This is a genomic window from Nocardia sp. NPDC049707, assembly GCF_040674855.1.
Lineage (GTDB): Bacteria > Actinomycetota > Actinomycetes > Mycobacteriales > Mycobacteriaceae > Nocardia.
Genome location: NZ_JBFANN010000003.1, coordinates 259,985 through 365,020 on the forward strand (window position 1 = coordinate 259,985; position 105,036 = coordinate 365,020).

At 64.6% G+C, this 105,036-nt stretch carries 99 protein-coding genes and 4 pseudogenes (1 of these 103 running past the window's edge); 34 read left to right on the top strand and 69 right to left on the bottom strand.

Annotated elements, in window-relative coordinates; all coding sequences use genetic code 11:
- The 3 genes from AB0J29_RS05515 to AB0J29_RS05525 form a co-directional block, all read right to left on the bottom strand.
- Nucleotides 1-204, bottom strand: partial view of a cobalt-precorrin-6A reductase gene (locus tag AB0J29_RS05515; protein WP_364780003.1) — the 5' portion only. It extends 546 nt beyond the left edge of the window; the window shows 204 of its 750 coding nt (coding positions 1-204); it begins with the start codon at nucleotides 202-204; its stop codon lies off the left edge, out of view.
- The gene (locus tag AB0J29_RS05520) at nucleotides 201-782 is read right to left on the bottom strand and encodes a hypothetical protein (RefSeq protein ID WP_364779676.1); all 582 of its coding nucleotides are present in this window, start codon (nucleotides 780-782) and stop codon (nucleotides 201-203) included. Before AB0J29_RS05520 ends, AB0J29_RS05515 begins: the two co-directional genes overlap by 4 nt.
- 190 nt (nucleotides 783-972) lie before the next feature.
- Nucleotides 973-1,566, bottom strand: coding sequence for a helix-turn-helix domain-containing protein (locus tag AB0J29_RS05525; protein ID WP_364779679.1), 594 nt, complete (start codon nucleotides 1,564-1,566; stop codon nucleotides 973-975).
- A 96-nt stretch (nucleotides 1,567-1,662) separates the two neighbouring features.
- Here AB0J29_RS05525 and AB0J29_RS05530 point away from each other — a divergent pair, with 96 nt between their 5' ends.
- Both AB0J29_RS05530 and AB0J29_RS05535 read left to right on the top strand, forming a co-directional pair.
- Nucleotides 1,663-2,490, top strand: coding sequence for an SDR family oxidoreductase (locus AB0J29_RS05530; protein WP_364779682.1), 828 nt, complete (start codon nucleotides 1,663-1,665; stop codon nucleotides 2,488-2,490).
- 14 nt (nucleotides 2,491-2,504) lie between these two features.
- Nucleotides 2,505-3,575 carry a dihydrodipicolinate reductase gene (locus AB0J29_RS05535; RefSeq protein WP_364779685.1) on the top strand — a complete coding sequence of 357 codons (1,071 nt, stop codon included), beginning with the start codon at nucleotides 2,505-2,507 and terminating at the stop codon, nucleotides 3,573-3,575.
- A gap of 164 nt (nucleotides 3,576-3,739) precedes the next feature.
- Here the strand turns inward: AB0J29_RS05535 and AB0J29_RS05540 are convergent, their stop codons facing one another.
- Genes AB0J29_RS05540 through AB0J29_RS05550 form a run of 3 tightly spaced genes read right to left on the bottom strand, consistent with a single transcriptional unit; the run spans nucleotide 3,740 to nucleotide 8,497 of the window.
- Nucleotides 3,740-5,185: an NAD(P)/FAD-dependent oxidoreductase gene (locus tag AB0J29_RS05540; RefSeq protein WP_364779688.1), complete on the bottom strand. Its 1,446-nt coding sequence runs from the start codon at nucleotides 5,183-5,185 to the stop codon at nucleotides 3,740-3,742.
- Nucleotides 5,182-7,002 carry a DUF3556 domain-containing protein gene (locus AB0J29_RS05545; protein ID WP_364779691.1) on the bottom strand — a complete coding sequence of 607 codons (1,821 nt, stop codon included), beginning with the start codon at nucleotides 7,000-7,002 and terminating at the stop codon, nucleotides 5,182-5,184. Before AB0J29_RS05545 ends, AB0J29_RS05540 begins: the two co-directional genes overlap by 4 nt.
- A 34-nt stretch (nucleotides 7,003-7,036) precedes the next feature.
- Nucleotides 7,037-8,497, bottom strand: coding sequence for an AMP-binding protein (locus tag AB0J29_RS05550; protein ID WP_364779694.1), 1,461 nt, complete (start codon nucleotides 8,495-8,497; stop codon nucleotides 7,037-7,039).
- Nucleotides 8,498-8,667: 170 nt separating this feature from the next.
- Between AB0J29_RS05550 and AB0J29_RS05555 the strand changes: the two genes are divergently transcribed.
- The 7 genes from AB0J29_RS05555 to AB0J29_RS05585 all read left to right on the top strand — a co-directional run bounded on the left by AB0J29_RS05555 (nucleotide 8,668) and on the right by AB0J29_RS05585 (nucleotide 17,110).
- The gene (locus tag AB0J29_RS05555) at nucleotides 8,668-9,945 is read left to right on the top strand and encodes a helix-turn-helix domain-containing protein (protein ID WP_364779697.1); all 1,278 of its coding nucleotides are present in this window, start codon (nucleotides 8,668-8,670) and stop codon (nucleotides 9,943-9,945) included.
- A gap of 130 nt (nucleotides 9,946-10,075) precedes the next feature.
- Nucleotides 10,076-11,254 (top strand): helix-turn-helix domain-containing protein, encoded by a 1,179-nt coding sequence (locus AB0J29_RS05560; protein ID WP_364779700.1) that lies wholly within the window; start codon nucleotides 10,076-10,078, stop codon nucleotides 11,252-11,254.
- A gap of 167 nt (nucleotides 11,255-11,421) precedes the next feature.
- Nucleotides 11,422-12,936 carry a long-chain fatty acid--CoA ligase gene (locus tag AB0J29_RS05565; protein ID WP_364779703.1) on the top strand — a complete coding sequence of 505 codons (1,515 nt, stop codon included), beginning with the start codon at nucleotides 11,422-11,424 and terminating at the stop codon, nucleotides 12,934-12,936.
- 5 nt (nucleotides 12,937-12,941) lie between these two features.
- Nucleotides 12,942-14,633: an alpha/beta fold hydrolase gene (locus AB0J29_RS05570; RefSeq protein ID WP_364779706.1), complete on the top strand. Its 1,692-nt coding sequence runs from the start codon at nucleotides 12,942-12,944 to the stop codon at nucleotides 14,631-14,633.
- 10 nt (nucleotides 14,634-14,643) lie between these two features.
- On the top strand, nucleotides 14,644-15,096 hold the full coding sequence (locus tag AB0J29_RS05575; protein ID WP_364779709.1) for a MaoC family dehydratase: 453 nt from the start codon (nucleotides 14,644-14,646) through the stop codon (nucleotides 15,094-15,096).
- Entirely contained in the window at nucleotides 15,093-15,929 is an 837-nt protein-coding gene (gene phaZ / locus AB0J29_RS05580) for a poly(3-hydroxyalkanoate) depolymerase (RefSeq protein WP_364779712.1), read from the top strand. The genes AB0J29_RS05575 and phaZ overlap by 4 nt, the downstream gene beginning before the upstream one ends.
- On the top strand, nucleotides 15,926-17,110 hold the full coding sequence (locus tag AB0J29_RS05585) for an acyl-CoA dehydrogenase family protein (RefSeq protein ID WP_364779715.1): 1,185 nt from the start codon (nucleotides 15,926-15,928) through the stop codon (nucleotides 17,108-17,110). Before phaZ ends, AB0J29_RS05585 begins: the two co-directional genes overlap by 4 nt.
- Nucleotides 17,111-17,324: 214 nt before the next feature.
- Here the strand turns inward: AB0J29_RS05585 and cbiE are convergent, their stop codons facing one another.
- Both cbiE and AB0J29_RS05595 read right to left on the bottom strand, forming a co-directional pair.
- Nucleotides 17,325-18,566 (bottom strand): precorrin-6y C5,15-methyltransferase (decarboxylating) subunit CbiE, encoded by a 1,242-nt coding sequence (gene cbiE, locus AB0J29_RS05590; RefSeq protein WP_364779718.1) that lies wholly within the window; start codon nucleotides 18,564-18,566, stop codon nucleotides 17,325-17,327.
- 11 nt (nucleotides 18,567-18,577) lie between these two features.
- Complete coding sequence (locus tag AB0J29_RS05595) at nucleotides 18,578-19,333, bottom strand: SDR family NAD(P)-dependent oxidoreductase (protein ID WP_364779721.1); 756 nt, start codon at nucleotides 19,331-19,333, stop codon at nucleotides 18,578-18,580.
- Nucleotides 19,334-19,762: 429 nt separating this feature from the next.
- Here AB0J29_RS05595 and AB0J29_RS05600 point away from each other — a divergent pair, with 429 nt between their 5' ends.
- A complete protein-coding gene (locus AB0J29_RS05600; RefSeq protein WP_364779724.1) occupies nucleotides 19,763-20,173 on the top strand; it encodes a PPOX class F420-dependent oxidoreductase in 411 nt (136 codons plus the stop codon).
- 192 nt (nucleotides 20,174-20,365) lie between these two features.
- Here AB0J29_RS05600 and AB0J29_RS05605 read toward each other — a convergent pair whose 3' ends face one another.
- On the bottom strand, nucleotides 20,366-21,493 hold the full coding sequence (locus AB0J29_RS05605) for a Xaa-Pro peptidase family protein (RefSeq protein WP_364779727.1): 1,128 nt from the start codon (nucleotides 21,491-21,493) through the stop codon (nucleotides 20,366-20,368).
- A gap of 83 nt (nucleotides 21,494-21,576) precedes the next feature.
- Between AB0J29_RS05605 and AB0J29_RS05610 the strand changes: the two genes are divergently transcribed.
- Nucleotides 21,577-22,545: a 5'-3' exonuclease gene (locus AB0J29_RS05610; RefSeq protein ID WP_364779730.1), complete on the top strand. Its 969-nt coding sequence runs from the start codon at nucleotides 21,577-21,579 to the stop codon at nucleotides 22,543-22,545.
- 271 nt (nucleotides 22,546-22,816) lie between these two features.
- On the opposite strand, the gene AB0J29_RS05615 is transcribed toward AB0J29_RS05610, so the two are convergent.
- The 7 genes from AB0J29_RS05615 to AB0J29_RS05645 all read right to left on the bottom strand — a co-directional run bounded on the left by AB0J29_RS05615 (nucleotide 22,817) and on the right by AB0J29_RS05645 (nucleotide 30,968).
- Entirely contained in the window at nucleotides 22,817-23,575 is a 759-nt protein-coding gene (locus AB0J29_RS05615; RefSeq protein ID WP_364779733.1) for a DUF4333 domain-containing protein, read from the bottom strand.
- Between the two features lie 150 nt (nucleotides 23,576-23,725).
- Nucleotides 23,726-26,455, bottom strand: coding sequence for an RNA helicase (locus AB0J29_RS05620; RefSeq protein ID WP_364779736.1), 2,730 nt, complete (start codon nucleotides 26,453-26,455; stop codon nucleotides 23,726-23,728).
- 2 nt (nucleotides 26,456-26,457) lie between these two features.
- The gene (tatC, locus tag AB0J29_RS05625) at nucleotides 26,458-27,411 is read right to left on the bottom strand and encodes a twin-arginine translocase subunit TatC (protein ID WP_364779739.1); all 954 of its coding nucleotides are present in this window, start codon (nucleotides 27,409-27,411) and stop codon (nucleotides 26,458-26,460) included.
- Between the two features lie 104 nt (nucleotides 27,412-27,515).
- On the bottom strand, nucleotides 27,516-27,788 hold the full coding sequence (tatA, locus tag AB0J29_RS05630) for a Sec-independent protein translocase subunit TatA (RefSeq protein ID WP_364779742.1): 273 nt from the start codon (nucleotides 27,786-27,788) through the stop codon (nucleotides 27,516-27,518).
- Between the two features lie 121 nt (nucleotides 27,789-27,909).
- Nucleotides 27,910-28,935: a 2-dehydropantoate 2-reductase gene (locus AB0J29_RS05635; protein ID WP_364780006.1), complete on the bottom strand. Its 1,026-nt coding sequence runs from the start codon at nucleotides 28,933-28,935 to the stop codon at nucleotides 27,910-27,912.
- 33 nt (nucleotides 28,936-28,968) lie between these two features.
- Complete coding sequence (locus AB0J29_RS05640; RefSeq protein ID WP_364779745.1) at nucleotides 28,969-29,976, bottom strand: YafY family protein; 1,008 nt, start codon at nucleotides 29,974-29,976, stop codon at nucleotides 28,969-28,971.
- Nucleotides 29,973-30,968: a YafY family protein gene (locus AB0J29_RS05645; protein ID WP_364779748.1), complete on the bottom strand. Its 996-nt coding sequence runs from the start codon at nucleotides 30,966-30,968 to the stop codon at nucleotides 29,973-29,975. Before AB0J29_RS05645 ends, AB0J29_RS05640 begins: the two co-directional genes overlap by 4 nt.
- An 88-nt stretch (nucleotides 30,969-31,056) precedes the next feature.
- On the opposite strand from AB0J29_RS05645, the gene AB0J29_RS05650 reads away from it, so the two are divergent.
- The gene (locus AB0J29_RS05650; RefSeq protein WP_364779751.1) at nucleotides 31,057-31,353 is read left to right on the top strand and encodes a thiamine-binding protein; all 297 of its coding nucleotides are present in this window, start codon (nucleotides 31,057-31,059) and stop codon (nucleotides 31,351-31,353) included.
- A gap of 5 nt (nucleotides 31,354-31,358) precedes the next feature.
- Here AB0J29_RS05650 and pafA read toward each other — a convergent pair whose 3' ends face one another.
- The 5 genes from pafA to dop all read right to left on the bottom strand — a co-directional run bounded on the left by pafA (nucleotide 31,359) and on the right by dop (nucleotide 36,457).
- Nucleotides 31,359-32,717: a Pup--protein ligase gene (pafA, locus tag AB0J29_RS05655; RefSeq protein ID WP_364779754.1), complete on the bottom strand. Its 1,359-nt coding sequence runs from the start codon at nucleotides 32,715-32,717 to the stop codon at nucleotides 31,359-31,361.
- Nucleotides 32,718-32,891: 174 nt separating this feature from the next.
- Nucleotides 32,892-33,668, bottom strand: a complete 777-nt coding sequence (gene prcA, locus AB0J29_RS05660) for a proteasome subunit alpha (protein WP_364779757.1) — start codon at nucleotides 33,666-33,668, stop codon at nucleotides 32,892-32,894.
- Complete coding sequence (prcB, locus tag AB0J29_RS05665) at nucleotides 33,665-34,531, bottom strand: proteasome subunit beta (RefSeq protein ID WP_364779760.1); 867 nt, start codon at nucleotides 34,529-34,531, stop codon at nucleotides 33,665-33,667. The genes prcA and prcB overlap by 4 nt, the downstream gene beginning before the upstream one ends.
- Nucleotides 34,528-34,722, bottom strand: a complete 195-nt coding sequence (locus AB0J29_RS05670) for a ubiquitin-like protein Pup (RefSeq protein ID WP_364495081.1) — start codon at nucleotides 34,720-34,722, stop codon at nucleotides 34,528-34,530. Before AB0J29_RS05670 ends, prcB begins: the two co-directional genes overlap by 4 nt.
- Before the next feature lie 235 nt (nucleotides 34,723-34,957).
- A complete protein-coding gene (gene dop, locus AB0J29_RS05675) occupies nucleotides 34,958-36,457 on the bottom strand; it encodes a depupylase/deamidase Dop (protein ID WP_364779764.1) in 1,500 nt (499 codons plus the stop codon).
- A 138-nt stretch (nucleotides 36,458-36,595) separates the two neighbouring features.
- On the opposite strand from dop, the gene AB0J29_RS05680 reads away from it, so the two are divergent.
- From AB0J29_RS05680 to AB0J29_RS05690, 3 genes are all read left to right on the top strand, one after another.
- Nucleotides 36,596-37,879, top strand: a complete 1,284-nt coding sequence (locus tag AB0J29_RS05680; RefSeq protein WP_364779767.1) for a DUF418 domain-containing protein — start codon at nucleotides 36,596-36,598, stop codon at nucleotides 37,877-37,879.
- 146 nt (nucleotides 37,880-38,025) lie between these two features.
- A complete protein-coding gene (locus AB0J29_RS05685) occupies nucleotides 38,026-38,619 on the top strand; it encodes an alpha/beta fold hydrolase (RefSeq protein ID WP_364779770.1) in 594 nt (197 codons plus the stop codon).
- Between the two features lie 51 nt (nucleotides 38,620-38,670).
- Entirely contained in the window at nucleotides 38,671-39,444 is a 774-nt protein-coding gene (locus tag AB0J29_RS05690; protein ID WP_364779773.1) for a helix-turn-helix domain-containing protein, read from the top strand.
- Between the two features lies 1 nt (nucleotide 39,445).
- Here AB0J29_RS05690 and glnA read toward each other — a convergent pair whose 3' ends face one another.
- Nucleotides 39,446-40,879, bottom strand: a complete 1,434-nt coding sequence (gene glnA / locus AB0J29_RS05695) for a type I glutamate--ammonia ligase (RefSeq protein WP_364780009.1) — start codon at nucleotides 40,877-40,879, stop codon at nucleotides 39,446-39,448.
- A 586-nt stretch (nucleotides 40,880-41,465) separates the two neighbouring features.
- Between glnA and AB0J29_RS05700 the strand changes: the two genes are divergently transcribed.
- The 5 genes from AB0J29_RS05700 to AB0J29_RS05720 all read left to right on the top strand — a co-directional run bounded on the left by AB0J29_RS05700 (nucleotide 41,466) and on the right by AB0J29_RS05720 (nucleotide 45,127).
- On the top strand, nucleotides 41,466-42,284 hold the full coding sequence (locus AB0J29_RS05700; RefSeq protein WP_364779776.1) for a helix-turn-helix domain-containing protein: 819 nt from the start codon (nucleotides 41,466-41,468) through the stop codon (nucleotides 42,282-42,284).
- A gap of 53 nt (nucleotides 42,285-42,337) precedes the next feature.
- Nucleotides 42,338-42,898 carry a sterol desaturase family protein gene (locus AB0J29_RS05705; protein WP_364779779.1) on the top strand — a complete coding sequence of 187 codons (561 nt, stop codon included), beginning with the start codon at nucleotides 42,338-42,340 and terminating at the stop codon, nucleotides 42,896-42,898.
- A 9-nt stretch (nucleotides 42,899-42,907) separates the two neighbouring features.
- Nucleotides 42,908-43,207: a DUF6412 domain-containing protein gene (locus AB0J29_RS05710; protein ID WP_364779782.1), complete on the top strand. Its 300-nt coding sequence runs from the start codon at nucleotides 42,908-42,910 to the stop codon at nucleotides 43,205-43,207.
- 87 nt (nucleotides 43,208-43,294) lie between these two features.
- Nucleotides 43,295-44,287, top strand: coding sequence for a membrane protein insertase YidC (gene yidC, locus AB0J29_RS05715; protein WP_364779785.1), 993 nt, complete (start codon nucleotides 43,295-43,297; stop codon nucleotides 44,285-44,287).
- Between the two features lie 189 nt (nucleotides 44,288-44,476).
- Entirely contained in the window at nucleotides 44,477-45,127 is a 651-nt protein-coding gene (locus AB0J29_RS05720; RefSeq protein WP_364779788.1) for a slipin family protein, read from the top strand.
- A gap of 54 nt (nucleotides 45,128-45,181) precedes the next feature.
- Here AB0J29_RS05720 and AB0J29_RS05725 read toward each other — a convergent pair whose 3' ends face one another.
- Entirely contained in the window at nucleotides 45,182-45,559 is a 378-nt protein-coding gene (locus AB0J29_RS05725; protein WP_364779791.1) for a nitroreductase family deazaflavin-dependent oxidoreductase, read from the bottom strand.
- A gap of 76 nt (nucleotides 45,560-45,635) precedes the next feature.
- Here AB0J29_RS05725 and AB0J29_RS05730 point away from each other — a divergent pair, with 76 nt between their 5' ends.
- On the top strand, nucleotides 45,636-46,145 hold the full coding sequence (locus AB0J29_RS05730) for an NUDIX domain-containing protein (protein ID WP_364780012.1): 510 nt from the start codon (nucleotides 45,636-45,638) through the stop codon (nucleotides 46,143-46,145).
- Between the two features lie 91 nt (nucleotides 46,146-46,236).
- Here AB0J29_RS05730 and AB0J29_RS05735 read toward each other — a convergent pair whose 3' ends face one another.
- From AB0J29_RS05735 to AB0J29_RS05760, 6 genes are all read right to left on the bottom strand, one after another.
- Nucleotides 46,237-46,917 carry a TIGR00266 family protein gene (locus tag AB0J29_RS05735; protein ID WP_364779794.1) on the bottom strand — a complete coding sequence of 227 codons (681 nt, stop codon included), beginning with the start codon at nucleotides 46,915-46,917 and terminating at the stop codon, nucleotides 46,237-46,239.
- A 28-nt stretch (nucleotides 46,918-46,945) separates the two neighbouring features.
- The gene (locus AB0J29_RS05740; protein ID WP_364779797.1) at nucleotides 46,946-47,320 is read right to left on the bottom strand and encodes an arsenate reductase family protein; all 375 of its coding nucleotides are present in this window, start codon (nucleotides 47,318-47,320) and stop codon (nucleotides 46,946-46,948) included.
- Nucleotides 47,321-47,333: 13 nt separating this feature from the next.
- Nucleotides 47,334-48,869, bottom strand: coding sequence for a glycosyltransferase family 39 protein (locus AB0J29_RS05745; protein ID WP_364779800.1), 1,536 nt, complete (start codon nucleotides 48,867-48,869; stop codon nucleotides 47,334-47,336).
- A 100-nt stretch (nucleotides 48,870-48,969) separates the two neighbouring features.
- Entirely contained in the window at nucleotides 48,970-50,283 is a 1,314-nt protein-coding gene (locus AB0J29_RS05750) for an aspartate aminotransferase family protein (protein ID WP_364779803.1), read from the bottom strand.
- Nucleotides 50,284-50,570: 287 nt separating this feature from the next.
- A complete protein-coding gene (locus tag AB0J29_RS05755) occupies nucleotides 50,571-50,777 on the bottom strand; it encodes a hypothetical protein (protein WP_364779806.1) in 207 nt (68 codons plus the stop codon).
- Between the two features lie 133 nt (nucleotides 50,778-50,910).
- Nucleotides 50,911-51,246 carry a helix-turn-helix domain-containing protein gene (locus tag AB0J29_RS05760; RefSeq protein ID WP_364779809.1) on the bottom strand — a complete coding sequence of 112 codons (336 nt, stop codon included), beginning with the start codon at nucleotides 51,244-51,246 and terminating at the stop codon, nucleotides 50,911-50,913.
- Nucleotides 51,247-51,293: 47 nt separating this feature from the next.
- Here AB0J29_RS05760 and AB0J29_RS05765 point away from each other — a divergent pair, with 47 nt between their 5' ends.
- The 3 genes from AB0J29_RS05765 (at nucleotide 51,294) to AB0J29_RS05775 (ending at nucleotide 54,547) form a co-directional block, all read left to right on the top strand.
- Complete coding sequence (locus AB0J29_RS05765; protein ID WP_364779812.1) at nucleotides 51,294-52,718, top strand: FAD-dependent monooxygenase; 1,425 nt, start codon at nucleotides 51,294-51,296, stop codon at nucleotides 52,716-52,718.
- A 218-nt stretch (nucleotides 52,719-52,936) separates the two neighbouring features.
- Nucleotides 52,937-53,764: an alpha/beta hydrolase gene (locus tag AB0J29_RS05770; protein ID WP_364779815.1), complete on the top strand. Its 828-nt coding sequence runs from the start codon at nucleotides 52,937-52,939 to the stop codon at nucleotides 53,762-53,764.
- A 12-nt stretch (nucleotides 53,765-53,776) separates the two neighbouring features.
- Nucleotides 53,777-54,547, top strand: coding sequence for a MerR family transcriptional regulator (locus AB0J29_RS05775; RefSeq protein ID WP_364779818.1), 771 nt, complete (start codon nucleotides 53,777-53,779; stop codon nucleotides 54,545-54,547).
- A gap of 628 nt (nucleotides 54,548-55,175) precedes the next feature.
- On the opposite strand, the gene AB0J29_RS05780 is transcribed toward AB0J29_RS05775, so the two are convergent.
- On the bottom strand, nucleotides 55,176-55,586 hold the full coding sequence (locus AB0J29_RS05780; protein WP_364779821.1) for a nuclear transport factor 2 family protein: 411 nt from the start codon (nucleotides 55,584-55,586) through the stop codon (nucleotides 55,176-55,178).
- 91 nt (nucleotides 55,587-55,677) lie between these two features.
- Between AB0J29_RS05780 and AB0J29_RS05785 the strand changes: the two genes are divergently transcribed.
- Nucleotides 55,678-56,268: a TetR family transcriptional regulator gene (locus tag AB0J29_RS05785; RefSeq protein ID WP_364779823.1), complete on the top strand. Its 591-nt coding sequence runs from the start codon at nucleotides 55,678-55,680 to the stop codon at nucleotides 56,266-56,268.
- 628 nt (nucleotides 56,269-56,896) lie between these two features.
- Here AB0J29_RS05785 and kstD read toward each other — a convergent pair.
- Both kstD and AB0J29_RS05795 read right to left on the bottom strand, forming a co-directional pair.
- A pseudogene (kstD, locus tag AB0J29_RS05790) lies at nucleotides 56,897-58,581 on the bottom strand (3-oxosteroid 1-dehydrogenase).
- A 52-nt stretch (nucleotides 58,582-58,633) separates the two neighbouring features.
- Nucleotides 58,634-59,224 carry a TetR/AcrR family transcriptional regulator gene (locus tag AB0J29_RS05795; RefSeq protein ID WP_364779826.1) on the bottom strand — a complete coding sequence of 197 codons (591 nt, stop codon included), beginning with the start codon at nucleotides 59,222-59,224 and terminating at the stop codon, nucleotides 58,634-58,636.
- A 94-nt stretch (nucleotides 59,225-59,318) separates the two neighbouring features.
- Between AB0J29_RS05795 and AB0J29_RS05800 the strand changes: the two are divergent.
- Nucleotides 59,319-59,610: pseudogene (locus AB0J29_RS05800) on the top strand (helix-turn-helix domain-containing protein).
- Between the two features lie 313 nt (nucleotides 59,611-59,923).
- Here the strand turns inward: AB0J29_RS05800 and AB0J29_RS05805 are convergent.
- From AB0J29_RS05805 to AB0J29_RS05825, 5 genes and pseudogenes are all read right to left on the bottom strand, one after another.
- A complete protein-coding gene (locus AB0J29_RS05805; protein ID WP_364779829.1) occupies nucleotides 59,924-60,745 on the bottom strand; it encodes an NAD(P)H-binding protein in 822 nt (273 codons plus the stop codon).
- 106 nt (nucleotides 60,746-60,851) lie between these two features.
- Nucleotides 60,852-61,622, bottom strand: coding sequence for a phosphotransferase (locus AB0J29_RS05810; protein WP_364779832.1), 771 nt, complete (start codon nucleotides 61,620-61,622; stop codon nucleotides 60,852-60,854).
- A gap of 440 nt (nucleotides 61,623-62,062) precedes the next feature.
- The gene (locus tag AB0J29_RS05815; protein ID WP_364779835.1) at nucleotides 62,063-63,286 is read right to left on the bottom strand and encodes a cytochrome P450; all 1,224 of its coding nucleotides are present in this window, start codon (nucleotides 63,284-63,286) and stop codon (nucleotides 62,063-62,065) included.
- Nucleotides 63,287-63,507: 221 nt separating this feature from the next.
- Nucleotides 63,508-63,975, bottom strand: a pseudogene (locus AB0J29_RS05820) (LLM class flavin-dependent oxidoreductase); the annotation flags it as partial.
- A 182-nt stretch (nucleotides 63,976-64,157) separates the two neighbouring features.
- Complete coding sequence (locus AB0J29_RS05825; protein ID WP_364779838.1) at nucleotides 64,158-65,489, bottom strand: cytochrome P450; 1,332 nt, start codon at nucleotides 65,487-65,489, stop codon at nucleotides 64,158-64,160.
- A 205-nt stretch (nucleotides 65,490-65,694) separates the two neighbouring features.
- Here AB0J29_RS05825 and AB0J29_RS05830 point away from each other — a divergent pair, with 205 nt between their 5' ends.
- Nucleotides 65,695-65,874 (top strand): hypothetical protein, encoded by a 180-nt coding sequence (locus tag AB0J29_RS05830; RefSeq protein WP_364779841.1) that lies wholly within the window; start codon nucleotides 65,695-65,697, stop codon nucleotides 65,872-65,874.
- Between the two features lie 374 nt (nucleotides 65,875-66,248).
- On the opposite strand, the gene AB0J29_RS05835 is transcribed toward AB0J29_RS05830, so the two are convergent.
- Both AB0J29_RS05835 and AB0J29_RS05840 read right to left on the bottom strand, forming a co-directional pair.
- The gene (locus AB0J29_RS05835) at nucleotides 66,249-67,385 is read right to left on the bottom strand and encodes a serine hydrolase domain-containing protein (protein WP_364779844.1); all 1,137 of its coding nucleotides are present in this window, start codon (nucleotides 67,383-67,385) and stop codon (nucleotides 66,249-66,251) included.
- Between the two features lie 421 nt (nucleotides 67,386-67,806).
- The gene (locus AB0J29_RS05840; RefSeq protein WP_364779847.1) at nucleotides 67,807-68,427 is read right to left on the bottom strand and encodes a nuclear transport factor 2 family protein; all 621 of its coding nucleotides are present in this window, start codon (nucleotides 68,425-68,427) and stop codon (nucleotides 67,807-67,809) included.
- A 157-nt stretch (nucleotides 68,428-68,584) separates the two neighbouring features.
- On the opposite strand from AB0J29_RS05840, the gene AB0J29_RS05845 reads away from it, so the two are divergent.
- Nucleotides 68,585-69,172, top strand: a complete 588-nt coding sequence (locus tag AB0J29_RS05845) for a TetR/AcrR family transcriptional regulator (RefSeq protein WP_364779850.1) — start codon at nucleotides 68,585-68,587, stop codon at nucleotides 69,170-69,172.
- A 139-nt stretch (nucleotides 69,173-69,311) separates the two neighbouring features.
- Here the strand turns inward: AB0J29_RS05845 and AB0J29_RS05850 are convergent, their stop codons facing one another.
- Together AB0J29_RS05850 and AB0J29_RS05855 are read right to left on the bottom strand one after the other, a co-directional pair.
- A complete protein-coding gene (locus AB0J29_RS05850) occupies nucleotides 69,312-69,518 on the bottom strand; it encodes an acyl-CoA dehydrogenase family protein (protein ID WP_364779853.1) in 207 nt (68 codons plus the stop codon).
- 5 nt (nucleotides 69,519-69,523) lie between these two features.
- Nucleotides 69,524-71,461, bottom strand: a complete 1,938-nt coding sequence (locus tag AB0J29_RS05855; protein WP_364779857.1) for a fumarylacetoacetate hydrolase family protein — start codon at nucleotides 71,459-71,461, stop codon at nucleotides 69,524-69,526.
- Between the two features lie 439 nt (nucleotides 71,462-71,900).
- On the opposite strand from AB0J29_RS05855, the gene AB0J29_RS05860 reads away from it, so the two are divergent.
- Nucleotides 71,901-73,433 carry an AMP-binding protein gene (locus AB0J29_RS05860; protein ID WP_364779860.1) on the top strand — a complete coding sequence of 511 codons (1,533 nt, stop codon included), beginning with the start codon at nucleotides 71,901-71,903 and terminating at the stop codon, nucleotides 73,431-73,433.
- A gap of 278 nt (nucleotides 73,434-73,711) precedes the next feature.
- Here AB0J29_RS05860 and AB0J29_RS05865 read toward each other — a convergent pair whose 3' ends face one another.
- The 16 genes and pseudogenes from AB0J29_RS05865 to AB0J29_RS05940 form a co-directional block, all read right to left on the bottom strand.
- Entirely contained in the window at nucleotides 73,712-74,677 is a 966-nt protein-coding gene (locus AB0J29_RS05865) for a LysR family transcriptional regulator (protein ID WP_364779863.1), read from the bottom strand.
- A 77-nt stretch (nucleotides 74,678-74,754) separates the two neighbouring features.
- Nucleotides 74,755-75,585 carry an SDR family oxidoreductase gene (locus tag AB0J29_RS05870; protein ID WP_364779866.1) on the bottom strand — a complete coding sequence of 277 codons (831 nt, stop codon included), beginning with the start codon at nucleotides 75,583-75,585 and terminating at the stop codon, nucleotides 74,755-74,757.
- A 30-nt stretch (nucleotides 75,586-75,615) separates the two neighbouring features.
- On the bottom strand, nucleotides 75,616-76,758 hold the full coding sequence (locus tag AB0J29_RS05875) for an acyl-CoA dehydrogenase family protein (protein WP_364779869.1): 1,143 nt from the start codon (nucleotides 76,756-76,758) through the stop codon (nucleotides 75,616-75,618).
- A gap of 22 nt (nucleotides 76,759-76,780) precedes the next feature.
- Entirely contained in the window at nucleotides 76,781-77,311 is a 531-nt protein-coding gene (locus AB0J29_RS05880) for an enoyl-CoA hydratase-related protein (RefSeq protein ID WP_364779872.1), read from the bottom strand.
- Entirely contained in the window at nucleotides 77,194-77,571 is a 378-nt protein-coding gene (locus tag AB0J29_RS05885; protein WP_364780015.1) for an enoyl-CoA hydratase/isomerase family protein, read from the bottom strand. Before AB0J29_RS05885 ends, AB0J29_RS05880 begins: the two co-directional genes overlap by 118 nt.
- 71 nt (nucleotides 77,572-77,642) lie before the next feature.
- Nucleotides 77,643-78,470 (bottom strand): SDR family oxidoreductase, encoded by an 828-nt coding sequence (locus AB0J29_RS05890; protein ID WP_364779875.1) that lies wholly within the window; start codon nucleotides 78,468-78,470, stop codon nucleotides 77,643-77,645.
- A 28-nt stretch (nucleotides 78,471-78,498) separates the two neighbouring features.
- The gene (locus AB0J29_RS05895; protein ID WP_364779878.1) at nucleotides 78,499-78,909 is read right to left on the bottom strand and encodes a MaoC/PaaZ C-terminal domain-containing protein; all 411 of its coding nucleotides are present in this window, start codon (nucleotides 78,907-78,909) and stop codon (nucleotides 78,499-78,501) included.
- Nucleotides 78,906-79,370 (bottom strand): MaoC family dehydratase N-terminal domain-containing protein, encoded by a 465-nt coding sequence (locus AB0J29_RS05900; RefSeq protein ID WP_364779881.1) that lies wholly within the window; start codon nucleotides 79,368-79,370, stop codon nucleotides 78,906-78,908. Before AB0J29_RS05900 ends, AB0J29_RS05895 begins: the two co-directional genes overlap by 4 nt.
- Complete coding sequence (locus AB0J29_RS05905; RefSeq protein ID WP_364779884.1) at nucleotides 79,367-80,560, bottom strand: lipid-transfer protein; 1,194 nt, start codon at nucleotides 80,558-80,560, stop codon at nucleotides 79,367-79,369. The genes AB0J29_RS05900 and AB0J29_RS05905 overlap by 4 nt, the downstream gene beginning before the upstream one ends.
- 250 nt (nucleotides 80,561-80,810) lie before the next feature.
- Nucleotides 80,811-81,111, bottom strand: a pseudogene (locus AB0J29_RS05910) (hypothetical protein); the annotation flags it as partial.
- A 58-nt stretch (nucleotides 81,112-81,169) separates the two neighbouring features.
- The gene (locus tag AB0J29_RS05915) at nucleotides 81,170-82,057 is read right to left on the bottom strand and encodes an enoyl-CoA hydratase (RefSeq protein ID WP_364779887.1); all 888 of its coding nucleotides are present in this window, start codon (nucleotides 82,055-82,057) and stop codon (nucleotides 81,170-81,172) included.
- Between the two features lie 302 nt (nucleotides 82,058-82,359).
- Nucleotides 82,360-83,514 (bottom strand): TetR/AcrR family transcriptional regulator, encoded by a 1,155-nt coding sequence (locus AB0J29_RS05920; RefSeq protein ID WP_364779890.1) that lies wholly within the window; start codon nucleotides 83,512-83,514, stop codon nucleotides 82,360-82,362.
- Between the two features lie 226 nt (nucleotides 83,515-83,740).
- Complete coding sequence (locus AB0J29_RS05925; RefSeq protein ID WP_364779893.1) at nucleotides 83,741-84,778, bottom strand: TIGR03842 family LLM class F420-dependent oxidoreductase; 1,038 nt, start codon at nucleotides 84,776-84,778, stop codon at nucleotides 83,741-83,743.
- A 50-nt stretch (nucleotides 84,779-84,828) separates the two neighbouring features.
- Complete coding sequence (gene hydA / locus AB0J29_RS05930) at nucleotides 84,829-86,250, bottom strand: dihydropyrimidinase (protein WP_364779896.1); 1,422 nt, start codon at nucleotides 86,248-86,250, stop codon at nucleotides 84,829-84,831.
- 16 nt (nucleotides 86,251-86,266) lie between these two features.
- Nucleotides 86,267-87,103: a nitrilase-related carbon-nitrogen hydrolase gene (locus tag AB0J29_RS05935; protein WP_364779899.1), complete on the bottom strand. Its 837-nt coding sequence runs from the start codon at nucleotides 87,101-87,103 to the stop codon at nucleotides 86,267-86,269.
- 136 nt (nucleotides 87,104-87,239) lie between these two features.
- The gene (locus AB0J29_RS05940) at nucleotides 87,240-88,982 is read right to left on the bottom strand and encodes a CocE/NonD family hydrolase (RefSeq protein WP_364780018.1); all 1,743 of its coding nucleotides are present in this window, start codon (nucleotides 88,980-88,982) and stop codon (nucleotides 87,240-87,242) included.
- A gap of 413 nt (nucleotides 88,983-89,395) precedes the next feature.
- On the opposite strand from AB0J29_RS05940, the gene AB0J29_RS05945 reads away from it, so the two are divergent.
- Both AB0J29_RS05945 and AB0J29_RS05950 read left to right on the top strand, forming a co-directional pair.
- Nucleotides 89,396-90,115, top strand: a complete 720-nt coding sequence (locus AB0J29_RS05945; RefSeq protein ID WP_364779902.1) for a peptidylprolyl isomerase — start codon at nucleotides 89,396-89,398, stop codon at nucleotides 90,113-90,115.
- A 140-nt stretch (nucleotides 90,116-90,255) separates the two neighbouring features.
- On the top strand, nucleotides 90,256-91,131 hold the full coding sequence (locus tag AB0J29_RS05950) for an LLM class F420-dependent oxidoreductase (protein ID WP_364779905.1): 876 nt from the start codon (nucleotides 90,256-90,258) through the stop codon (nucleotides 91,129-91,131).
- A 191-nt stretch (nucleotides 91,132-91,322) separates the two neighbouring features.
- Here AB0J29_RS05950 and AB0J29_RS05955 read toward each other — a convergent pair whose 3' ends face one another.
- From AB0J29_RS05955 to arc, 4 genes are all read right to left on the bottom strand, one after another.
- Nucleotides 91,323-91,760 (bottom strand): VOC family protein, encoded by a 438-nt coding sequence (locus AB0J29_RS05955; RefSeq protein WP_364779908.1) that lies wholly within the window; start codon nucleotides 91,758-91,760, stop codon nucleotides 91,323-91,325.
- 112 nt (nucleotides 91,761-91,872) lie between these two features.
- Nucleotides 91,873-93,393: a glycosyltransferase family 39 protein gene (locus tag AB0J29_RS05960; RefSeq protein ID WP_364779911.1), complete on the bottom strand. Its 1,521-nt coding sequence runs from the start codon at nucleotides 93,391-93,393 to the stop codon at nucleotides 91,873-91,875.
- Nucleotides 93,371-94,021: a helix-turn-helix domain-containing protein gene (locus tag AB0J29_RS05965; RefSeq protein WP_364779914.1), complete on the bottom strand. Its 651-nt coding sequence runs from the start codon at nucleotides 94,019-94,021 to the stop codon at nucleotides 93,371-93,373. Before AB0J29_RS05965 ends, AB0J29_RS05960 begins: the two co-directional genes overlap by 23 nt.
- A gap of 281 nt (nucleotides 94,022-94,302) precedes the next feature.
- A complete protein-coding gene (gene arc / locus AB0J29_RS05970; protein ID WP_364779917.1) occupies nucleotides 94,303-96,063 on the bottom strand; it encodes a proteasome ATPase in 1,761 nt (586 codons plus the stop codon).
- Between the two features lie 178 nt (nucleotides 96,064-96,241).
- On the opposite strand from arc, the gene AB0J29_RS05975 reads away from it, so the two are divergent.
- Nucleotides 96,242-96,763, top strand: a complete 522-nt coding sequence (locus AB0J29_RS05975) for a hypothetical protein (RefSeq protein WP_364779921.1) — start codon at nucleotides 96,242-96,244, stop codon at nucleotides 96,761-96,763.
- Here the strand turns inward: AB0J29_RS05975 and AB0J29_RS05980 are convergent, their stop codons facing one another.
- The gene (locus AB0J29_RS05980) at nucleotides 96,764-97,597 is read right to left on the bottom strand and encodes a tRNA (adenine-N1)-methyltransferase (protein WP_364779924.1); all 834 of its coding nucleotides are present in this window, start codon (nucleotides 97,595-97,597) and stop codon (nucleotides 96,764-96,766) included. It lies immediately after the preceding gene.
- A gap of 68 nt (nucleotides 97,598-97,665) precedes the next feature.
- Here AB0J29_RS05980 and AB0J29_RS05985 point away from each other — a divergent pair, with 68 nt between their 5' ends.
- Nucleotides 97,666-98,565, top strand: a complete 900-nt coding sequence (locus tag AB0J29_RS05985) for a RecB family exonuclease (RefSeq protein WP_364779927.1) — start codon at nucleotides 97,666-97,668, stop codon at nucleotides 98,563-98,565.
- A 2-nt stretch (nucleotides 98,566-98,567) separates the two neighbouring features.
- Here AB0J29_RS05985 and AB0J29_RS05990 read toward each other — a convergent pair whose 3' ends face one another.
- On the bottom strand, nucleotides 98,568-98,717 hold the full coding sequence (locus AB0J29_RS05990) for a hypothetical protein (protein ID WP_364779930.1): 150 nt from the start codon (nucleotides 98,715-98,717) through the stop codon (nucleotides 98,568-98,570).
- 161 nt (nucleotides 98,718-98,878) lie between these two features.
- On the opposite strand from AB0J29_RS05990, the gene AB0J29_RS05995 reads away from it, so the two are divergent.
- On the top strand, nucleotides 98,879-99,136 hold the full coding sequence (locus tag AB0J29_RS05995; protein WP_364779933.1) for a hypothetical protein: 258 nt from the start codon (nucleotides 98,879-98,881) through the stop codon (nucleotides 99,134-99,136).
- A gap of 46 nt (nucleotides 99,137-99,182) precedes the next feature.
- On the opposite strand, the gene hisG is transcribed toward AB0J29_RS05995, so the two are convergent.
- The 6 genes from hisG to AB0J29_RS06025 form a co-directional block, all read right to left on the bottom strand.
- On the bottom strand, nucleotides 99,183-100,034 hold the full coding sequence (gene hisG, locus AB0J29_RS06000) for an ATP phosphoribosyltransferase (RefSeq protein ID WP_364779936.1): 852 nt from the start codon (nucleotides 100,032-100,034) through the stop codon (nucleotides 99,183-99,185).
- 44 nt (nucleotides 100,035-100,078) lie between these two features.
- Nucleotides 100,079-100,360 carry a phosphoribosyl-ATP diphosphatase gene (locus tag AB0J29_RS06005; RefSeq protein ID WP_364780021.1) on the bottom strand — a complete coding sequence of 94 codons (282 nt, stop codon included), beginning with the start codon at nucleotides 100,358-100,360 and terminating at the stop codon, nucleotides 100,079-100,081.
- A gap of 108 nt (nucleotides 100,361-100,468) precedes the next feature.
- Nucleotides 100,469-102,280, bottom strand: coding sequence for a choline/carnitine O-acyltransferase (locus AB0J29_RS06010; protein ID WP_364779939.1), 1,812 nt, complete (start codon nucleotides 102,278-102,280; stop codon nucleotides 100,469-100,471).
- Nucleotides 102,277-103,113 (bottom strand): class I SAM-dependent methyltransferase, encoded by an 837-nt coding sequence (locus AB0J29_RS06015; protein WP_364779942.1) that lies wholly within the window; start codon nucleotides 103,111-103,113, stop codon nucleotides 102,277-102,279. Before AB0J29_RS06015 ends, AB0J29_RS06010 begins: the two co-directional genes overlap by 4 nt.
- Nucleotides 103,114-103,123: 10 nt before the next feature.
- A complete protein-coding gene (locus AB0J29_RS06020) occupies nucleotides 103,124-103,987 on the bottom strand; it encodes an arpA protein (RefSeq protein WP_364779945.1) in 864 nt (287 codons plus the stop codon).
- 202 nt (nucleotides 103,988-104,189) lie between these two features.
- Nucleotides 104,190-104,861, bottom strand: a complete 672-nt coding sequence (locus AB0J29_RS06025) for an HAD family phosphatase (RefSeq protein ID WP_364779949.1) — start codon at nucleotides 104,859-104,861, stop codon at nucleotides 104,190-104,192.
- Nucleotides 104,862-105,036: the final 175 nt, after the last annotated feature.

Below are 105,036 nucleotides of genomic sequence, written 5' to 3' on the forward strand. Positions count from 1 at the left end.
CACGACCGCGATCTCGTTATCCGCCAACCACTTCCGCAGCCCTTCGACACCACCGAAGCCACCGATCCGCACCGGACCCGCTGGCAGCAGTGGGTCGCGAACACGACCGGCGAGCGAGGAGACGATGTCGAATCCTCGCTCGCCGGAGGCGATGTGGGCGATTTCCCTGGCTTCCCGGGTGCCGCCCAGAATCAGAGTTTTCAGGGCTGTCCGCTGAAGTAGGCGATGCCCGCATTGATCAGGTTCGGACCGCCCGCGATGAGCAGGCCGATCAGCGCACCCACCGGCAGACCGATACCGAAGAAGAAGAATCCGATGATGCCGCCGATCACCGCTCCGAGCGAGGCGCGCTGCAGTTCGCTGAAGAACCATTCCTGCGAGGAGATGGCCTCGGCGCTGACCGCGGCGGTCGGCTTGACCTCCGGTGTCAGCGTCAGCTTCTGCCCCGCAGGGTCGATGGTGGCCGCGATCGGGATCAACTGGTCCCCGACCTGCGCCTTCAGCGGAATCGATGTAACGACCGCGCCCTCGGTGTTCTTCACCGTGACGTATTTCTGGTCGGCGTCCAGACTGAACGCGCCACCGGTGACCGCGGCGACAATCGACTTGTCCACCAGTTGCACCGCGTAGTTGACACCGTGGTCTTCGCCCTGCACGGCGGGCGCGGCCTGGTTCTGCACGGCCGGCGCGGGTGCCGCCGGAGCGGCGCCGGAGGTACCCGCCGCAATACCGGTGGCCGCGACGGCCATGATCGCGGTGGCGGCAAACTTCTTGTACTTCATAAATCTCCCAATACAGCTGATACGCAGACCCTTTTGCGCTGCGGTCGTGGGCCCCGACCATACCTTTTACTCACGGATGTTTCACTACAGCGCGCCACAATCCGGGCCAGATTCCGGCTCTGATCCGACCTTCATCGGCCTGAGGTCCTTCCAGCACATCAGCGTTCCACGACCACACGCACCATAACCGTCAGGAAGCTGGAGACTCGCTGCGAGCCCCGATGACCCCGTACAACAGCAGGTCCTCGAGGGAAGCGGCGAAACTGTCGACATCATCGATGTCACGGATGCACATGGCGAACAATGCCGCGCCGGCGATGGCATCGAGCAGGGTGTTGGCGTCGAGGCCGGGATGCGCCGATTCACTGTCGCCGGACAGATAGTCGCCGAGTTCGACGCGGGTGGGGGTGTTCAGACGGGCGGCGAGTTTCTCGTAGAGTCCGGAGTCCTCGCGCATCTCGGCCATGAGCCCGGGCATGGCGACGCGGGTTTCGGCGGATCCGAACAGTTGGACGGTCCCGCGGATCACCTTGCGGATCTCGCTGATCAGGTCGGGTGCTACCTGATCGGAGCCGACGTCGGGAAAGACCGCCTTGGCGATGAGGTGGGCCTTGGACGGCCAGCGCCGGTAGATGGCCGGGCGGCTGACCCCGGCACGGGCCGCGATGGCATCGATGGATGTTGCGGCATAACCCTTTTCGACCAGCAAGGCGCGTGCGGCGTCGAGCACCGCGCGGTCGACCGCGGGATCGCGGCGCGGTCCGAGCCGGTGGCGTTCGGTCATGAAATTCGTCCTTGTCCGCGCGAGGTGGAGTCGTTACAGTCTGTCACATCAATAGTCGTTACAGTCTGTAACCGCTGGGGATTAGAGGAGTAGACCGTGTCAGCTGCCCCACACATCACCGCACTCGCCGAAACGTATCGACCGGTACCGCTGCTACAGGGCAAAGTCCTCGTGATAGCGGGCGTCGGCCCCGGACTCGGACACTCGCTGAGCATCGAAGCCGCCCGCATGGGCGCGAACCTGGTCCTGGTCAGCCGCACCGAGCACAAGCTCGACAAGATCGCCGCGCAGGTACGCGCACACGGCGGCATGGCCCTGGTCGCACCCGCCGACATCACCGTCGAAGAGCAGCGACAGTCCCTGGTGGATCGCACGCTCGCCGAGTACGGGCGCATCGATTGCCTGATCAACAATGCCTTCGCGATCCCCCCGATGAACCCGATCACCCAGATCGAGATCGACCACCTGCGCACTGTGAACGAGACCAATGTGTTCGCACCGCTGCGCCTTTCGGCCTTGTTCGCCGATGCACTGGCGGCCTCGCGCGGCTCGATCATCATGCTCAACTCATGCGTGTCCTACAGCTCACAACCGGAGTACTCCGGCTACAAGCTATCCAAAGGCGCACTCCAGCATCTGGCATCGTCGCTGGCCACCGAGCTCGGCCCGCGCGGCATCCGGGTGAACAGCATCGCGCCCTCCTATGTCTACGAGGACATCAACAAGGCCTACTTCGACTGGCTGGCCGGCCAAGCCGGAGTCACACACGCCGACATCTACCGAGAGAAGGCCGCACCGACCGATCTGCAGCGCCTGGCCGAGCCCGAAGAAGTCGCCCGCGCCGCGCTGTTCCTGGCCAGCGATCTGGCCACCGCCGTCACCGGGCAGATGCTGACCGTCGACTGCGGCGAGTTCCATCGATGAGTACAGGAGCAACCATGCCAAAGCGAATCGTCCTGTGGGGCACCGGCGTCGTCGGCTCTATGGTGCTGGCCGAGATCCTGCGCCACCCACGTTTCGAACTGGTCGGCGTCGGCGTCAGCAACCCCGACAAGGTCGGCAAGGATGCCGGCGACCTCTGCGGAGCGCGGAAAACCGGTGTCCTGGCCACGGATTCGGTCGACGAGCTGATCGCACTGCGCCCCGATGCGGTCGTGCACTACGGTCCCACCGCCCAGTTCGCCGACGAGAACATCAGGGTGATCAGCGCATTCCTGCGCGCCGGCATCGACGTGTGCTCGACGGCCATGACACCGTGGGTGTGGCCCGCCATGGACAAGACCCCTGACCTGTGGCGCGATCCCATCACCGACGCGTGCACCGAGGGCGGAGCATCGTGCTTCACCACCGGCATCGACCCCGGCTTCGCCAACGACCTGTTCCCCATGACCCTGATGGGACTGTGCGGTGCGGTGGAGTCGGTACGGGCCTCGGAACTGCTCGACTACACCGACTACGAAGGCGCCTACGAATTCGAGATGGGCATCGGCCATCCGCCGGAATTCCAAGCGCTGCTGGAACATCCGGACCTGCTGATCATGGCCTGGGGCCCGACGGTGCCCATGATCGCCAGCGCCGCAGGCATCGAACTCGACGCCATCACCACCACCTGGGACAAATGGGTCACCCCCGAGGATCGCCCGTCGGCCAAGGGCATCGTGAAACCGGGCAACGTCGCCGCCATCCGATTCACCATCAACGGCGTCTACCAGGGCCGCGAGGTCATCACCCTCGAGCACGTCAATCGCATCGGCCGAGACGCCGCGCCGCACTGGCCGGCTGGAACCCGCGACGACGTCTACCGCGTCGACATCGTCGGCTCCCCGTCCATATCTCAGGAGACCCAATTCCGGTTCACCGACGGTTCCGGCCGCACACCGGCCGTTGCGGGCTGCCTGGCCACGGGCATGCGCGCGCTCAACGCCGTACCCGCGGTCAACGAACTGCCGCCCGGGTGGGTAACCGCACTGGACCTGCCGCTGATTCCGGGCGCAGGCACGATCCGCTGAGTAGCAGCGGCGCACAGCGGGGTTTCAGACCGAGCCGCCTTTCACGACCGTCCACCGGGTGACCGGCGATTGCGGCCGCCAGGTCGCAATTTGCCCAGTGTCCGTCCGTCAGGACGCTTCGCCTCCCGTGCCGGAACCGTTGAGCCCCAATAGCACCGAACGCATTACGCGGACGCCCCATGCGCCGAGCCGGATCCGGCGGCGAGGTAGGCCAATGCGGCCCGTGCGGCATTGGCGCCGCACATGCCGTGCGCACCCGGCCCGGGCGGGGTCGCCGCGGAGCAGATGTACATGCCGGGCAGGCCGATCGCATACGGGGACAAGGTGATTCGCGGCCCGAATACCAGCTGGCGGATATCCTTCGAGCCGGTCATGATGTCACCACCGGTGAAGTTGGGGTTGTCGGATGCCAGTTCGGCGGTGCTGCGGACCGCCAGGCCGATGATCCGGTCCCGGAATCCGGGTGCGAATTGCTCGATGCGGGCGATGATCGCCTCGGTGGCATCGCCGGTATAGCCGTTGGGGACGTGGGCGTAGGCCCACACCGGGTGGATGTCGCCTGCCGAGCGTTGCGGGTCGGCCAGATACTGCTGGCCGACCAGGACGAACGGGCGCTCCGGCAGGCGGCCGGCGTGGATATCGCGTTCGGCCGCCGCGAGTTCGGCGAAGGGACCGGCGAGGTGGACGGTGCCCGCGCGGCGGGCGTCCGGATTCGCCCATGGCACCCCCGCTTCGACCGCGAAATCTACCTTGAATGCTCCAGGTCCGCGGCGAAAGTTCCGATAGGCGTGGGTGATTCGGGGTGGGAGCCGGTCACCGAGAATCCTGGCAACCGCTTCCGGAGCCAGGTCGAACAGCGTCACATCCGACGGCGGCAACTGTGTCACGGTGTCGACACGAACGCCGGTCTCGACCTTGCCGCCCAGATCGGCGAGCAGTGCGGCCAGCGCGCGGGTGATGGAATGGGAACCTCCGGCGGCCACGGGCCAGCCGTGGCGGTGGCCCGCGGTCAGGATTCCCATCCCGATCGCCGAGCTCATTGGATAGTGCAGCGGCCGGAAGGCATGGGCCGCGACACCCCCGAACAGCGCCCGCGCCTCCTCGGTCCGCAAGACCCGGGCGAGCGCCGAAGCGGGCAGCGGGGTCGGCGCACCGAAGCGGGCCAGCGTCAGTGGGTGCCGGGGCACCCGCAGCAGCGGTCGCAGGATGTCTTCGGCCAGCGCGTCGTAGCGCTCGGACGGCTTGCCGAACAACGATTTCCACACCCACCCGTCGCGCCCCAGCCCGGCGGCAGTGCGCTCGATCGAGCGGTACAGCACCCCGGCGCGGCCGTCGGAGAGCGGGTGCACACAGTCGATTTCCGGTGTGCACCAGGACAATCCGTAACGCTCCAGCCCGAGCTCGGCCAGGAACGGCGAGCCGACGGCCATGGGATGCACAGCTGAGCACTGGTCGTGCAGCAGTCCGGGCACGATGGCCGCAGCGGTGCGGGTGCCGCCGCCGATCTCGCTGCTCGCCTCGAGGAGGGTGACCTCGACGCCCGCTTGGGCGAGGGCCACGGCAGCGGCGAGTCCATTGGGCCCGCCGCCGACGACGGTCGCGATGGTCATGCCAGCGCTCCGTATCCGCGATCCTGCGCGTCGGGAATCCCGGCCGGACGGGCCGCTTCCCGATCCGGGCGGGTCCAGGTAACGGCCAGTGGGATCGGACCGTTCGGCAGCCAGGGCTGTTCGGCCACCGCGTCGGCGACGGTCCAGGTGCCGCGCTCGATGACCCCGAGCGCCGCGTCGATGACCTGATAGTGCTGGACCTTGCTGCCCCATGCCTGTGATTCCACCCAGACGACGACGGCCTCACCGGGTTCGAACCGGGCCTCGCGCTGTACGGCGGCGATGAAGTCCACATTGTGCAGGTGGCCGTCGCCGAAGTTGAAGCCGATCACCGAGTTGCACAGGAACTCGCCCTCGCGCACGGTGCGGGTATCGATATCCGGCAGATTCTTCAGCAGCACCGAGAACAGTCCGCGGCCCTGGCTGTGCATAGTGCGCCAGGCGACGACCTGCTGCATGGTGACTTCGGCCCACTGGGGCTGATAGCCGAATTCGACGAACTGATCGACCTGATTGCTGGCAGTGCGCGTCACCCGATCCAGTTTGCCCTCCGCGCCCGGGGCGAAGGCCCACACCGCCGACGCCCAGTTGCCCGCATATTGCCGCATGGACGGCAGGAACGACACCTTGTCGGGGCGGAAGTTGCCCAGGATGGGGAAGAACAGCAGCCCGGCGAGCAGTGCGCCGGCCAGCCACGGCGAGGAGAGGTCGAACGGCCCATAGCCGTCCCAGTTCGGGAAGCCCAGGAACAGGAACACCGACGCGTAGGCGAACAGCAGATTCCATTCCAACGGCACCGCGAGCGGGAACGTCGACACGATGAACAGGTGGAAGATCACCATCACCGCCACCGCCGCCACCGTGAGCCAGTGGTTCGTGGAGAACAGCAGCACCAGTGGCGCGATCACCTCGACGGTGGTGCCGCCGACGTGCGCCATCACATCGGCGATCCGGGACGGGCGCAGGTCGCGCGGAAAGTCGCGGTAGTGCGCGCGTTTGAACCAGGCGAAGGGCACCGACGGGCTATTGCTCACCATGGGCGGCACCACCAGCGAGAAATGCTTGCCGAATTTGGACACGCCCGCGCCCACCCACACGACCACGATGAGCAGTTTCAGCGCGATGATCATGTCGACGAACGGCAACACAGCGAAGCAGAACAGCGCGGGCAGGTACTGTTCGCCGCGGGCGGCGAGGAAGATCGTCTTGTCCCGTAATCCGTTCAGGATAAGCAGCACGATCGGCGCGACCAGCAGCGCCGGAGCCACCAGGCCGGAGGTGTTGTCCGGCAGTGCCGCCGAGAGCGAAGCACTGTGTGCGCCGGGCCAGAACAATGCGATCGCCACGCTCAGCAGCAGCGCGACATACAGGGTGATGTCGAACCAGCCACGCCGGTCGCCGGCGGTGAACGGCACCCACTTCCACGGCCGCAGCCGGATGGTTCGCGGCCGCGCCCAGAACAGGATGCCGCCGGTCATGGGTTTCACCTTGCCCGCCAGCGGACCCCAGGACCCGGCGATGCCGATGCTCTCCAGCAGCACGGTCCACAGAATCGCCTTCTGATAGACGATCGGCTGGTTCCACCACTGGCTCACATGCCAGAAGGCGGGCAAATGCGAGGTGGTGGTCGCGACCACGATGCCGCCGAGGGCGTACAGCACGATCAGTTTCAGGATGTAGATCGTGTGCACCATGCGCGGTGAGCCGAAGCCGTGTTCGACCCAGTTGACAGCGAGAACCCGCATCCGCTCCATCAGTGGTAGGCGCAGGAAGGCTTCCGGCTCGACGGCGGGTAGATCGGGCGTGGTGAATCCCATGACGGTGCTCCTAACCGGTGAATAAGTGTAAGAATCAGGACTTTTCGGCGTCAAGGCGGCGCAGCGCGGGCTTGTCGATCTTGCCGACGGCGTTCTTGGGCAGCTCGTCGAGAATCCGGATCGACACGGGCAGCTTGTATTTCGCCAGACCTTTGCGGGTGTGCTCGCGAATTGTGTTGGTATCCAATGCGGATCCGCTGGCGAGAGCGACGAAGAGGATCGGCTGTTCGCCGTAGACGGGATCGGGTCGTCCCACCACGGCCGCCTCGGCGACCTCCCGCAGCCGGTAGACGACGGTCTCGATCTCCTTGGGGTAGATGTTCTCGCCGCCGCGGATGATCATGTCCTTGGCGCGGTCGACCAGGATCAGATAGCCGTCCCGGTCCAGCCGCCCGATATCGCCGGTGTGTAGCCAGCCGTCCACCACGGTGGCGGCGGTCTCGTCGGGCCGATTCAGGTAGCCGCGCATGACATTCGGGCCGGAGATCAGGACCTCGCCGCTCTCCCCCGCGAGCGCATCGGAGCCGTCGGCAGCCAGGATACGGATTTTCTGGCCGGGCAGCGGCAGGCCGACGGTGCCCGGCTTCCGCTGTCCGGCAATCGGATTGAGAGTGCTGGCGCAGGTACCCTCGGAGAGCCCGTAGCCCTCGACGATCGAAATACCATAACGGGACTCGAATTCGGCGAGCAGCTCCACGCTCGCCGGAGCGGCCCCGCAGATGCCGAAGCGTACCGATGAGGTGTCGGGCCGCACATCCGCGGGCAGGTTCGCCAGCATCGTGTAGATGGTGGGGACCGCGGAAAAATAGGTGGCCTGGACGCGTTCGATCCTGGCCAAGAAGGTCGCCGGATCGAATCGGCCCGCGACGCTGGTGCGGCCGCCCGCCAGCAGCGGTGACAGCACCCCGACCACGATCCCGTTGACGTGGAACAGCGGCAGGATCAGCAGGCTGTGGTCGGCCTCGGTCAGCGCCAGCGCGTCGATGACCATGCCGCACATGGCGAGCAGGTTCGCGTGGTCGAGCATGACGCCCTTGGGCCGCCCGGTGGTTCCGCTGGTGTAGATGAGCAGCGCCAGCGCGTCCGCACCGGTCGCGACCGGCTCGGTGTCCGGGTCGGTTCCGTCCATGCTCAGCTCGCGCACCGGAACGACAGCGCGCACCGGGCCGTCGAAGGCCCGGTCGGTGATGAGCACCTCAGCGCCCGCGTCGGCCAGTCGGTAGGCGACCTCGTCGGCGACCAGCGCGGGGTTCACCGGCGTGACCGCCGCGCCCACCCGCCACGAGGCGAACAGCGCCACGATCAGATCGGCGGTATTCGGCAGCATGACCGCCACCACGTCGCCGGTGCCGACGCCGTATCCGCGCAGCCTGGCCGCGGCCCGGCGCACCAGTTCGAGGAAGCGGGTGTTGTTCAGTTCGATGCCGTCGTCGGCGAGAGCGGGTGCGTCCGGGCGGACGGCCGCTCGCCGGTCCGGTAGTGCGGAGAGATTCATGAGCCACGTCCTTGCTGGAGGGAAAACGCTGGCGACAACGGTAGAAATCACCGACCCCCACGCCACCGTCGTGCGTCGACGAAGTTCTCCGCAGCACTCGTCTCCAGAAGACGAAGGCAGGTCCCGCGAATCTCCCGCCACCGCCCGTCTCCTGGAACTACCGTGGATGTGTGACGATTGCGCGGCGCGACGGCGAGGTCGCAATGGGCCGCTATGTGGAAGCGATCGCCGCCCGGATGAACGCCCGGGTGACGCAGGTGAGCGCGACCATTCGCACCGCCCTCGAGGAGGACATCGCCGATCTGCGCGGTAGTCGCCGCACTGCGGATCTGCTCGGCGCCAGCGTCGAGGCCAATGTCGACACCCTGTTACACGCGCTGCGCTACGACATCCCGGTCGAGGGCATCCAGGCCCCGAGCGCGGCCGTCGAATACGCCAGACGGCTCGCCCAGCAAGGGATTCCGGCCAATGCGCTGGTGCGGGCCTATCGGCTCGGGCAGCGCCGGTTGACCGAAATGGTGTTCGCCGAATTGCACGCGATGAACATTCCGGCCGCCGACCGCATCACCGCCATCGAGCAGATCACCGCGATCCTGTTCGACTACATCGATCGCATTACCGAGCAGGTCGTCGTCATTTACGACGAGGAACGTGAGCGCTGGCTGGAGCACCGCAACAGCCTGCGCGCGCTGCGTGTCCGCGAACTGCTCGCCACGCGCAAGATCGTCGACGCCGACGCGGCCTCGACCGCGATCCGGTATCCGCTGCGCTGGCATCATGTCGCACTGGTGCTGTGGTACCCGGAATCAGAGGACGACGAGATCCCACGGCTGCAGCAGTTCGTCCGCGAACTCGCCCAGGAGCTGGCCACCGATGCGAATCCGTTGTTCATCGCCACCGATCCCGCCTGCGCTTGGGCATGGCTGCCGTATCGGGCGGACCCGCGTGACCTGGCCGCGCCCATCCGCGCCCGCGCGGTGACCCGGCCGGGCTCCCCCGGTATCACGATCGGCCCGGCTGGGGCCGGTATCGACGGATTCCGCACCTCACACCGGCAGGCCGAGCGGGGCCAGGCCGTGGCACTGGCCCGCGGACTGCCGAATCCGATTCTCGCCGCCACGGATCCGGGGCTGTCGACGGCGGCGCTACTGGGCGGCGATCTCGCCGAGACCCGCGACTGGGTGGGCGAGGTACTCGGACACCTGGCCTGCGACACCGAAAGTGACGAGCGCCTGCGCGAAACACTGCGCATATTCCTGCGCTCTGGTTCGAGTTTCAAGGCAGCGGCCGACGAACTCGGCCTGCATTTCAACTCGGTGAAGTACCGGGTCAGCCGCGCCATCGTGCGCCGCGGCAGGCCGATCGCGGCAGACCGGCTCGATGTCGAACTCGCCCTGCTGGCGTGCCACTGGTACGGCCCGACGGTGCTGTGGACTCATCCGGGCTGACCACACCGGTCCAATCCGTCCGGTCCACCGGGCCGGACACGCTAGTCACTGTGCCGAGGACAATGACGGGCCCGTACTTCGTCCTCCCGAGACAATGGCACGCGCCCGGCGCCGACCTACCTTTCTCGCCATGAACAACGGCGGAACACGACGCGAGATCGCCGCTGCGGCCCGCACGCTGGCCCATCGCGCCGATCAGCTCGCGGCGGAGTTGGCCCGCGCGATCACCAAGGAGGTTGTGCTGTACGGGGCTGCGGCGCCGCTGCCGTTCGGTGTCGTGGTCGCCGCGGTCACGGAGAATCTGCGCACCGTGCTCGACGGCCTGGCGACCGACGCGGACTTCGACACCGCTCCGGCCACCACGGTCGGCGTCGAGCGCGCCCGCGAGGGTGTCCCTCTGGCCGCGGTCATGGATGCCTACCGTGTCGGTTTCCACCGTTTCTGGGACGCCCTGTTGGGTGTGGCCGAATCCGCCGGCGCCGAGGCGCGCCACGAGCTCACCGCGAAAGCGCTTGCCGCACAGGGGCTCTACACCGATGCCATGGCTGTCGGCTATCGGGACGAGCAGACCCGGCGCGTCCAGCACGAGACCGGAACCCGCGCCGCCCTCATCGACGGCTTGCTGCACGGTCGACTCTTCGATCAGTGGAGCGTATGGGAGGCCGCGGACTACCTGCGACTACCCACCGCCGGCCCGTTCGTGGTAGTCGCCGCGCAGGCGCCCGCGCTCGGAGCCGACGCACTGCCGGAGATCGAGCCCAAACTGCGCAGCCTGGACGTCTTCTCGGCCTGGTGGCCGCTGCCGGAGCTGCACATCGGGATCGTCACCGTACGCACCGAGACGCAACTGACCAATGTGCTTGCCCTGCTGTCGCGTGCCGCGACCACCCGGGTCGGGGTGAGCTCGCGCTTCGAGGATCTCCGCGACACCGCACAGGCGCTGCGTTATGCCCGCATTGCACTGCGCGGGCGGGCGCGGCCGGATGCCCTCGTATCGGTCTTCGACAGCTCGATACTCGGCAGCGCCGCAGTGAGCGCGCCTGAGGTGACTACGAAACTCGTCGCACCTCTGTTCGATTCCTTCGCCGAACTGGCCGAGGACGAACGGCAGGTGCTATTCGACACCTTCCGGGTATGGGTGGAGAACGACGGGTCCCTGCGGGCCACCGGCGAACTACTGTTCTGCCACCCCAATACGGTGCGCTACCGGCTGCACCGCATCGAGGAGCGCACCGGCAGATCGCTGTCGCGGCCACGGGATCTGGCCGAGCTCTGCTTCGCCTTCGAAGTGCTGCGGCGGCTGCTGTGACCGCGCCGGCCCACACACCCGGCTCCACGCTAGCCGACGACCGCCCGCAGGCCGGTGTCCTCGCGAACACGGTCACGGCATCGACATTGTCCGGCGAGACAACGACTCCGATCTTGCGCCGGAAAACCATGGAGAGATCGGCGAAACGCTGTCGAAAGGGGCTTCCCGTGTCGAATCTCGCCCTCAACCTCGTTACCGGAGCACGACAATGGCCGGATCGGATCGCCACCCGGGTCGACCGGCACACGCTCACCTACACCGAGTTGGATGCCGCCGCCGCGCGCACCGCCGCCTTCCTCACCGCCGCGGGCATCGAGCCCGGCGACCGAGTGGGGTTGATGCTGCCGAACACGGCTGCGGTGCCGGTGGCCTTCTACGGGATCCTGCGCCTGGGTGCGGTCGTGGTGCCGATGAACCCGCTCATGCGCGCGCGGGAGGTGGAGTTCTATCTGACCAATACCGACGCTCGCGCCCTGTTCGGCACTCCGGACTTCGCCGACGCCGCCACAACGGCCTGTGCGGCGACGGGAACCCGGTGCTGGATCGTCGACGACGCCGAATTGGACTCGCTCACAGCGGATCTGGAGCCGTTCGGCGCGCCGGTCGAATGCGCCGACGCCGATACCGCGGTCATCCTGCACACCTCCGGCACCACCGGCCGTCCCAAGGGCGCGGAACTCACCCACGGCGGTCTCGGCAGCAATCAGGACGTCACCGCACGCACGTTGCTGCACCTGACGCCCGAAGATGTGGTGCTCGGCTGCCTGCCCCTGTTCCACGTCTTCGGCATGACCTGCGGCATGAATGCCACGCTGGCCTCGGGCGCGACCCTCACCCTGCTGCCGCGCTTCGACGCGGCCACTGCGCTCGAGATCATCCGCCGCGACGGCGTCACCGTGTTCGAGGGCGTCCCGACCATGTATTCCGCCCTGCTGGCCGTGGCCGAGCGCTTCCCGCCGGAGGCCACCGCCACCCTGCGCACCTGCGTCAGCGGCGGGGCGGCACTACCGGTGCAGGTGCTGCACGAATTCGAGAAGGCCTTCGAGGCGGAGATCCTGGAGGGCTACGGGCTGTCGGAGACCTCTCCGGTGGTGGCGTTCAATCATCCCGGTACGCAGCGCAAACCGGGATCGATCGGCACGCCGGTCGAGGGCGTGCGCATGCGGCTGGTGGACGAGCACGGCATGGAGACGCCGCCCGGGGAGCCTGGCGAGATCCAGGTGCGGGGCCCGAATGTGATGAAGGGCTATTGGAATCAGTCCGAGGCCACCGAGGCCGCGATTCGTGACGGCTGGTTGGCCACCGGCGATATCGCGCGCCGTGACGACGACGGCTACTACTTCATTATCGACCGCAAGAAGGAACTCATCATTCGCGGCGGCTACAACGTCTATCCGCGCGAGGTCGAAGAGGTGCTGTATCAACATCCCGCGGTCGCCGAGGCGGTCGTCGTCGGATTGCCGCACGCCCAGCTCGGCGAAGAGGTCGGCGCTGCCGTCGTCCTGAAACCCGGCGCGCAGGCGGATCCGGACGAGCTGCGCGTCTTCGTCAGGGACCGCATCGCCGCCTACAAGTACCCCCGCCGCGTCTGGTTCGCGGCGAGTCTGCCGAAGGGACCGACTGGCAAGATCCTGCGCCGCGCGGTGGAACGACCCGATTTTCCCGAATTCAAGGAGACGTGACGCACATGGTGACAAATACCGACCAGGCCGACGAACTTGCGGCCCCGCTGGATTTGCTGCTGACCAGTTCGGCCCTCGGCATCGGCCGCCGCATGCTGCCCAACAACTCGTGGAGCCGGCTGGCATTGCAGCTGGCCCGCCGTCCGGGCGTGGTCGGCGAGCGGGTGTCGGCGCTGGGCCAGGAGCTGGTGCAGATTGCGCGCGGTCGGTCGGACCGGGTGCCCGCCAAGGCGGACAAGCGCTTCGCCGATCCGGCCTGGCAGGGCAATCCGCTGCTCAAGCGCAGCATGCAGGCGTATCTCGCGGCCAGCGACACCGCCGAGACACTGCTCGCCGACTCACACCTGGATTGGAAGGACGACCAGTGGATGCACTTCGTTGTCGACAATCTGCTGGAAGGACTGTCGCCGAGCAACAATCCGCTGCTCAATCCGCTGGGCTGGAAGGCGCTCATCGACACCGGCGGGCTCAGCGCGGTGCGCGGACTGCGGCGCTTCGTCAGCGATATGTCCAGTGCACCACGGGTTCCCGCCATGGTGGAGCCGGACGCGTTCACCGTCGGGAAAAATATCGCCACCACATCGGGTTCGGTGGTGTTGCGCACCGAGGTCTTCGAGCTCATCCAATACACGCCACGGACCGAACAGGTGCGCACCCTACCGCTGCTCATGGTGCCACCGGTGATCAACAAGTACTACATCATGGATATCGCGCCGGGCCGCAGCATGATCGAGTACTTCCTCACGCAGGGGCAGCAGGTGTTCGCCATCTCCTGGCGCAATCCCACCGCCGCGCAACGTGATTGGGGGTTCGACAGCTACGGGCAGGCCATCATCGACGCGCTCGACGCCGTCGAGAAGATCACCGGGAGCGAGCGCACGCATCTGCAGGCATCCTGCTCCGGCGGCATTCTCGCGGCCATGACCGCGGCGCATCTCACCGAGATCGGGCAGGATCACCGGCTGGCCGGACTGACGCTCATGGTTACCGTGCTCGATCAGAGCCACGCCGGATTCGCCGCGGCAGCGATCGACGAGGAAATCGCCCAGATGGCGATCGCGATGTCGGCGCGCAAGGGCTATCTGGACGGTCGCGCCCTCGCCGAGGTATTCGCCTGGCTGCGGCCCACCGATCTGGTGTGGCGGTACTGGGTCAACGACTATCTGCAGGGCCGCGCGCCCGCGCCGTTCGATGTGCTGTTCTGGAACGCCGATACCACCCGCATGGCGGCCGCGCTGCACCGCGACATGGTCATGCTCGGCGTGCACAATTCGCTGACCGTCCCGAATTCGGTGCGCATGCTCGGCACGCCGGTCGATCTGTCCCGGATCACCGTGGACAGCTATGTGGTAGCCGGACTCGCCGACCACATCTCGCCGTGGCAGGCCTGCTATCGCAGCGCCCGCCTGCTCGGCTCCAAGGATCTACGGTTCGTCCTGTCCACCAGCGGCCATATCGCCGCGCTGGTGAATCCGCCGGGAAACCCCAAGGCCGCCTATCGCATCGGCCCCGCCGACGAGGCCGATCCGGGCGCATGGGTGAATTCCATACCGCAGCAATCGGATTCGTGGTGGCCCGATTTCGCCCTGTGGCTTGCCGACCGCAGTGGCCCACGTAAAGACGCGCCCGCCACGCTCGGAGCCCCCGATCTGCCGCCGCTGTACCCGGCGCCAGGAACTTATGTGCTCGCTCACTGAAAGGCCCACCATGACAACACAACTCGATAGCCCGGCCGATCTCATCGGCTTGGCCGGACAGCAGCTCGGCACCACCGACTGGATCGAGATCACCCAGCCGCAGGTGGACCTGTTCGCCGAGGCCACCGGCGATCACCAATGGATCCACACCGATCCACAACGCGCGGCGGCCGGGCCGTTCCACGGCACCATCGCACACGGTTACCTCACCCTGTCGCTGGCACCGGTGGTCATCTCCGATGTCCTCGAGATCCGCGAGCTCACCGCGGCGCTGAACTACGGCTTGAACAAGGTCCGCTTCCCCGCACCTGTGCCGGTAGGTTCGAAGATCCGGGCGGTGGTGACGCTGACCGGGGCGCACCAGAAGACCTCGGGTGTAGAGGCGATCTTCGGCCTCACCTACGAGATCGACGGCGGCACCCGCCCAGCCTGCGTCGCCGACGTCGTGGTGCTGTATCCATGAGCGCACCGTTGCCCGCCGACGCCATCGAGCAGCGGCTGATCTCCGTCCTGGGACAACAGCTCCGGGTCAACGTGCGCTGGGGTTCCGGCGTCCCGCTGGTGCTGTGCAACGGGATCGGAGCCGCCTTCGAGGTGTTCGATCCGCTCGTCGCCGCGCTCGACCCGGCGACCACCGTGGTGCGCTTCGATGTTCCCGGCACCGGTGGATCACCGAATTCGCCGCTGCCGTACGGGTTTCCATACCTGGCAGTGGTACTGGGCGAACTGCTGCGCAAGTTCGGCATGCATGGGCAGGTCGATGTGCTCGGCCTGTCCTGGGGCGGCGCGCTGGCCCAGCAGTTCGCCTTCCAGCATCCACGCCGGTGCCGCCGCCTCGTCCTGGTGTCCACCGGCACCGGTGTGCTGATGATTCCGGGACGGCCGCGGGCGCTGCTGAAAATGCTGACGCCAGCCCGATTCCTGGACCACCAGTACGCGGCTCGCATCGCGGGCGAACTCTATGGTGGCACCGTCCGTCGCGATCCCGCCATCGTCTCACAGCTGTTCGACCGGCAGCTGATGGCGGGATCCCGGGTCGGGTATCTGCATCAACTGCTGGCCGGATCGGTATGGACGAGCGTGTTCGCGCTGCCGCTCATCCGCCAGCCCACACTGATCCTGGCCGGCACCGACGATCCGATCATCCCGGTCGCCAATGCCCGCCTCATGGCCCGGTTGCTACCACATGCGACCGTGCACCTGCACGCGGGCGGACACGTCGACCTGATCACCGATGCCCGCGCACTGGCCCCGGCAATCGAAGCCTTCCGCACCGAGAGAAACGAACGGCCATGAGCAATTCCACCGCCATCGACAGCGCCGACTTCTACGCCCTCGAGGATCTCCTCGACGACGGCGAGCTGAAGATCCTGCACCGGGTGCGGGAGTTCATGAAATCCGAGGTGGAGCCGATCATCAACCAGCACTGGCAGCGTGGCAGCTTCCCGTTCGAAATCGTGCCCGGCTTCCGGCGACTCGGCATCGCCGGGCTGCCGTATCGCGGATTCGGTTGCCCAGGACGGTCTTTCCTGCTCGACGGCATGGTCGCCATGGAGCTGGCGCGCACCGACCCGTCCATCGCCACCTTCGCCGGGGTGCACGGCGGACTGTCCATGGGCTCGATCTACCTCTGCGGTGACGACGAACAGCGCGAGCGGTTCCTGCCGGCGATGGCGCGGCTGGAGCAGATCGGGGCGTTCGGTCTGACCGAACCGGAGGTCGGCTCCGGGGCATCCGGCGGGCTGCGCACCACCGCGCGGCGCGCGGGCGACATCTGGGTGCTCAACGGGCAGAAAAAGTGGATCGGCAATGCCACCTTCGGCGATCGCACCGTCATCTGGGCCAAGGATGTCGCCGACGGACAGGTCAAGGGCTTCGTGGTCGCCAATGACAGCCCCGGCTTCGAGACCTCGAAACTCGAGGACAAAATCGCGCTGCGGGTGGTGCAGAACGCGCTCATCACCCTCACCGATGTCCGGGTCCCCGAGGCCGACCGGCTGCAGCACGCCAATTCCTTCCGTGACACCGCCGCCGTGCTGCGCATGACCCGCGCGGGTGTGGCCTGGATGGCCGTCGGCTGCGCCCGCGGCGCCTATGAGAACGCGCTGCGCTACGCGTTGGAACGCGAGCAGTTCGGGCGTCCCATCGCCGCTTTCCAGCTGGTACAGGATCTGCTGGTGCGCATGCTCGGCAATATCACCTCGTCCTGGGCGCTGTGCGCACGCTTGTCCCAGCTGCAGGACCTGGGCCGGGCCGAGGACCGGCATTCCTCCTTGGCCAAGGCGTGGTGCACGGTGCGCATGCGCGAAACTGTCGGCTGGGCGCGAGAACTCATGGGCGGTAACGGAATCTTGTTGGAGCACAATGTCGGCCGCTTCGTCGCCGACGCCGAAGCCATCTACTCCTACGAGGGCACCCGGGAAATGAACACCCTCATCGTCGGCCGGGCCATTACCGGATCGAGCGCATTCGTCTGAGGCCGAGCCGCATTGACGACGGCTTCCGACGGCACCGTGACCAGACGCTGCGCCACGATCCCGCACCCTTCGTTGTATCGGCGGACAGTGCGACGGCGACGCCCGGCCAGATGCTCGTCCGGCTTCCTGTCCTGCGTCCGTGACTACTACCTCTATGGCGCCGCCGTCTGATCCCGGCCTGACCGACCCCACCGCCCCGCGACCGGCGAGGTTTTCAGACCGACTCGCCCTTTACCACCGTCCACTGGGTGACCGGCAAGTGCGGCCGCCAGGTCGTAAAATTGCCCAGGGCTTCGGCTCGGTAGATCTGAAACTTCCGCAGTTGACCGCCGTACGCGGCGACCCATTGCAGTAGCAGCGCTTCGGATTCCGCCGTCACCGCATTCGCCACTAAACGGCCGCCCTGACGTAAAATCGACCAACACGTCTCGAGCACGCCATCCTGAGTGAGCCCGCCACCGACGAAAATAGCATCCGGAGGCGCTGATTCGACAGATTTTCCGATGTCGGTAAGTATGTCTCCCCGCACACCGATGTGCGGAACACCAAGGGCAGCGGCATTATCGGCGATCCGCCGCCGCCGATGTTCGAGCCGCTCGAAGCTTACCGCCCGGCAGCTCGGATGGGTGCGGCACCATTCGATCGCGATACTGCCCGAACCCCCGCCGACATCCCACAGCAATTCCCCGGGCGCGGGTGCCAGCGCGGCCAATGTCAACGCCCTGACCTCGGATTTGGTGAGCTGACCGGCACCGCCGAAGAACTCATCCGGCAATCCGGGCACCCGTGTCGCCCGCGGGTGCTTCGGATCGGCGACGCAGTCGATCGCGACGATATTGAGTGGATCACCCGTTGCGAGCTCCCACCCCGCCGCGCGATCGCGCACAACCCGTTCGCGCGGACCGCCCAACTGCTCTAGCACGATCAATGTCGACCCCCCGAAACCATTGTCCCGCAATAGTTCCGCGAGCTGTCCCGGTGTGTGTTGGTCCGCACTCAGCACCAGCACCCGCCGCCGGTCCGCCAACTCCGGCAACACCGTCGCCACCGGCCGCCCCACCGCACTCACCACCGGGATTTCCGCCAACGCCCACCCCAGCCGCGCACAGGCCAGCGATGCCGATGATGCCTGCGGAAGTACCCGCAGCTGGTCCGCCCCGAACAGGCCCGCCAATGTCGCACCGATGCCGTAGAACATCGGATCCCCGCTGGCCAGCACGCATATCTGCCGCCCGGCGTTGTCGGCGAACAAACCTGAGAGTGCGGGAACCAACGGCGACGGCCACTCCCGCCGCGCCACCGTGATGCCCTGCGGAATCAGCTCGAGCTGCCGCGCCGATCCGAATATCAGCTCGGCATCAGAGATCGCTGCGCGCGCGGCCTCGCCGAGCCCGCCCCACCCGTCGGCGCCGATACCGACCACGGCGATCGGTGGCCCACTCCACTCGGTCGTCACCGCACCGCCGTTCACCGTGGCATCCGACGCCAGATGGGTTGCGGCAGTAGGCGGATCGCGAAGATGACCGGGCGCAGGATGCCGGGGACCCAAATCCGACCGGCGCGGCGCCGCAGACCGCGCACGACCGCGTCCGCCACCTGTTCTGTGGTGCTGGACATCGGGGCTGGGTCCATGCCCTCGGTCATCCGGCCGATGACGAACCCGCAACGCAGCAGCAGCAGGTGCACACCGCTGCCGTGCAACGCATCCGCGAGACCGCTGGCGAATCCGTCGAGACCCGCCTTCGCCGAACCGTAGACGTAGTTGGCTCGCCGCACCCGCGCACCCGCGAACGAACTGAATACGACGAGCTGCCCGCTGCCTTGCGCGCGAAGCAGATTCGCGAGGATGGTGAGCACGCTGATCTGCGCGACATAGTCGGTGTGCACCACTCCAATCGCATGTGCCGGATCATGTTCGGCCCGCGCCTGATCCCCGAGCACCCCGAATGCGACCACCGCGACCCCGATTCCCCCGTATTCGGCCGCGATCTTCTCCAGGAGCGCGGGATGACTCGCCGTATCATCCGCGTCGAATTCGACGGTATGCACTGCCGTCGCCCCGGCTGCCGCAACCGCCGCGCTCTCCTGCGCCAACTCCGCGCTGCGCCGCGCGGCGAGTATCACCACGCGCCCCGGCGCCAGACGCCGCGCCACCTCGAGCCCGATCTCACTGCGGCCCCCCAGTACCAGCACCGGCCCCTCGGCAATTCCACGCGATCCCATGCCGCCAGTCTTTCACCCCACCCCGATATGCCGATCCGCCAGGTCAGACGATCTCGAGCTGATACGAGACCTCGCCCCAGAAGCCGCCCGGCTCGGATTCATCGCCGCAGGTGCGGAGGCAGTCGCCGCGGAGTAGGTCGTCCAGCCCGCACCAGAGCCCTCAGGACGTCGCTGTGAAACAGCCGGTCACCGGGATGGGTTCCCCGGCTCGACCCTGCCGCCGAATGTTGCGGCGAGGAACCCAGCATTACCACCATCGAGCAGCCAACTGGATATCCGTGTTCGGCATCCTTGAACCCATCGATTGTCGATCCCGGCGGCCACAACATCCGAGCAGGCGCCGCACATCGAACGAATCAGTCGGAACTCGGAATTGCCGACTCGGTATGTGCCGGCGCCGGGCGGCCCGCATACCGCTACGGTCAAGGGATGCCGACCAGCACTGCACAGCTGTCCACTGCCGCACTCGAATTCGTCGCCGAGCGGCACCTCGCGACCTTGACCACCCTGCGCGCCGACGGCACGCCGCATGTGGTCGCGGTGGGTTTCACCTGGGATCCGGAAGCCGGGATCGCTCGGGTGATCACCAATGACGGCTCGGTGAAAGTGCGCAATGTGCGGCGCTCCGGTTACGCGGCCGTGAGCCAGGTGGACGGTATCCGTTGGATCACCTTGGAAGGCCCGGCCACCGTGCTCGACGATCCGGACAACGTCGCGGCAGCGGTCGACCGCTATGCGGGCCGCTACCGCGTCCCCCGCGAGAACCCGACCCGCGTGGTCATTGCCATCCAAGTCCAGCGCGTACTCTCCAGCAGCACCCTCGCCCACACCCCAGCCTGAACCTCACCGCCGACCTCGCCCGGCACCCGAAGAGTCTTTGCGCCCAGGCCATTTCATCGCGCCAACTCCCAGGTTCGAGCGAGCGCAGACTCGAGGCTACCCACTGCGCACGCTCATATTCGCCGGGCGACAGCAACTCGACAACCCGCCCTGTTCTGTGCGCCTGCTCGTCGGCAGGGGCAAGCCGGCCCGCTAGAGCACCGTCAACCCATGCGGCCGCTGGTTCATCGACTCACAGCCGTCCGCGGTGACCACGACGATGTCTTCGATCCGGGCGCCCCAATCGCCGCGGAAGTAGATGCCGGGTTCGATGCTGAAGGCCATGCCGGGTTGCAGGGGCAAGCTGTTGCCTTCGATGATGTAGGGCTCCTCATGGACCGAAAGGCCGATGCCATGGCCGGTGCGGTGCACGAAGGCGGCGCCGAAACCGGCTTCGGTCAACAGGTTTCGGGCTGCGGCGTCGACCGATTCGGCGGTGACACCGGGACGGACGGCGGCAACCGCGGCGGCATGCGCGCGCTCCAGTTCCCCGAATTGCGCGGCGACGGTGGGCTCGGGCTCGCCGAGCACGTAGGTGCGGGTCGAGTCCGAATAGTAGCCGGGGTCGACCAGGCCGCCGATATCGATCACCACCACATCCCCGGCTTCGATGCGACGGTCGGAGACGCCGTGGTGCGGGTCGGCGCCGTGCGGTCCGCTGCCGACGATGACGAAGGCCACTGCGGTATGTCCCTCCTCGACGATCGCCGCCGCGATATCCGCGCCGACCTCGGCCTCGGTGCGCCCGACGCGCAGGAATTCACCCATCCGCGCATGCACCCGGTCGATGGCCGCACCCGCGCGCCGCAGTGCCTCGACTTCGGCCTGGTCCTTGATCATTCGCAGTTCCCGCAGCACCGGCGTTGCGGAAGTGGGCAGGCCGCTGACGGACTCGGCCAGCGGCAGCAGATGCAGTGCTGGCATGACATCGGTGACCGCGACCCGAGAGCCGACGTGCAGCGACGACTTCACCAGCTGATACGGATCGACGCCGTCGACCCAGTCCAGCACATGCAGACCGAGTTCACCCGCAGCCGAACCTTCCAGCGACGCCAACTCCAGTTTCGGAATCACCACCGATGGGGTAGCGCCATCGGCCGGGATCACCAGACAGGTCAGCCGCTCGAAGGACTCCGCCGCCGAGCCGATGAGATAGCGCAGATCCGGCCCCGGCGTGATCAATAGTGCGTCCAGATGAGCGGCGCGCATCAACTGCACCGCCCGTTCGAGTCGATTACTGTAGACATCCGCCGCGAACCGGGACTCTGTGTGCGAGCTCATACCGTCCGACGGTACCCGCCACCGCCATCAACCCGAATGTGAATACCCGAGGTTTGTCGTTGCGGACAGGTAGCCTCAGCGGCGTGAACACTGCGACTTCCGGTGGGCCCCTGCTGTTGCTCGATGGCGCAAGCCTGTGGTTCCGTGCGTTCCACGCGATTCCGGAGAAGATCACCGCACCCGACGGCCGATCGGTGAACGCGCTGCGCGGCTTCACCGATATGGTCGCCTCGCTCATCACCAAGCACCAGCCGAGCCGGTTGGTGGTCTGTCTGGACCTGGATTGGCGTCCCGCGTTCCGGGTGGCGTTGGTGCCGACCTACAAGGCCCACCGTCTCGATACTTCCGCCGATGCCGCACCCGGCGCCGAGGACGTCCCGGACACCCTGACCCCGCAGGTCGAGATGATTCTCGAGGTGCTCAGCGCGGCGGGTATCGCGACCGGCGGGGCGGCCGGACTCGAGGCCGATGACGTGCTCGGCACGCTGGCCACCCAGGAGCACACCGATCCGGTGATCGTCGTCAGCGGCGACCGTGACCTGCTCCAACTCGTCCGTGACGAGCCGGAACCGCCGGTGCGCGTGCTCTACGCCGGTCGCGGCCTGGCCAAGGCCGAATTGTTCGGTCCCGTCGAGGTGTCCGCGAAATACGGTGTGCCACTGGAGAATGCGGGCCGGGCCTATGCGGATATGGCGACCCTGCGGGGTGACTCCTCCGATGGCCTGCCCGGCGTCGCCGGCATCGGCGAGAAATCCGCCGCGATGCTCATCTCCCGCTTCGGTTCCCTCGACGCGCTCACAGCGGCCGTCGACGACCCCACCGCCGACTTGGCCCAGGGCATTCGCGCAAAGCTCCGCGCCGCCGAGACCTACCTGAAGGCCGCTGCCCCGGTCACCCGCGTGGTCTGCGACGCCGATGTGGAACTGTCTCGCCCCGACACTCTCCCGACGACCCCCGCCGACCCGGACCGTCTCCGCGAACTGGCCACCGCCTACAACGCGGAAAGCCCGATCACCCGCCTGATCACGGCACTGACCGCGCGCTCGGCGTAACCACCGCACCCGTGCTCACGCACCAGAACGACGGCCGCGCATAACCGGTCTCGGCCTCGCAGAGGTTGCAGAGCCTGTTGCCGAATACGTCGAACCTGCGATCGTGCCGTCACACCGCCGTCACAGCGGCAGACCACATCACCTAGCGGCGAGCATGATTGCGGCCCCAGTCGTCCACGTAGACATGTGCGCCACCAAAGCCCACTGGAGGTGTTGAGCAGCGGGGCCGCCCCACCGATACCCGTTCGCCAACGACCGCTGACTCGAACCGTCAGCTCGGGCGGCCGACCTCGTAGGTTCCGTCGTCCTTGGTGATCTTGACCGTGACCTTCTTCTGCTCGCCGCTGACCTTCAAGTTACAGGCGAAGGTCGCGTCGACCTTGACCTGCTGGCCGGAGGGGCAGGAGACATCGGCGACGTCCTGGATTCCGTAGGAATCCGAGAGCACCTTCTTGACGCCGTCCTGAACGGCGGCCTGGTCGAGTTCGTCCTTGCTGGTCAGCATGAGCACCAGCACCACGATCGCGCCGATGACGGCGACCGCGAGCACACCTAGGCCGATGAACAGGCCCTTGCTCTTGCCGCCGCTGCTCGGCTGCGGGGTCTGCTGCCACGGCTGCTGCTGGCCTTGCTGCCAGGGCTGTTGCTGCCCCTGCTGCGCCGACCAGTCCTGCTGAGTCGGCTGCTGACCCCACTGCGGCGGACTCGGCTGCGGCTGACCCCACTGCGGCTGGCTCGGCTGGCTCTGCGGATTCGGCTGACCCCACTGCGGCTGACCGGGCTGGCTCTGCGGATTCGGCTGACCCCACGACGGCTGACCGGGCTGGCTCTGCGGATTCGGCTGACCCCACGACGGCTGCTGTACGTTCGGATCGCCCCACTGCTGAGTCGGCTGCGCCTGCGGTGCACTGCCCCACTGCTGGGTGGGCCCGGCTGCACCGGGTGCCTGCTGTCCGCCCCACTGCTGGGTGGGATCGTTGCGTCCCTCCCCGGGACCAGGGGCGTCGTTCGGTCCGTACGGGCCGCTCATCTGGTTGCCTCCACTCGCATCGGTATACACACGGTAGCCCCCCGCGTGAGACTCGTCGCACAACAGGACCAACCCGGTACGAGGCGCGATCCTGTCCGACTCCTCCGCCACGGTCGGTACGCGAAAGAAATCAAATCACAATCGAATCGGCTACGCGGCGTCCACGGCGACGACACCCCGTCGGATCGCGCGGACGGCCTTGGCCGCGGTCCCCGCGACCTCCACATCGTCGGCGGTTCCGTGGATCTGGTCGAGCAGATCGATCACCTGCCGGCACCACCGCACGAAATCGCCCGCGGACAGCGGCGCGTTCTGATCACCGCTGGCCAGCAACGATTCGGCCAACCCATCGCCACGCGCCCATTTGTAAACACCGGTCACGAAACCGAGATCCGGTTCCCGCGTAGGCGGCAGCTTGTGCCGCGCCTCATCGGAACGCAATTCGCTCCACACCCCGACGGTCGCACCGACGGCCCGGCGAATCGGTTCGGTCGGCCCGCTGGCACCGACATAGCCGCCCTCCTGCCGGGATTCGTACACCAGAATGGAAACCACCGCCGCCAATTCCGCCGGGCCGAGTCCGCGCCAGAGCCCCTCCCGCAAGCATTCGGCGACGAGTAGATCGCTCTCGGCGTAGATCCTGGCCAGCCGACGACCGTCGGAGGTCACCTCGCCCGCGGCCACGAACCCGCGTTCCTCGAGCAGTCCGAGGATCCGATCGAAGGTGCGCGCCAGCGAATTGGTGGTCGCGGCAACCTTCTGGCGCATCGTCTCCGTCTCGCGCAGCAGCCGGTTGTAGCGCTCACCGACGCGACTCATCTGTTCGCGGTCGGGCCGGGTGTGCGCCGGATGTGCGCGCAGACTGCGCCGCAATGTCGCCAGCTCGCGGTCCTCGCCGGCCTTCGAGCGGTCGCCGCGGCGCGACCGACCCGGCGCCGAAATTCCGGTGCTGCGCAACGCCGATGCCAGATCCCGCCGGGTTCGTGCCGTGCGGTGATCGATCTTGCGCGGCAGCCGCATATGGCCCAGGGTCTTCGCGGGCACCGGGAAATCGGCGACCGATACCCGCCCCGCCCACTTGTCCTCGGTCAGTACCAGCGGACGCGGATCCCCCGGCGTAGCATCCGGCTCCAGAATCACCGCCAGCCCGGCCCGCCGCCCGGACGGAATGGCCACCACATCGCCACGTCGCAAAGAGACCAGCGCGTCGACCGCTGCACCGCGCCGATCAGCCCGGCCCTGCTGTTCGATCTGACGTTCGCGCTGTTTGATCCGCTCGCGCAGGGAAATGTATTCCAGGAAGCCGCCGTCCTCGCCGCCGAGCTGATCGCGCAATTTGCGCAACTGCCCCTCATTGCGCTCGATCCCGCGCACCAGCCCCACAACCGATCGGTCGGCCTGGAACTGGGCGAAGGACCGCTCCAGCAGTGCCCGCGACTCGTCCGCACCCATCCGATCGATCAGATTGATCGACATGTTGTAGCCCGGCCGGAACGAACTGCGCAGCGGATAGGTCCGGGTGGATGCCAGGCCCGCAACCGCACTGGTGTCGACCTCGGGCTGCCACAACACCACCGCATGGCCCTCGACATCGATCCCACGCCGCCCGGCCCGGCCCGTGAGCTGCGTGTACTCCCCCGGCGTCAGCTCGGCGTGCGACTCACCGTTGTATTTGACCAGCCGCTCGAGCACCACCGTCCGCGCGGGCATATTGATGCCCAATGCCAGTGTCTCCGTTGCGAATACGGCCCGCACCAGACCGCGCACGAACAATTCCTCGACGGTGTGTCGGAAGGCAGGCAGCATGCCTGCGTGATGCGCGGCCAGTCCGCGGTGCAGCGCCTCGCGCCACTCCCAGTAGCCGAGCACCTCGAGATCGCCCTTGGGCAGGTCCCCGGTGTGCTTCTCGATGATCGCGTCGATCTCGTCGGACTCGTCGTCACGGCTGTGCTTACCCACCCCGCCGACTGCCGTCCCGCTGAGATCCAGCCGCGACCGCAAGCATTGCGCAAGCGCCGCATCGCATCCGGCCCGGCTGAAGATGAAGGTGATCGCGGGCAGCAGCCCTTCCTCATCGAGCTTGGCCAGCACCTCCGGCCGGGGCAAAGGCCGGAAGTTGCGATTCCCACCGCGACCGCGCGGTCCACCCCAGCCGTTCATCCGGTCCGCCGCCTCCCGGTGGCGGATATAGCGCACCAGATCCTCGTCGACGAGCACCTTCTGCTCGCTGGAGTTCGTATCGAACAGATCGAACATCCGCCGCCCGACCATGACGTGCTGCCACAGCGGCACCGGACGAGTCTCGTCGACGACCACCGCAGTATCGCCGCGCACGGTCTCCATCCACGCGCCGAATTCCTCGGCATTGCTGACCGTGGCCGAAAGGCTGACCAGCCGCACATCCGGCGGCAGATGCAGGATGACCTCCTCCCAGACCGCGCCGCGGAAGCGGTCGGCGAGGTAGTGCACCTCGTCCATCACCACATACGACAGTCCGCGCAACGCGTCCGAGGAGGCATAGAGCATATTGCGCAGCACCTCGGTGGTCATCACGACCACCGGTGCATCCGGGTTGATCGACTGGTCACCGGTGAGCAGACCGACCTGGTCGCGCCCGTGCCGCTCGGTAAAATCGGCGAACTTCTGGTTCGACAGCGCCTTGATCGGTGTGGTGTAGAAACACTTTCCGCCCGCCGCCAACGCGAGGTGCACCGCGAACTCGCCGACGACGGTCTTACCCGCGCCGGTCGGGGCACAGACCAACACGCTGTGCCCAGTCTCGAGGGCTTTGCAGGCATTGCGCTGGAAGGGGTCCAACCCGAAAGTCAGCTCGGCGCAGAACTTTGCCAGCTCGCCCGCCTGCGACCGGTGATATGTCACCGTCAGAGGGTATCGGAGTAGTCCGACACGGGTCGCGCGGATTTCTCCGCGGGCTCCATGATCGATTCGGCCGGGTTGATCGGCTCGGGGCCGGAGATCCTGGAGGCTTCCTCATCCGCGAGTGCCGCCGATGCCTCGGCCTCCCGACGTGCGCGCCGCTTGTCGTTGATCCGGGACACCTGGATGGCGACCTCGAACAGCACCGTCAGGGCCAGCGCCAATGCCAGCATGGAGAACGGATCCTGCGGGGTCACGATCGCGGCGAAGACGAAGAGCCCGAAGATGATTCCGCGCCGCCACTTGGCCAGCTTGTCGTAGTGCAGCACCCCGACCAGATTCAATCCGACTACCAGCAGCGGGATTTCGAAACTGACACCGAAGATGACGAGCAACTGGATGATGAAGCTGAAGTATTGCGAACCGCTCAGCGCGGTGATCTGCGCGTTGTTGCCGATATTCAGCAGGAAGCTCAACGCATGTGCGACAACCCAATACGCGAGCACAGCGCCGGTCACGAACAGCGCGCTACCACAGGTGACGAATCCGACCGCGTACTTGCGTTCCTTCGCGTACAGTCCGGGCGTGATGAAGGCCCAGATCTGATACAGCCACACCGGGGCGGCCAGCACCACACCCGCCGTCATACCGACCTTCAACCGCAGCATGAACTGTTCGAACGGTGCCGTCGCCAGCAGCCGGCAGGCGCCGTCGGCGGTGAGAACGGCCCGCGACGAGGCGGGCAGGGAACAGTACGGTCCGGTCAGCAGCGACCCCAGGCTTTCGATGCCGAGGATCGTATGCGCGTACCAGAAGAAGCCGAACAGCGTGGTGACGACGACTGCGGCGATCGAGATCAGCAGCCGACGGCGCAGCTCCTGGAGATGCTCGACCAACGACATGGTGCCGTCGGGATTCGTCCTGCGCTTACTGCGCCGGGGATCGAACGGGATTCGCATGGTGGTGTGTTGGCCCCTGGGGTCGAAGGTGCCCGCAGCGGTCGGCGGGCAACAGCACAACGTCCGGAGCGAGTTCGCTACTCACCCCGGCGGCAAGGCTGAGCTCAGAGCGACTTCGGCTGTGCCTGGGGCTCGGCCTGTGGCTGCGCGACCCTCGGCTGCACGGCCGGGGCCTGCGGCAGTTCGGCGGCCGGTTGCTGGGCCGGTGCTGCACTTGCCTGTGCGCTGCTCTCGTTCTGCATCTGGCTGACTTCGCTCTTGAAGATGCGCAGCGAGCGGCCCAGGCTGCGGGCGGCATCGGGCATACGCTTCGCGCCGAAGAACATCACGAAGACCGCGGCAATGATCAGCCAGTGCCAGATGCTCAGACTGCCCATAATTAACCTCCAAAGAATGTGGTAGCTCTGATGCTACCGGACTATGACATGCGAGAACTCTCGCGTCGGTGTGCGTTCGCCGTGCGTTCAACTGCACCTATCGACACGATCTACGCGGCGTTCAGGATCGTCCGGCCACCGATTGCAGTTGGTTCAACAGTTCCGGCCCGGTCCAGTCGCGCCGGTCGCCGTGTTCGGCGGCGACGATCAGTTCGATGAGTCGCTGATTGACCGGTGTGGGTAGTCCGACCATCGCGCCGAGGCTGACGATCTCCCCGCACAACCAGGAAATTTCGGTCTTGCGACCGAGTTCGAGGTCATCGGCCATGGACGAGCGCGCCTCCGGATCGATGGCCAGCACCGTTGCGGCGACCCGGCGGAAGATTCCGTCCGGAACGGTGAGCAGCCGGACCATCCATTCCGGCGGCAGCGGCGTCAGCCGGGCGGGGCGAATTCGCGCTCTGCGCATCGCGGCGAGCGCCTCGCGCTGGGTGAGGGCCAGGCAGCGCCGGAAGTCGCGGTCGGACAGTTCCTCGCGCAACGGCCGACCGGACAGTGCATTGATCGGGTTGTTGAGGTTCAGCAGCAGCTTCGCCCATTGCACCGGTAGCAGGTTCGGATACCGCCGCAGTGCCAGACCTGCCCGGGCGAATACCTCGGTGAACTGTACGAGCGCCGGATCGTCCTGCACCGCGAGTCCGCCCTCGGTGCCGCGATGGAACCGGCCGCCGGCCTGGTGTACGACGTTGAACATCACCATCCCCGCCAGCACCACGCAGGTCGGCAGGATCTCGCGGATCACCGCATCGTTGCCGATCCCGTTCTGCAGGCTCAACACCACCGTGCCGGGGCGGATCCTGCCGTCGAGATCGCGCACGGCCGCCGCGGTGGCCGCCGACTTCACGGTGACCAGCACCAGATCGGCGGACCCGACATCCTCCGGCGTGGTCGACACCCGCACCGCATCGCCCGCGACCGCGACATCACCGCCGTCCAGGTCGGTGAGCTGCAGCCCGGACGCGCTGATCTCGTCCAGCACCCGCTGCCGACCGACGAAAGTGACATCGGCGCCGGCGCCCGCCAGCTTTCCACCGACGAAGCAACCAATGCTCCCGGCGCCAAGGACCAGCACCCGAGCGAGTGCCATCACCTCACTCACGCCGAACCAGCCTCCGTGCGTTCATCTGGTCTCCAGAAAACCGGCCGATTCATAGGCGGCCAGTGCGGCGTTCGAGCGTTCGCGCACCGCGGTGATCAATTCGGGTGGGCCGAGCACCGTGACGCCGGAACCGAAGCCGAGCAGCAGCCGCGCCATCCAGTCCAGGGTGGCGAAGCGCATGGTCGCCTCGATGCTGCCGTCCGGGTGCACCGCCATCCGATGCATCGGATATTGATCGAGCACCCAACCGTAATCGCCACGAATGCGCAAGCGCGCCAACGGAACCGCGGGATCGTCCTGGAAAAGGTCGAGCGCCGCGGCCGCCGCGGCCGCATGGCTCGGTGGCCGAGCAGGCTCGTCGAGTTCGGTGGCCGCCTCGATCCGATCGAAGCGGAAAAGTCGCACCCCTTCGGCCTCGCGGCACCAGGCTTGCAGGTAACTGTTGTTGTCCACCAAGACAATACGAATCGGATCGACGACACGCTCGGATACGACATCGCGACTCGCCGAGTAGTAGACCAGCCGAAGCTCGCGCTGGCGGGCCAGCGCGGAACGAACCGTCGACACCGCCGGCGCCTCGGTCGGCGGGTGCTCGCGGGCCGCATCGACAACCTTGCCGCCGACGATGGCCGATTCCAGTTTGGCGATCGCCGCATGTGCTGCGGTCGGATCGACCATGCCCGGCATATCCACGATCGAGCGCAGCGCCACCAGCAATGCGGTCGCCTCGGTAGAGGTCAGGCGCAGCGGCCGGTCGATGCCCGCCGAGAAGGTGACCTCGATGCTCTCCTCGGAGAACGACAGGTCGATCAGATCGCCCGGCCCGTAACCGGGTAGGCCGCACATCCACAGCTGGTTCAGATCGCTCATCAGCTGCTTGGTCGTCACGCCCAGATCGGCGGCGGCCTCGGCGGCACTGATCCCCGGATTCGCGATGAAATACGGAATCATATTGAGCAGCCGCGACAGCCGAACCGAAAGTCGACTGCGCTCAGCCGAGCCTATCGTTCGCTCGCTGCGCTCACTCATGCCGTGACCTCCGTATGGTCGAAGACCGAACGCAATCGCGCCACCACATCCGCGCGAAGTTCCATCGGCGCGAGCACCACGGCATCGGGACCGAGTCCGGTGATCAAGCGCGCCAACCAATCTCGGGATCGGATCGGCAGTTCGACGACCACGCCGCGGCGGTCGCCGATCGTGCGCTCTTCCAGCACGGGTCCGAGTCGGCGGATCTCACGGCCGCGGCCCTCGGCCACCCATACGGTCGCGGTGCCGGACACCGGGGCGCTGCCGGTGACGGTTCCGACGATCTGCCGCAGGTCCACACCCTCCGGCTTGCCGACCGCATTGGGCGGGCCGTAGGCGGTCACATCGTCGCCGATGCGCGATAGCCGGAAGCTACGGACCGCATCCCGATTCCGGTCGTGCCCGACCAGATACCAGCGGCCATTGTGGGTGACAACGCCCCAAGGCTCCACATCACGCATGACAAACGGCGCGTTGATCGCACCCCGATGTTCGAACCGCACCGCCTGACCCGCATCGATCGCGGCCAGCAGCTTGCCGAGTACCGCATCCGAGCCGCGGGTGCGCGCCGGAACCGCGGGCACCGAGGCCACCGCCGCATCGGTCTCGACGTGGATCCCGGCCGCACGCAACTTGAGCAGCGCGCCCTCGGCCGCGGCCGCCAGTTCCGGCGACTCCCACATTTGCACCGCGACCGCAACCGCCGCCGCTTCCTCACTGGTCAGATCGATGTCGGGCAGTTCGTAGGCGTCGCGGTTGATTCGATAGCCCTCGACCGTCGAATACCGGCTGACCTGCCCGACCTCGAGGGGAATCCCCAGGTCACGCAGCTCGTTCTTATCGCGCTCGAACATTCGACTGAATGCCTCGTCGCTGGCCGAATCCTCGTACCCCGCGACGCTGTCCCGAATCCGCTCCGCGGTCAGGAATTGCCGGGTCGACAGCAGCGCGATGACCAGATTCATCAGCCGTTCGACCTTGGATATCGCCACTCGACACAGGGTAATCGGCCACCCGCCGCGACCGCGCGTCGGCGCGCAGTTCACCCCGATCCGGTGCGCGCACCGCCATCATGGATCCATGATCATCGCGTTCTCCGTGACACCGCTCGGTGCCGGCGTCGACGTCGGCCGAGCCGTCGCCGAAGCCGTCCGAATCGTGCGAGCCAGCGGTCTCCCCAATCGCACCGACGCCATGTTCACCACGATCGAAGGCGAATGGGACGAGGTCATGGCCGTGGTCAAAGCCGCGACCGACATCATCCTCGCCATCGCCCCGCGGTGCAGCCTCGTCCTCAAAGCCGATATCCGTCCGGGCGTCACCGACGCCATGACCTCGAAAGTCGAGACCGTCGAGCGCTACCTCGCCGAGGAGTAGCGCGCCTACATCGAGGCGATCAGCCGGTCCACTCGCTCATCGACGGAGCGGAACGGGTCCTTGCACAAGACCGTGCGCTGGGCTTGGTCGTTGAGCTTGAGGTGCACCCAGTCGACGGTGAAGTCGCGGCCGGCTTCCTGGGCCGCGGTGATGAAATCGCCGCGGAGTTTGGCGCGAGTGGTCTGCGGCGGGGTGTCCACGGCAGCGTCGACGGCCTCGTCCTCGGTGACCCGCTTGGCCAGACCCTTGCGCTGCAGCAGGTCGAAGATGCCGCGACCGCGCTTGATGTCGTGGTAGGCCAGATCGAGCTGGGCGATCTTGGGATCGGACAGCTCCATGCCGTAGCGATCCTGGTAGCGCTGGAAGAGCTTGCGCTTGATCACCCAGTCGACCTCGGTGTCGACCTTGGCGAAGTCCTGCGCCTCGACCGCGTCCAGGGTGCGGCCCCACAGGTCGACGACCTGGTCGATACTGGGGTCGCGGTCGCGGTTGCGCAGATGCTCGACGGCGCGGGCGTAGTACTCGCGCTGGATGTCGAGTGCGCTGGCCTGGCGCCCACCGGCCAGCCGGACCGGACGGCGGCCGGTCAGGTCGTGGCTGACCTCGCGGATGGCGCGGATCGGGTTGTCCAGGGCGAAATCGCGGAACGAAACGCCCGCCTCGATCATCTCCAACACCAGTGCCGCCGTGCCGACCTTCAGCATGGTGGTGGTCTCGGACATATTCGAGTCGCCGACGATCACGTGCAGGCGGCGGTACTTCTCCGCGTCGGCGTGCGGCTCGTCGCGGGTGTTGATGATCGGGCGCGAGCGGGTGGTCGCCGAGGAGACGCCCTCCCAGATATGCTCGGCACGCTGGGACAGGCAGAACGTGGCCGCCTTCGGCGTCTGTAGCACCTTGCCGGCACCGCAGATCAGCTGACGGGTGACCAGGAATGGCAGCAGCACATCCGAGATCCGGGAGAACTCACCGGCCCGCACGACGAGGAAGTTCTCGTGGCAACCGTAGGAGTTGCCTGCGGAGTCGGTGTTGTTCTTGAACAGGTAGATGTCGCCGCCGATGCCTTCCTCCGCGAGGCGCTGTTCGGCATCGATCAGCAACTCCTCCAGCACGCGCTCACCGGCCCGGTCATGGGTGACCAGCTGCGCCAAGTTGTCGCACTCTGCGGTGGCGTACTCCGGATGCGACCCGACATCGAGGTAGAGCCGAGCACCGTTGCGGAGGAACACGTTAGAGCTACGGCCCCAGGAAACTACCCGGCGGAACAGATACCGGGCCACCTCGTCGGGGCTGAGCCGACGGTGTCCGTGGAAGGTGCACGTCACACCGAATTCGGTCTCGATCCCCATGATTCGTCGCTGCACACTATCGACAGTACAGCTATGCCATGCACTCGCGTGGGGCTGCGGACAACCTCGGTGCATACGTCTTCACAACGATTTCGCACGTGAGAGAAATGTTCGGCCGAAAACTACCGGCCGAACGAAAGCCCTCCCGATGAATCGAGAGGGCCTTCGCATCCAGGAGATCGTGGTGGACTACTCCGACTCCGGGGTGTCCTTCGGCTCCTTCGGCTCCGCCTCGGCCTTGCCCGCCGACTTACCGCCGGTCAGCAACTGGTCCAAGGTCGCGCCCGCGACCCGGCGGAACGCCCGCCGCGGCCGCGCCTGTTCCAGGGTGGCGATCTCGAGCGAACCCACCCCGAGCACTCGCTTGTCCTTGTCCGCGGCACCCTCGGGCACCCCGGCCTGCAGCGCCTGCACAGCCACCCCGACCGCACCGGCCAGATCGAGTCCGGGCTGGTAGGAGGTCTTCAAGGCGGTCATGATCGGCTCGGTCGTGCCGCCCATCACCACGTATTCACGTTCGTCGACTATCGAGCCGTCGAAGGTGATCCGGTACAGCACCGATTCCGGGGACTGTTCCGGGTAGCCGACCTCGGCCACGCAGATCTCCACCTCATAGGGCTTGAGCTGATCGGTGAAGATCGTGCCGAGGGTCTGCGCGTAGGCATTGGCCAGACCGCGACCGGTGACATCGCGCCGGTCGTACTGGTAGCCCTTCAGATCGGCCTGCAGGATGCCGCCGCGACGTAGTGCCTCGAATTCGTTGTACTTGCCGACAGCCGCGAACCCGACGCGGTCGTACAGCTCGCTCACCTTGTGCAGTGTCGCGGACGGATTCTCCGCGACGAACAGCACACCTTTGTCGTAGGTCAGCACGATCACGCTGCGACCCCGAGCGATGCCCTTGCGCGCGAGCTCGGTCTTGTCGCGCATGATCTGTTCGGCCGACGCATAATACGGCAGTGTCATGCTGAGGCACTCTCCTCTTCCGCGGCCTCGCGATCGGCGACGATCGCCCGCGTGATCTCCTCCAACCGCGATTCGGTCACCTCGTCGGCACCCTCGTCGTTGATGACGATCGCCGTCGGGTAGATACCACGCACCAGATCCGGTCCGCCGGTCGCAGTGTCGTCGTCGGCCGCGTCGAAGAGTGATTCGACGGCGATCCGCAATGCGCGGTCCTCATCGATTCCCTTGGCGTACAGCTTTTTCAACGACGACTTCGCGAACATCGAACCCGAACCGACCGCGGTATAGCCGAACCGCTCCTCACTGCGTCCGCCGACCACGTCGTAGGACACGATGCGACCGGCCTTGTCCGGATCGGTGGCGTGCTGGTCGTAGCCGACCAGCACCGGAACCACCGCCAGACCCTGCAGTGCGGCAGGGAGGTTGTCGCGCACCATCTTCGACAGCTTGTTGGCCTTGCCATCGAAGGTGAGCGAGACGCCCTCGATTTTCTCGTAGTACTCCAGCTCGACGGCGAACAATCGCACCATTTCGATGGCCATGCCCGCGGTGCCCGCGATACCGGCTGCCGAATAGGTGTCGGTGATGTACACCTTCTCGATATCCCTGCTGGCCAACAGGTTTCCCTGGGTGGCCCGCCGGTCACCGGCGATCAGCACACCACCGCGGAACGAGACCGCCACGATAGTCGTTCCATGTGGAGCCAGCTCTTTCGCGGAGGTGCCACCGGCAGCACCGGTGGCACCCTCGATCGCGCCGAATCGGTTGCCCGGCAACAGTTCCGGTGCGTTCATGCGCAGGTGCTCGGTGAATGACGAGAGGGCGTGCCCCGGGTGGAGACGCAAGGGGTCACCTGCTGTCACTGGCCGCCCTTCTGCACATACGCACGAACGAAGTCTTCCGCGTTCTCCTCGAGCACATCATCGATCTCGTCGAGCAGGTCGTCGGTGTCCTCCGCCAGTTTCTCGCGGCGCTCCTGCCCCGCGGCGTCAACGCCCTCGAGGCCCTCGTCCTCGTCGCCGCCCCCGGCGCGCTTGGTCTGCTCTTGTGCCATGGCAGCCGACCTCCTCTGTCCTCATCATGACCAGGGCTCCATTCTGAGCACGACCCTGATCATGAGCAATGTCCGTGCCCGTACATCAACACTACCCAGCCGCTCCGACAACATGTCGGATCTGTGTCTAATTTGCCGCTCCCGCGTCGCGACGTATTCGCGGCCCGGCCGAACGGTCGCGCGTATGACTCGCTGGGTCGGCGCTGGATCACGCCGAATCTTAGTGCGAGCCAGGCTAAGTCGTGAGCTGTTCGACCAGTTCAGCGGCGGTATTCACACCGTCGAGCAGTTTGCCGACATGGGCCCTCGTGCCGCGGCGGGGTTCCAGGGTCGGAATGCGCACGAGCGAATCGCCGCCCAGGTCGAAGATCACAGAATCCCAGCTGGCGGCCGCGATATCGGCGCCGAATCGGCGCAGACATTCGCCGCGGAAGTAGGCGCGGGTGTCGGTCGGCGGCTTGGTCATCGCATCGAGCACCTGCTGCTCGTTGATCAGGCGTTTCATCGAACCGCGGGCGACCAGGCGGTTGTAAAGGCCCTTGTCCAGGCGGACGTCGGAGTACTGCAGGTCCATCAGGTGCAGTTTGGGTGCGGCCCAGCTCAGGCCCTCGCGTTTGCGCATCCCCTCGAGCAGACGCAGCTTGGCGGGCCAGTCGAGCAGGTCGGCGCATTCCATCGGATCGCGCTCCAGCAGATCCAGCACGTTGGCCCAGTTCTCCAGGATGTCCTTGACACGCTCGTCGTCGTTGCCGCTGCGGGCCACGAACTTTTCCACCCGGTCCAGGTAGATGCGCTGCAGGGCCAGACCGGTGAGTTCGCGACCGTCGGTGAGCGCGACGGTGGCGCGCAGAGTCGGGTCATGGCTGATCTGGTGTACCGCGGTGACCGGCCGGGCCAGCTGCAGATCCGACAGATCCTCGCCCGCCTCGATCAGGTCCAGCACCAGCGCCGTGGTGCCGACCTTGAGGTAGGTGGACATTTCGGCGAGGTTGGCATCGCCGACGATGACATGCAGGCGACGGTATTTGTCCGCATCGGCGTGCGGTTCGTCGCGGGTATTGATGATGCCGCGCTTGAGCGTGGTCTCCAGACCGACCTCGACCTCGATGTAGTCGGCACGCTGGGACAGCTGGAATCCGGCGTGATCACCGGACTGGCCGATACCGACCCGGCCGGAACCACAGATCACCTGGCGCGAGACGAAGAACGGGGTGAGCCCGACGATGATCTGGTTGAACGGGGTGTCACGGCTCATCAGGTAGTTCTCGTGGGTGCCGTAGGAGGCCCCCTTACCATCGACATTGTTCTTGTACAGCTGCAGCCGCGGCGCGCCCGGAACGCTCGACGCGTGCCGCGCGGCTGCCTCCATCACCCGCTCGCCCGCTTTGTCCCAGATGACCGCATCCAGCGGATCGGTGACCTCGGGCGCGGAGTACTCCGGATGGGCATGGTCGACGTAGAGCCGGGCGCCGTTGGTGAGGATCATATTGGCCGCGCCGACCTCGTCGGCGTCGATGACCGGGGCCGGACCGTTCATCCGGCTCAGGTCGAATCCGCGGGCGTCGCGCAGCGGCGACTCCACCTCGTAGTCCCAGCGCGTGCGCTTCGCGCGCGGCACCCCCTCCGCGGCGGCATAGGCGAGAACAGCTTGAGTCGAGGTCAGAATCGGGTTGGCCGACGGCTCGGTGGGTGTGGAGATGCCGTATTCGACCTCGATACCGATGATGCGCTGCATACCGTCGAGCCTAGGCGACGGGTGTACGCCATCGGTCGCGACCGGCGGCATCGGTGATCTCGGATGACCTCGATGTCATACCGACGGTCGTACTTCCGGAGGATACGGGCAGGCCGCAGCGGCCGGGATATTCGGAACATGACCGATTCGATCGCCGATATCACCGAGCGCCACGGCAAGTCGGATGAGCTCACAACGGATGAACCCAAAACGGGGCAACCCAAAACGGGGCAACCCAAAACGGGGCAACCCAAAGCGGGTCAACCGAGCACCGAGACCCCGAAGAATCCCGCGCGCTTGGTCGCCCTGGACGTCCTGCGCGGCATCGCGATACTCGGCACGCTCGGCACCAACATCTGGATCCTCACCCATCCGGAAGGCATGGTCGGGTACATCGACGAATTGGGCAGCCCGGCGACCGGCTGGATGTGGTCGGAGCGAGTGCTGCAGCAACTCGCGCAGGGCAAGTTTCTCGGACTGCTCACCATCATGTTCGGCATCGGGCTTGCCATCCAGCAGCGCTCGGCAGTGCGCGCCGGTCGACGGTGGCCGGGCAGCTATCCGTGGCGGGCCGGGCTGCTGTTCCTCGACGGTGTGCTGAATTTCCTGTTCGTCGCGGAATTCGATGTGCTGATGGGTTATGCGGTCACCGGATTGGTCGTCGCCTTCATTCTCGCGACAAGCGAACGCGCGCAACGTCGTTGGCTGACAATCGCGGCGGGATTCCATATCGCGATGCTGACGCTCATCGGCATCGCGATGACCGTTGCCAACCAACAGGATTCGGCGCCACGCAAGCCGCTGGATCCGAATCCTTATGCGGACGGGTCGTTCTGGGATCTGGTGCTGTTCCGACTCGAGAATGCGGGCATGTTCCGCGTCGAGCCGATTTTCGTCTTCCCGATGTCGATCGCGCTGTTCCTGGCGGGTGCGCAGTTGTTCCGGGCCGGAGTGTTCCGGCCGGAGGGTGCGCGGCTCCGGCGGCGACTCATGATCATCGGATTCGCGGTTGCCGCGCCGATCGATCTGGCGGTCGGTGTGCTCGGCGGAGATCTGGTCTTGCTGACCAGATACGGCAGCGCCCCGTTCGTCGCCCTCGGCCTGCTCGCGCTGGTCGCGGAGTTCTACCTGCTCCGTCCGCGGGTCGGATTCCTCGGCAGGCGGCTCACCGAGGTCGGGCGGATGGCCCTGAGCTGCTACATCCTGCAGAATCTGGTCGCTTCGATGCTGTGCTACGGGTGGGGTCTCGGACTCGCCGCGCGCGTCGCCCCGGACGCCAGGGTGCCGTTCACGATCGGCATCTACCTGCTGGTCGCGCTGATCATCGTGACCGTCGCGCATCTGTGGTTGCGCCGGTTCGAGCGCGGTCCGGTCGAGTGGGTGTGGAATCTCAGCTACCGAGCGTTGGCCCGCGAACGCTGAGCCGGGGCTGCGCCCGGTCCCGGACCGGTCCGGCCAATGGGGATCCAGCTGGTCCTCGGCCATCAACCCGCATAATGCCTTGACCCACAACGGATATTCGACGACCGTTTGCGAAACGCTACGGAGCGTTCCGATTCAGGAGATGAGTGACAGTGAGTGCGATCGTGGTGAACCACGGCCTCGGAGCCCGCGCCGACAGTGTGTGGTTTCCCTATTTCACGGCGGAACTGACAGCGCTCGGGCATTCCGTGACCATCCCGAACCTGCCCGATCCAGATGCACCGCGGCTGGATCCGTGGCGCAACGACTTCGCCGCAGCGGCCGCCGCGGCAGGTCCGGCCAGCGATACCGTCCTGGTCGGCCACAGCATCGGCGGCGTCAATGTACTGCGCGTGCTCGAGCAGCATGATGTCGCCGCCGCCGGACAATTCGCCGGTGTGCTGCTGGTCTCCACCGCCGCACATGAGGTCGGCTATGACATATTGGCCGAATTCTTCGCAGAACCGTTCGACTGGGCACGAATTCGTGCGGCGGCGCACGAGTTCCGGGTGTTGGCGGCCGCCGACGATCCGGTCAACGTGCCCGATCCGGTCGAGCACGTCGGACTACTGGTGCGCGGACTGGCGGCCACCGCGATGCTCACCGCCACCGGCAGCCACCTGGGCAACTTTCCGGACGATCACATCGAACTGCCAGAGGCCGTTCGGTTGGTCGGCGAAATCCAGGCGGCCGCACGGTGACTCAGCAGCAGATCTCCCGTCTGTCCTGCGATTTTCTGTATCGTCGCGGATATGGCGCGGTCGGCACTTCCAGAAACGTGCGCTCCCGAAACGGCGGTCACCTCCCGGCTCTGGCTGCGGCTCGGGCACGCGATCTATATCGGGCCCGGGATGGCCCCCGGTGCACACTCCACTGCCATCGCCAGTCTAGGGGTCGGACTCGACGGCCCGTTCCGGGTTCGAGTCGCCGATGCCCCGGACATCACGGCCCGCAGCTTCCTGTTCCGCGCCCGCGTCACGCACGACGTCCTGGATACCGATATGCCGAAGCTCTTCTGCTTCTTCGACCCGACCTCGACCAATCTGTCCCGCTGTCTCGGTGGCATGCGGCGCACCGTCAGCGGATACCGCGCCGACCACCGGCACGAGACCGAGCTGATCGAGCTGTGCGCCGACCCAGCGCCGGATATCGACCGCCTCCTCGAACTCGCAAGCATCCCGGTCCCTACCATCCGCGATCCCCGCATCGCGGCGGTCGCCGCAGCTATCCGCGCCGACCCGACCCAGCAGCAGCGCGCGGCTGAAAAGGCCAGTGCCGCAGGCTTATCCACTTCCTACTTCCTGCGCACCTTCGCCGAACAGACCGGCACCAGTTTCCGCCGCTACGTGCAATGGGCCCGCATGCTGCGCGTTGCCAGGGCCTATTCCGCGGGCCACGACCTCACCCGCGCCGCCGTCGACGCGGGCTTCGCCTCCCCTTCGCATTTCAGCGATACCTTCCGCGCCATGTTCGGCCTCACCCCCACCGCATTCCTCGCCATCAATGGCGAAATCCATATCGACTGACCTACACGTCGAAATATAGTTCGAATTCGTAAGGGTGTGGGCGGACGTTGATTTCGGAGATCTCGGCATCGCGCTTGAGGCGAATCCAGGTTTCGATCAGATCGTCGGTGAAGACATTGCCTTCGGTCAGGTACTCGTTATCGGCTTCCAGTCGGTCGATGACGCTTTCGAGGTTGGGCGGAGTTTGGGTGACCTCGGCGGACTCCTCCGGGGTGAGCTCGTAGAGGTCTTTGTCGATCGGGACGGGGGGTTCGATCTTGCGGCGGATGCCGTCCATACCGGCCATCATCATGGCGGCGAAGGACAGGTACGGGTTGCCCGAGGAGTCGGGGCAGCGGAATTCGAGGCGCTTGGCCGTCGGATTCGCGCCGGTGACCGGAATGCGCACGGCCGCTGAGCGATTGCGCTGGCTGTAGACCAGATTGACCGGGGCCTCGAAGCCGGGAACCAGGCGCTTGTACGAGTTCACGGTCGGATTGGTGAATGCCAGTAACGATGATGCGTGCCGCAGCAGTCCGCCGATATAGTGCCGGGCCAGGTCGGACAAGCCCGCATATCCGGCCTCGTCGTAGAACAGCGGTGTGCCATTCGACCACAGGGATTGGTGCACATGCATACCGGAGCCGTTATCGCCGAAGAGCGGTTTGGGCATGAACGTGACGGTCTTGCCCTCGGCCCATGCGGTGTTCTTGATGATGTACTTGTACAGCTGTAGGTCATCGGCGGCGGCCAGCAGCGTATTGAATTTGTAGTTGATCTCGGCCTGACCCGCCGTACCGACCTCGTGGTGGCCCTTCTCCAGTTCGAAGCCGGCGTTCTGCAGATTCGTACACATGCGATCGCGCACATCGACGTCGGCGTCGTACGGCGCCACCGGGAAATAACCGCCCTTGGCGCGCACCTTGTACCCGCGGTTGATCGTGCCGTCCGGATTGAATTCGGCACCGGTGTTCCAGTCGGCGGAGGACGAGTCCACCTCGTAGAAGGCGCCGTTCATCCTGGTGTCGTAACGCACGGCGTCGAAGATGTAGAACTCCGCCTCGGGCCCGAAGTAGGCGGTATCGGCGATGCCGGTGCTCTTCAGATACTTCTCGGCCTTGCGCGCGACATTGCGCGGATCGCGGCTATATGCCTCGTGGGTATGCGGATCGTGGACGAAGCAGTTCACATTCAGCGTCTTCGCGGCACGGAAGGGGTCCAATTGCGCGGTGCGCAGATCCGGGAGCAGTAACATATCCGATTCGTGGATCGACTGGAAACCGCGCACCGACGAGCCGTCGAAGGCGATCCCGTTATCGACCAGGTCCGGGCCGAATGCGACGGCCGGTATCGAAAAGTGTTGCTGCACACCGGGAACGTCACAGAATCGAATATCGACGTATTCGACTTCCTCGGCGCAGATATATTCCAGAATTCCGTCGGTGGTGGCAGTCAAGGCTGCTCGCTCGTCCAACACGGCTCGCTCCTCGCTTTCGCGGCGCACGGTGTATCCGCGGATGGCGAGGCGACCGTCCCCTGACGACCGGACCCGTCCATCGGATCACGGCAGGTCCTGCTCGCCGAGTCTCACGATACGACTTCGCCGTTGACGGCGGACCCGAATCCATAGCGGCATCGCCCGAGAAATCCCCACCACCAGTTCCACCTGATCATGAGCGGTGGCGGCTGCCGCGGAAACGGTCGGAAGTTAACGATTTGTTACCGACACCTCACCGCCGGGTCGAGGCGATTCCGGGTGTCTTCCGGCGGCTCGACTGCGATCACCTACCGCCGGTCCCGCGTACCCGAACTCATCGGCCTCGACCCGCATCGCCCCGCCGCCGCAATTACGTGTCCGCGGCTCGCCTGGCCCGCCGCCTCGAATCCGCCGCCTTGGCCCCCTGAGCGCCAGGCTTCGACCGCTCGTCCCTTGATCAGCGGGTTCCTCGATCGCGTCGCCGTTACCCTGACACCGGCCGCGCGGCCGGGATAGTCTCCGTGAGGGATCCGATTCGGGATTCGCAGTCACCCGGGAGCATCCGATGATGAAGGCTCTGGTTACCAACGGGGCATCCGTGCCCCGGCCCGCACACTATGGCTCCGGGGCGTCCGGTGAACTGCGTTGGGAGGGTACGGCTTTGCTGCGCGCCGGCGTACTGGCCTTCGGCGGCAGCATCGGCCCCACCGCATTGCACGCCCATCACGCTGTCCAAGTGGTCGCCGCATGTACGCCGGTGGTCGTGGTGGACGCGAGCGGCGTTCGGCACCGCGGCACACATGTCATTGTTCCCGCCGACGCACCACATCGCATCGACGCCGGCACCGAGCGCGGCACCGCGATCTATCTCGATCCGGAATCCGTTGCGGGCGCGGCGGCCGATCGCAGAGCCCACACTCACGGGTGGGCCGACTGCGAACATTCCCTGCCCATCGATCCGGATCGGGAACCACTCGCCGAACTGGTCGCCGAGGTCGTCGACGATCTCGAACGCGACAATTCGCGCAACATCGAGGACGAGCGCCACGAGGCGGTGACCGAGGTGCTGCAACTGCTGCCGTCCCTTGTCGGCGCCGGACCGATCCGCGGCGTGGATGTCGCCCGCCGGGTCGGCCTTTCCGCGACCCGACTGACCCACCTGTTCACCGAACAGGTCGGAATTCCCATGCGGCCGTACATACTCTGGCTCCGACTACACGTGGCGATCACTCGCGTCCGCTCCGGCGACGATCTCACCGCCGCCGCCCACGCCGCCGGTTTCGCCGATAGCTCCCACCTGACCCGCACCTGCCGCCGCACCTTTGGACTGCCGCCATCGGCGCTGAGTCGCCGCGTCGATTGGGATCTCGGCGACGCCTCGTAGGTCCAGCCGAATCGTTCAAGTTATTGCGGGCACGGCCGACCAGGCTCGCCGATATGACCGCGATTGACCGCATGCCCGCACAACGTCTCGCCCGCTACGGCTATGTGCCCTTCATGCTGATCGGCCTCAACGGCATCGGCATCGCACTGAGTTCCATTGGTGCGCCGAAGTTTTGGCTATTGCCTGTACTGGCGATCGCCATTGTCACATCATTTCTCGTGGAGCGGCCATCGAATGTCGCTGCTGCCCTTGCCCTTTCGGTTGCCATCCAACTACTCCTGCAACACTCCAATGCCGACTACCGGATCGGACCCGCCAAATATGTGCTGGCATTGAACGAGGGCCACCGCTTCCATCATCTGAAGTTCGCCGGAATCGGCGACGTCAATTTCGGCCTGTTCACACTCATCTGGGATCACTTGTTCCGCACCTACTCCTACGATCCGGCGCGGCGCTTCGGCACCGATCATCTCGGTATGGCGGCGAAACCCGACTACCCGACCGGGTATGTCGACCAGCTCGTCTACCCGTTCACTCCCGATGGCGGTTGTGCAATGAAGCCGCTGACCGCGACCGCGGTCACTATATCGCCAGGACCGGTCGCCGGTCGGTAAGCTCTTGGCATGCTCTCGCGGGTACACCTCATGGCGTTTGCGGTCTTCGCACTCGTCGTACCCGCGCTCGCCCTGGCCGCTGCACCAACCAATGAACCGGCGGCACTGGCCGTCTTCGGTGTCATCGCGGCGTCGCTGACCTTGGCGCTGCTCGCGCTGCGGAGCACACACCGTGTACCGATGGCGCTGGCCCACTCGGGTCCGCCGCCCTCGGCACAGCGTCGCCGCCGGGGTTCCTTCCAGCGTCAGAGCAATCCGGATACCGCCGGACGGCCGCGTCCACGAGCACCCGGATCGGTCACCGCCTAGCGATCACTCGCCGCCTGGTCTCCAGGCGATTCGGCTGCCCCTTCCATCGACGTGCGCATCCGCACGTTCCCACAGTCAGGTGCTCTCATGCTCGACTTCATCTATTATCCGGTGTCCGCCCTGCTCTGGTTGTGGCACACCGCCTTTGCCGCCGTCCTCGGCCCCGCGAGCGCGGTCGCGTGGGTACTCGCGGTCATATTTCTCGTCATTACCCTCCGCGCCGCGCTATTGCTGCCATTCCTGAAACAGGCCCGTACCCAGACGGCGATGCAGCGGCTGCAACCGCGAGTCAAAGCCATTCAGCAGAAATACAAAGACGATCCGGTTCGCCGGAATACCGAAATCCGCCAGTTGTACAAGGACAACGGCGTCAATCTCTTCGCCAGTCTGATTCCGATGATCGCGCAGGTCTTGGTGTTCATCGGCCTGTTCCATGTGCTGCGTTCGTTCGACCGCACCGGCACCTTCGATTACTTGCCGTTCGGGCGTACCGCTACCCTGACGGCCGAACAGAACGCCGCGACCGCGAATTATCTCTTCGGCCCAGCTGATGTGCAGTCCTTCCTGCATGCCGAGTTGTTCGGGGCACCGCTGTCGGCAACGCTCGCCGGTGCGGGCGAACTGCTGTCGACGGTGGCGCTCGTCGCGCTCCCGTTGATGCTGGTCGCCGCTGTCGCAACGCATTTCACCGCACGCGCGTCACTGGACCGGCAGACCGGGACGACGCAGTTGCCCTTCATGCGCACGCTCAGCCTGTGGGCACTCCCGACGGCCGCGATCCTCGGCGGCGCATTGCTGCCGGTTGCTATCCTGCTGTACTTCGTCACCAACAATGCCTGCACGCTCGCGCAGCAGCATTTCGTCTACCGCCGCCTCGACGCCGAATCGGCCACCGAGGCAACGCGTGTCGCCGCGGCACCGGGCGAAGGCCGCCCCCAAACCCGGCATGAAACCGAAGCGGCGATAAATCATTCGCGCACCCTTGCCGCGAACCCTATGGTTGTTCCAGGTCGAGTCAAGGGGCGCACCGGAATCTCCGCACCGCGTTCCCCGTGTCGGACTCGATCTCGCACCTGGTGAAGGGCACAAAGCCTGGATGGGTTCGATTCCCACTGCGATGCCACCCGGTTCCGGTCGGATACGGCAAACGGCTCTGCGGGCTCTGCGGCGACGGCCGCGGGACGCCCCCGCCGCGGCCCCGTGACCGGAACCAGGTGACATCCGCAAATAACAAGGCAGCCAACGACACACGGCACGGGAGGAGTGAACATGTACACGACGGTTATGGCATGGCAGCGAACGCTGCTGTACCGCGACGGCACACTCGAGCGAGTGCTCGAGCCAGGACGCCACCGCTACGACGCCAAGCGCTGCACGCTGATCGTCGTCGACATGCGGCCCCGGCTGCTGAACGTCAGCGGTCAGGAACTGCTCACCCACGACGGACTCTCGCTGCGCGTCAGCTATGCACTGAACTGGCAGGTCACCGACCCGGAGGAGTTCACCACGGGTGCGCAGTACCCGGAGAGCGTGTTGTACGCGGCGGTGCAGGATGCCGCGCGCCGGTCCGTGGCAAGCCATTCCCTCGACGAACTCGTCGCCGACCGCACGCTTCTCGTCGGCGATCTCGCCGAAATCGGCACGGCCGTAATGAGACTCGGCATGCGCGTCGACGCACTCAACGCCCGCGACCTGATGCTGCCCGGCGAACTGCGCAGGGCCGCACTGGAAACCGTGCTCGCCAAGGAGCGCGGCCGGGCCGAACTCGAACGCGCCCGCGCGGAAGCGGCCGCACTACGGTCGCTGGCCAATACCGCGCGACTGCTCGAGGAACACCCGACACTGCTACGGCTGCGCACCCTACAGGTCGCGACCACACCCGGCACGCAGGTAGTCCTCGACCCGCGCGAGCGCATCTGATCTGAAATCCCTTGTCCACGCGGACAAGGGATTTCGGCGTTGGAACGCCGACTGCTAGGCGGGACGCGCCTGCAGGTAGTCCGTCGCCGACAGCATCCTCAGCACCTGACGAACGCCAGGTGGTGCCCACGCCGCCGACGCATCATGTACCACCACCGGATCGATGAGGAGCACGACAGTGCCTTTGGTCTCGAGTTCGAAACCGCCTGCGGCCGTGATGTTCTTGACCCAGTCGACATTGCGGCCGTAGGTCAGCGCGATCCGGTAGACACCATCGGTTTCGAACGCCCACACCGGAGTTCGATAGGGGCGGCCGGATTTTCGCCCCTTGTGGACGACCATGCTCATCGGGGGCACCTTCCCGGCCAACCGGCCGAGAATCGGATTCGTCACGTGCCGGTTCAACTTAGCCAGTGTGCGCGGAAGCACCATCTGGGGCGGTCCTCTCTCAGGGTGGCATGCAAGATCAGGTTACCCTCGACCCGTGTTCGTGCATCCTGAGCCGGAGATGATCGCGGTCTATGACGCCGCGGGCCGCGAAATCGGCGCGGCCGACCGCGCTACCGTTTATCGCGACGGCATCTGGCATGCGAGTGCCGGCGTACTGGTCCGCTCCGGCGATGGCGAACGCGTCTACGTGCACCGCCGCACTGATACCAAGATGGTCTTCGCTGGTATGCACGACTGCCTGGCCGGCGGTGTCGTCGATCCCGGCGAGACTCCGGCACAGACGGCGATCCGCGAACTCGCCGAGGAACTCGGCATCGTCCGCCCCGCCGACGCGCCACCGCTCCCCCTGCGGGCCAGCGCATCCTGGGACGGCATCTGGCAGGGCACGGCGATGCGCTGTCATCTATTCGCCTACGAGCTGCGCTACGACGGGCCCATCCATCATCAGCCCGAGGAGATCGTGGACGGCTGGTGGTGGACCGATGCCGAACTGCGCGCCCATCTGGCCGACCCGACCTGGCCGTTCGTCCCAGATACCCGCATCCTCACTGACCAGCTGCTGGCTTGAAACGCCATCGGCCCACCGGGTCGAGGAGACCTGATGAGCCGATGGGCCTGCGATAGGTGTCCAACAGGTAAGAGACCGTGAAAACGGGTGACTAACTCGAGGACGCCACCGAGCCGGCCCAAGCTGCGAAGGCCCCCGGATTGCGGGTCTGCAGCAGCACCCGGCCCGGACCGGTGAAGTCGAAGACGAACCCTTCGCCCGACTTCAGCGACTGGATGGACCGCCCGGAGACCGCGCGCCGGATGGTGAAGTTCATGGCCAGGTCGTAGGCCACCACATGGCCGGTATCGATGGTGATCGGCTCACCTGGCTGCAGATCGATCACATCGATCGCGCCGAACACACCGACGACCACCTCACCCTCGCCGTGCGCGCGCAGGCCGAAGCCGCCCTCGCCACCGAAGAGGTTCGCGAAACCACCCCATTTGCCCTCTACCTGCACACCGTGCGAATTCGCGATCCAGCCGCCACGGCTGATGAAGAACGGCCGATCGGGGGTGATCTGCAGATTCAGCATGTCACCTGGCAGTGCGGGCGCCACATCCACCCAGCCGCCCTGCGGCGGTGCGGTGAAGGTCGAGACGAAGAATGATTCGCCGGCCAGCACCGAACGCTTCAGCCCGGCGAGAATGCCGCCTTCGGCCTTGGACTGCAACGAAACTCCTGCCGAATGCGCGACCATGGCGCCGCTCTCGACCCGCATCGGCTCGCCTCCGGCCAGGAAGCACCGCGCGACCGCGGAGGCCGGACTATGACGCAGTTGTACTTTCATAAATGCCGACCCTACCGGCTAATTCGGGCTACGAAGGGTCCAGCGATTCCAGGGTCTTCTCGTCGCGCGCGACGACCGCACCGCCGTCCGGTGTGAGCACGATCGGCCGCTGGATCAGCTGCGGATTCGCGGCCAGCGCATCGATCCAGCGCTCCCGGTCGGCGGCGGTGCGCCCCCAGCCGGATATGCCCAGATCCTTGGCGATCTGCTCACCGGTTCGGGTGATATCCCACGGCTCGGTGCCCAGCCGCTGCAGCACCGTCCGCAATTCCGCCGCGGTCGGCGGATCGTCGAGATAGCGCCGGACCGTGTAGGCCACGCCCGTCTCGTCGAGGTGCGCGGTGGCATTGCGGCTCTTGCTGCACCGCGGATTGTGCCAGATCTCGGTCTGCCCAGATGTCATGCTCGCAGCGTACCTACAGGTGCATCCAGGTCGGCCACACCTCGGACCACGGATGGCGGAGGCCGGTACAGGTCCATACCGTGACGTCCTGGGTGTTACCCGGGTAGCCGATTCGGCTGTCCACCTTGGCGACCGGTGCGCAGTTGTCGAAATCCCAGTGCAGGAAGTCATCGTCGACGCCGACGGCGACGACGGCGGACGCGGTGTCCGGAGGTGTTCCGAAATATCCGAAACCACGGCTGGGACTGTAGATCGGGGGCAGGTTGGCGCGCTCGAATTGGTCGAGGGCGCTGGCTTGCCAGTAGGTGTTGGTGACGATGATGGCGCCGGCGCGTTCGGCCGGGGTGAGCGAGTCGTAAGCCTTGGTGACGCCGGAAATCAGTTCCGGCCAGCCGAATTCGCCGTAGACGCCGATATTGATGGCTGCCTCGGAAGTGCTGACGGGCGGCTGGACTTGCGCGGCGTCCCGCCACGGGGTCGACCACAGCAAAATGCCCGTGGCCACCGCGGCGAGTGCCGCACCGGCACCGGTGACCCAGCGGCGCGGGGCGGGATCCAGTAGACCCGCCAATTCGCCGATACCGACGGCACCCGCGGCGAGCACCACGCCGTACATCCCGGCCATGTAGTAGACCCGCCCGCCGATCACCAGAAAGATGGCGACCAGGATCAGCAGGGTCGCCCCGAGGAACCGGTACGGCCGCAGCGAGGTGTGGCACAGCAACGCCCACACGCCGTACATCAGCAGCACCGCGCCGAAATACCCGGCCAACTGCACGGCGAGCGGAATGAATGCCAATCGTCCGCCGAGAATGTCCTGCTCACCGATGATCACCTTGCCCATCGCCAGCTGCGGCCAATCGTGGCGCGCCTGCCAGATCAGCGACGGTATCGTCGCCGCCACCACGATTGCCGCGCCGAGCCACAGCAGCGGCCGCCGCACCAATTCGCGCGGACCGAAGATCAGCGAACCCACCGCGATGCTGATCCAGAAGAACGGGATCAACCATTTCACCTGCATATCGACCGCGGTCACCAGGGCCGCGCACAGCAGCAGACGATCGCGGCGGGTTCGCACCCAGCGCACGACCAGCCAGGTGATGATCACCCAGAGCACGGTATCGACCGCATTGGTCGTCAGCATCTTGCCCTGGAGCAGCAGGAACGGCGAGGTCGCGTAGGCGATCGCGGCGAAGATCTGCGCAATGCGTCCACCGCCGAGCTCCCGCGCTATCACCGCGCACAGCACGACGCCGAGCACAGTCAGCGCCACCACCGGCAGCCGCAGCACGAAGAAATTACCCGGCGCGATCGTATCCATCAGGCGCGCCAGCATGGGTACTACCGGCCCCTGATCGGCGTAGCCGAACGAGGGCCGCCGCCCGGCCGCGAGAAAGTACAGCTCATCGCCGAAGTAGTCGTACCGACTCGCGGAGAACAGCAGGACCGCAAGCGCCATTGCCGCGACCGCGCCGACCCCAACGACCGCAAGCGCCGGACGCCCCTCGGGCGAGGTAGCCAGGTTCTGACGATCTTCGGTATCGGTCACGCCAGCTCCTGGAGGGAGTTCCGGGGTGGACACCTCGAATCTAGCGGGAAATGGTCGTCGCACGGACTACGCCCCGGGGGGTGGTCCGCGCGACGTCCCATCACCGCACGTATTCGTCGGCGATACCGAGCACCTCGTCCACGATATCCAATCCGGTGCGCAGCTCGTCCGCCGTCGTGGTGAGCGGCGGCGCGATCTGAAAGCGGTTGCCCGCGTTGAACGGCCACAGCCCGCGTTCCTTGGCGGCTGCGGTGACCCGGTTCATCGGTTCGGCGGCCGAACCCGCAGCGGCGAACGGAATCAACGGTTCCCTGGTCTGTGGGTCGCGCACCAGCTCCAGCGCCCAGAAGAATCCGAGACCGCGTGCCTCACCGACACTGGGATGGCGAGATGCCAAGTCCGCCAGCCCCTTTCCGAGCACATCAGCGCCGACCGAGCGGACATGGTCGAGAATGCAGTCACGTTCGAAGACATTGATCGAGGCGATGCCCGCGGCACAGGCGAGGGGATGTCCGGCGTAGGTGAGTCCGCCGGGATACACCGTATTGTCGTAGCGCTGCGCGATCCGTTCTGCCATCAGCACGCCGCCGAGCGGGACATAACCGGAATTCACGCCCTTGGCGAAGGTGATGATGTCGGGTTCGACGTCGAAGGCCTGTACCGCGAACCACTCACCGACCCGGCCGAATCCGACCATCACCTCATCGGCGATATAGACGATGCCGAATTCGTCGCACAATGCTCGGACACCGGCGAGATAGCCCGGCGGCGGCACGAGCACACCGTTGGTGCCGACCACCGTCTCCAGGATCAGCCCCGCAATGTGTTGCGGCCCTTCCAATTCGATGACCTGGCGCAGATGCCGCAACGCCGCGGCCGTCTCCTCCTCGGGAGTTGTTGTGTCCCAAGGGGATCGGTAGGGATACGGCCCGAAGAAGCGGACCACGTCGACATTGGTCGGCTCCGCACCCCAGCGCCGCGGCTCACCGGTCAGCCCGATCGCGACACCGGTGCCACCGTGATACGAGCGGTAGGCGGAGAGCATTTTGGTGCGGCCGGTGTAGCTGCGGGCCAGCCGCACCGCATGTTCGACGGCCTCCGCGCCACCGGTGGTGAACAGAATCCGGCTCAGCTCGCCCGGTGCGCGGTCGACGATCAGCCTGGCCAATTCACTGCGCGCCTCGTTGCCGACGGTCGGTGAGATGGTCGTGAGCTTCTGTGCCTGATCGACAATGGCCGCGACGATATCCGGGTGTTGGTGGCCGATATTGACATTCACCAGCTGGGAGGAGAAGTCGAGGTAGCGTTTGCCGCTTTCCTCCCAGAACCACGAGCCCGACGCACCGACGATCGACACCGGATTCAGGGTCGCCTGGGCACTCCAGGGATAGAAGACGTGATCTGACCCGCTCATGGGGCGAATTCCCCCTTCGAACCTGGATATAACAGCACATGGGCACCATAGCCCGATTGCGGCGGCCGCGCGGCTGGAGGCACCGTCTATGACAAGAATTGTCCCGCCTGTGATTCCACACAGGTCCGAAGTCCTCGGCCAGGCCGTCGCGCATCCCGGAGCCACGGCACGAGACATAGTCGAGCTGCCGCTCGCCTGTATGCGCCGCCACCGCCCGACCGCGGTCAGGTAATCATTGCGTCCGGTCGATACGCATGGACAGATCATGGACCGTCGAGCTGGTCGCCTCACAGGCCTGGGAGCCGGGTGATCGCCTCAGCTGGCATGCCAGCGGCGGAATAGCCGTCCTGTCCCCCCGTTTTGATCTTTTTCTCGAGGAGCGGCTCGATGAATACGGATCCGCCTACGCCGCGGCTCCGCCTGATAGAATACACCGCCACCCGAGCGAACGCCTCATCGAAGCCCGCCTGCCACGCCGAAACATCCTCGGCCACAACATCACCCAATACCCACAACCGACAGCGAGATCAAACCTCCTGCAGCACAACAAAATACAACTGTCGCGTTAATGTCCAACTCGAAGCGATTTGCTTCCAGGGAGAATACTTGACGGAAGAAACAAGACTTTTATGCACTTTCCTTGACGAAATGGTCTATCCACCGGCAGGCGACGGCGATGGGTTCGAGTAGGGATCGGCCGAGCGGTGTCAACGCGTATTCGACTCGGGGTGGATGCTCGTCATAGGTGGTTCGGGTGATCAGCTTGGAGTCCTGCATCGCGCGTAGCGATTCGGTGAGAACCTTTGGAGTGATCCCGATAAGGACTGCCTCCAGCTCTGAGAATCGTCGGGGAGCGGCCGAGAGGCTCACCACGATCTTCGCCGTCCATTTTCCGCCGATCTGGATCGGAGGTCTGAGCGGGAGGCAGTTCGCGAACATGTCGGGATCCAACGGGTGGTTCACGTTCCTATCCTTGCAGTAAGGGACACCTCAGGGTCTACCGTCGCGGCATGGACGTCGATGTGATCATTGTCGGAGCTGGGCCTACCGGGCTGACCCTCGCCACAGAGCTGGGCTCGGCTGGAGTATCCACAGTTGTGCTGGAGCGACTGAACGAACCGAGCGGGCAATCCAAAGCGCTCGGGCTGCAACCGCGTACCGCGGAACTCCTCGAGTCGCGTGGGCTGCTCGACCGGGTCAGCGATGCGGCGATCCAGCGCGTGCCGGCTGGGCATTTCGCCGGATTGCGGCTCGATTTCAGCGCTTGGGACACCCCGCACCCATACATGATCGGCATCCCCCAGGTACGCGTGGAGGCGATCTTGGAGGCCAGAGCTGCAGATCTGGGTGCCATCGTGTTGCGCGGCCACGAGCTGACCGAGATCGTCCAGGACGGGGCGGGGGTTGTCGCGACGGCGGGTTCCCAGCGGCTGCGCGGCCGCTACCTTGTCGGCTGCGATGGCGGGCGCAGCACGGTGCGGGAGTTGCTTGGAATCGAGTTCCCCGGGCTGGACGGACGGTTGCACATGGCAGTGACGGACCTCACACTGACCGGACCCGCACCGACCTCATGGTCGATACCCGAAATGTCTCCCTCTCGGTCGGGCAAAGGTTATCTGGCCCCGATCGGACAGAATGTATATCGGTTTCTTTTCTATGGCCCAGAGCAGCGTGATCTTTCCCGGGACGCGCCTATCACCATAGGCGAGGTGGACAGGGCACTCGCCGTGTCCTTCGGCTCCGAGGTGAAGGCGAGCGATATTCGTTGGGGTTCTCGCTTCACCGACACCTCACGACAGGTCTCGACGTATCGCCACGGCCGCGTCTTGCTCGCGGGGGATGCCGCGCACATCCATTCACCAATGGGCGGGCAGGGGCTGAATCTCGGAATGCAGGACGCCTTCAATCTGGGGTGGAAGCTGGCTGCCGAGGTCAAGGGCTGGGCTGCGGATGGCTTGCTCGATACTTATCAGACGGAGCGGCATCCTGTGGCCGCGCGAGTGCTGGCGAACACTCGCGCCCAGAGCGTATTGCTCATGCCCGATGAGGAGAATCTGGCGTTGCGCACGATTGTCGAGGAGTTGCTGGAACTGCCACAAGCCAACAAGTTTGTTGCGGGCATGATGTCCGGGCTCGATATCCACTACCCGTTGCCGGGAGACCCACATCCTCTCCTCGGGCGGCGCCTGCCCGGCCTCGAGCAAAGGACTGGGCGTGCCGCTCTGCTGGCGAGAGGAAACCGGCTACGAGCGTGCGTCGCGCAGTGGTCGGATCACATCGATTACGTGGTGACACAGCGCGACCTGGACGCGGAGGCCGTACTGGTGCGACCCGATGGGTATGTGTGCTGGGCAGGCTCGGACGTCGCGTCACTGACGCAGGCTCTTTCACTGCAGTGGGTTCAGCGCGAAGCGTCGGGTAGTTCCGATCGGTGAACGCACCCCAGGCCACGGAATCGCAGTGTGCGGGTTTGGCTGCTTTCTGGCTGCCGAGGGTCTTGATGTCCGCGTCGTAGCGTCGGGCCAGCATGAGTTGAGATGTTCTGCCTACGAACCTGATTCGAACGTTCTGTCAGTTGCTCGGGGTCCTGGCCATGGACACAGCGCCTCGACAGTTGACCATGACGCAGGGTCAACCTCTCAGCATTGTCGGCATGACTACGGAAACCAATTACTTCACGGTCCGCCACGGCGGCGTCACGATTCCGGTGTCCCGCGGCGGTCGCGGACGACCGCTGATCCTGTGCCCCGGGCTCCTCACGACACAGGCTGACCTGCACGAGCTGATCGAGCTGCTGCGGCGCGATCATGACGTGGTGACCTTCGACCTGCGGGGTCATGGCGTCTCCTCGGCCGCCGACCAGTACTCCTTCGAGGCGTTCCTGGATGATTTCGTCGCTGTGATGGCGGAGGTGAGACGCCTCGACCTGCCCTCGGCGCCCATGCTCGTGGGCCACTCGCTCGGCGCGGACCTTGTCGTGCACTATGCCTCCGAGCATCCCGGCATCGTCGCGGAGATGGTTCTCATCGACGGGGCGAACCCGGTGCCCGAACCATTCATCACCGAGGCCGACCTGCCGGAGTTCCGTGCAATGTTCGACGGTCTGGCGACGTGGATCGAGGCTAGAGAAGGCACCCCGTGTCAGGTGCTGCTCACCGCACAGGAAATGCTCGACCTGAATCTCGAGGTGGATGTAGTGCGCTCGGCGATCCTGGACCGGTATCGGAAGATTGATTGTCCGATCAGCATGATCATGTCGACTTCGATGGCCGGCGACACCGGCGAAGGGCGTGCACCATGGCGCAATCAGAACTGGCGGGCTGGTATCGAGCGGCTGGTCCGCGAACAGCCGCACATTTCCACATCGTGGCTCGACGCCGGTCACGGGCTGCTTGTCACCCACGCCCAGGAGATCGCCCGGATCATCCGGAACACGCAGGCCCAGCCTGCCAGGCCAGTTCGTCATAGTTCCCAGGTCTAGGAGACTGATCCAATGCTGACCATCGGCGAGGTGGCCTCGTACGCCGGAGTAACGGTACGAGCGGTGCGGCACTATCACGCCAAGGGGCTGCTGCCGGAACCGGAGCGAGATCACTCCGGTTATCGGAGGTACGACGCCGCTACTGTGGTCGAGCTGATCAGGATCCGGACGCTCGCCGAGGCCGGGGTCCCGCTGGCGCGCGTGCGGGAGCTCCTCCAGGCCGACGCAGAGGAGTTCGCGATGTCGGTCGCAGACATCGACAGGCAGCTGCGGGCAGAGATTCGGCACCGGCAGCGGCTCCGCAGGCGGATCGCCCGCCTCGCTGCCGGAGACAACCTGGCACTGCCTCCGGAGTTGATCGAGTTTCTCGACCAACTGCGGGCGCTCGGGGTCGACGAGCGGATCGTCCAGGTCGAACGCGACGGCTGGATCCCGCTGGTCGCGCGTTCGCCCCAGCGGGTCCCGGAGTGGATCACACGCAAGCGGAAGCAGATCGCCGACCCACAGCTCATCGACTTCTATCTCACACTGGGCCAGGCTCTGGATCGGACCGACGACCGAACGCTTGCCGAGTTGGCCGACAAGATGGCCTCGTATATCACGCTGATAGCCGACGAGCAGGGCGAGGACTATCTCCAGGAGCCCGACATCGAGCCACTGTTGGTCGAACTGTTGGACACGCTGGCGTTCGACACCTGGCCGCCGGCCCGTCGACTGACCGAGCTGCTGAAGAAGCGAGGCTGGAGCGGCTGGACCAAGCTCGAGCGAATAGACGCATCGTAGGGGCGTCGAAATCTGACTTGCGCCAATAAAACCAGCGGAAGACCGGCCCTAACGTTCTGCCGCATATCTGACGCAGTCCTGCTCACTCCACACGACCCGCATCACCTCAACTCGCAACACGCCACTCTGACAACCGAAGTGCCGTCAATTTTCGTCTGCACAAGTCGCCACGCCGGGCGCCGAATGACGCACAGCCAGAGAGTACGTCCCAGCTCCGACTGTTGAGCGGCACTCAGGATGAAGATGAACGGGACGCTCAGCGACATCGACGGTGAGGATGGAGCGACCGATTCGCTGGTGTGCCCTGAGTGGCGGCGGCGTGACGCCGAACTCTAACGTGCCAGCGCGGACGAACATTCGGGAAATCTCCGTCTAGCCAATTTCCCTGCCCTGAGACCGTGTCTTACGTCGCTGATTTCGCCTTCATCAGCTTCTTGAAGCATCTCCCACAGCTCGTCCGACACCAGCCCCAGACCGACAACACATCAGCCACGCTCAAACATAAACCAGTGCAACCAATCTCGTTACACAACGTGAGACGCTGTCATGGGCCCGAACGTTCGACGAGGATGCGCTCGAGGTGGCGGGAATGTGCCCACAGGACTACCTGGCCCGCCTGGATTGAGGCTCAGCTCAGGTCCGGTAGGAACGCGTGGCCGACGTAGTCACGGAACAACACGATTTTCCCGTCGCGGATCCGGAAGACCTGAATACAGGGCACCTGGAACGGCTGGTCGGTCGATGTGATGCGCCCGACGGACGTCAATTCGACGATCACGACCTCGGGATCGTCGGTCCGGTAGGTTTGGCGCACCTGCAGTTCGTCGAGGAGGAACCCACCGCGGTCGGTGTCGATCGCGTATGCCCGAATTGCCTCTTTGCCTGCCAGCTGTGCGGGCAGTTCGCCTGCGGTGAAAGGCATCTCGATCACGCCGTCCTCCGCGAACAGGTCCACGAACGCCTGCATGTCGTTGGCCAGGATCGCCTTGTTTCGCTGCTCCAAGACCTGTAACGGGCTCTCCGCTGCTGGTTGACTCATCGCAATCCTTTCATTCAACGCTCGTTGTATCAGTGATTCAACGAGCGTAGAACGAAAACCAGCTTTGGTCAACGTCCGTAGAATGACCCGCGTGAGCAACCCTTCGGCGCCTACTTCGCGGGCCGAGCAGCGACGCAATACCGAGGCGCGGATCCTCGCCCACGCCCGGACGTTGTTCGCCGAATCCGGCTACGACCGCACCACCATCCGGGCGGTCGCCACCGGCGCAGGCGTGGATCCCGGACTCGTCATCCATTATTTCGGCAGCAAACAGCAGCTGTTCCTGAGCGCTATCGGGTCCGGATCGGCACTGCTAGCCGGGGGCAGCGCCGCGGATATCGCCGAGCAGTTGCTCGACAGACTGCGCGACTCAATGATCGAGGAACCTGTTACCTCGCTGGCCATGCTGCGGTCGATGCTCACCCACCCCGAGGCCGCCGAGGAGATCCGCACCTCCTCGCGTATCTACAAGGACCAGATCAGCGGCGCCATCCCTGGTGAGGAAGCTGATCTGCGCGCAGAAGTGGTCAGCGCCGCGCTACTCGGCATCGTCCTGTGCCGCCATCTGGTCAAGCTCGATCACCTCACCGAGGCCGACCCGGACCGGGTAGTCGAGATTCTGCGCCCAGTCGTCCGCTCAATCACCAAGGCCGACATCCAAGACTCCACCCCCGCGGACTGAGCGCACTCCAATATGCAGCATGCCTGCACGGCGTTGCCCGAGATGGCCGACTGGCCTGCGACACCGACGTTCTAGGCGCAACCACGTAAGACACGGCCGAGCCCGGTCTAAGCCCATCAGAGCCGAAATGTTCAAGCATTCCGGACCAGCGCTACCAACATCGCAGTTCATTGACAAAAGCCGCGGGCTGTTTAAGCGTGAGTCACGTTCTGCTGGAACGTTTTTCGGAATCTTCAATGCATGTGTGGAATCTCGTCCGGTAGCGAGTCCGCCGATACCTCGGCCACATACCACCGGGCGTGCATGAACCCCGGGGGATCCAAGGAGACCTTATGCCCGGAGCACGATCGGACTTGACACGGAAATGGACCGGCCGGGGACTGTGGAATTGGCGCGAGCTCAACCGCAAAGGTGGCCAGCGCGCCCGACTGAGCATCGAGGCTTACACGACTGAGGTTGCGCCAGCCGTTGACGACCCGGAATCCGGACCTGATCGCCGAGTATTGAGACGAGCTGGTGCGCATTGCCGGGGCCCCGAAGTTCGGGAACACCACCGCCTCATCGCTGGTCGGCACGTTGTTGGCGTCGGGCTGCCAGGACGCTCTCGCCGCGGACGGGCCGTGGTGGTTCAGCGGCCGCTGGTGGCGATATGCATGGCGGTGAGGTAGGCGAAGACGATGGCGGGTCCGATGGTGGCGCCGGGTCCGGCGTAGGTGTGGCCCATGACGGGGGTGGCGGTATTGCCCGCGGCGTAGAGCCCGTCGATGACGGTGTCGTCCTCGCGCAGGACGCGGCCGGTGAGGTCGGTGCGCAGTCCGCCTTTGGTGCCGAGGTCGCCGGGGACGAGGCGGGCGGCGTAGTAGGGGGCGGTGTCGAGGGCTCCGAGGTTCGGGTTGGGATGTTGACGGGGGTCGCCGTAGTAACGGTCATAGGCGCTGTCGCCGCGGCCGTGGTCTTCGTCGGTGCCGGTGCGGGCGAAGGTGTTGAACCGGGTGATGGTGGCGGTGAGTTCGTCGGCGGGCAGCCCGAGCTTGTCGGCGAGTTCGGTGATGGTGGTCGCGCGGGTGAGCGCTCCGGTGTCGAACCATCGTTTCGGTAGCGGTTGACGCGGGGGCAGCCCGGCGAACAGGTAGCGGTTGCGGTAGCGCTGGTCGAAGATCAGCCAGGCGGGGATGTTGGCTGCTGGACCTTCTCCCTGGCCGTATTCGCCGCCGTACATGCGGTGCACGGCATCGGCATACGGCAAGGATTCGTTCATGAACCGCTCCGCGCGGTCGTTGACGATGATGCTGCCGGGCAGGTTGCGTTCGGCCAGGCAGAACCACGGTTGCCGCGGTAACGGGATGGACGGCCCCCACCAGGCGTCGTCCATGAATTCGACTGCGGCGCCGAGGGTTTGCGCGGCGCGGATACCGTCGCCGGTGTTGGCGGCGGCGCCGACGGTCCAGTCGGCACCGATGGGTTCGCGCTGGTACTGCTTACGCATGGTGTCGTTGTGTTCGAATCCGCCGCAGGCCAGCACGACACCCCGCCGAGCGGTGATGCTGTGCTCGACTCCGGCGCGACGAACTACCAGTCCGGTCACGCGCTCGCCGGTGGTGCGCAGGTCGACCAGGGCGGTGTCCAGCAGCAGTGGGATGTCGGCGTCGAGCATGCCGTGGCGCAGCATCGCGGCCAGGGCTTGGCCGCGGCGAGCAGATGCCGGCGCAACAGCCGAGCGGTGAGATACCGTGCGGCGATCCTGACCATCCGGCCTGGTGTTCGGGGGTTGCGTAGCCCGAGGTGGATCTGCCGGAAATCGGCCTGGGTGAGCACGAAGTTGCGGGGCGCTTTGGAATAGTCGGGTTCCAGTCTCACCAGCTCCGCTCCCAGAGAGGCGGCATTAAACGGGGCAGGTTCGACCGAGCGTCCGTGGGCACGACCGCCCAGGGCTTCGGGGTAGTAGTCGCTGTAACCGGGCACCCAATGCATCCGCAGCGGGCTGTGGGCGGTGAGGAAGTCGAAGGCTTCCGGGCCGCGGTCGATAAAGGTGTCGATCCGATTCTTGTCGACCGTGTCGCCGATGATCGCGTGCAGATAGGTGCGGGCGGCTTCGAGGTCATCGGCGGGCGCTTCACGGCGTAGGACGATGTTGCCGGGAATCCACACCCCGCCGCCGGAACGAGCCGTGGACCCGCCCCAATGCGGCGCCTTCTCGATCACCACGACCGACAATCCCCGGGCGGCGGCGGTAATGGCCGCGGTCATACCCGCAGCCCCTGATCCGACCACGACCACGTCCACCGCATCGGTGAGTGTGTTGTCCTGTCTCATGACTGATGAAACTCCGTCTCTGGAAAAGAAACTGGCCGCCGCGAAGACGGGCTCAGGCGCTGCGCCAACGCTGGTCCAAGACCGCGGTGAGGGCGGCTTCCACACACACCGGCAGCGACGCCGCCGAGTCTGCGGTGCTGCGCAGCCATTGCAGATAGCCGTACTCGGCCGCGGCAAGCATCAGATGCACCAGCAACCCCGGCGTGCTGTCGGTCCCGGGGTCACGCGACATCCGATGCGCGACGAGGTCGACCAACCGGACTCGATGATCCGGCGGGATCAGCGCGACCCGGTCCAGCAGATGCGGGGCCGTGGCGAACGCGGCGCGCCATTGCTCGAGTTCCTCGACCGGCAGGGTCGTCGAGCGAGTCAGGATTGCCTGAGCCAATGCCACATCAGCGGGCTCGGACTCCGGACGCGACTCCAACAATCCCGCGATACCGGCGCCGCCTTCGCGGACCGGTTCCAGCAGCAGGTCCTCCTTGCTGCGCACATGCCGGAAATAGGTGCTCGTCGACACCTCGGCCGCAGCGGCGATCTGCTCGGTGGTAACCGCCTCGAACCCCGCCCGCGCGAACAACGCGAAGGCCGCGCGCTGGATATCGGCACGGACTTGGCGCCGCTGCCGCTCACGCAGTGACATGGCGCACCTCCTGACTACTAAAGCTGAGATCAACTACTATATCGAAATTATCACCGTATATGGGAGTAACTGTCAAGATGCATGAAAGGCCCACATTGGGGGCTGCAGCTCTACTGCCGCAGGCCCGTTCGATGACGCCGCCACCCTCGAGGTCGCACTGCGGCTGAAGGCCCTCGCCGACTCATGTCACTACTGCTGACCAGCCCCGGCGGGAGGAGAACGGGGCGACCTCGCCGCCGCGGTCGGGCTGTCGGAGTCCATCGGCCAACTCCGCAAAAGCCGGACTCGTCGAAGCCGAGCGACGTGGCATGAACACCTTCCACCACGCCCGCCGCGATGCTCTGTCGGCACTGTGTCTGGTCCTAGCCCCCGACTGCCGCACCTGAATCACACGTTCGTTCAGAGCGCCCCCAAGACGCGCCGACAAAGCGGCACCACGATTCACCGACGCAGGCCGGTGGCTACGCCGGTGAATTCCGACGTCGCCTATCGGTGAGTTTTGACGCTGGCTGGCGGGGCCGAGATCAATTGGTCTCGACGAAAAGTGACGTCGCTGACGAGCGTGTCTCGTTGGCTGGGAGTGCCTGTCGAACGCTGTCGTGCCAATTATGCGCCGTGAGGGGTCTTTTCGACCTTGGTCCTACCTGGGCGATCGAGTCGTCCAGAAGACGTTGTCCACGATGGGGATTCCAGCTGCTCTCACTGTGTCGCGGCCTCGGCGAAATCTCCCACGTGGTCGGCTGCCCAGCGGGCGAAGGTGGTCGCGGGACGGCCGATGATCTCCGGGACCGAACCTGTTGGAGCAAGCGTGTTTTCGACCATACCGCCGAGCACATTGTCGACATACCAGCTTGCGGTGTCACCCATCTCGGAGCGGAACGCCTGGACCGCCTCGTCGCGCGACACCGGGATGAACGGGATGTCGCGGCCGAGCGCCACGCCCAACTGCCGGACGAGTTCCGTGCGTGTCAGGATCTCCGGCCCGGCCAGGCCGTAGGATTTGCCGGCATGCTCGTCCTCGAGCAGCGCGGTGGCGGCTACCTCGGCGATGTCGTCCATGGCGATGGGCGCGCTGGCGGTGCTCGGATATGGTTCCCGCACCGCACCGGTGTCACGGATTTGCTTGGCCCAGATCCTGGCATTCTCCATGAAGTCTCCCGGCCACAGATGTGTCCACTCCAGGCCACTCGTCTCGACGGCCTCTGTCACGCTGCCCCACCAGCTTTCGGGCTCGCCGGACAAATCGACGACCCGCTGGACCCCAGCCGTGCGTGCCAGCGTGAGGACCTCAGTGACGGTGTCCGGGGTGGGAGCCAGATACATGCGGTCCACACCCTCGAAGGCAATCGGCAGGCTGTCGAGTCTGCGCAGGTAACCCGAGATCACCTCGACCCGGTCCGGAAGTGCCGCTCGCCGTGGATCATTCGTCAGCACCCGCACATCCGTCGCACCCATGGTCAGGAGATGGTCGACAACCTTGCGGCCGATGTTTCCCGTCGCTCCTGTTACCAGGATCTTCATACTGCTCCTCCCACACTGGTTCAAGGCCGTCCCCCAGTCTGCTCCGACACCCGAACGTTGGCATATACGCTGTCCAATCGAGATCGGCTCGCAGGAACTCGAGACCTCATCCAGCGAAACGCTCCAGCCTTTCGAGCAGCCCTGTCAAACCGCTTTGCCGAACGCCGTCGTCACCAATGTCCATGCCGTGGGTCACTTCATGCCACGGCCCGAGTTGATGCCAAATCAGCGCACGCCTACGGAGGTCGACGGTGACGCCATACGCGTCGGCGACAGCGTCCGCAAAATCTGTCGATGCACCGTACAGTGGCCAAGCCAGATCGTTCGCGGCATCACCGAGATGCACGTCGCCGAAGTCGATCACTCCAGCGAGACGACCTCCGTCCACCAACACATGCTCAGGTCCAAGGTCGCCGTGGACCACCGTATCCGCCGGGAATTCCCGCGCGGCGTCGAGGACCGCAAGTGCCGAATCTCGTTGAGCCACAGGAATCAACGGCATGACGTCAGCCCGGAAACGGCTGATTGTCGCCACCCGGCTGCTCCTGGTTTCCGCCGCTGGTGGCAAGCCGTGTCGGACCGCTTCGGTCGCGGGACTGGCGTGAAGTGCGCGAAGAAATCTTCCCATCGCGTGCCCATGTTCGACATCAGCCGACACGATTGCCTTACCAGGCACGAGCGCATGACGCACTACCAATGGCGTCTCGCTCACCATCCATGGGACCGGCACCTGCAGCGGCAACAGAGGTGCCAGCCAAGGCATCAGTTCAGTTTCCCGCCGGAGTTGGTCCGCGACTTCTGGTCGCCGGGGGCGGCGCTCGACCCAGCTACCGTCGATCAGCGCAGCAAAGCTATCCCATCCCTCAGAGAACTCCACGCTCCCGACGTTACGGCATAGATGATCACTGCATTCGGGCCGCGCGCGCCTCAACAGCGAGTTGTTCCGAGAAGCCGACATCCGCTGCCGAGAGCACCGAATGTCGATGCGCGAGTTGGCCGATCGCCACGGCGCATCAAAGCTGTCACCCCTCGCCCCCACTGGCGAACCGTCACAACCTCCCCAACAACCAGAAGGAAACCAGCTCACCAGATCCTCGAGTCACTGGTATCGAGACCAGCCTCGATCTTTCACTGGGATTACGTGCCGATTGTTCGGGAACGGCAGGTCCGGGGTTCCATTCAGCAGGGTGGTCGCGAGGTTCCGCAGCGATGATGAACGTGGTTGCAGTCCCGCCGCGTAGTTCGTGGAAGCTGGCCGGACCGTTCATCTTTCACATTCGGCCAGCAACACGAATCAGTCCGAAGTCAACGGTATCTTTACAACACGTCCAATGGTGGGGACTTGGGGAAGACGACTGGCAGCGCCGCCAGCGCTCGGTGGAACGGCCCTGGCCGCCAGGTCAATTCCTCGGCCGGGACGGCCAGCCGCATCTCGGGTAGCGCATCGAGCAACTGGTCGATGGCGTCTTCGGCAATCAATGACGCCAACCGCGTCGCAGGGCACGCATGCGGCCCGGTGCTCCACGCCAGATGCGAACGATTACCGAGGAAGTCGCCGGAGATCGCAGGGTCGTTGTTGCAGGCGGACAAGCTGATGAGGACCGGCTGGTGTGCGGGCAGCCAGGTGTCACCGATCAGGATCGGCTGCCGCGGGTAGGTGGTGGCCAAGTTTGCTACCGGTGGATCGGTGAACAAGACTTCATCGAGTGCGTCGCGTGTCGACAGGCTGCCACCGAGCACATCGGCTGCGAACCGGTCGTCGGTAAGAATCAGCAGCAGCGTGTTGACGATCAGGTTCTGCTGCGGTTCCAATGCCGCACCGTAGAGGGTGATGATGTTCGCCAGGATCTCTTCCTCATCGAGATCGGCGGGGTGTTGCACCATTCGTGTGAGCATGTCGTCGCCAGGCTCAGTTCGTTTGCACGCGATCAGCTCCAGTAGTGCTTCGCTGAGCATCGCCATGCCCAGACCGGCGTTGTCGTCGACGGAGTTGAACAGGTGTGCCATGCCGGTCGCAACCCGGATGCCCAGTTCCGGTGGGCAACCCAACATGTCGTTGAGGCCCGCGAAGACCAGCGGGAACGCGTACTGGCTGAGCAAGTCGGCCTCGCCTGCCCCACAGAAGGTGTTGATCAGCGGGATGGCCATCCTCTCCACAGCGGCGTGCCGGCTGTACAAGTTCACTCCATCGATCGCCGCGACATTGACTTGCCGATACCTGGCATGCGCTACGCCCGCGCTGCGCAGCGGCCCCGGATACCACCTCATCAACGGCTTGACCGGGCAGCTGTCGGGAATCTTCTCCTGCCAGACCCGGGGATCGGCCGGGAAGTGTTCCGGATCGTTGAGGATCCGTACCGCCTCGTGGTATCCGATCACCAAGGTGGCGGGCACCCCTGGCGCCAGTTCCACCGGCACAAAGGAACCGAAACGCCGGCGCATCTCGCGATAGGTGTCATGCGGATCCGCAGCGAACTCGGCAGTGTACAACGCAATAGATGAGCCGTCGACGGCGGCCGACGAGCCAGTGGGAGTGGTCAAATTCGTGACTCCTGACGCGCGTGAAACAGGAACTCCGACAACATGGTTCGCCGCTTCGAGCATCCCCTGGCGCATTAACGCAAACGTCATGCTGCCACTACTCGGATCGGCACGCGGCCGACCCTAGCCTCTCCCGGCGCGCACCGCCCAGGAAACCCCCCGACTAGCATCGCCAGATCATCATTGCCGGATTACGACAGTTGATTCCGACGAGGTCACCATCACTCGGCACCGGCCGTCGCCGTGACCGGATGCGCCAGCCTGGGCAGCACCGACTCCCCGTACGCCACCAACGTGGCGGTCTTGGCATCGTGCTGGAGATAAACCGCGAACTGATCGACACCCAACCTTTCCAGCTCGTGTAGCCGGACCAACTGCTCATCGGGCGTGCCGACCACACAGAAGCGGTCCACGATGGCATCCGGCACGAATTCGGCATGGGCACTGCCCGCGCGGCCGTGCTCGTTGTAGTCATAGCCCTGACGACCCACGATGTAGTCGGTGAGCGCGGCCGGAATATCGCCGTAACTACCGTATTTCGCGACGATATCGGCGACATGATTGCCGACCATGCCGCCGAACCAGCGACACTGTTCCCGAGCATGTGCCATCGCGGCATCGGACCCGTCGGTGACGTAGGCCGGTGCCGCCACACAGATCTTCACCGCTCCGGGCGCACGCCCCGCCTTCCCAGCGGATGAGTCGCTTCCTGGTCCCCCGCGGGCGGATCGGGATCGCCGACCTCATCTCCGATCACACGCTCAGCCCGGAGCAGGTTGGCGAGCGTGGTGACCACGTCGGCTGCATCGCGGGAGCGCTCTCGTTCTCCGAATACCGAGACCACTTCACCGCAGCCGGATTCACCGACACTTCAGATCAATCGCACAGGGAGGCTTTCGAGGCCACGAAAGATATCCACCGCGGTCCCGTACTTCCACCGCAGTTCCTCGGCTGGGCACGCGAGTCCGAGAGCGGGGAACCGCCGCAGCAGCGTGCCGATCGCGACCTCTCCCTCAATCCTGGCGAGTTGCGCTCCGAGGCAATGATGAATGCCGTGGCCGAAGGCCACATTGTCATGCGTGCTGCGTGTGATGTCGAGCGCATCCGGATTCGGAGTGCGCTCGCTGTCACGGTTCGCCGAGGCGAGGGCGACCGAGACCACGCTGCCTGCCGGGATTGTCGTCCCCGACAGCGTGATGTCTTCGATCGCATAACGCGGCGTGGTTCGCTCGACGGGACCGTCGTAACGCAACAGCTCTTCGACCGCCCCGGGCAGCAGCTCCGGTTCCGCATGCAGCAAGGCGCGCTGTTCAGGGTGACGCAGGAGGGCGACCATCCCGTTGCCGATCAGGTTCACCGTCGTCTCGTGGCCCGCGACGAGAAGCAGTTGCAGCGTGCCGAGCAGCTCCTGATCACTGAGCCTGTCTTGCTCGTCGACGGCGATGATGAGCGCGCTAACCAGGTCGGGCTGGTCGTCGATGCTGAAACTCGGCTCGGCGTGTGCACGCCTGTAGGCGATCAGGTCGGTCAAATACTTACTGATATCCGCGCGCGCTCGGCGCAAGGCCCGCAGACCCTCCCCGGTCAGTGACGGCGCAGTAAGTGCTCGCGTCCAGATGCGGAAGGAGTACCGGTCAGCAGTAGGCACCCCGAGTAGTTCGCAGATCACAGTTATCGGCAGCGGGAAAGCGAGTCCATCGATGAGGTCGACCTCGTCTTTCTCCGACATGGCATCGATCATCTCGTCGGTGATCTGCTGGATTCGAGGCCGCAGGCTTTCCATTCGGCGCCGGGTGAACGCCTTGGTGACGAGCTTGCGGAGACGGGTGTGGTCGGGCGGGTCGGAAGCGAGCATGTTCTGACCGACTCGCCCTTCATCCTCAGTAACCAAGCCCAGATCACGCATCCATTGCGGCGCGTTGTGCGGGCTTTTCGAGAGACGTGGCTCGTTGAGCGCGGCACGGACGTCCTCATAGCGGGTGACAAGCCACATCTCGAGGCCCATGGGCCCATTCACCCGGTGGATCGGCGACTCTGCACGCAGCTGCGCGTATTCATGGTAAGGATCGCATCGGAAAGCGTCGTTGAACAGGTCCATCGCGGTAACCTCGCTGAGAGACGGGCATCGGTCGTTGTCGATTCGATAAGCTGAGAAACCTGCCGTTCGGCAGATGTTGGAGTCACGTGCTCCGCCGTCTTCCATCCGTCATCTGCCGAACCGGCACGCGGGGACACGATTCGCACCCGGATTCCATCGCTACTCGAGTCCGGGCGCGCAGCTGAAGCTGGGGTGCGGCAAGGCATCAGCGACGGTCATCGTGTCACCGAAACATGTTGCACAGTGGTTCTTTTCGGCGACTACTCGTGTGCCCACGAGTCGATACTAGAGCGATCGTTTTATATTGGCAATGGGCGCCGCACAGCCCGCCTTCCGCCGGCCGGGACAGCATCAGACCTCGGTCGTCGGGATCATCGGTAGCACTGAGGACGCTAACCATGGTGTCGACCGCGCGCGTTTCGACGCCGGCATTCCAAATGGAAAGGTCGGCGGCGCTCAGCGACAATCCAGCCATATCTCCGGCATTTGATTTGCCGGCTGTGCCGGGACATGTAACCACGTCGGTCCCAGAAGACTCACAAATGAATACCGCGGCTATGCCCGAACCCTACACGAAGCCCCCATTTGTCGCCAGCACCGATTTGACCTTATGAGTTACTGCAGAAACAATCGAGTCTCTCGATTCTGTATTTAATAAAATCTTTCCGAGCATCTCATCCGGACACGCCTGGGCGCATTGGCACGTTCAGTTTCGCCCCGGGTGCGATACAAGATGCCGTCTTTGCATCTCCAAGTGAGGGAAATTCAAGTGTCGTGACGCCACGAGTCAAACCGGTCCGTTTACCTAAATATCCCACCTTGCATTACCAGCACCAGATCGATATGGCCGACCTCGGCCACCGGTCAAGATACAGCACTGTAGACAGCCCTGGTGTACGCAATGGAGCGCTCGGTACCCAGTAGCCCGGAGCCCATCTTGTTCATGGTGTACGCAATTACGATTCGCCGATCGTTGTCGGCGATGACTTGCGAACCACCCCAACCGAACCAGAAACCGATGCGCCCATCCGGCAGATACGGAACGGACTCCGGCGTCGGCAATGCAAAGCCGACGCCCCAGTTCAACGGGACCCCCAGCACTTTATCTACACCCTGCGACTGCTTCTCGAAGATGAGATCGACGGTCCGCGGCGAAAGCAATTTCGCACCATTGACAGTACCGTCGCAAGAAATTGCTGTATGGATTCGAGCCAGCGCGCGCGCATTCGTGTAGCCGTTTCCCGCACCGAATTCCGCTTGCCGAAATGCATCCGATCTGGACACTTCGGCGTCCATGAAAGGGTTGGCCAGCGACTTAGCCATGAGCTCCGGCGGCTCAGCGGCCGCAGACTCCGTTGGTGAGGCTGGCGGTATTACGTTAGACACTCGGTCCTGGTCCCGAGAATCCAGACCCAGCTGAAAATCGGCATCCAAAGGACCCGAAATTTCCTCGGCGATAAATTGTTTCAGCGTCCGGCCGTCAACGCGCCGGAGGAGTTCACCGAGCAGATGGCCGAATGTCAAGCCGTGATAGCCTCCAGCACTACCAGGCTCCCACCATGGCGCCTGCGCTGCCAATCGAGCACACGATACCCGTAGGTTGTACATTTCCTCCAGGGTCAGCGGCTCCTGCCAGCCCGATACGCCGGACGTATGCGAGAGGAGATGCCGGACGTCGACTGACTCCTTTCCATTCTGGCCGAATTCAGGCCAGTATTCGGCAACCGGTGCATAAGGATCAAGAGCGCCCCGGTCGATCAACATCAATGTCGCAAGTGCAGTCACGGTCTTTGTCGTGGACCACACCCCGGTAATGGTGTCTCGGGCCCACTCCTGTGTGTGGTCTACATCGGTCCAGCCGCCCCAGATATCCACGACCGGCATCCCGTCGACCGTCACAGCGATAGAGGCACCCACCTCCGCACCCGAGGCCAGATTGGCCGCTAGGAGTTCTTGCACCTCAGCAAACCTGGCCTGACATACACCCGATACTTGCACCATCGGTTCCTGCTCCTTGTAGTGGTGTTGCCTGCCGAAAGACCGCCGCTCGGTCCATGGTTTCGTCCAGCAAATCGTTCAGCCCGATTTCTCGCAAATCCGTCCAATCAACTCACCAGGTGCAGCCGCGCTGTTGTAAGCACCTTGCTCGCGGCCTGCGAGTGCGAAGGAGACGAATGGCCGCTGATGCGGGTAGGCCTCATGGGCAGCAGCCGTTGTGCGGCGTCGTTCAGTAAGCCTGATGTCGAGACACGATCGACATCACTGCCACTATCGACCTGACAGCAAGCATTTGTAAATATCAAATAACTTTGCATGTACTCGAGAAAAACTCATGTCAATCACATCACGGCATCAGCCGCATCCAGTCGATGCTTGTCGACAAGCGATTACCCCGGATCACTTCGCGCAGGTGGTGCAGGTTTCAGGCGTGCCGGGCGCGGGCCGCGCCCCACAGATCCATTCCGGGCATCTCGAAGATCTGCGCATCGAGTACTGCCATCCCCTGGTAGACCACGTCCCTTGGTGCTCGCTGCCCAACCGAGATATGGTCGGGGGGCAGGTCCGAATCTTGCGGAACGACGATCTCCCGGCCTGCTTCCACGACCGTCTGCCGACGCAGAATACGCCACTGGGCGTCGCGCTTCTCGAAAACATCGATGTAGCGGCCTTCCAGTTGCTGGTCGATGAACCGACCCGATCCGTCGTCCATCGGGATGTGGTGCAGCACGTACCACTGGCTCTCGACGAACGCGCGATCTCCGTCTAGTTCGATCAGTGGATTGGTGATCGAATGCTGCGAGTTGGCGATCTGTGCGAGGAGTGGAACCACATAGTCGGCGAAAGCATGCGCGTTGCCGTTGTAGAACCAGTGCACGTCGATCGCGTCCGAGTGATAGCAGGATTTGAACAAGTCGAGGTCACACCGATCGGCGGCCCGAGCGTACCGGTAGAGCACGTCTCGGATCGCTTCCCTGTCCTCGAGGATCGCGAGCCTGGATTCCAATTCACCCAGACGGGCGACGGTGACGTCGGCGAGGGTCATGTACGTCTCCTTAATTCGGAGTCGGCGTGAATGCGATGGAAGGTACGGAAGGCGCTCTATTGCCCTATGTTGTCCAACATATAAACTGCCAAACAGCTAGTCAATGGCTGGTCTACGATTAGCGAAGCATTGACCACTACCGACCAGGAGGGCTGCTGTGGCCGGCCGACGCGCCGAAACCACCCGGGAGAGCCGGATGCTGCTACTCAACGCCGCGACCGCACTGTTCACCGAAAAGGGCTATCAGCAAACAACTTTCGCCGATGTCGCCGAGCGGTCCGGGATCAGCCGCGGCTCGATCCCGTGGCACTTCGGCAGCAAGGAGGGGCTGCTGGGCGCGGTGCTCGACCATGCGGCCGAGATCCTGCTGGAGGAATCCGCTGGGGAAGGATCGACGGTCGCGACGCTGGTCGACGGAGCCAGACGCGCGGCGCCCCTTCGGACCTCACTGTTGTTCGTCACTCTCTACGTCGAGGCGGTGAAACCGGACTCCCCGATCCACGACAGGTACGCCGCATTGCACGACCGGCTGCGCGAGTCCGTCAAGCAGTGGATCGAACGTTCCTCGGTGCGTTTGCCGGAGGCGATCACCTCCGACGACCTCGCCGTCCTCCTCGTCGGCGCGGGCATCGGAATCCATCTGCAATGGGCGATGGCCCCCGAAAAGATCAACATGAACCGGGCTTTCGACAAACTCGGCGAGCTGTTCGACACGATGCTGCGATCGGCGACCGCGGCAGGATGACGGTCGCGGTCGCCGATCCACGAACTGCTACAGCGACCTCGCGATGATCTCCTTCATAATCTCGCTGGAGCCGCCGTAGATCTTAATCCAGGTACACCCTGCCGGCATGTGCCTTGGTGGCGGCCTCAGCCAGTTCGAATCAAGTGTTCTGCATATCGATCAAACGCTGTCCGAAGGCGCTCCGATCCTTGGCGTACTCCACCGCTTCCCGGACGGCCGTTTCCATCGCCACCGCCGCGATACCCCCCGCGATAAGTCTTTCCCTGGCAACTGGGATATCGCTGAGGGCCAACGCGTCCTCATCATGCCATGACGAAACGTAGTGCGAGGTACGCGGATCGGACATGACGGTCAGTCTCGACCGGCAAGCCAGTGGGCCTGGAGGGCGAACATTTCGAGCTCGCTCATGGATGGTGTGGTTGGGTCGAGTTCGCGATACCGTTGGTAGAGATTGACCACCACACGTTCGGCGTCCAGCCAAGTGGCGTACTCGCCGAGATCGATGGTCATCGCCGCTTCCTGGAACGACAGCCCCTTCGAATGGGCGATATCGCCCTGTGCGCTGACGTACTCGAGGTACGCGCGAACAGCACGGACGCCATCCGGATCGGTGACGGGTCCATGGCCCGGCACGATCGTGGGGGCGTCGAGGCCGATCATGGTGTCACAGGCCGCGATCCAGTTGGCGATGGGGCCGCCCCATACGATCGGAGTGCATCCGATGAACAGCAGGTCCCCGGCGAAGAGCACACCGGCGTCGGGCACGTACACGACCGAGTCCGCCGCCGCGTGGGCGGGCCCGAGGTTGAGCAGCCGCAGCTCGCGACCACCGACTTCCACGGTCAGCTCGCGGTCGAACGTCTCGTCGGGTTGACGCAGCCGGATACCGGCGAAGTCGAACGGCGCGAACCGCTCTCGCAGATACCGGCTGGTCACCGGGTCAAGGTCGAGCACCTGGGTAAGCGCCATCAGCGACGGAGCCAGCCCGTGGGCCATCTCCTCCGCGGTGTGTTTCGCGGTGATGATGCGGACCGATTCGCCGAGCAGCTGGTTGCCGTAGATGTGGTCGCCGTTTTCATGGGTATTCAGCACATGCGTGATCGGGGCGCGATCGGTAATCGGCCGCATCGCGGCGAGCATCTCCCTGGTCAACGGCAGATCGAAAAGCGTGTCGACAAGTAAGGATGCGCCGTCGCCCGCGATCAAACCCGCGTTCGACCAGCCGAGACCACCGTCGGGCAGCGTCCACGCCCACACATCCTGGCCGAGATCGTGCAGCCCTTTCGAGTACGAGACCAACGCGGGCGCGCGGTTCACCCGCGGGGCGGGCGCTTTCCGGTCCGGGTTCGGACGCTCGGCCAGCGGATAGGGGGCTGCAGTGCGCTGGACCGTCTGGCGAGTTTCGCCGAGCCCCTGCACCCGCAGCGTCACCACATCCCCCTCCTCGAGCCAGCCCCGAAAAGCCTTGGGATCAGTCATCTTCATATGCTCGATCAGCGTGCAGGTCGGTACGGTCCCCGAACCGAACACCTCACCCGCCCGCAATTCGACCCCGCGCGATGCGTACGAGATCACCTCCGCGAAGGTCCAATCCATCGCTCCCGTCGACCCGGACCCGATCACCTCGCCGTTCACCAGCGCGGTAGCCTCGAGGCTCAATCGGCCATCGCGCCAATAAGGTTCGAGCTCGTCAGGGGTCACCAAATAGGGACCCAGCGTGATGCCGCTGTCCTTGCCCTTGCCCTGTCCGATCGCCAGCTGAGTTTCCAGCGCCTGCAAATCACGTGCTGACCAATCATTGAAAATGGTATATCCGATGATCGCCTGTTCGGCCTGCGCGATGGTGAGATCCCTACCGCCACAACCGATCACCGCAGCGATCTCGAGTTCGAAGTCCTGCCACGCGCTTCCCGGCGCGGTCGGCGCATCCTCGTACGGACCCAATACCGTCGACGGCGCCGCGAAGTAGAACGCCGGAATCCGATACCACGCATCCTTCAGCGTCCGAGGCGCACCCATAGCCTCCTGACAGTTACGCATATGGTCCAGAAAGCACAGGCAGTCGCGGATCGCGGGCGGTTTCGGAATCGGCGCCCGCAACGCCACCTCATCGAGCCGGACCACCTCGTCCGGAGCTCGCAGCACCTCCTGTCCCACCGCACGCAACCGCTCGGCGCCCTCGCCGATCAGATCGATGAGACGTGCGCCCGCGGCGAGAGCATGGATGTTCTCCCCCGACACCACGCCCACACGATCGCCGTTCGCAGATTTGTAGGTCACCCATCGCATCGTCAGCCTCCACAGCCCAGTTTCTATGCTCGATAACATAGAGTATGTTGGTTGATAAGTATACTGACGGACATCACAGAAGAGCGTCTGGCCGCCCGTAGTGGCCACATCCGTAGTCCTCGATGCAGCTCCGTCACGCATGACTGTCCAGCCGACCCCGGGACCAGCTGCAGTGAGATATCTCCAGAAGCCGAGAGGGAATCACACGACGCCAGTGTCCTCAACTGCCGCTTACACCACTATCTGTTCCGCTGTTCCGCGTGGTCGACCTCAATGGGCGCGCATTGACACTTGGAAGCTGGCGATCCTCGAGGCCCGCAGCCTCGTATGAGATTTTCTCATCACTCAGAAAGCTCGCCTGTCGTTTACAAACTTTGTCCGGCGGCGGATAGTCGACAGCTAGAGCCTGGTTCCCCGATTTCGAACTGTGGAGTTTCATATGGATAGTTCCCCGATCGTCAGATGCGGGACGGAGTCCCGCACGCATGCCGAGGTCAAGGCTCGAGCTGCTCGGCTCGCCGGCGGGCTCGCTGCAATGGGTCTTTCTCACGGCGACCGATTTTCCATCGTCATGCGAAACGGAATCGGATTCATCGAGGGAATGTTGGCGGGCGCCATCCTCGGCGCGACGCCAGTGCCGGTGAATTGGCATTGGACCGGTGGCGATTTAGAATACCTCCTTGCCGACAGCGGTAGCCAAATTGCCGTGGTGCACACTGATTTGCTGCCGGCTGTCGAGGCCGTGCTACCCACGGGGTCTTCTATTATCGAGGCTCCCGTTCCGCACGACACCGCGAGGGCATTCGGTTTCGATGCGCCAATGCTCACCGGTAGATATCCGGATATGGAAGAACTAATCGTCGGAAATACAGCAGCGACCTCCTCCCTCGAGGCGCCGCCGATGGGGATTATCTATACGTCCGGCACCACGGGCCGCCCGAAGGGCATACTCCGAGACACCGTCTCACCGGACAACCGTCGACGACTCGGCGAGATCGTACTGCGCGGATTGGCGCTGGAACCATCAATGCCGAGCCTCATTCCAGCGCCGTTGTATCACACGGCGCCCAATCTCCATGCTGTATTCGCACTGGAGCTGGGGGTAGATCTCGAAATCATGCCGCGATTCGACGCGGAGGCGATGTTGCAGCTGATCGAGCGTAGACGCATCGCTCACATGCAGGTAGTGCCAACAATGCTCGTGCGACTGCTGAAATTGCCTTCCGAGACACGAAACCGCTATGACGTCTCCTCACTGAAGGCGATCTTCCATGCCGCAGCACCATGCCCGAAACCTGTCAAACGGGCAGCCATCGAATGGTTCGGCCCGATTGTGCACGAATACTATGGAGGTTCCGAGGTCGGTGCGGCCGTCTCTTGCACCAGCGAGGAATGGCTGGCCCATCCGGGAACGGTGGGTCACCCCATCGACGACGCGGTGATAAAAATTCTGGACATCGACGGTACCGAAATGCCAACCGGCGAAGATGGCGACATCTACATCAAATCATATTCGGTATGGCCGGACTTTACATATCTGGGTGATGACACAAAACGTCGTCATATGGAGCGAGACGGTTTCCTGACAGTAGGAGACATCGGCCATCTCGATGGCGACGGCTATCTGTATCTGAGCGACCGGCGCAGCGATATGGTCATTTCCGGTGGGGTCAACATCTATCCGGCCGAGATCGAAGCCTGTGTACTCGAAATCGACGGCGTCAACGACGTCGCAGTCTTCGGCATCCCAGACCCTGAGTACGGCGAATCGCTTGCGGCCCATATCGAGCTCGCACCGAACGCGAGCGTCGACGTCGAGAACATCCGGTCTCACATCGCCAGTAATCTCGCGAGATACAAGGTGCCGAAGGTGATCGTTTTCGATAATTCGCTGCCTCGACACGAAAGCGGTAAGTTGTTCAAGAGAATACTGAAGCAGGAATACTGGACAACGGTTCAGTCGGATTCCTGAGCATTGAATGCGATGATCATATCCGATGGGGAAAGCATCTCCGGGGTGTTGGCCGGCATCCGCATGCCGCGACCGGGTCGCGGCAGGACGCGGCCGCGGGCGGGTGCTATGGCCAACTGCGGATACTCCATGCGATGGATCGGGGCTACCTGTGCGAGCGAGGGATCGCCGCGACGATCCCCGCAATACCGTGCCATCGCCACCCGCTACGACAAGACCGCAACCTCCTACCGCGGCATGCTCCACCTCGCGACGCGCTCATGTGGTTTTGAGGACCCCTAGGCAGAGTAGAGCGCAGGCACACAGTCGAGTTTTGCCTTTTCGGGAGGTCGCGCAACGGATTCGTTTGCGAATATCTGGATGCAGAACTCGATAAAGGCACGCGCACGCGCCGTTAGACGAGTCGCGTCGGGAACAGACGCCACGACCTCCAGCCACACACCACCGATCGACTGATCATCGACTATCTCGAGGTAGCACAGAGGATCTGCCTCACCGCCGAAATCGGACAGCGGACCTCGAACGAGGATGGACCAACCTATTCCTCGCGCCACCAAAGCGCGGATCGACTCCAGGTCACGCGCTCGGTGCACGACGTCAGGTGTCACTCCTGCCCGTAAGAACAGACGATCGAACCAGTTGGTCGTCTCGCGATAGTCCAGCAGGACACCGGGAAAGGCCGCGAGGTCACGCAGGTGGACGGCGCTCCGGTCAGCCAGCGGGTGGTCAACCGACACCACAACGTATGGGCGTGCGCGAAACAGCGGTATGACGGCGATGCCCGGGCGAGTGTCGAGGTTGAAATGGACTGCTACCTCGCAACTTCCGTTGAGCAGCCATTCCTGTAGATGCTCGGTGGTGCCGTCTTGGAAATCGACCCTCATGGCGGGATGACGGTCGGCGATCTCCCGCAGAATGCGGGGCATCACGAGCGGAGTCAAAGTAGGGAACATTCCGACCATCAGCTGGCCTGACACCTCGTTTCCGAGACGGCGGGCGCTGGATTCGAGTTCACACGCACTGCGAAGGAGTCGGCGAGCTTCTGTGAGCAAATGAGCACCCGCTGGTGTCAGGGCGAGGCCCCTTGCCTTGCTGCGCAACAATAATTGCGATCCCAGACTCCGTTCGAGCTGTGCGATCGCAAGCGAGATCGCGGATTGCGACACGACGAAATTCTCCGCCGCCGCCGACATGGTGCCCGCATCGACGGCTCCAACGAAGTACTCGAGCTGTCGAAGCGTCACACGGAGTGGTCGCACTGACCTCATCCTCCTCGGTGAACTTCGATCCGAACGGCGTCGCGACGTTCGGATCGGGGGGTTTACACTGTCGCTGTCGCGCCACCGTCGCAGTGCAGCACGTGACCGGTCACATAGTCGGCGGCCGCGGTGCACAGCATGCTGATAGCCCGGGCTGCTTCGTCTGGGCGACCGGGGCGACGCAACGGCGATTCGTTGATAAGACGCTCCCGCACAGCCGCCGCCGTCCCGATAGCCACAACCCGACCGCTGGTGGTGGTCAACGCATCCTTCGCTGACGGGGGTCTGGTCAGTCGGGTATCGATCGTCCCGAGGGCTACAGCGTTCACGTTGACGCGGTAGCGGCCCCATTCTTTGGCCAATGTCTTAGTAAGGCCGACCAATCCGGCCTTGGCCGCGGCGTAGTGCGCGACTCCGGATGCGCCGTAGACACCGGCGACGGAAGTGACATTGACGACCTTGCGATGTCGTGGTGCACCCTCGGCGTCGTCGGCCTTGGCCTGATCAACAAAGACCCTGTGGGCTGCTCGCAGAATCTGGAAAGGCGCGAGTAGATGTACTGCGATCATCTGATTCCACTGCTCGTCGGTGAGTTTGTGCGCTGCTGCCGCGTCGGCCCACCCGGCGTTGTTCACCACGATGTCGATCCTGCCGAATGTGCTCATACCGAGACCAATGAAGGCGGGTGCGAAGTCGGCGCGGGTGATGTCGCCAGGCAGAGCCACGGCGCGACCACCGGCCTCCCTCACCGCGGACACAGTCTCCGCGAGAGGTTGTGGATCGAGGTCATTGACGACCAGATGGGCGCCCAATGACGCGAGTTCCAGTGCGACCGCGCGACCGACACCACGTCCCGCTCCGGTGACGAGTGCCACGTCGTCGTGCAGATTCATTGTGGTTCCTTCCCAGGAATACCCGGCCAGTCACAGGGCGCGGGCAATGATGTCTTTCATAACTTCGTTGGCGCCACCGGCAATACGGCTGTATCGTGCGTCGATGTACAGCTGGGCAATCGGATATTCCAGCATGTAGCCATATCCGCCGAAAAGTTGCAGCATCCGATCGATGACGCGGCCTTGCACGTCGGTAGCCCAGTATTTCGCCATCGCGGCCCGTGCTGCGGTGAGCCGGCCGTTGAGGAGCTCGGCCACGCAGTCGTCGACGAAGCTACGAGTGACCGAAGTCAGCGTCGCGCATTCAGCGAGTTCGAACCGTACACCCTGCAGATCGAACAGGGGTTTCCCATACGCGTGACGCGCGCGGGTGTGCTCGATCGCGAGTTCGACCGCTCTTTCCGCCGCGGCGATCGCGTCCAGCGCCATCAACAGGCGTTCCTGCGCCAAGTTGGCCATCAGGTGCTGGAAGCCCTGATTCTCCTGACCCAGCAGATCCTGCGCTCCGACTCGCACATCATCGAAGAACAGCTCGGCGGTGTCCTGAGACTTGCAGCCGATCTTGTCCAGTGTGCGTCCTCGCCGAAAGCCCGGCGTTCGGGTATCGACAATGAATAGTGACACTCCATGCGACCCGGCGTGCGAATCGGTTTTGGCCGCAACGACGACCACATCGCACATGGCGCCGTTGCTGATGAAGGTCTTTGCGCCAGTGAGGACGAAGCCATCGCCCTCCCGCCTCGCGCGGGTGGTGATCGAGGCGACGTCGGACCCTGCGCCCGGTTCGCTCATCGCCAGCGCACCTATGCATCGACCGGAGGCCATCGCCCGCAGCCAGCGATGCTTCTGTTCCTCGGTGCCCAGGCCGAGGATGTAGTGGGCCACGATGCCGCTGTGCACGAGGTTGCCGAATCCGCGTGCATCGGCCCGGACGGTCTCCTCGAAGACCACCATGTCGTGCGCGATGGTCCCGCCACCGCCGCCGTACTCTTCGGGAACCGAGACACACAGCAATCCCAGATCACCTGCCCCATGCCACAGGTCGCGATCGACGTGCCCGCGAGCCGACCAATCGGCTAGGTGCGGCGTGGCCGTTTTCCGCAGGAACGCCGCGGCCGTCGTGCGTAAACTCTCTGTCTCCTGGTCGGACCAGCGTGGAACGGCATGTAGCATGTTCAACCTTTCGGGCTCGTTGCTATGGGTTTGCTGCCCGCTTGCGATCGGCGAATTCGGCGACTGCCGTGGCATGGTCGGCGCTGGACAACCCGATGACCTGCGAACGCATTTCGAGTTCGAGGTGTTCACGGAGGTTGCCTGAGCGGAGACTCATGTCGAGCAGTTCCTTGGTCATCTGGACCCCCAGTGGCGGCCGGGTTGCGATCGCTCTGGCGATGGACAGCGCCTCGGTGACCGGATCGGCAGCGATCTGCTGGACGAAACCGAGATCCGCGGCGGTCTCGGCGTCGAGTCCCCCTCCGCTGTAGAAGAGTTCGGTGGCGCGGCCGAACCCGATCATCCGCGGCAGCATCCAGGACAAACCGAGGTCACCTGCGCTGACACCGAGCGCAATGAACGGCGCTTCGAACCGGGCATTCGGCGAGCAAACTCTCATGTCGCACGCGGCGGCGAGTGCGAACCCCGCTCCGACCGCGTGCCCGCGCACCGCGGCAACCACAGGCTGCGGTATCTCGCGTATCGCCAGAACCGCGTCGACGGCGTGTCGCATAGCCGCGTAGTTTCCGGCAACGGGATCTGCGGCGTCCTCATCGGCGAGCCGGACCGAAGATCCATTCCTGCGGAAAACGCGCGGCCCGCACCGGTCAGCACGGCCACACCGCAGCGGCGGGATCGGCCGACCTCGCGGAACGCGTCCGCGAGGTCGGCGAACATCTGACCGGTCAATGCATTAAGGCGCCGAGGCCGGTTCAGCGTGACGATGCCGACTCCGTTACTGGGAAACTCCACTCTGACCTGTGCCGACTCCATCGACCCCTCAGCCACGAGAAGCCGCCGAAGCGATGTGGCCTGGGTCGAAGCCGGTATCGTCGATCATGGGTTCACCCTTCGAATCCGCCGCCCGCCACCATGATCTGGCCGCTGACGTAATCGGATTCGGGGTAGGTCAGCATCGCAACGGCGCCGGCTGCTTCCGTTGGGGTTCCAGCACGGCCCAGCGGAATCATCGCCTTAACCGCAGCGAGCACTTGCGGGTTCACACCGACCCGGATGGGGCGGCCTTCGATGTCGACCGTCGCGTCGCCGTCAGCGGTGGCAGCGGTGAGCCGCGTTTCGATAAGCCCGAACGCCACCGCATTCACATTGACGTTGTATCGGCCCCATTCCTTGGCCAGGGTGCGGGTCATCCCGATGATTCCGGCTTTGGCCGAAGAGTAGTTCACTTGGCCGGCATTGCCGTACAGACCGGCGACCGACGAGATATTGACGACCTTGCGGTGCACGACCGTCCCCGCCTCACGTTCCTTCTTGGCTGCCTTGCTGATGACCGGCTGGGCAGCGCGCAACACCCGGAACGGGGCCTTGAGGTGGACATCCAGGATCTCGTCCCACTGCTCGTCGCCCATCTTCTGAATAACGGTGTCCCACGTGTAACCAGCGTTGTTGACTATGATGTCCAGCCCACCGAACTCAGCGGTAGCGGCACCGACGAAGCGTTCGCCGAAGTCCGGTGCGGCGACATTGCCTACACAGACAATGGCATTACCTCCTGCCGCGGTGATTTCACCCACGACCTCTTGGGCGGGTCCGTCGTCAAGATCGTTGACGACGACATTGGCACCTTCACGCGCCAGTGTGAGCGCGATCGACCGGCCGATTCCGCGTCCCGAGCCTGTGATGATGGCGGTCTTGCCCGTGAGCTTTCCCATGATGTGATTGATCCTTTCGCTTGTGCGGTCAGTCGACGACCACAACGGCTTCGCCGGTCAACGTGACCGTGCCGTCGGGCATTACGACCCGAAGATCGAGGGTGGCGCGGGTTTCCGAGGCATCACGTTCGATCGCTGCCACTGTCGCGGAACAGATCGGCTCTGCGTAAACCGGTGTGATAGCGCCGAATCGAACCTGGTACGAGCGAATTTGTTCTTGCGGGAACAGGTTGGTCAGCAGACGGGCAAGGTAGGCCATCGACAGCAGCCCATGGCTGAATACGTCATCGAAACCCGCGGCCTTGGCAGCATCGGTGTCGATGTGTAGAGGATTGTGATCACCCGAAGCGCCAGCGAACAGGGCAAGTGTCGTACGGGTGATCGGAGGCAGTTTCAGTGCCGGTACCTCGTAACCGACTTCGGCGACGATTGATGTCATTGTGAATCCCTGTTCGATTGGTGGCGAACCACCATCACCGTCCGCAGTGCGGCAATAGCGGCGGCGTTCTGGTTGGTTATCTCCGTGTCACGGACGACGAACTCGAGCTGGCCTGCCTTCTTGTCGTAAATGTCCACGATCGTGCTGGTCGCTGTGAGCTCGTCTCCGGCATAAGCCATCTCGCGGTAGTCGAAGCGCTGCTCTCCGTGCAACGCATTGCGCATATCGACGCCGATTTCCTCGAGGAACTCCGAAGGGTTCGGGCACTCGAGCATGACGCCGAAGAAGAACGTCGGCGGCACCGGAAGGTCCCGATGCCCTGCGCGGCGAGCGGCATCGAGATCGATGTAAACCGGATCGGATTGCCCCGTCGCCTTTGCGAAATTCCGCAGGCGGCTGCGGGTCACGAGCAACTGCAGAGGCGGATATGTGCGCCCAATCGCCGAACGATTGATGCTCACCGGCCACCAACCTTCTGGTACATGGTCACCACACACGCACCGCCCAACCCGAGGTTGTGCTGCATGGCGTGCTCGACACCCTCGACCTGACGTGGGCCGGCTTGGCCACGGAGTTGCCAAACCAGCTCGGCGCACTGGGCCAGGCCCGTCGCACCCAGCGGGTGGCCTTTCGACAGCAACCCGCCGGACGGATTGGTGACAACGCGGCCACCGTAGGTGTTGTCCCCGTCCCGGATGAACTGCTCTGCGGTGCCGACGGGCGTGAGTCCGAGCGCTTCGTAGGTAAGGAATTCATTCGTCGTGAAGCAATCGTGCAGCTCGACAACCTGGATCTCCTCCGGCCCGACCCCCGATGCCTCGTAGACATCCGTCGCGGCGGCGATCGTCATGTCATAGCCGACGATCTTGCGGAGGTCGTTCGATTCGAATGTGCTCGGCGTGTCTGTTCTCAAGCTCTGGGCGGCGATTTCGACCTCGGCACGCACTCCGTGCCGCTTGGCGAACTCTGGGCTGCACAACACGGCCGCCGCCGCGCCGCAGGTCGGCGGGCAACATTGCAGCCGAGTGAGCGGTCCGTAGATCCTGGGTGAATCGAGCACCTGCTCCACCGTGACCGGGGTGCGAAACACCGCGTTGGGGTTGTTCGCAGCATGCTTGCGCGCTTTGACCGAGATCTCCGCGAAGATCGCCGGATCAATACCGAACTCATCGACGTAGGCCTGCCCGGCGCCGCCGAAGAACTGGGCCGCAGTGGGAGATTGCGGATCGGCTCCTTGCAGGGTGTCACGCGTTCGTTCGAACCGCTCCAGCGGCCCCGGCCGGTCGGAATAGACAGTTCCCAGCGCGCCGGGAACCATCTGTTCGAATCCCAACGCGAGCGCACAGTCCACCGTTCCGCTCGCTACCGCCTGGCGGGCCAGCCACAGCGCCGATGATCCGGTCGAGCAATTGTTGTTGATATTGACCACAGGAATGCCCGTTTGGGCGAGCTGGTACAGCGCGGCTTGGCCGCATGTCGAATCGCCGTATACGTATCCGGCATAAGCTTGCTGCACATCCGCATAGCCAATCCCGGCGTCCACCAGAGCCGCGCGGGCGGCAGCCTGCCCCATCTCCAGATAAGTCGAGCTCTGACTCGGTTTGGTGAAGGGAGTCATCCCGACACCCAGGACAAGTACCTTATTCGTCATTGTGTTGGATCCATCCGTGCTCATCGTTTGAATTTCATTACTTGTCGGTCCGGCAGCGTCCGTGCCAAGGGCTGTTCGGGCGGCCTGGGCGGGCGTACGACGCCATAGGCTGATGACCGAGCGCTGCGTTCGACACAGCGGCGGGCGGGGTTCGTAGGGCGCCGCGAGAAAACGGTGCGGATGCCGCTTGATCGACTCCACCAGTGCAGTCGAAGGCCTGCTGAAAACGATTGCGCTTGTGGTCGAGAGCTTCGTCGAAGGTGAGAATCGGCGTGACACAGTCGTCTGCCTCGGCGAATGTCTCCGCCCATTCATCTCGAGTGCGCATGGCGAAGGCCATCTCCAGTGCCGTTCGCAACTCCGGCCATCGGCCACGATCCCACCGGCCTGGCAACCGACTGGGATCAAGACCCAAGCTCTCACTCCCACAACGCAGCAAGCACCGCGACCACCAGGAATATCGATCCCCCGCCGAAATCACCCACCAAATTCAGCGGTGGTACCGGCCGATCCCGTGCGCGGCCGACGCAATCCAGAATGCCGCTCAGGGCCCGGGCGGGCCGGGCCCGATGCCGGCGAGTTCGACGACTCGCAGACCGGCTGGCCCCGTCATGACGGACTCGCAGTGCGGCGCGCGTTTGCCCTGATAGTCTCAGCGCCCGCGGGATACGCCAGCTGCCCGTAGCGAGCCAGGTTCCCGGCGTGCCCGAGATTGTGCAGCGCGAACGCGGAATCCATCGCCATCGGCTGCCCTTGCGCATCGATGCTGCGATTGACACTCTCCTTGGCAAGGCGCAGCCCGAACTCCGGCTGCCCGGCTATCCGCGACGCCAGGCCCAGGGTGAACTCCTCGAGATCATCCAACGCGACGACGTGGTTGACCATTCCGGCCTGATGCGCCTCCTGGGCGGTGAACGCACGACCCGTGAACAGCAGCTCCTTCGCCTTGCGCGCACCTAGTTCCCAAGCGTGTGCGAAGTACTCCACGCCGTTCACACCGAACGCGGCGACGGGATCGCTGAATGTCGCATTCTCTGCGGCCACGATGAGATCCATCGGCCACAGCAGCATCAATCCGCCCGCAATCGTCCGCCCCTGGGCTTGAACAATCGTCGGCTTCGGTATCTCGCGCCAACGACGACACAACCCCAGATATGCCTCGCACTCGAAAGCGTAGTGACCCTCGATCCCATCAGAGCCTAGCCCGGACTGCAACGTCGCTACCGGTGCACATGGCAACGAGAACCCCGCCGCCAAATCATGGCCGGACGAGAAATCCGGGCCATCCGCCGCCAGGATGATGACCTTTACTCCGCTGTCCGCCACGGCCGCGGCGAAAGCGTGGTCCAACTCGTACAGCAGCTCGGGACTCTGCGCGTTGCGCTTGTCCGGCCGCGCGAGCACGATCCGCGCCACACTGGGCGCAGGTCGCTCCTGCCGAATACACCGAGAGCCGAGCTCTCCCTCCGCCACTGACCGCGGCTGGCTGTCGTCCATCGTTTCTCCTGCTTCTTCGGGGGGATCGCCGTTCGACCGAGTCGCCGACCCGAGCCGAATCGAGCGATGCCGCCGACATCACCTTGAGTCGAATTTCAACTTATTGTCTATTTACTTATGCTCAGACGTCAGTTTGCGTCCAACATATCGAAACAGTTACCTGGCACCTATCAGCACTAGATAGGACCTAAAGGAGGTTACCGACCGCAACCGCACGCCCCGCCATCTCCGATTTCACGGCTAGCTTAACAGAGATTTACTTCATGGGGAATAGGTGACTGCGTCAGATTCGCTGGCAGGCGTCAGGCGGCGAACAAGACGGCGAGCGCGATGGCGGCCAAGCCGTCCGGGAATCTCGTGTTGTCGCGAAGATGGTCGATTCGGGCCATCGCATGGATCACGCCCAAGGCGCTGTGCACGAGCACTCTCGCCCGGGCGCCGGCCAGATCCGGGCGAGCCGCCTGGAGCAGCGCCGTCCACTCGGCGACATACTCGCGTTCCCGCGCTCGGGCCGAATCCGACAAGGCCGGTCGATCAGCCTGCAGCACGGACGTCAGGATGGTCCGATCCAAGGCCAGTTCGACGTAGCCGGATACTAGTGATGTCAACGCGGCTCGCGGATCGTCATGCTGGCGCAGTACACCATGCAGCAACAGCCACAACGCCGCGGTCGCGCGTTCGACCGCCGCCTCCAGGATTTCCGACTTGCTCTCGAAGTAGCTGTACAGATTGGGCCCGGTCACCCCTGCGGCGGTGCCGATGTCATCGAGACCGGTCATGTCGTAGCCGTTTTCCCCGAACAGTTCGATCGCGTGCCCAAGTAGCCGCTCCCGTTTGGATACCGGCTCCAACCTGCCGCCACGTTCACTCGACCGTCGACGTGGCGGCGCAACCTGCGCATGACACAGCGACCAGCATGCGGCGGTGAGCAGCCCGCTGAACTCCGGTTCGGACATCCGCGTCTTATAGGAACTCGTACTGGCCAGCAGGGACTGGATACCCCAGGCGAGCAGCTCGGGTCCCCCGTCCGGCAGATCCGGCCGCTCGATCCGAATCAGCTCTGCGTAACGCTGGTTGATCCAACGAAGCCGGTCGCGGAGCGCCGTCCTGGCGTCGATAGGAAGACTCCCCGCTTCTTGCCACCAGAGGGCTCCCACTTCGCGCCGGGTCGCAGCCAGAGAACAGACCTCCCCGAGCGTTTCCGACAGGTTGCGTCCCTGACCGAAGGTCGGCGAGACCTCATCGAAGCTCGCCTCGATCACGGCTTCGATGAGCACAGCCTTATTGGCAAAATGCCGATAGAGGGCACCCGCAGTGATTCCGACCCTGCTGGCAATCTGGGCCATCGATACATTGCGCGACCCCCCCTCAACGATCAATGTCCGGGCCGATTCCAGAATCTGTTCCTTGCGGTTCGGGGGACGGCGCCTGACGCCTGTGGCAGACTCCGCGCTCATCGACACCCCTGACCTGTTCGCACCGAAGTCGCAAGCTTACAGGGCGCCCAGCCGAACTCGGCCCGTCACAGATGACATCACTCGAAGCCCCCGCGCTCGGCCATGAGGTGCTTCACCAGCTGCCGACCGCGACCACCAGCACGAGTACACCGATCGCGTAGCCGACCTGCCGCGCCCGCACAGCCCCGCCGCATCGATCACCTGTCGACACCGCGACCACCCCCGATCACTCGGCACCGGCCGTCGCCGTGACCGGATGCGCCAGCCTGGGCAGCACCGACTCCCCGTACACCGCCAATGTAGCGGTCTTGGCATCGTGCTGGAGATAGACCGCGAACTGATCGACACCCAACCTCTCCAGCTCGTGCAGCCGGACCAACTGCTCATCGGGCGTGCCGATCACACAGAAGCGGTCCACGATGGCATCCGGCACGAATTCGGCATGGGCACTGCCCGCGCGGCCGTGCTCGTTGTAGTCATAGCCCTGACGACCCACGATGTAGTCGGTGAGCGCGGCCGGAATATCGCCGTAACTACCGTATTTCGCGACGATATCGGCGACATGATTGCCGACCATGCCGCCGAACCAGCGGCACTGTTCCCGAGCATGTGCCATCGCGGCATCGGACCCGTCGGTGACGTAGGCCGGCGCCGCCACACAAATCTTCACCGCTCCGGGCGCACGCCCCGCCTTCTCGGCGGCCGCCCGCACCCGGGCGATCGTCCAAGCGGTGATATCCGGGTCGGCAAGTTGCAGAATGAATCCGTCGGCGACCTCGCCGGTCAGTGCGAGTGCGCGCGGACCGTATCCGGCCACCCACACCTCGAGCCGAGAGGCGCTCGCCCACGGGAAGCGCACCACGGTGTCGCCGAGGCGGGCGCTGCGACCGTTGCCGAGTTCCCTGATCACCTCGATGGATTCGCGCAGGGTCGCCAAGGTGGTCGGCTTGCCGCCGAGGGTGCGCACTGCGGAGTCGCCGCGGCCGATCCCGCAGATGGTGCGGTTGCCGAACATATCGTTGAGCGTCGCGAAGGTCGACGCGGTTACCGTCCAGTCCCTGGTGGCCGGATTGGTGACCATCGGGCCGACGACCACTTTGCGGGTGGCAGCCAGAATCTGGCTGTGGATGACATAGGGCTCCTGCCACAGCAGGTGCGAATCGAAGGTCCATACATGCGAAAAGCCGTATGTCTCCGCTTGTCTGGCCAGTTCGACCACCCGCGACGCGGGAGGCGTGCATTGCAGCACCACACCGATATCCATGCGGCACTCTCCATTTCAATCAGGCCATTGCCGGTCGAATCAGGCCATTCTCAGATCAGATTCTGCGACAGTTCACGGGCGATGAACCGGCCGTGACCGGCACTGCCCAGATAGGCACCGTCATCGACGATCACGCGACCGCGCGAGAGCACTGTGTCGACGTGTCCGTCGATCTCGAAGCCCTCCCACGCCGAATGATCCATATTCATGTGGTGGGTCTTGCCGAACCCGATGCTGGTGTGCCCGTTCGGGTCATAGATGACGATGTCGGCATCGGCGCCCGGACTGATGACGCCCTTGTGCGGATACATGCCGAACATGCGCGCCGGAGTGGTGCAACAGACCTCGACCCAGCGCTCCGGTGCGATCAGCCCGTTCTTGACGCCCTGGAACATCAGATCCATCCGATGTTCGACGCCGCCGATGCCATTCGGGATCTTGCTGAAATCGCCTAGCCCCAGCTCTTTCTGATCCTTCATGCAGAAGGGGCAGTGGTCGGCGCTCACCGATGTGACATCACCGGTCCGAATATAGCGCCACAGCTCGTCTTGATGTCCCTCTGCCTTCGCGCGCAGCGGCGTCGAGCACACCCATTTCGCCCCCTCGAAACCTGGTGCGCCCAAATGCTCTTCGAGCGATAGGTACAGATATTGCGGACAGGTTTCACCGAAGACGTTCTGCCCGTTGCCCCGTGCGATCGCGATCTGCTCCATCGCCTGCTCGGCCGACACATGGACGACATACAGCGGCGCATTCGTCAACTGCGCCAACATGATCGCGCGATGGGTCGCCTCTTCCTCCATCTGCCACGGCCGGGTGACACCGTGGTAGTACGGCGCGGTCTCACCGCGGGCCAGCGCCTGCTCGACCAGCACATCGATGGCAATGCCGTTCTCCGCGTGCATCATCAGCAGCGCACCGAGCTCGCCGGCCGATTGCATGGCCCGCAGGATCTGACCGTCGTCGGAGTAGAAGACACCCGGATAGGCCATGAACAACTTGAAGCTGGTGACACCTTCGGCCACCAATTCGCTCATCCCCTCGAGGGATTCGTCGTTCACCTCACCGATGATCTGGTGGAAGCCGTAGTCGATCGCACAGTTGCCCGCGGCCTTCTCGTGCCACAGACCGAGGGTGTCCTGCAGCCGCTCCCCCGGCTTCTGCACCGCGAAGTCGACAATGGTCGTGGTACCACCCCAGGCGGCGGCGCGGGTACCGGTCTCGAAGGTGTCCGAGGCCTCGGTGCCGCCGAAGGGCAGCTGCATATGGGTATGGCCGTCCACGCCGCCGGGAATCACATATTTCGCGGTCGCGTCGATGACGATATCGGCGGATTCGGCAAGATTCGCGCCCAATACGATGGCACCGGGTTGCAGGACGGCGACAATGATCTCACCGTCGACGAGTACATCGAGCAATTGCGATCCAGTGGCCGAGACCACCGTGCCGCCGTGAATGAATATCTTCGCCATACCGATATCACCAGCCTCAGGGAGCCACCAGCGGTCCGTAGGCATCGGGGCGGCGATCGCGATAGAACGCCCAGCGGTCGCGCACCACCTTGATCAGATCCATATCGAGGTCACGGACCACCAGTTCGGGATCGGTATCCGAGGCGACCTCTCCGACGAATTTACCTTCCGGATCCACGAAATAGCTGGTTCCGTAGAAATCGTCCTCCCCGTATTCCTCGATGCCGACCCGGTTGATGGCGCCGATGAAATATTCGTTGGCGACCGCCGAGGCCGGTTGCTCCAACTTCCACAGGTAACCGGACAGGCCGCGCGAGGTCGCGGAGGGGTTGAATACGATTTCCGCGCCCGCCAGGCCCAGGGCGCGCCAGCCTTCCGGGAAATGCCGGTCATAACAGATGTAGACGCCGACCTTGCCGACCGCGGTATCGAAGACCGGCCAGCCCAGATTTCCGGGCCGGAAGTAGAACTTCTCCCAGAACCCGTTGACGTGCGGAATGTGGTGTTTGCGGTATTTACCGAGGTAACTGCCGTCCGCATCGATGACCGCCGCGGTGTTGTAGAGCAGCCCAGGCTGTTCCTGTTCATATACCGGCAGGATCATCACCAAACCTAATTCCTTGGCCAGGGCAGCGAATCGCTCCGTCGTCGGGCCCGGCACCGATTCCGCGTAGTCGTAGAACTTCGTGTCCTGCAACTGGCAGAAGTACGGACCGTAGAACAACTCCTGGAAGCAGATCACCTTGGCGCCCTGTGCGACGGCCTGGCGTGCGTAGTCCTCATGCGCCTTGATCATGGACTCTTTATCACCCGTCCAGTTGGTCTGGACGAGCGCCGCTCGAACGATTCCCATGCTTTGTTATACGTCACCGAAATCAAATTCGGTTGTGTTACTAGATTGCGGAAACAGTTTCGTAGCCGTAAACCTCGCTCACCGCCGCACGCACCCGCGACCAGCGCGGCCCCGCCTACCGTCACGTTCGCCGCGGTTAGGATCCCGGCTCGATATCGAAGCTGGTCGCCCCGGCCGCACCGGCCGGGATGATGGGCACGACCACCGATGACGGGTGCTCGGCATCCTGGTAGATCGTCTGCGTCGCGGGCTGGGTCCGGGCGCTGTCGCCGAAGGGTTCACCGGTATTCGGGTTCGGCGCATACTGCGGATAGTCACTGCTGCTGATGGCGACCCGGATCCGATCGCCTGCCTTGAACTGGTAGCTGGTCGGCCAGATCTTGATGGTGAACGCATAAGGCTGGCCGGGCACCAACGGGGTCGGATCGGACACGGAATCCCGGAACGCGGCACGGATGATGCCATTGTTGAGGTTGACGGCCGACCCATCGGGTCCGACGACCTCCAGCCGCGCGACGAAGTCGGTATCCGGCGCAGTGGACGAGGCCCATAGTCTCACGGTGATCGGGCCGGTGACCTCGGTATCGGCGCTCAGCGGGTCGGTGCTGTAGGTGAGCACATCCGAACGCTGCTCGACCGTGGTCTGGTCGAACGGGCCTTGTGGACCCGATCCGACCGAACAGCACGAATGTCCGCCGATACTCGGTGCGGGTGACGCCGGGTCGTAAACATAGCGGTCGACCGCGGCCGGCCCGCTCGGCGCGTGCTCGACGAGTTTGCCGATTCGTCCGGCAGCGCCGTTGGCGCCGCTTTCGGCGAAGAAGTATTCCTTCCATTGTGTTTGCGGCAGTGGCCAATTCGATGCCGACTTCCAGCGATTGGCGCCCATGAGGTAGTAGTCGACACGAGGTTTGCCCGCCACACCGCTGTCGGCGCCCTCGAGGAAGTGGTCGAACCACGCCAGCATCAGCTCGTTGATCGGACTGTCACCGACCGGGCCGAGTTGCTCGAGCCGGGGCGCGATCATCGAGGTGGGTCGTCCCCAGCCGAGGTGGTCCCAGGGACCGATTACCAATCGCTGGTTCTGTCGTGCGGGTGCGGCGCCGCGCTCGACCATTCCGGTGAAGTTCTCGATGCCGCCCGCGAGGAATGCGTCGTACCAGCCCTCGATATCGAGCACCGGCACCCGCACATTCGGGTAGCGGTCGCGGATGCTCCACTGCTTCCAGTAGTCGTTGCGCGTCGAGTTGCGGATCCAGTCGAAGTACCACGGTGCGACGGCCGGATTATCCGGCTGCAGCGGCGGAAAGTCTTGGTAGGGACGGTAATTCAGCCACGAGGTGATGTTCTGCATATCCGTGCGCAGCTGGTCGGCGGTGGCCTTATCGCGTCGTTGTTCGGCGGATTCCAGGCCGATGGTGCCCATGGCCCACGGTTCGACGAAGCCGAGCCGGAAGGCCCCGCCTTCGTAGGTCCAACCGTCGTAATAGTCGGAGGCAGTATTCGCGGGCACGATCGTGGCCAGGTGCGGCGGCGTCTCGATGGCGGCGAGCCATTGTGTCGCACCGACATACGACGAGCCGTACATGCCGACCTTGCCGTTCGAACCGGGCAATTGCGCGGCCCATTCCACGGTGTCGTAGCCATCGTGGGTGTCATTGCCGAACTCGGTGAATGTGCCGTCGGAGCTGCCGATACCACGGACGTCCTGAATGACCACCAGATAGCAGTGCGAGGCGAACCAGTCGGGAGTGCGATAGCGCGAGGGCTGGATCTGCGCGGCGGCCTTGCCGTACTGGGTGCGCATCAGGAGCACCGGCACCGAATCTCTGGCCTGCGGACGGTACACGTCAGCGCGCAGCACCGTGCCGTCGCGCATCGTCGCCGGGACGTCGGCCTGCTTGTCGACCGCACAGTGGCCACGGTCGTCATTCGGCGGCCAGGTACCCGTTTGCGAGGTCGATTTCGTATCGGTGCTCGTCGTGCAACCACCCACCAGTACGCCGACACAAGCCACCGCGGTACACCAGCGAAGAACCCCGAATACATACCCGGACAAGTCGATGCACCTCCAATGGAGGCCATGTCACCGGAGAGTCGATGCGTGCCGAACCAGTTTGCCGATCAGATGCACCTCCGTCGCAGCCATGCTATCCGATCAGTCGCCACACATCCGCGGATCTTCATTGCCACACGGTCGCAATACGCATCTCGTTCCGCTGAAGCCTTCGAGATGGAATGATCCGCTCAGCATCGACCGATGCGATACACAACAGAAGGAGACTTCGACCGGTGAGCAGTGACGTGCAGGCGCGGCAATTCGACCACCATCAGCCCACCGGGCAGCATCGCAGAATCGGGACTGCCCTGCTACGAGGCCTCGGTGTACTCGCCGTCGGCACCACCCTCGCGATCTTCGCCGCAGGCGGGGTATCGGCGGATCCGGGGACACCGGTCGCCGGATGCGTGGCGCCCGATTCGGCCAAGCCTGAGAACAAGCAGTGGGCCACCGAGCCCGCGATGACGATCGACCCTGGCGCGAAGTACACGGCACAGCTGGAAACCACCTGCGGCACAGTGAATATCGCCTTGGAGGCGGCCCACGCACCGCGCACGGTGAACTCCTTCGTCTTTCTGGCGGGGCAGAAGTATTTCGACCACACCCAGTGCCACCGCATGACCACCTCGGGCATCTACGTCCTGCAATGCGGTGATCCCACCGCCACCGGCACGGGCGGTCCGGGCTACCAGTTCCCGAACGAGAACTTGGACGGCGCCACCTATCCGGCGGGCACGGTCGCGATGGCCAATGCCGGTCCCGACACCAATGGCAGCCAGTTCTTCCTGGTCTACAAGGACACCAAGCTGCCGCCGGAATACACCCCGTTCGGCAAGATCACCGGCGGTCTGGACGTCCTGCAGCGCGTCGCCGATGCGGGCGTAGCCGGCGGTGACGACGGTCGTCCGAACGCCGATGTCGTCCTGAATTCGGTGACAACCGCTCAGGGCTGATCGACATAAGCTGATGGCGGTGTCGTCCATGGCGACACCGCCATCGGTCTTCGGCGACCCCGCAGAAGTGCTTGACTTGGAGCGCACTCCAGGTCATAGCGTTGGCGGTGCAAAATCGTCTAGTGCCAGGGGATCATTTCATGGAACTCGGTTTTCACCTACCAATATTCGACATCGAGGGCGGCACTACCGCCATTGCCGGCGAGTTGGCCAGGGTCGGGGCCGCGGCGGAGGCAGCCGGTGCGACCTGGCTGTCGTTCATGGACCACTACTTCCAGATCGAACCGACCGGCCTCCCAGCCGAGGCCAATATGTTGGAGGGCTACACCACCCTCGGCTACCTGGCCGCGCACACCTCCCGCATCGACCTCGGCCTCCTGGTCACGGGTGTGACCTACCGGCATCCCGGCCTGCTCGCCAAGATCGTCACCACCGTCGATGTCCTATCCGGCGGCCGCGCCGTGCTCGGCATCGGCGCTGCGTGGTTCGAGCGCGAGCATCGCGGGCTCGGTGTGCAGTTCCCGCCGATCGCCGAACGGTTCGAGCGGCTGGAGGAGACACTACGAATCTGTCAGCAGATGTGGGACCCGCAGAACAACGGCCCCTTCGATGGCAAGTACTACCAGCTGGCCGAGACGCTGTGCTCGCCGCAGCCGATCAACCGGCCCAAGGTACTCATCGGTGGTGGCGGCGAACGCAAGACGCTGCGGCTGGTGGCGCAGTACGGCGACGCCTGCAACCTCTTCGGTTCCGCCCCCGAGGATGTCGGCCACAAACTCGACGTCCTGCGTCGGCATTGCGACGATGTCGGGCGCGATTTCGACGATATCCGCATCACCATCAGCGCCAATAATCCGCGCCCAAATCCGGACAATCGCGACGAATTCGTCCGGCAGATGGCCGATTACGCCAAGCTCGGCGTGCACACCGTGATCATTACCCCGACCACCGCGTCCCCGGCAGCGTGGATCGAGAGCATGGCACCGGCGGTACCCCAACTCGCCGAACTCGGTTAGCGGCCTTACGGCACACGTCCTTTCGCCACTATGCATCGCGTGGGCCATGCGGCGAATGGACATGTGCCGTAACCGATCTCGTCGCGCGATGGCGAGCGACCTGGTTCGCATACCACCGACTCAGAAGGCTTCCGACGCCAACCCATCCCGCACCGCGTCGGCCTGTTCGTGTGGAACAACCGAATCGAGTGTCACTCCGGTGTGCCGTTCAGGAAGTACACGGCTTCCCACAGGTGACCGTCGGGGTCGGCGAAGTAGCCCGCGTAGATGCCCCATGGGCGAATCACGGTTGGACGGACGATGGTGCCGCCCGCTTGTACGGCCTGCCGCAGGATGTGGTCGACGTCTGCGCGGGACTCGGCGAAGAAACCGAGACTGATTGGGGAACCCGCTACTCGGGCGACGGCGATACCCGCGTCCATCGCCAGGTCGGTGCGCGAGTAGAGGGACAGGATCAGGCCGTTGTCGAGAGTGAACATGGCAACCGAACCGCCTGGGTGCTGCTCATCGCGGACGAACTCGGTACCGAGAATCCCCGGCGAGGAGAGGCCGAGGCCGTCGCGGTAGAAGCGCAGCGACCGTTCGAGATCGCTGACGGCCAAGGTGATCGCGCGGATATTCGTTTTCATACCGATCCTTCTGATCCTCGAACCATGGCCGGAGCGCGGCTCGGCCCCGGCCATGGTGCAGTCAACGCCGGTGGTGTTCGGATGTCTTGAACGAATCGGACGATGCGGCTGGTCAGTCGAGGCGAAGCAAGTCGGACCAGACCTGCGACCAGGGCTGACGAGGCGTGCAGCGCCAGATGGTGACATTGCGGGTGACATCCGGGTAGCCGAGGCGGGAGTCGACGCGACCGATTGGAGTCAATTCGCTACAGGTGGTGCGCATTTCGTCTTCGGCATTACCGACCCACAGCACCGTTGTCGCGGAATCCGGTGGGGTGTCGAAGTACCCGAAGCCGCGGTTGGGACTGTAGACGGCCGGGAGGCCGTAGCGATTCCGGTCGACATCCAAAGCACCTGCCTGCCAATAGGAATCGGTGACGATCACCGCATTCGAGCGCTCCTCCGGCGGGAGGGCCTGGTAGGCGTCGGCGGTCGCCTCGCGCAGCTCCGGCCAACCGAACTTGCCGTACAGACCGATTTTGATACCGGCCTCGGCCTGATTGTCGACCGGATCGATGGACGACTCGGGTTGCCACGGCATCGAGAACACCACGATCGTCATCGAAATCGCGACAAGCGGGACGGTCGCAAAGGCTCGCCATCGTCTGCTGTACTCGGTCCAGCGAACCGCGCCCGCCGCCATGATCGCCGCGTAGCATCCGGCCGCATAGTAGGGGCGACCGTTGGTTGCGATGAATGCCACGGCAAGCAGCAGCGGCATCGGCGCGAGAAATCGATACGGCCGCAACGTCTCCGAGCGGAACAGCGCCCAGATTCCCACGACCAACAGCACTCCGCCGAACAACCCGGCCAGCATCAGCGCTATGGGCAACCAGGTGTAGCGGCCACCGATCGTCGCTTGCTCCGCCGCGACCACCCCACCCAATCGCAACTGCGGCCAGTCGTGCTTCGCCTGCCAGATCAGCGTCGGCACCGTGACCAGGACAACGAAAACCGCGCCGATCCACAACGTCGGCCGCCGCAACAGCTCGCGTGGACCATAGCCAACCACCCCGATGGCGACCGCGATCCAGAAGAACGGAATCAACCATTTCACCTGCATATCCAGCGCCGTGACCAGCGCGGCCCACAGCAGCAGACTGTCGCGGCGAGTGCGCACCCACCGGATCAACAGCCAGCTGATCACCACCCATAGCGCGGTATCAATCGTATTGGTGGCCAGCTGAGTTCCCTGCACCAACAGGAACGGGGCGGTCGCATAACCGGTCGCGCTCACAACCTGCGCGGTCCGCGACCCACCGAACTCCCGCGCGATCTGCGCACTGATCAGCACCGCGACAACGGTGACGAGCGCGGCCGGAATTCGCAGCGCCACCAGCGATCCCGGTGCCAGCACATCCATCAGCCGGGCGATCGCGGGCAGCACCGGCCCCTGATCGGCATAACCGAACCCGAGGCGACGCCCGGCCGACAGGAAATACAGTTCGTCACCGAAATATCCGTACCGTCCCAGCGATGCGAACAACGCGATCGCCGACACCACGGCGACCGCACCCACACCGAACCAGGCGAACGGCGGCGTCGCCTCGGCGTTATCCTTCTGCCGCACTTCACTTTCCATCACGGTAGTCATCACGTCCCCCCTTCCGGGTCGCCACATCGAATAGTCGGCACACGTGCGCCGAGTACGTCGTCATATCGAAGTCTTTCTCCCGAATCGCCCGCCCGGCCGCGCCATCGATGGCATCGCGGATCGACTTGGCCATGACCACGGCATCGAATTCGCCGAATTCGTCGGTGTGCTGCCCTTCCTGCATGATGTCGATGAGCGGTTGGATGATCTCCTGCTCACCCTCGGCCGAGGCGAACCGGGGTTTGCCATCCGCATCACGCAGATTCAGTACCACATCGGTCAGCGCGGCGACATACTTCTTGTTCGCATCGATGAAACCGAGATTCGCCCTGATATAGGCGAGCAACTGATTCCGTGCCCCGTCCGCCGCTATCACCGCGGGCGCGATGTGCTCGCCGCCGGACACATACAGCTGGATCACCAGCTGCTCCATCAGCTCGTCCTTGCCAGCGAAGTGATACGAGATGACGCCCTTGGAGATCCCGGCATGCTTCGCGATCCGCGCCAGCGAAGCCCGCCCATACCCCACCTCCGAAATCACCTCCACTGCCGAGGCAATGATCTGCCGCCGCCGCGCCTCCTCGATAAACGACCGCTGCTGACCACCCGTCTCATTTTCTGGCCGCATGGCCAAATTCTATACCACTCGCCCAAACATCCCTATCAACCCCAAGAATGACCCCCACCTACCCAACAAGGATGACCCCGAAAACGCCGAAGGGCCGCGCTCCCACAGGGAAGCGCAGCCCTCGGTTCGAAACTACCGTGACTGACCCGCATTGGACTCGGTATCGATCTGGCGTTCTTGCCGGTGAATCAGACGCAGCCGGACGTAGACGATCCGCTCGCCCGAACCCACCAGAGGGCCGCGCACCCAAATCGGAAGCGCGGCCCTCCGAGTCGGACGATCTACAGGTACTGCCCGGTATTCGACTCGGTATCGATAGCGCGGCTGGCACTGGCGTTCTTGCCGGTGACCAGGGTGCGGATATAGACGATCCGCTCGCCCTTCTTACCCGAAATGCGAGCCCAGTCATCGGGATTCGTGGTGTTGGGCAGGTCCTCGTTCTCGGAGAACTCGTCCACGATCGAATCGTAGAGATGCTGGATGCGCAGGCCCGGATTGCCGGTGTCGAGTATGGCCTTGATGGCGTACTTCTTGGAGCGGTCCACGATGTTCTGGATCATGGCGCCGGAGTTGAAGTCCTTGAAGTACAGGACTTCCTTGTCACCATTGGCGTAGGTGACCTCCAGGAAGCGGTTGTCCTCGCTCTCGGCGTACATCCGGTCGACGACCCGTTCGATCATCGCGCGGATGCACAGCGTCTTGTCGCCGCCGAATTCTTCGAGATCGTCGGCGTGCAGGGGCAGTTCCTCGGTCAGGTACTTCGAGAAGATGTCCTGGGCCGATTCCGCGTCCGGGCGCTCGATCTTGATCTTCACATCGAGACGTCCGGGCCGCAGAATCGCGGGGTCGATCATGTCCTCGCGGTTGGACGCACCGATCACGATGACATTCTCGAGACCTTCGACGCCGTCGATCTCCGAGAGCAACTGCGGCACAACCGTGGTCTCCACATCGGAGGACACACCCGAACCGCGGGTGCGGAAGATCGAATCCATCTCGTCGAAGAACACGATCACCGGTGTACCCTCGGACGCCTTCTCCCGCGCGCGCTGGAAGATGATCCGGATGTGGCGCTCGGTCTCACCCACGAACTTGTTCAGCAGCTCGGGACCCTTGATGTTCAGGAAGAACGACTTGGCTTCCTTGGCATCCTCGCCACGCGCCTCGGCGATCTTCTTCGCCAGCGAGTTGGCAACGGCCTTGGCGATCAACGTCTTACCGCAACCGGGCGGACCGTAGAGCAGCACGCCCTTGGGCGGGCGCAGCGCGTATTCGCGGAACAGATCCTTGTGCAGGAACGGCAATTCCACCGCATCGCGGATCTGCTCGATCTGCCGACCGAGACCACCGATATCGCCGTAGTCGACATCGGGCACTTCCTCGAGTACGAGATCCTCGACCTCGGCCTTGGGAATCCGCTCGAAGGCGAATCCGGCCTTGGTATCGACGAGCAGCGAATCACCCGGCCGCAGCTTGCGGATCGGCGAATCGGGATCTTCGAGGTCATCGACCTCGGCGACCTTGGCCAGCGGGCCCGCCAACCACACCACGCGCTCCTCGTCGGCATGACCGACGACCAGCACCCGGCGTCCGTCGTCGAGGATCTCGCGCAGGGTGCCAATCTCACCGACGGCGTCGAATATCCCGGCCTCCACGACCGTGAGCGCCTCGTTCAGCCGGACGGTCTGGCCGTATTCGAGGGTCGAGGTGTCGATATTGGGTGAACACGTCAAGCGCATCTTGCGGCCCGAAGTGAACACGTCGACCGTCTGATCCTCGTACACGCCGATCAGAATTCCGTACCCGCTCGGTGGCTGACCCAGCCGATCGACCTCCTCACGCAAGGCGACCAGCTGCTGGCGCGCTTCCTTGAGGGTGTCCATAAGCTTGGTATTGCGAATGGTCAGCGAATCGATGCGGGCTTCCAATTCCCGTGCGCGATCCGGCGAATCGGCAAGTTGCCTACGGAGGGCAGCCGCTTCGGCGCGTACCGCCTCGAGCTCTCTCCAGGCCGCCGAATCCGAATTCTCGATGGGGCTCATGTGCTGCTCCTCCCAGTCCCGGTCTATCAACGCTACCGGGCGTGAACCGTTCTCGCTTTCCGACATGGTTTCGTCGTGATCACATCTGGGCCGCGATCGGCGGCGGACCACCATGTTAGCCTGCCCTAACCAGGCCATGGCGACCCGCTTCGCCGACCGAACCGAAAGGTTGCTGACAATGCTCCTTCCCGCCAGGACGTTGCGTACGTCCATGGTTATCGCGGCCACCGCAGTGGCCGCTATCGTCGGTCTCACCGGCTGCGGCTCCAACGACAAGTCCGACGCCAAGGCCACGAGTACCACTTCCGCCGCCGCACCGACCAGCGCGGCAGGTCACGGTGACCACGGTAGCGCTGCGGCACCCACCGCCGAAACGCTTATCGCCGTCCTGGACACCCTTTCCGACCCGGCGAAACCCACTTCCGAGAAAACCAAGCTGATTGTCGACGGTGAAAAGCGCATCGCCAATATCGACCAGATGAACCGGACGCTCGGCGGCTACGGCAAGCTCACCTACGCGGTCGCCGACATCACCACCAGCGGCAATTCCGCGACCGCCCAGGTGACCATCACCTCACCGCACGGCACCGTCCCCGCCATGCCCATGACCTGGGAACATGTCGACGGCACCTGGAAGCTTTCGGATGCCAGCGGCTGCCTGATGCTCGGTTTCGCGCAGGCGCCCTGCGCACCGGCCTGATCAGCCCTTCGACGGGCGACGCTGCGGCTTCGGAGTGACCGTGCCCTCCGCGAGCCGCCGCGCGCTGACCAGGAAGGCAGTGTGGCCCTGCATGCGATGTTCGGGCCGCACCGCCAGACCCACCACATGCCAGCCGCGCACCATCGATTCCCACGATCGCGGCTCGGTCCAGCACTCCTGCTCACGCAGCGCCTCGACCACTTTCGACAATTGTGTGACGGTCGCCACATACACGATCAGCACGCCGCCGGGGACCAGCGCCTTGGCCACGGCCGGTAGCGCATCCCACGGCGCGAGCATATCCAGGACGACGCGATCGACCGGCGGACCGTCGTAGCCGGCGACGTCCGCGACGGTGATCGACCAGTTGTCCGGGCGCTCGCCGAAGAAGGTCTCCACATTCCGGATCGCATGTTCGGCGTGATCCGCACGGATCTCGTAGGAGACCACCTCGCCCTGCGGGCCGACTGCCCGCAGCAGCGAGCACGTCAACGCACCCGAGCCCGCACCGGCCTCCAGGACGCGCGCGCCGGGGAACATATCGCCCTCGTGCACGATCTGGGCCGCGTCCTTGGGGTAGATCACCGCCGCACCGCGCGGCATGGAGAGCACGTAATCGATCAGCAACGGCCGCAACGCCAAATACGGTGTGCCATTGGTGGATTGCACGACGCTGCCCTCGTCGGCGCCGATGAGGTTGTCGTGTTTGATACCGCCGCGATGCGTGTGGAACTCTTTACCGGGTTCCAGCACCACGGTGTAGAGGCGCCCCTTGGCATCGGTCAGCTGTACCCGGTCCCCGATGGTGAATGGCCCGGTCCGTCTGGCCGTCATGTATCTCCGTTCGCTGGTCGGTGCTGGATGGCTCCGGCGTGTCGGTGCCGCGGGATAGCCTGCCAGGTATGCATTCGCCGGTATCCACGCCCCCTGCCGACACCGCGCGGGAGGGGGCATCCGATCGCCCGCGTCCGGCGCTGTCACCTTCGCGGGCAATGGATTTCAAGCAGTGTCCGCTGAAGTACCGATTCCGCGCGATCGATCGAATTCCGGAGCCGCCCACACGGATCGCGGTGCGCGGCACGGTGGTGCACGCGGTGCTCGAAGATCTGTACGGACTGCCTGCCGCACAACGACGGTTCGACCGCGCTGCCGGGCTCGTCGAGCCCGCATGGGCCCGGGTGCTCGCCGATCGACCGGAGATCGCCGAAGTGGTCGCAGCGGACGGGCTGGCGGGCTTTCTCGGCGAGGTGCGCGCGTTCGTCGAGGCGTACTACCGGCTGGAGGATCCGACCCGGTTCGATCCGGAATCCTGTGAGTCGCGGGTGGAGGTCGAACTCGATGACGGTGTGCTGTTGCGCGGGTTCGTCGATCGCATCGATGTCGCGCCGACCGGTGAGCTGCGCGTCGTCGATTACAAGACCGGTCGGGCACCCGGACTCACCCAGGAGACCAAGGCGCTGTTCCAACTGAAGTTCTACGGGCTCGTGGTGCTGCGCACCCGCGGGATTCTGCCCACCCAACTGCGGCTGATCTACCTGGCCGACGAGCAGATCCTCACCTATGCCCCCGACGAGGACGAACTGCTGCGCTTCGAACGCACTCTCTCGGCCCTGTGGCAGGCCATTGTGGCGGCGGGTCGGACCGGTGAGTTCCTCCCGAGCACCAGCTGGCTGTGCGGGCATTGCAGCTACCAGAGTCTGTGCCCCGAATTCGGCGGCACACCACCGGCCTATCCGGGCTGGCCCGACAGTGGCACCGGAGAATCGCCGGGGGAGACCTTCGCCGACGCGGTCGCCAACTGAGTTCAGCCGTTGAACAGATGCAGATCGAAACCGTGCGAGCCGAGTGCCGCGATCACGCCGATGAGCACGAGCACCCCGACCGCATCACCGACCACGATGAGGACATTGCGAATCCGCCACCACGAACTGACCGAATCGACATTCGGTTTCACTGGGGCCTCCCCTGTCGTTCGTACTCGAACGACATTGCCCGTCCGAGATGTTCTTTAGTTGTTTCGCCCACCATGCCCCCAGTGTTGACGGCGAAGCATGAAGTTTTCGTGAGTTCGGTCGCGAACTAAATGCACACGACGCCGCAGCGATGCTCACCGCAGTGACCGGCGAGCACCGCAACGGCAGGTTGCCGACGTGGATCTACCCGGTGAAGTTATGGAACAGCAGCACGGACAAACCCGAGCCGACAGCCAGGTTGAAGGCGGCCACGGACCCGACGATGGCCACCAGCCAATCCGCATTCCATGCGAATGTGCCGCCCGAACGTTTCCCGGGCGGCGTCTACGACATGGTGGCACTCCTTGCATTTCCTCATCGAGGCCGCAAAGTACCAGTCAACCGCTGGTCAGTGCTCTGATTGCGATCGCAGTGAATCGATCACTCGAACAAAACGATCGGACGGATCAGAAGGCGCGGCAGGACCGGATATCGAAGGCCAGAATGGCCTTCGCGCCGAGTTCGGCGAGCCGGTCCATCACCTCGTTGCCGTGCTTGCGCGGCACCATGGCGCGGATGGCGACCCAGTCCGGATCGGCGAGTGGGGAGACCGTCGGCGACTCGAGGCCGGGCGTGATCTTGACCGCCTCCTCCAGCAGTTCCTTTGGGCAGTCGTAGTCCAACATGATGTACTGCTGGCCGAATACGACACCCTGGATCCGCGCGATGAGCTGATTGCGGGCACGTTCGCGCTGATCGGAGCCGGTGCGCTCGATGAGCACACCCTCCGAATCGCACAGCGTCTCCCCGAAAGCGACCAGATTGTGCTGACGCAGCGTGCGGCCCGAGCCGACCACATCGGCGATGGCATCGGCCACCCCGAGCTGGATGGAGATCTCGACCGCACCGTCGAGGCGGATCACCTCGGCCTCGATGCCGCGGCGCTGCAGATCGCTCAGGACCAGATTCGGGTACGAGGTGGCAATGCGCTTGTCGTAGAGGTCCTCGATCTTCCATTCGCGCCCGGCCGGGGCAGCGTAGCGGAAGGTGGAGCGGCCGAAGCCGAGTGCGAGCCGTTCCTGTACTGGCGCACCGGAATCCAGCGCCAGATCGCGGCCGGTAATGCCGAGGTCGAGCTCACCGGAGCCGACGTAGATGGCGATGTCCTTGGGCCGCAGGAAGAAGAATTCGACCTGGTTGGCTGGATCGAGGACGGTCAGGTCGCGGGCATCGGTGCGCTTGCGGTAACCGGCCTCGGCAAGGATCGAGGTGGCCGATTCGGACAGTGCGCCTTTATTGGGGACTGCGACGCGCAGCATGGGATCGGGTCCTTTCGGAGAGGAGAATCAGGGTCGACGCGCCATCACAGATGTCGATACACGTCTTCCAACTTCAGCCCGCGGCCCACCATCAGCACCTGGACCCAGTACAGCAGTTGCGAAATCTCCTCGGCGAGCGCCTCATCGCCCTCGTGCTCGGCGGCCAACCAGATCTCACCGGCCTCCTCGAGCACCTTCTTACCCTGGAAATGCACGCCGGCGTCCAATGCAGCCACGGTCCCGGACCCCTCGGGGCGGGTGACCGCACGATCTTGCAGCTCGGCGAACAGGGACTCGAAGTTCTTCACGGTGAGCCATTGTTTCAGACGGGTACGCGGCCCCGTTGCTCCGGCCCGGCACCACCTGGCAGGCGCACTCTTCCCCGGACTTCGCACCCCTTGTGGGCAGGCACAAGGGGTGCGAAGTCTCCTGCGTCAGGACTCGGAAAGGAGGGCCGCCAAGTCGGCAACCGCGGTGCGGAGGTGGTCGGCGAAGGCGTACATCTCGGTGGCGACCGGTTTCGGCGTGGCCAGGTAGATATTCCAGCGGTCCGGCAGCAGGACGTAGGCGATGCCGATGCACTTCTGGCTGGTGGAGCCGAACCCGAAGTACCGGATATTGACCGATGGGGCCGAGCTGGTGCTCAGGTAGTCGTCGCGCATGATGGTCCAGCCGGGACTGGTGTAGAGCGGGATCGGCTCGGTGACGCCGAGTTCGGCGCCGCGCCGCCGCTGGATCCACTCGAGTTCCCAGAGATGCTGTTCGGGCGCGTCACCCCCCTGACACTGTTTGGCACGCTGGACGTGCGCGCTCGCGGCCGTCCGCGCGGCGGCCAGCCGGTCGGCCGGCGCGAACGCCGGATCCTGCATGGCGTCGACGAACGCCACCATCTCCGGTGTCACCACGCGCATCGCCTCGGTGCGGCCGTTGCGGTACTGCCTGGTGGCGATGGATTCGTAGGTGGCGCCGGTCAATCCCTTGCTGCGCCGGTGGGCCAGCTGATAGCTGAGCTGCGCGAACGCATCCGGTGAGATGCCGAGTTGTTTGGCGCGGGTGGTGCCGAAATCGAAAGACACTGTCGCAGTGGCATTCTCGGCCGCATACCGGGAAAACGTCGCCCCCGCCGCCGCGATATCGGTGCGCTGGGCCTGATCGAGGACGAATTCGATCGGTTCGACCGTGGGCAACCCATGCGGCTGCGCCCCGGCCCGTTCGGCGTGTGCGGCGGCGGGGGTCTCCAGCAGCGTGTCGACGAAGGACAGGATGGTGGTGCCGTCGAGCCCACAATGCTCGATATTGATGCCCGCCTGACCATCCGCGAAGACGATGAACGTTACCGACTTGTCGAACCAGCGATTGGCACTGTCGCCGTGCAGCAGTTGATCACAGGCCTGCAGCTCATCGCGCGGCGAGAAATCCTCCAGGCACAGGGCGAACAACGCGGTCTCGACGGCGTCCAAGGCCGCGGCATTGGCGGGTTCGGCGAGCAATCCCTGTCTACTGAGCGCCCATTCGGCCCGCGCCTTGGTGGTCAGATGGCCGACGGCGGTATCGGTGCGGGCCGAGCGCACACCGGCCTTGAGCACCGCACGCAGTCCGTCGGCAAGATCGTCCAGCGAATGCGGCACACCGTCCGGACCGATCACATCCATCCGGAACATGTTGCCGCGGAAGAACACCACGATATGCCTGGCGGCCGAGGGTCCGGGCCATTCGTCGCTGTAGGGCACCCGCACGGAATCCTGCGTCTCCCCCGGGATCCGGGTCTCGGAGAACAGGTACTTGTTCTGCCACATCGACAGCTGCTGTCCGCGCTGGGTGACCGGCGGGATCGCCTCGATATCGAGGGCCAGCTTGTAACCGACCGCGGCCGTGATGATTCCGGCCGCCCGCTCCACCTGCGAGGCCGCGGTGGAGGCAGCCAGTGCGGTGTCATCGCGGAAGAGGAAGAAGAAGTTGGCATTCAATGCGATGCGATCGCGTCGGCCCAGATAGCGCGACGGCCAGAACAGATCCAGCCAGCTCCCGACACCGGGGGTGGCATCGTATTCGGCCAGTGCCGCGTGCAGCTTTCGGCCCGGACCGTCGGGACGAAGCAGGTCGGCGACCGCGGCCTCGGTGGTGGCGAATTCGTCGGCGGTCAGCAGTGGCGCACACCACTGCAGCAACCGCGCGCCGCTGTCCTCCAGCGTCGGCAGTGGCACCCTTGGCAGGTGGTCGTCGGCGGCGAAGGTGCGTTCGGTCAATGCGAGTCCTCGGGGTCGGCGTGTTTCGGTAGCGGTCGCGAGATGTACAGGTTGGCGAGCAGCCAACCCGTGCTTTCCTGGCCAGCGGTGTCGACTCCGTTGGCGGCCAAGGCATTCAGCACCTGGGTGCGTTCATTATCGGATGCGAACTTGCGTTGTTCGAACACTCCGGGGGCTCGCTCGGTGCGGTAGCCGAGCGCGGCCAGCTCCGCAGCGATCGGTTCGAAACTGAACATGCGTAGTACGAAGTGTGCCATCCACGGCCGGCGACGCGGATGCGCCGTTGCCACCCGCCTCAGCGTCTTTTCGGTGACGTATCCGATGCAACCGGTCGAGATGACGATGTCCGCGGCCGCCAGCGAACGGCGTTGCGCCTCGGTCGGGTCGGCGGCCTCCAGATCCGCGTGCACCGTGTCGTGCAGGAATCCGGCTTGTTGAGCGTAGGCCAGCGCCGGGCGCGCGGCATCCATGCCGATGAAGCGAACATCGGGGAGCTGGTCGCTGTCGCCCAGGCGGGCGCGGTCGCGGGCGATGAGCGCGGCCTGATCGGCGTCCTCGGCGCCGCCATAGTGTTCGGCGAGTTCACTCACCGTGGTGTCCAAGCGCAGCAGGGCTGCGTTGACACCGTAGGAGCAGCCGATATCGAGCACGGTCGGGGTGTCCACCCGCGCGGAGGCGCGATATTCCCGAATCTGCTGCTGGAAGTAGGGTTTCGCCAGTTCCGGTATGCGGTAATCCAATTCGGCCATCCGGGCGTAATAATCGCGCGGATCGGGACGGTCATAGATATCGTCGAAGGAGGCTTTTCCGGTCGTATGCAACGGCACTGGCATCTCGTCCCTCTCAGTCTAGCAACCGATCGCCGCGGACAACGTCGGCCGCGGCGGCTAGGTGTTCGGGCAGCACCCGCCCGAACAGTTGGCGGGTGCGTTCCACGGTGCCGATGACACCGGGGCGATCGGTATAGGCGAAGATCGCCGAATGCCGTGCCCTGCCGCCCTCGACCGGTGAAACCCGGTGCAGCGAGAAGCGGCCCTGGAACAATTGCAGATCGCCGGGTCGCAGATCGAGGCGCCGGATCAGGTGCGCACCGGATCCGGTGAGCACATCCCGCACATCGTCGAGGTTCTCGGCGTGGGGTGAGCGAATATTCGGGCAGTACTCGAAGATTCCGCCGGTTTCGGCCGGCTGGGTCAACATGCTGACGGTGAATTCATTGGTGTCGAAATGCCAGGGATGTGACATTCCGGGCGCCACCACATTCAGGCACAACCCGGCCAAAGGGTCTGCGAATTCGTGCAATTCGGTCAGTCCGAAACAATCCGCAACGAAGCGCTGGAACACCCTACTGCGGTAGAGCCGATGGATCAGAGCCTCGGCCGGGATGCGGTCGCGCGGGACGAAGGCGTTACCGCGTTCCAGCACGATGCGGCCCGGATGGCCTTGCGGCAGTTCGGTATTCAGCGGAATGTTGTATGCGTTGACCCGTTCGATCTCATAATGCGCATCCGGGGCCATCGCCTCGCCCTGTGCGCGCACAGTATCGATCAACTCCGGACGGATGAACTCCCGCAGCACGGTGCAGCCGCTCTCGCCGAGTTCCGCGCGCGCCCGCGCCACCACTTCGCCCCACGCCGCGCCGATCGGATCCCCCAACGGATACCGTGCGGTATCGACAATCTCGTCCAGGACATCCGTCGCTGCCATGGCGTCATTTTGGTAGAGCGATCGGCGACACGCCCGGGATTCGACAAAGTTGCCGGTGACTACGGTCACACCTGCCAACTGCACGCACTCGCGTTGCGGCACAGTAACTCTCACTATGCCGAGGTCGGGCGTGTCGGCTCACGGAACAGCGAGACTCGTGATCATGATCCGTCCGGAAAAGGCACCCGCTCGGTTCCGCGGTTCAACCCCTGACGCGTAGCGCGTGTTCCAGATCCGGCAGGGTCAATCCCACCAACGAATCACGGAATACCCGCCCCGGCGCCGCCGAAACCGGTATCTCACACGGGACCACGATGACCGCGCAGCCCGCCGCACCGGCCGCGGCCGCACCGGTCGGCGAATCCTCCAGTGCCACACAGTCTCGCGGATGCACGCCGAGCAGTTCGGCGGCGCGCAGATAGATCTCGGGTTCGGGCTTGCCGTGCGCGACTTCGTCACCGCAGACCGACACGTCGAAGAAATCGCGGCCGAGCGTATCCAATCCGAATTCCGTAAGCGACCGCTTGGTATTGGTGACCAAAGCGGTCGCGAGACCCGCTGTGCGGACCAACGAAAGCGCATCTTTCGCGCCGGGTCGCCATGGGATCGGGCCCGCCATCAACTCGGTCACCCGCCGCTCGATGAATCCACCGGCGGCCAGTACCGCATCCGATGTCGCCTCTATACCCAAGCCATCGAAAATGAGCCGGAGGGCATTCGGTCCGGACGCACCGATCAGTGAATGCCGCAGTTCATCGCTCATCTCGTGGCCGTGTGTGCGGGCCAGTTCGCGCACGGCGACATCCCACAGCTTCTCCGAATCGAGCAGGGTGCCGTCCATATCCCACAACACCGCGGCAAGTCGCGCGCTCAACGACGACAGCTCCTAATCAGTTCTGGGAGTGAGCCATCCGGCAAACTCCTTGGTGGTAGCCGGCTGGTAGGTGAGCACTTGGTGTTCCTGGACGCGTTGAGTCCTGAAGAAAGACAGTGCCCCTGCCGGTGGGCCGGGAGAGTTGATCGCTGCTGGGATGTCGTGCCTGCCGCGT

What these genes read in the sequence shown, in the direction of transcription:
- AB0J29_RS05895 (WP_364779878.1), bottom strand. Translation starts at nt 78,909, where the DNA reads ATGACATCAATCGTCGCCGAAGTCGGTTACGAGGTACCGGCACTGAAA.
- AB0J29_RS05780 (WP_364779821.1), bottom strand. Translation starts at nt 55,586, where the DNA reads ATGAGTCAACCAGCAGCGGAGAGCCCGTTACAGGTCTTGGAGCAGCGA.
- AB0J29_RS05870 (WP_364779866.1), bottom strand. Translation starts at nt 75,585, where the DNA reads ATGAATCTGCACGACGACGTGGCACTCGTCACCGGAGCGGGACGTGGT.
- AB0J29_RS05735 (WP_364779794.1), bottom strand. Translation starts at nt 46,917, where the DNA reads ATGAAAGTACAACTGCGTCATAGTCCGGCCTCCGCGGTCGCGCGGTGC.
- AB0J29_RS05825 (WP_364779838.1), bottom strand. Translation starts at nt 65,489, where the DNA reads ATGGAAGACGGCGGAGCACGTGACTCCAACATCTGCCGAACGGCAGGT.
- prcA (WP_364779757.1), bottom strand. Translation starts at nt 33,668, where the DNA reads ATGACACTGCCGTATTATGCGTCGGCCGAACAGATCATGCGCGACAAG.
- tatA (WP_364779742.1), bottom strand. Translation starts at nt 27,788, where the DNA reads ATGGGCAGTCTGAGCATCTGGCACTGGCTGATCATTGCCGCGGTCTTC.
- AB0J29_RS05725 (WP_364779791.1), bottom strand. Translation starts at nt 45,559, where the DNA reads ATGGTGCTTCCGCGCACACTGGCTAAGTTGAACCGGCACGTGACGAAT.
- AB0J29_RS05880 (WP_364779872.1), bottom strand. Translation starts at nt 77,311, where the DNA reads ATGCGACACGCCGTCGACGCGGTTCTGGCGATACGCGAGATACCGCAG.
- AB0J29_RS05690 (WP_364779773.1), top strand. Translation starts at nt 38,671, where the DNA reads ATGGCGCGGTCGGCACTTCCAGAAACGTGCGCTCCCGAAACGGCGGTC.
- tatC (WP_364779739.1), bottom strand. Translation starts at nt 27,411, where the DNA reads ATGCGAATCCCGTTCGATCCCCGGCGCAGTAAGCGCAGGACGAATCCC.
- AB0J29_RS06015 (WP_364779942.1), bottom strand. Translation starts at nt 103,113, where the DNA reads ATGCCAGTGCCGTTGCATACGACCGGAAAAGCCTCCTTCGACGATATC.
- AB0J29_RS05950 (WP_364779905.1), top strand. Translation starts at nt 90,256, where the DNA reads ATGGAACTCGGTTTTCACCTACCAATATTCGACATCGAGGGCGGCACT.
- AB0J29_RS05575 (WP_364779709.1), top strand. Translation starts at nt 14,644, where the DNA reads ATGACAACACAACTCGATAGCCCGGCCGATCTCATCGGCTTGGCCGGA.
- AB0J29_RS05795 (WP_364779826.1), bottom strand. Translation starts at nt 59,224, where the DNA reads ATGTCACTGCGTGAGCGGCAGCGGCGCCAAGTCCGTGCCGATATCCAG.
- AB0J29_RS05960 (WP_364779911.1), bottom strand. Translation starts at nt 93,393, where the DNA reads ATGACTACCGTGATGGAAAGTGAAGTGCGGCAGAAGGATAACGCCGAG.
- AB0J29_RS05855 (WP_364779857.1), bottom strand. Translation starts at nt 71,461, where the DNA reads ATGCGATGGGTGACCTACAAATCTGCGAACGGCGATCGTGTGGGCGTG.
- AB0J29_RS05775 (WP_364779818.1), top strand. Translation starts at nt 53,777, where the DNA reads ATGCTGACCATCGGCGAGGTGGCCTCGTACGCCGGAGTAACGGTACGA.
- AB0J29_RS05560 (WP_364779700.1), top strand. Translation starts at nt 10,076, where the DNA reads ATGAACAACGGCGGAACACGACGCGAGATCGCCGCTGCGGCCCGCACG.
- AB0J29_RS05905 (WP_364779884.1), bottom strand. Translation starts at nt 80,560, where the DNA reads ATGACGAATAAGGTACTTGTCCTGGGTGTCGGGATGACTCCCTTCACC.
- AB0J29_RS05915 (WP_364779887.1), bottom strand. Translation starts at nt 82,057, where the DNA reads ATGGACGACAGCCAGCCGCGGTCAGTGGCGGAGGGAGAGCTCGGCTCT.
- AB0J29_RS05650 (WP_364779751.1), top strand. Translation starts at nt 31,057, where the DNA reads ATGATCATCGCGTTCTCCGTGACACCGCTCGGTGCCGGCGTCGACGTC.
- AB0J29_RS06020 (WP_364779945.1), bottom strand. Translation starts at nt 103,987, where the DNA reads ATGGCAGCGACGGATGTCCTGGACGAGATTGTCGATACCGCACGGTAT.
- AB0J29_RS05940 (WP_364780018.1), bottom strand. Translation starts at nt 88,982, where the DNA reads ATGCGCGACGGCACGGTGCTGCGCGCTGACGTGTACCGTCCGCAGGCC.
- AB0J29_RS05985 (WP_364779927.1), top strand. Translation starts at nt 97,666, where the DNA reads ATGCATTCGCCGGTATCCACGCCCCCTGCCGACACCGCGCGGGAGGGG.
- AB0J29_RS05585 (WP_364779715.1), top strand. Translation starts at nt 15,926, where the DNA reads ATGAGCAATTCCACCGCCATCGACAGCGCCGACTTCTACGCCCTCGAG.
- AB0J29_RS05840 (WP_364779847.1), bottom strand. Translation starts at nt 68,427, where the DNA reads ATGACCCTCGCCGACGTCACCGTCGCCCGTCTGGGTGAATTGGAATCC.
- AB0J29_RS05540 (WP_364779688.1), bottom strand. Translation starts at nt 5,185, where the DNA reads ATGACCATCGCGACCGTCGTCGGCGGCGGGCCCAATGGACTCGCCGCT.
- arc (WP_364779917.1), bottom strand. Translation starts at nt 96,063, where the DNA reads ATGAGCCCCATCGAGAATTCGGATTCGGCGGCCTGGAGAGAGCTCGAG.
- AB0J29_RS05925 (WP_364779893.1), bottom strand. Translation starts at nt 84,778, where the DNA reads ATGGATATCGGTGTGGTGCTGCAATGCACGCCTCCCGCGTCGCGGGTG.
- AB0J29_RS05975 (WP_364779921.1), top strand. Translation starts at nt 96,242, where the DNA reads ATGCTCCTTCCCGCCAGGACGTTGCGTACGTCCATGGTTATCGCGGCC.
- AB0J29_RS05600 (WP_364779724.1), top strand. Translation starts at nt 19,763, where the DNA reads ATGCCGACCAGCACTGCACAGCTGTCCACTGCCGCACTCGAATTCGTC.
- AB0J29_RS05830 (WP_364779841.1), top strand. Translation starts at nt 65,695, where the DNA reads ATGGGCGCCGCACAGCCCGCCTTCCGCCGGCCGGGACAGCATCAGACC.
- phaZ (WP_364779712.1), top strand. Translation starts at nt 15,093, where the DNA reads ATGAGCGCACCGTTGCCCGCCGACGCCATCGAGCAGCGGCTGATCTCC.
- AB0J29_RS05860 (WP_364779860.1), top strand. Translation starts at nt 71,901, where the DNA reads ATGGATAGTTCCCCGATCGTCAGATGCGGGACGGAGTCCCGCACGCAT.
- AB0J29_RS05545 (WP_364779691.1), bottom strand. Translation starts at nt 7,002, where the DNA reads ATGGGATTCACCACGCCCGATCTACCCGCCGTCGAGCCGGAAGCCTTC.
- AB0J29_RS05710 (WP_364779782.1), top strand. Translation starts at nt 42,908, where the DNA reads ATGCTCTCGCGGGTACACCTCATGGCGTTTGCGGTCTTCGCACTCGTC.
- AB0J29_RS05605 (WP_364779727.1), bottom strand. Translation starts at nt 21,493, where the DNA reads ATGAGCTCGCACACAGAGTCCCGGTTCGCGGCGGATGTCTACAGTAAT.
- AB0J29_RS05595 (WP_364779721.1), bottom strand. Translation starts at nt 19,333, where the DNA reads ATGGGATCGCGTGGAATTGCCGAGGGGCCGGTGCTGGTACTGGGGGGC.
- AB0J29_RS05615 (WP_364779733.1), bottom strand. Translation starts at nt 23,575, where the DNA reads ATGAGCGGCCCGTACGGACCGAACGACGCCCCTGGTCCCGGGGAGGGA.
- AB0J29_RS05965 (WP_364779914.1), bottom strand. Translation starts at nt 94,021, where the DNA reads ATGCGGCCAGAAAATGAGACGGGTGGTCAGCAGCGGTCGTTTATCGAG.
- hydA (WP_364779896.1), bottom strand. Translation starts at nt 86,250, where the DNA reads ATGGCGAAGATATTCATTCACGGCGGCACGGTGGTCTCGGCCACTGGA.
- AB0J29_RS05720 (WP_364779788.1), top strand. Translation starts at nt 44,477, where the DNA reads ATGTACACGACGGTTATGGCATGGCAGCGAACGCTGCTGTACCGCGAC.
- AB0J29_RS05570 (WP_364779706.1), top strand. Translation starts at nt 12,942, where the DNA reads ATGGTGACAAATACCGACCAGGCCGACGAACTTGCGGCCCCGCTGGAT.
- AB0J29_RS05670 (WP_364495081.1), bottom strand. Translation starts at nt 34,722, where the DNA reads ATGGCACAAGAGCAGACCAAGCGCGCCGGGGGCGGCGACGAGGACGAG.
- AB0J29_RS05935 (WP_364779899.1), bottom strand. Translation starts at nt 87,103, where the DNA reads ATGGGAATCGTTCGAGCGGCGCTCGTCCAGACCAACTGGACGGGTGAT.
- dop (WP_364779764.1), bottom strand. Translation starts at nt 36,457, where the DNA reads ATGCAGCGCATCATCGGTATCGAGGTCGAATACGGCATCTCCACACCC.
- AB0J29_RS05765 (WP_364779812.1), top strand. Translation starts at nt 51,294, where the DNA reads ATGGACGTCGATGTGATCATTGTCGGAGCTGGGCCTACCGGGCTGACC.
- AB0J29_RS05805 (WP_364779829.1), bottom strand. Translation starts at nt 60,745, where the DNA reads ATGAAGATCCTGGTAACAGGAGCGACGGGAAACATCGGCCGCAAGGTT.
- AB0J29_RS05635 (WP_364780006.1), bottom strand. Translation starts at nt 28,935, where the DNA reads ATGGCACTCGCTCGGGTGCTGGTCCTTGGCGCCGGGAGCATTGGTTGC.
- AB0J29_RS05535 (WP_364779685.1), top strand. Translation starts at nt 2,505, where the DNA reads ATGCCAAAGCGAATCGTCCTGTGGGGCACCGGCGTCGTCGGCTCTATG.
- AB0J29_RS05700 (WP_364779776.1), top strand. Translation starts at nt 41,466, where the DNA reads ATGATGAAGGCTCTGGTTACCAACGGGGCATCCGTGCCCCGGCCCGCA.
- AB0J29_RS05920 (WP_364779890.1), bottom strand. Translation starts at nt 83,514, where the DNA reads ATGAGCGCGGAGTCTGCCACAGGCGTCAGGCGCCGTCCCCCGAACCGC.
- AB0J29_RS05875 (WP_364779869.1), bottom strand. Translation starts at nt 76,758, where the DNA reads ATGCTACATGCCGTTCCACGCTGGTCCGACCAGGAGACAGAGAGTTTA.
- AB0J29_RS05770 (WP_364779815.1), top strand. Translation starts at nt 52,937, where the DNA reads ATGACTACGGAAACCAATTACTTCACGGTCCGCCACGGCGGCGTCACG.
- AB0J29_RS05550 (WP_364779694.1), bottom strand. Translation starts at nt 8,497, where the DNA reads ATGAATCTCTCCGCACTACCGGACCGGCGAGCGGCCGTCCGCCCGGAC.
- AB0J29_RS05955 (WP_364779908.1), bottom strand. Translation starts at nt 91,760, where the DNA reads ATGAAAACGAATATCCGCGCGATCACCTTGGCCGTCAGCGATCTCGAA.
- AB0J29_RS05740 (WP_364779797.1), bottom strand. Translation starts at nt 47,320, where the DNA reads ATGACATCTGGGCAGACCGAGATCTGGCACAATCCGCGGTGCAGCAAG.
- AB0J29_RS05750 (WP_364779803.1), bottom strand. Translation starts at nt 50,283, where the DNA reads ATGAGCGGGTCAGATCACGTCTTCTATCCCTGGAGTGCCCAGGCGACC.
- AB0J29_RS05680 (WP_364779767.1), top strand. Translation starts at nt 36,596, where the DNA reads ATGACCGATTCGATCGCCGATATCACCGAGCGCCACGGCAAGTCGGAT.
- AB0J29_RS05525 (WP_364779679.1), bottom strand. Translation starts at nt 1,566, where the DNA reads ATGACCGAACGCCACCGGCTCGGACCGCGCCGCGATCCCGCGGTCGAC.
- AB0J29_RS05835 (WP_364779844.1), bottom strand. Translation starts at nt 67,385, where the DNA reads ATGGTGCAAGTATCGGGTGTATGTCAGGCCAGGTTTGCTGAGGTGCAA.
- hisG (WP_364779936.1), bottom strand. Translation starts at nt 100,034, where the DNA reads ATGCTGCGCGTCGCAGTCCCCAATAAAGGCGCACTGTCCGAATCGGCC.
- AB0J29_RS05980 (WP_364779924.1), bottom strand. Translation starts at nt 97,597, where the DNA reads ATGACGGCCAGACGGACCGGGCCATTCACCATCGGGGACCGGGTACAG.
- AB0J29_RS05705 (WP_364779779.1), top strand. Translation starts at nt 42,338, where the DNA reads ATGACCGCGATTGACCGCATGCCCGCACAACGTCTCGCCCGCTACGGC.
- AB0J29_RS05885 (WP_364780015.1), bottom strand. Translation starts at nt 77,571, where the DNA reads ATGGAGTCGGCACAGGTCAGAGTGGAGTTTCCCAGTAACGGAGTCGGC.
- AB0J29_RS05520 (WP_364779676.1), bottom strand. Translation starts at nt 782, where the DNA reads ATGAAGTACAAGAAGTTTGCCGCCACCGCGATCATGGCCGTCGCGGCC.
- AB0J29_RS05890 (WP_364779875.1), bottom strand. Translation starts at nt 78,470, where the DNA reads ATGGGAAAGCTCACGGGCAAGACCGCCATCATCACAGGCTCGGGACGC.
- AB0J29_RS05850 (WP_364779853.1), bottom strand. Translation starts at nt 69,518, where the DNA reads ATGTCCGATCCGCGTACCTCGCACTACGTTTCGTCATGGCATGATGAG.
- AB0J29_RS05640 (WP_364779745.1), bottom strand. Translation starts at nt 29,976, where the DNA reads ATGAGTGAGCGCAGCGAGCGAACGATAGGCTCGGCTGAGCGCAGTCGA.
- yidC (WP_364779785.1), top strand. Translation starts at nt 43,295, where the DNA reads ATGCTCGACTTCATCTATTATCCGGTGTCCGCCCTGCTCTGGTTGTGG.
- AB0J29_RS05730 (WP_364780012.1), top strand. Translation starts at nt 45,636, where the DNA reads ATGATCGCGGTCTATGACGCCGCGGGCCGCGAAATCGGCGCGGCCGAC.